Origin of the sequence: Streptomyces sp. NPDC046712 (assembly GCF_040645695.1) — a bacterium.
Classification (GTDB): domain Bacteria; phylum Actinomycetota; class Actinomycetes; order Streptomycetales; family Streptomycetaceae; genus Streptomyces.
Window position 1 is genome coordinate 113231 of sequence record NZ_JBEYYW010000011.1, and the last position, 111469, is coordinate 224699.

General features: G+C 71.7%; 110 protein-coding genes and 3 pseudogenes (2 of these 113 cut by a window edge). 61 read left to right on the forward strand and 52 right to left on the reverse strand.

The annotated features are described in order from the left end of the window. Positions 1–687: the end of a D-aminoacylase gene (locus tag ABZ939_RS16910; RefSeq protein WP_361854888.1), read on the forward strand. It extends 912 nt beyond the left edge of the window; the window shows 687 of its 1599 coding nt (coding positions 913–1599); its start codon lies beyond the left edge, outside the window; its stop codon occupies positions 685–687. Between the two features lie 252 nt (positions 688–939). Here ABZ939_RS16910 and mptB read toward each other — a convergent pair whose 3' ends face one another. Beyond that, positions 940–2457, reverse strand: coding sequence for a polyprenol phosphomannose-dependent alpha 1,6 mannosyltransferase MptB (mptB, locus tag ABZ939_RS16915; RefSeq protein WP_361854891.1), 1518 nt, complete (start codon positions 2455–2457; stop codon positions 940–942). A 22-nt stretch (positions 2458–2479) separates the two neighbouring features. Next, positions 2480–2965 carry a hypothetical protein gene (locus ABZ939_RS16920; RefSeq protein ID WP_361854894.1) on the reverse strand — a complete coding sequence of 162 codons (486 nt, stop codon included), beginning with the start codon at positions 2963–2965 and terminating at the stop codon, positions 2480–2482. Positions 2966–3101: 136 nt separating this feature from the next. Between ABZ939_RS16920 and ABZ939_RS16925 the strand changes: the two genes are divergently transcribed. Beyond that, positions 3102–4313, forward strand: a complete 1212-nt coding sequence (locus tag ABZ939_RS16925) for a pyridoxal phosphate-dependent aminotransferase (RefSeq protein WP_361854897.1) — start codon at positions 3102–3104, stop codon at positions 4311–4313. 82 nt (positions 4314–4395) lie between these two features. Next, the gene (locus ABZ939_RS16930) at positions 4396–4788 is read left to right on the forward strand and encodes a hypothetical protein (protein ID WP_361854900.1); all 393 of its coding nucleotides are present in this window, start codon (positions 4396–4398) and stop codon (positions 4786–4788) included. A gap of 58 nt (positions 4789–4846) precedes the next feature. On the opposite strand, the gene ABZ939_RS16935 is transcribed toward ABZ939_RS16930, so the two are convergent. After that, on the reverse strand, positions 4847–5224 hold the full coding sequence (locus tag ABZ939_RS16935; RefSeq protein ID WP_361854903.1) for a hypothetical protein: 378 nt from the start codon (positions 5222–5224) through the stop codon (positions 4847–4849). A gap of 136 nt (positions 5225–5360) precedes the next feature. Here ABZ939_RS16935 and ABZ939_RS16940 point away from each other — a divergent pair, with 136 nt between their 5' ends. From ABZ939_RS16940 to ABZ939_RS16955, 4 genes are read left to right on the forward strand one after another with little or no spacing between them, the layout of a single operon-like run. Next, complete coding sequence (locus tag ABZ939_RS16940) at positions 5361–6479, forward strand: hypothetical protein (protein WP_361854906.1); 1119 nt, start codon at positions 5361–5363, stop codon at positions 6477–6479. Then, positions 6476–7645, forward strand: a complete 1170-nt coding sequence (locus tag ABZ939_RS16945) for a toxic anion resistance protein (RefSeq protein WP_361854909.1) — start codon at positions 6476–6478, stop codon at positions 7643–7645. Before ABZ939_RS16940 ends, ABZ939_RS16945 begins: the two co-directional genes overlap by 4 nt. After that, the gene (locus ABZ939_RS16950; RefSeq protein WP_361854912.1) at positions 7642–9210 is read left to right on the forward strand and encodes a VWA domain-containing protein; all 1569 of its coding nucleotides are present in this window, start codon (positions 7642–7644) and stop codon (positions 9208–9210) included. Before ABZ939_RS16945 ends, ABZ939_RS16950 begins: the two co-directional genes overlap by 4 nt. Further along, positions 9197–9808 (forward strand): hypothetical protein, encoded by a 612-nt coding sequence (locus ABZ939_RS16955; RefSeq protein ID WP_361854915.1) that lies wholly within the window; start codon positions 9197–9199, stop codon positions 9806–9808. Before ABZ939_RS16950 ends, ABZ939_RS16955 begins: the two co-directional genes overlap by 14 nt. Before the next feature lie 101 nt (positions 9809–9909). On the opposite strand, the gene ABZ939_RS16960 is transcribed toward ABZ939_RS16955, so the two are convergent. Further along, the gene (locus ABZ939_RS16960) at positions 9910–11733 is read right to left on the reverse strand and encodes a phosphoenolpyruvate carboxykinase (GTP) (protein WP_361854917.1); all 1824 of its coding nucleotides are present in this window, start codon (positions 11731–11733) and stop codon (positions 9910–9912) included. Positions 11734–11929: 196 nt separating this feature from the next. On the opposite strand from ABZ939_RS16960, the gene ABZ939_RS16965 reads away from it, so the two are divergent. Both ABZ939_RS16965 and ABZ939_RS16970 read left to right on the forward strand, forming a co-directional pair. Continuing rightward, positions 11930–12619: a hemolysin III family protein gene (locus ABZ939_RS16965; protein WP_361854919.1), complete on the forward strand. Its 690-nt coding sequence runs from the start codon at positions 11930–11932 to the stop codon at positions 12617–12619. Next, complete coding sequence (locus tag ABZ939_RS16970) at positions 12616–13227, forward strand: TetR family transcriptional regulator (protein WP_361854922.1); 612 nt, start codon at positions 12616–12618, stop codon at positions 13225–13227. The genes ABZ939_RS16965 and ABZ939_RS16970 overlap by 4 nt, the downstream gene beginning before the upstream one ends. On the opposite strand, the gene ABZ939_RS16975 is transcribed toward ABZ939_RS16970, so the two are convergent. From ABZ939_RS16975 to ABZ939_RS16985, 3 genes are read right to left on the reverse strand one after another with little or no spacing between them, the layout of a single operon-like run. After that, positions 13193–14203, reverse strand: coding sequence for a glycosyl hydrolase (locus ABZ939_RS16975; RefSeq protein WP_361854925.1), 1011 nt, complete (start codon positions 14201–14203; stop codon positions 13193–13195). The two genes, ABZ939_RS16970 and ABZ939_RS16975, sit on opposite strands and share 35 nt — an antisense overlap. 1 nt (position 14204) lies before the next feature. After that, the gene (locus ABZ939_RS16980) at positions 14205–14849 is read right to left on the reverse strand and encodes a vitamin K epoxide reductase family protein (RefSeq protein WP_361854928.1); all 645 of its coding nucleotides are present in this window, start codon (positions 14847–14849) and stop codon (positions 14205–14207) included. A gap of 19 nt (positions 14850–14868) precedes the next feature. After that, the gene (locus tag ABZ939_RS16985; RefSeq protein WP_361854931.1) at positions 14869–15372 is read right to left on the reverse strand and encodes a DUF5949 family protein; all 504 of its coding nucleotides are present in this window, start codon (positions 15370–15372) and stop codon (positions 14869–14871) included. 149 nt (positions 15373–15521) lie between these two features. On the opposite strand from ABZ939_RS16985, the gene ABZ939_RS16990 reads away from it, so the two are divergent. Together ABZ939_RS16990 and ABZ939_RS16995 are read left to right on the forward strand one after the other, a co-directional pair. Then, a complete protein-coding gene (locus ABZ939_RS16990; protein ID WP_361854934.1) occupies positions 15522–15914 on the forward strand; it encodes a tyrosinase family oxidase copper chaperone in 393 nt (130 codons plus the stop codon). Next, the gene (locus tag ABZ939_RS16995; RefSeq protein ID WP_361854937.1) at positions 15898–16764 is read left to right on the forward strand and encodes a tyrosinase family protein; all 867 of its coding nucleotides are present in this window, start codon (positions 15898–15900) and stop codon (positions 16762–16764) included. The genes ABZ939_RS16990 and ABZ939_RS16995 overlap by 17 nt, the downstream gene beginning before the upstream one ends. Positions 16765–16836: 72 nt before the next feature. On the opposite strand, the gene ABZ939_RS17000 is transcribed toward ABZ939_RS16995, so the two are convergent. The 7 genes and pseudogenes from ABZ939_RS17000 to ABZ939_RS17030 all read right to left on the reverse strand — a co-directional run bounded on the left by ABZ939_RS17000 (position 16837) and on the right by ABZ939_RS17030 (position 21261). Next, a complete protein-coding gene (locus tag ABZ939_RS17000) occupies positions 16837–17106 on the reverse strand; it encodes a chaplin (protein ID WP_361854940.1) in 270 nt (89 codons plus the stop codon). 291 nt (positions 17107–17397) lie between these two features. Continuing rightward, entirely contained in the window at positions 17398–17874 is a 477-nt protein-coding gene (locus ABZ939_RS17005) for a hypothetical protein (protein WP_361854943.1), read from the reverse strand. A 201-nt stretch (positions 17875–18075) separates the two neighbouring features. After that, positions 18076–18204, reverse strand: a pseudogene (locus ABZ939_RS17010) (hypothetical protein); the annotation flags it as partial. A 10-nt stretch (positions 18205–18214) separates the two neighbouring features. Further along, on the reverse strand, positions 18215–18928 hold the full coding sequence (locus tag ABZ939_RS17015) for a hypothetical protein (RefSeq protein ID WP_361855233.1): 714 nt from the start codon (positions 18926–18928) through the stop codon (positions 18215–18217). A gap of 591 nt (positions 18929–19519) precedes the next feature. Continuing rightward, positions 19520–19786 (reverse strand): hypothetical protein, encoded by a 267-nt coding sequence (locus ABZ939_RS17020; protein ID WP_361854946.1) that lies wholly within the window; start codon positions 19784–19786, stop codon positions 19520–19522. A 249-nt stretch (positions 19787–20035) separates the two neighbouring features. Continuing rightward, positions 20036–20761, reverse strand: a complete 726-nt coding sequence (locus ABZ939_RS17025; RefSeq protein ID WP_361854949.1) for a hypothetical protein — start codon at positions 20759–20761, stop codon at positions 20036–20038. Positions 20762–21021: 260 nt separating this feature from the next. Beyond that, positions 21022–21261, reverse strand: a complete 240-nt coding sequence (locus ABZ939_RS17030) for a chaplin (protein WP_361854952.1) — start codon at positions 21259–21261, stop codon at positions 21022–21024. A gap of 580 nt (positions 21262–21841) precedes the next feature. Between ABZ939_RS17030 and ABZ939_RS17035 the strand changes: the two genes are divergently transcribed. The 9 genes from ABZ939_RS17035 (at position 21842) to ABZ939_RS17075 (ending at position 31618) form a co-directional block, all read left to right on the forward strand. Next, positions 21842–22048 (forward strand): hypothetical protein, encoded by a 207-nt coding sequence (locus ABZ939_RS17035; protein WP_361854955.1) that lies wholly within the window; start codon positions 21842–21844, stop codon positions 22046–22048. Between the two features lies 1 nt (position 22049). Further along, positions 22050–23198, forward strand: a complete 1149-nt coding sequence (locus ABZ939_RS17040; RefSeq protein ID WP_361854958.1) for a glycosyltransferase family 4 protein — start codon at positions 22050–22052, stop codon at positions 23196–23198. Beyond that, on the forward strand, positions 23195–24631 hold the full coding sequence (locus ABZ939_RS17045; RefSeq protein WP_361854961.1) for a sugar transferase: 1437 nt from the start codon (positions 23195–23197) through the stop codon (positions 24629–24631). Before ABZ939_RS17040 ends, ABZ939_RS17045 begins: the two co-directional genes overlap by 4 nt. 2 nt (positions 24632–24633) lie before the next feature. Next, positions 24634–25944 (forward strand): O-antigen ligase family protein, encoded by a 1311-nt coding sequence (locus ABZ939_RS17050; RefSeq protein WP_361855221.1) that lies wholly within the window; start codon positions 24634–24636, stop codon positions 25942–25944. Positions 25945–26209: 265 nt separating this feature from the next. Next, entirely contained in the window at positions 26210–27985 is a 1776-nt protein-coding gene (locus ABZ939_RS17055) for a lipid II flippase MurJ (protein WP_361854964.1), read from the forward strand. After that, entirely contained in the window at positions 27882–28658 is a 777-nt protein-coding gene (locus ABZ939_RS17060) for a polysaccharide deacetylase family protein (protein ID WP_361854967.1), read from the forward strand. The genes ABZ939_RS17055 and ABZ939_RS17060 overlap by 104 nt, the downstream gene beginning before the upstream one ends. Beyond that, on the forward strand, positions 28655–29788 hold the full coding sequence (locus ABZ939_RS17065; protein WP_361854970.1) for a glycosyltransferase: 1134 nt from the start codon (positions 28655–28657) through the stop codon (positions 29786–29788). The genes ABZ939_RS17060 and ABZ939_RS17065 overlap by 4 nt, the downstream gene beginning before the upstream one ends. 70 nt (positions 29789–29858) lie before the next feature. Continuing rightward, positions 29859–30482 (forward strand): lipopolysaccharide biosynthesis protein, encoded by a 624-nt coding sequence (locus ABZ939_RS17070; RefSeq protein ID WP_361854973.1) that lies wholly within the window; start codon positions 29859–29861, stop codon positions 30480–30482. A gap of 23 nt (positions 30483–30505) precedes the next feature. Then, positions 30506–31618 carry a GNAT family N-acetyltransferase gene (locus tag ABZ939_RS17075; protein ID WP_361855224.1) on the forward strand — a complete coding sequence of 371 codons (1113 nt, stop codon included), beginning with the start codon at positions 30506–30508 and terminating at the stop codon, positions 31616–31618. A 751-nt stretch (positions 31619–32369) separates the two neighbouring features. Here the strand turns inward: ABZ939_RS17075 and ABZ939_RS17080 are convergent. The 3 genes and pseudogenes from ABZ939_RS17080 to ABZ939_RS17090 form a co-directional block, all read right to left on the reverse strand. Further along, a pseudogene (locus tag ABZ939_RS17080) lies at positions 32370–33365 on the reverse strand (glycosyl hydrolase); the annotation flags it as partial. 241 nt (positions 33366–33606) lie between these two features. Then, complete coding sequence (locus ABZ939_RS17085; RefSeq protein WP_361854976.1) at positions 33607–33840, reverse strand: chaplin; 234 nt, start codon at positions 33838–33840, stop codon at positions 33607–33609. Positions 33841–34002: 162 nt separating this feature from the next. Further along, positions 34003–34209 (reverse strand): hypothetical protein, encoded by a 207-nt coding sequence (locus tag ABZ939_RS17090; protein WP_361854979.1) that lies wholly within the window; start codon positions 34207–34209, stop codon positions 34003–34005. A gap of 150 nt (positions 34210–34359) precedes the next feature. On the opposite strand from ABZ939_RS17090, the gene ABZ939_RS17095 reads away from it, so the two are divergent. Next, positions 34360–35397 (forward strand): LCP family protein, encoded by a 1038-nt coding sequence (locus tag ABZ939_RS17095; protein ID WP_361854982.1) that lies wholly within the window; start codon positions 34360–34362, stop codon positions 35395–35397. Positions 35398–35422: 25 nt separating this feature from the next. On the opposite strand, the gene ABZ939_RS17100 is transcribed toward ABZ939_RS17095, so the two are convergent. Together ABZ939_RS17100 and ABZ939_RS17105 are read right to left on the reverse strand one after the other, a co-directional pair. After that, entirely contained in the window at positions 35423–37459 is a 2037-nt protein-coding gene (locus ABZ939_RS17100; protein ID WP_361854985.1) for a thioredoxin domain-containing protein, read from the reverse strand. A 142-nt stretch (positions 37460–37601) separates the two neighbouring features. Continuing rightward, positions 37602–37994: a rodlin gene (locus ABZ939_RS17105; RefSeq protein WP_361854988.1), complete on the reverse strand. Its 393-nt coding sequence runs from the start codon at positions 37992–37994 to the stop codon at positions 37602–37604. Positions 37995–38237: 243 nt separating this feature from the next. Here ABZ939_RS17105 and ABZ939_RS17110 point away from each other — a divergent pair, with 243 nt between their 5' ends. Then, the gene (locus ABZ939_RS17110; protein ID WP_361854991.1) at positions 38238–41453 is read left to right on the forward strand and encodes a tetratricopeptide repeat protein; all 3216 of its coding nucleotides are present in this window, start codon (positions 38238–38240) and stop codon (positions 41451–41453) included. A gap of 137 nt (positions 41454–41590) precedes the next feature. On the opposite strand, the gene ABZ939_RS17115 is transcribed toward ABZ939_RS17110, so the two are convergent. Further along, complete coding sequence (locus ABZ939_RS17115; protein ID WP_361854993.1) at positions 41591–41830, reverse strand: hypothetical protein; 240 nt, start codon at positions 41828–41830, stop codon at positions 41591–41593. Next, positions 41823–42704: a mycothiol conjugate amidase Mca gene (mca, locus tag ABZ939_RS17120; protein WP_361854995.1), complete on the reverse strand. Its 882-nt coding sequence runs from the start codon at positions 42702–42704 to the stop codon at positions 41823–41825. Before mca ends, ABZ939_RS17115 begins: the two co-directional genes overlap by 8 nt. A 99-nt stretch (positions 42705–42803) precedes the next feature. Here mca and ABZ939_RS17125 point away from each other — a divergent pair, with 99 nt between their 5' ends. From ABZ939_RS17125 to ABZ939_RS17140, 4 genes are all read left to right on the forward strand, one after another. Beyond that, positions 42804–43205 (forward strand): DUF4307 domain-containing protein, encoded by a 402-nt coding sequence (locus ABZ939_RS17125; protein WP_361854997.1) that lies wholly within the window; start codon positions 42804–42806, stop codon positions 43203–43205. A 190-nt stretch (positions 43206–43395) separates the two neighbouring features. Further along, complete coding sequence (greA, locus tag ABZ939_RS17130) at positions 43396–43893, forward strand: transcription elongation factor GreA (protein ID WP_361854998.1); 498 nt, start codon at positions 43396–43398, stop codon at positions 43891–43893. Positions 43894–43995: 102 nt separating this feature from the next. Beyond that, complete coding sequence (locus ABZ939_RS17135; RefSeq protein ID WP_361855000.1) at positions 43996–46371, forward strand: protein kinase; 2376 nt, start codon at positions 43996–43998, stop codon at positions 46369–46371. Between the two features lie 21 nt (positions 46372–46392). Then, the gene (locus tag ABZ939_RS17140) at positions 46393–48708 is read left to right on the forward strand and encodes a serine/threonine-protein kinase (protein WP_361855002.1); all 2316 of its coding nucleotides are present in this window, start codon (positions 46393–46395) and stop codon (positions 48706–48708) included. Positions 48709–48713: 5 nt separating this feature from the next. Here the strand turns inward: ABZ939_RS17140 and ABZ939_RS17145 are convergent, their stop codons facing one another. The 3 genes from ABZ939_RS17145 to ilvA form a co-directional block, all read right to left on the reverse strand. After that, positions 48714–49559, reverse strand: coding sequence for an ABC transporter permease (locus ABZ939_RS17145; protein ID WP_361855004.1), 846 nt, complete (start codon positions 49557–49559; stop codon positions 48714–48716). Beyond that, positions 49556–50581 (reverse strand): ATP-binding cassette domain-containing protein, encoded by a 1026-nt coding sequence (locus ABZ939_RS17150; protein ID WP_361855007.1) that lies wholly within the window; start codon positions 50579–50581, stop codon positions 49556–49558. The genes ABZ939_RS17145 and ABZ939_RS17150 overlap by 4 nt, the downstream gene beginning before the upstream one ends. Before the next feature lie 242 nt (positions 50582–50823). Next, positions 50824–52053, reverse strand: coding sequence for a threonine ammonia-lyase (gene ilvA, locus ABZ939_RS17155; protein ID WP_361855010.1), 1230 nt, complete (start codon positions 52051–52053; stop codon positions 50824–50826). A 158-nt stretch (positions 52054–52211) separates the two neighbouring features. On the opposite strand from ilvA, the gene ABZ939_RS17160 reads away from it, so the two are divergent. From ABZ939_RS17160 to ABZ939_RS17175, 4 genes are read left to right on the forward strand one after another with little or no spacing between them, the layout of a single operon-like run. Then, the gene (locus ABZ939_RS17160; protein ID WP_361855013.1) at positions 52212–52727 is read left to right on the forward strand and encodes a MarR family transcriptional regulator; all 516 of its coding nucleotides are present in this window, start codon (positions 52212–52214) and stop codon (positions 52725–52727) included. A gap of 31 nt (positions 52728–52758) precedes the next feature. Next, a complete protein-coding gene (locus tag ABZ939_RS17165; protein WP_361855016.1) occupies positions 52759–53250 on the forward strand; it encodes a sigma factor-like helix-turn-helix DNA-binding protein in 492 nt (163 codons plus the stop codon). Further along, positions 53247–53498, forward strand: coding sequence for a hypothetical protein (locus ABZ939_RS17170; RefSeq protein WP_361855019.1), 252 nt, complete (start codon positions 53247–53249; stop codon positions 53496–53498). The genes ABZ939_RS17165 and ABZ939_RS17170 overlap by 4 nt, the downstream gene beginning before the upstream one ends. A gap of 33 nt (positions 53499–53531) precedes the next feature. After that, positions 53532–53723 carry a DUF1059 domain-containing protein gene (locus ABZ939_RS17175; protein ID WP_361855022.1) on the forward strand — a complete coding sequence of 64 codons (192 nt, stop codon included), beginning with the start codon at positions 53532–53534 and terminating at the stop codon, positions 53721–53723. Positions 53724–53773: 50 nt separating this feature from the next. On the opposite strand, the gene ABZ939_RS17180 is transcribed toward ABZ939_RS17175, so the two are convergent. Next, the gene (locus ABZ939_RS17180; RefSeq protein WP_361855025.1) at positions 53774–54928 is read right to left on the reverse strand and encodes a cystathionine gamma-synthase; all 1155 of its coding nucleotides are present in this window, start codon (positions 54926–54928) and stop codon (positions 53774–53776) included. A 130-nt stretch (positions 54929–55058) separates the two neighbouring features. Here ABZ939_RS17180 and ABZ939_RS17185 point away from each other — a divergent pair, with 130 nt between their 5' ends. From ABZ939_RS17185 to msrA, 4 genes are all read left to right on the forward strand, one after another. Beyond that, positions 55059–56162 (forward strand): hypothetical protein, encoded by a 1104-nt coding sequence (locus ABZ939_RS17185; RefSeq protein ID WP_361855027.1) that lies wholly within the window; start codon positions 55059–55061, stop codon positions 56160–56162. A 166-nt stretch (positions 56163–56328) separates the two neighbouring features. Further along, complete coding sequence (locus ABZ939_RS17190; RefSeq protein WP_361855030.1) at positions 56329–57942, forward strand: M48 family metallopeptidase; 1614 nt, start codon at positions 56329–56331, stop codon at positions 57940–57942. Positions 57943–58028: 86 nt separating this feature from the next. Next, complete coding sequence (locus ABZ939_RS17195) at positions 58029–59150, forward strand: hypothetical protein (protein ID WP_361855033.1); 1122 nt, start codon at positions 58029–58031, stop codon at positions 59148–59150. 126 nt (positions 59151–59276) lie between these two features. Then, on the forward strand, positions 59277–59936 hold the full coding sequence (msrA, locus tag ABZ939_RS17200; RefSeq protein WP_361855035.1) for a peptide-methionine (S)-S-oxide reductase MsrA: 660 nt from the start codon (positions 59277–59279) through the stop codon (positions 59934–59936). A gap of 145 nt (positions 59937–60081) precedes the next feature. On the opposite strand, the pseudogene ABZ939_RS17205 reads toward msrA, so the two are convergent. Together ABZ939_RS17205 and ABZ939_RS17210 are read right to left on the reverse strand one after the other, a co-directional pair. Beyond that, positions 60082–60451, reverse strand: a pseudogene (locus ABZ939_RS17205) (DUF1330 domain-containing protein). Positions 60452–60531: 80 nt separating this feature from the next. Then, complete coding sequence (locus ABZ939_RS17210; RefSeq protein WP_361855037.1) at positions 60532–61584, reverse strand: NAD(P)-dependent alcohol dehydrogenase; 1053 nt, start codon at positions 61582–61584, stop codon at positions 60532–60534. A 129-nt stretch (positions 61585–61713) separates the two neighbouring features. Between ABZ939_RS17210 and ABZ939_RS17215 the strand changes: the two genes are divergently transcribed. Then, positions 61714–62577, forward strand: a complete 864-nt coding sequence (locus ABZ939_RS17215) for a helix-turn-helix transcriptional regulator (RefSeq protein WP_361855040.1) — start codon at positions 61714–61716, stop codon at positions 62575–62577. Between the two features lie 54 nt (positions 62578–62631). Here the strand turns inward: ABZ939_RS17215 and ABZ939_RS17220 are convergent, their stop codons facing one another. Together ABZ939_RS17220 and ABZ939_RS17225 are read right to left on the reverse strand one after the other, a co-directional pair. Then, positions 62632–63900, reverse strand: coding sequence for an Ig-like domain-containing protein (locus tag ABZ939_RS17220; RefSeq protein ID WP_361855043.1), 1269 nt, complete (start codon positions 63898–63900; stop codon positions 62632–62634). Positions 63901–64095: 195 nt separating this feature from the next. After that, positions 64096–64437, reverse strand: coding sequence for a hypothetical protein (locus ABZ939_RS17225; protein WP_361855046.1), 342 nt, complete (start codon positions 64435–64437; stop codon positions 64096–64098). Positions 64438–64547: 110 nt separating this feature from the next. On the opposite strand from ABZ939_RS17225, the gene ABZ939_RS17230 reads away from it, so the two are divergent. Further along, positions 64548–64808: an LAETG motif-containing sortase-dependent surface protein gene (locus tag ABZ939_RS17230; protein ID WP_361855049.1), complete on the forward strand. Its 261-nt coding sequence runs from the start codon at positions 64548–64550 to the stop codon at positions 64806–64808. Positions 64809–64918: 110 nt separating this feature from the next. On the opposite strand, the gene hutH is transcribed toward ABZ939_RS17230, so the two are convergent. The 7 genes from hutH to ABZ939_RS17265 all read right to left on the reverse strand — a co-directional run bounded on the left by hutH (position 64919) and on the right by ABZ939_RS17265 (position 74244). Further along, a complete protein-coding gene (hutH, locus tag ABZ939_RS17235) occupies positions 64919–66460 on the reverse strand; it encodes a histidine ammonia-lyase (RefSeq protein ID WP_361855227.1) in 1542 nt (513 codons plus the stop codon). Positions 66461–66639: 179 nt separating this feature from the next. After that, entirely contained in the window at positions 66640–67281 is a 642-nt protein-coding gene (locus ABZ939_RS17240) for a hypothetical protein (protein ID WP_361855051.1), read from the reverse strand. Positions 67282–67440: 159 nt separating this feature from the next. Then, positions 67441–69516, reverse strand: a complete 2076-nt coding sequence (locus tag ABZ939_RS17245) for an RICIN domain-containing protein (RefSeq protein ID WP_361855054.1) — start codon at positions 69514–69516, stop codon at positions 67441–67443. A 526-nt stretch (positions 69517–70042) separates the two neighbouring features. Continuing rightward, entirely contained in the window at positions 70043–71158 is a 1116-nt protein-coding gene (locus tag ABZ939_RS17250; RefSeq protein WP_361855057.1) for a GGDEF domain-containing protein, read from the reverse strand. A 112-nt stretch (positions 71159–71270) separates the two neighbouring features. Further along, positions 71271–72059, reverse strand: a complete 789-nt coding sequence (locus tag ABZ939_RS17255) for an enoyl-CoA hydratase-related protein (protein ID WP_361855060.1) — start codon at positions 72057–72059, stop codon at positions 71271–71273. 36 nt (positions 72060–72095) lie between these two features. Further along, the gene (locus ABZ939_RS17260) at positions 72096–73235 is read right to left on the reverse strand and encodes an adenylate/guanylate cyclase domain-containing protein (RefSeq protein WP_361855063.1); all 1140 of its coding nucleotides are present in this window, start codon (positions 73233–73235) and stop codon (positions 72096–72098) included. A 157-nt stretch (positions 73236–73392) separates the two neighbouring features. Further along, on the reverse strand, positions 73393–74244 hold the full coding sequence (locus ABZ939_RS17265) for a biotin--[acetyl-CoA-carboxylase] ligase (RefSeq protein WP_361855066.1): 852 nt from the start codon (positions 74242–74244) through the stop codon (positions 73393–73395). 133 nt (positions 74245–74377) lie between these two features. Here ABZ939_RS17265 and ABZ939_RS17270 point away from each other — a divergent pair, with 133 nt between their 5' ends. Both ABZ939_RS17270 and ABZ939_RS17275 read left to right on the forward strand, forming a co-directional pair. Further along, positions 74378–75970 carry an acyl-CoA carboxylase subunit beta gene (locus tag ABZ939_RS17270; protein WP_361855069.1) on the forward strand — a complete coding sequence of 531 codons (1593 nt, stop codon included), beginning with the start codon at positions 74378–74380 and terminating at the stop codon, positions 75968–75970. A 9-nt stretch (positions 75971–75979) separates the two neighbouring features. Beyond that, positions 75980–76192 (forward strand): acyl-CoA carboxylase subunit epsilon, encoded by a 213-nt coding sequence (locus ABZ939_RS17275; RefSeq protein ID WP_361855072.1) that lies wholly within the window; start codon positions 75980–75982, stop codon positions 76190–76192. A gap of 72 nt (positions 76193–76264) precedes the next feature. On the opposite strand, the gene ABZ939_RS17280 is transcribed toward ABZ939_RS17275, so the two are convergent. Both ABZ939_RS17280 and ABZ939_RS17285 read right to left on the reverse strand, forming a co-directional pair. Then, positions 76265–77509, reverse strand: a complete 1245-nt coding sequence (locus tag ABZ939_RS17280) for an SGNH/GDSL hydrolase family protein (protein ID WP_361855075.1) — start codon at positions 77507–77509, stop codon at positions 76265–76267. A gap of 42 nt (positions 77510–77551) precedes the next feature. Further along, positions 77552–78910: an MFS transporter gene (locus ABZ939_RS17285; RefSeq protein WP_361855078.1), complete on the reverse strand. Its 1359-nt coding sequence runs from the start codon at positions 78908–78910 to the stop codon at positions 77552–77554. Between the two features lie 70 nt (positions 78911–78980). Between ABZ939_RS17285 and ABZ939_RS17290 the strand changes: the two genes are divergently transcribed. The 3 genes from ABZ939_RS17290 to ABZ939_RS17300 all read left to right on the forward strand — a co-directional run bounded on the left by ABZ939_RS17290 (position 78981) and on the right by ABZ939_RS17300 (position 80462). After that, complete coding sequence (locus tag ABZ939_RS17290; protein ID WP_361855081.1) at positions 78981–79619, forward strand: TetR/AcrR family transcriptional regulator; 639 nt, start codon at positions 78981–78983, stop codon at positions 79617–79619. Positions 79620–79688: 69 nt separating this feature from the next. Further along, complete coding sequence (locus ABZ939_RS17295) at positions 79689–79817, forward strand: hypothetical protein (protein ID WP_361855084.1); 129 nt, start codon at positions 79689–79691, stop codon at positions 79815–79817. Positions 79818–79856: 39 nt separating this feature from the next. Beyond that, positions 79857–80462: a nucleoside triphosphate pyrophosphatase gene (locus ABZ939_RS17300; RefSeq protein ID WP_361855087.1), complete on the forward strand. Its 606-nt coding sequence runs from the start codon at positions 79857–79859 to the stop codon at positions 80460–80462. Between the two features lie 14 nt (positions 80463–80476). On the opposite strand, the gene ABZ939_RS17305 is transcribed toward ABZ939_RS17300, so the two are convergent. Continuing rightward, positions 80477–80902: a hypothetical protein gene (locus tag ABZ939_RS17305; protein WP_361855090.1), complete on the reverse strand. Its 426-nt coding sequence runs from the start codon at positions 80900–80902 to the stop codon at positions 80477–80479. A 363-nt stretch (positions 80903–81265) separates the two neighbouring features. Here ABZ939_RS17305 and ABZ939_RS17310 point away from each other — a divergent pair, with 363 nt between their 5' ends. Then, positions 81266–83020, forward strand: a complete 1755-nt coding sequence (locus ABZ939_RS17310; RefSeq protein WP_361855093.1) for a biotin carboxylase N-terminal domain-containing protein — start codon at positions 81266–81268, stop codon at positions 83018–83020. Between the two features lie 85 nt (positions 83021–83105). Next, the gene (locus ABZ939_RS17315) at positions 83106–83651 is read left to right on the forward strand and encodes a helix-turn-helix domain-containing protein (protein WP_361855096.1); all 546 of its coding nucleotides are present in this window, start codon (positions 83106–83108) and stop codon (positions 83649–83651) included. Between the two features lie 107 nt (positions 83652–83758). On the opposite strand, the gene ABZ939_RS17320 is transcribed toward ABZ939_RS17315, so the two are convergent. Together ABZ939_RS17320 and ABZ939_RS17325 are read right to left on the reverse strand one after the other, a co-directional pair. After that, positions 83759–84715 (reverse strand): DeoR/GlpR family DNA-binding transcription regulator, encoded by a 957-nt coding sequence (locus ABZ939_RS17320; protein ID WP_361855099.1) that lies wholly within the window; start codon positions 84713–84715, stop codon positions 83759–83761. Positions 84716–84881: 166 nt separating this feature from the next. Beyond that, entirely contained in the window at positions 84882–86321 is a 1440-nt protein-coding gene (locus ABZ939_RS17325) for an NAD(P)H-quinone dehydrogenase (RefSeq protein WP_361855102.1), read from the reverse strand. A 195-nt stretch (positions 86322–86516) separates the two neighbouring features. Between ABZ939_RS17325 and ABZ939_RS17330 the strand changes: the two genes are divergently transcribed. From ABZ939_RS17330 to ABZ939_RS17345, 4 genes are all read left to right on the forward strand, one after another. Beyond that, positions 86517–86954: a gamma-glutamylcyclotransferase gene (locus ABZ939_RS17330; RefSeq protein WP_356885787.1), complete on the forward strand. Its 438-nt coding sequence runs from the start codon at positions 86517–86519 to the stop codon at positions 86952–86954. A 241-nt stretch (positions 86955–87195) separates the two neighbouring features. Continuing rightward, positions 87196–87999, forward strand: a complete 804-nt coding sequence (locus ABZ939_RS17335; protein ID WP_361855106.1) for a purine-nucleoside phosphorylase — start codon at positions 87196–87198, stop codon at positions 87997–87999. Between the two features lie 146 nt (positions 88000–88145). Next, positions 88146–89798 carry a phospho-sugar mutase gene (locus tag ABZ939_RS17340; protein ID WP_361855108.1) on the forward strand — a complete coding sequence of 551 codons (1653 nt, stop codon included), beginning with the start codon at positions 88146–88148 and terminating at the stop codon, positions 89796–89798. Positions 89799–89984: 186 nt separating this feature from the next. Then, the gene (locus ABZ939_RS17345) at positions 89985–91169 is read left to right on the forward strand and encodes a hypothetical protein (protein ID WP_361855110.1); all 1185 of its coding nucleotides are present in this window, start codon (positions 89985–89987) and stop codon (positions 91167–91169) included. A gap of 16 nt (positions 91170–91185) precedes the next feature. On the opposite strand, the gene ABZ939_RS17350 is transcribed toward ABZ939_RS17345, so the two are convergent. Beyond that, positions 91186–91824: a PH domain-containing protein gene (locus ABZ939_RS17350; protein WP_361855112.1), complete on the reverse strand. Its 639-nt coding sequence runs from the start codon at positions 91822–91824 to the stop codon at positions 91186–91188. Positions 91825–92027: 203 nt separating this feature from the next. Between ABZ939_RS17350 and deoC the strand changes: the two genes are divergently transcribed. The 3 genes from deoC to ABZ939_RS17365 are packed head-to-tail and all read left to right on the forward strand — an operon-like array spanning position 92028 to position 95306. Next, positions 92028–92984 carry a deoxyribose-phosphate aldolase gene (gene deoC / locus ABZ939_RS17355; RefSeq protein ID WP_361855115.1) on the forward strand — a complete coding sequence of 319 codons (957 nt, stop codon included), beginning with the start codon at positions 92028–92030 and terminating at the stop codon, positions 92982–92984. Positions 92985–92989: 5 nt separating this feature from the next. Further along, complete coding sequence (locus ABZ939_RS17360; RefSeq protein WP_361855118.1) at positions 92990–94426, forward strand: aldehyde dehydrogenase family protein; 1437 nt, start codon at positions 92990–92992, stop codon at positions 94424–94426. Continuing rightward, positions 94419–95306 carry an aldehyde dehydrogenase family protein gene (locus ABZ939_RS17365; protein ID WP_361855120.1) on the forward strand — a complete coding sequence of 296 codons (888 nt, stop codon included), beginning with the start codon at positions 94419–94421 and terminating at the stop codon, positions 95304–95306. Before ABZ939_RS17360 ends, ABZ939_RS17365 begins: the two co-directional genes overlap by 8 nt. 77 nt (positions 95307–95383) lie before the next feature. On the opposite strand, the gene ABZ939_RS17370 is transcribed toward ABZ939_RS17365, so the two are convergent. Beyond that, positions 95384–95707: a LysR substrate-binding domain-containing protein gene (locus ABZ939_RS17370; RefSeq protein WP_361855123.1), complete on the reverse strand. Its 324-nt coding sequence runs from the start codon at positions 95705–95707 to the stop codon at positions 95384–95386. 123 nt (positions 95708–95830) lie between these two features. On the opposite strand from ABZ939_RS17370, the gene ABZ939_RS17375 reads away from it, so the two are divergent. Then, positions 95831–96244 (forward strand): hypothetical protein, encoded by a 414-nt coding sequence (locus ABZ939_RS17375; protein WP_361855126.1) that lies wholly within the window; start codon positions 95831–95833, stop codon positions 96242–96244. On the opposite strand, the gene ABZ939_RS17380 is transcribed toward ABZ939_RS17375, so the two are convergent. Then, positions 96174–96566, reverse strand: a complete 393-nt coding sequence (locus tag ABZ939_RS17380) for a hypothetical protein (protein ID WP_361855129.1) — start codon at positions 96564–96566, stop codon at positions 96174–96176. The two genes, ABZ939_RS17375 and ABZ939_RS17380, sit on opposite strands and share 71 nt — an antisense overlap. Positions 96567–96620: 54 nt before the next feature. Here ABZ939_RS17380 and ABZ939_RS17385 point away from each other — a divergent pair, with 54 nt between their 5' ends. Then, positions 96621–97316 carry a hypothetical protein gene (locus ABZ939_RS17385; RefSeq protein WP_361855131.1) on the forward strand — a complete coding sequence of 232 codons (696 nt, stop codon included), beginning with the start codon at positions 96621–96623 and terminating at the stop codon, positions 97314–97316. A 110-nt stretch (positions 97317–97426) separates the two neighbouring features. Here ABZ939_RS17385 and ABZ939_RS17390 read toward each other — a convergent pair whose 3' ends face one another. Further along, positions 97427–98152 carry a SigE family RNA polymerase sigma factor gene (locus ABZ939_RS17390; RefSeq protein ID WP_361855134.1) on the reverse strand — a complete coding sequence of 242 codons (726 nt, stop codon included), beginning with the start codon at positions 98150–98152 and terminating at the stop codon, positions 97427–97429. Positions 98153–98311: 159 nt separating this feature from the next. On the opposite strand from ABZ939_RS17390, the gene afsQ1 reads away from it, so the two are divergent. The 5 genes from afsQ1 to ABZ939_RS17415 all read left to right on the forward strand — a co-directional run bounded on the left by afsQ1 (position 98312) and on the right by ABZ939_RS17415 (position 102051). Beyond that, on the forward strand, positions 98312–98989 hold the full coding sequence (gene afsQ1 / locus ABZ939_RS17395; protein WP_175439295.1) for a two-component system response regulator AfsQ1: 678 nt from the start codon (positions 98312–98314) through the stop codon (positions 98987–98989). A gap of 8 nt (positions 98990–98997) precedes the next feature. Beyond that, positions 98998–100470 (forward strand): HAMP domain-containing sensor histidine kinase, encoded by a 1473-nt coding sequence (locus tag ABZ939_RS17400; RefSeq protein WP_361855137.1) that lies wholly within the window; start codon positions 98998–99000, stop codon positions 100468–100470. Positions 100471–100526: 56 nt separating this feature from the next. Beyond that, positions 100527–101117, forward strand: coding sequence for a hypothetical protein (locus ABZ939_RS17405; RefSeq protein ID WP_361855140.1), 591 nt, complete (start codon positions 100527–100529; stop codon positions 101115–101117). Between the two features lie 91 nt (positions 101118–101208). Further along, positions 101209–101757 (forward strand): VanZ family protein, encoded by a 549-nt coding sequence (locus tag ABZ939_RS17410; protein WP_361855143.1) that lies wholly within the window; start codon positions 101209–101211, stop codon positions 101755–101757. A 93-nt stretch (positions 101758–101850) separates the two neighbouring features. After that, on the forward strand, positions 101851–102051 hold the full coding sequence (locus tag ABZ939_RS17415; protein WP_336546973.1) for a PspC domain-containing protein: 201 nt from the start codon (positions 101851–101853) through the stop codon (positions 102049–102051). A 78-nt stretch (positions 102052–102129) separates the two neighbouring features. On the opposite strand, the gene ABZ939_RS17420 is transcribed toward ABZ939_RS17415, so the two are convergent. Continuing rightward, positions 102130–102498, reverse strand: coding sequence for a hypothetical protein (locus ABZ939_RS17420; protein ID WP_361855146.1), 369 nt, complete (start codon positions 102496–102498; stop codon positions 102130–102132). A gap of 195 nt (positions 102499–102693) precedes the next feature. After that, on the reverse strand, positions 102694–103839 hold the full coding sequence (locus ABZ939_RS17425; protein ID WP_361855148.1) for an adenosine deaminase: 1146 nt from the start codon (positions 103837–103839) through the stop codon (positions 102694–102696). 115 nt (positions 103840–103954) lie between these two features. Between ABZ939_RS17425 and ABZ939_RS17430 the strand changes: the two genes are divergently transcribed. Further along, positions 103955–104731 (forward strand): alpha/beta hydrolase, encoded by a 777-nt coding sequence (locus ABZ939_RS17430; RefSeq protein ID WP_361855151.1) that lies wholly within the window; start codon positions 103955–103957, stop codon positions 104729–104731. A 26-nt stretch (positions 104732–104757) separates the two neighbouring features. Here the strand turns inward: ABZ939_RS17430 and ABZ939_RS17435 are convergent, their stop codons facing one another. Then, complete coding sequence (locus ABZ939_RS17435; protein WP_361855154.1) at positions 104758–105711, reverse strand: LysR family transcriptional regulator; 954 nt, start codon at positions 105709–105711, stop codon at positions 104758–104760. Positions 105712–105773: 62 nt separating this feature from the next. Between ABZ939_RS17435 and ABZ939_RS17440 the strand changes: the two genes are divergently transcribed. From ABZ939_RS17440 to ABZ939_RS17450, 3 genes are all read left to right on the forward strand, one after another. Then, positions 105774–107048, forward strand: coding sequence for an MFS transporter (locus ABZ939_RS17440; RefSeq protein ID WP_361855157.1), 1275 nt, complete (start codon positions 105774–105776; stop codon positions 107046–107048). Positions 107049–107137: 89 nt separating this feature from the next. Further along, complete coding sequence (locus ABZ939_RS17445; protein ID WP_361855160.1) at positions 107138–107833, forward strand: L,D-transpeptidase; 696 nt, start codon at positions 107138–107140, stop codon at positions 107831–107833. Positions 107834–107916: 83 nt separating this feature from the next. Further along, positions 107917–108897 carry a sigma-70 family RNA polymerase sigma factor gene (locus tag ABZ939_RS17450; protein ID WP_361855163.1) on the forward strand — a complete coding sequence of 327 codons (981 nt, stop codon included), beginning with the start codon at positions 107917–107919 and terminating at the stop codon, positions 108895–108897. Positions 108898–108906: 9 nt separating this feature from the next. Here ABZ939_RS17450 and ABZ939_RS17455 read toward each other — a convergent pair whose 3' ends face one another. The 4 genes from ABZ939_RS17455 to ABZ939_RS17470 form a co-directional block, all read right to left on the reverse strand. Further along, on the reverse strand, positions 108907–109188 hold the full coding sequence (locus ABZ939_RS17455; protein WP_361855166.1) for an STAS domain-containing protein: 282 nt from the start codon (positions 109186–109188) through the stop codon (positions 108907–108909). A 78-nt stretch (positions 109189–109266) separates the two neighbouring features. Next, positions 109267–109851 carry a Uma2 family endonuclease gene (locus ABZ939_RS17460; RefSeq protein WP_361855169.1) on the reverse strand — a complete coding sequence of 195 codons (585 nt, stop codon included), beginning with the start codon at positions 109849–109851 and terminating at the stop codon, positions 109267–109269. Between the two features lie 117 nt (positions 109852–109968). Beyond that, positions 109969–111246, reverse strand: a complete 1278-nt coding sequence (locus tag ABZ939_RS17465) for a thymidine phosphorylase (RefSeq protein ID WP_361855172.1) — start codon at positions 111244–111246, stop codon at positions 109969–109971. Positions 111247–111327: 81 nt separating this feature from the next. Beyond that, on the reverse strand, positions 111328–111469 hold the end of the coding sequence (locus ABZ939_RS17470) for a cytidine deaminase (RefSeq protein WP_361855175.1). The gene runs 260 nt beyond the window's last position; only the last 142 of its 402 coding nucleotides appear in the window; the start codon falls outside the window, past its right edge; it ends in the stop codon at positions 111328–111330.

Here is a 111469-nt window from a genome sequence, read left to right on the forward strand (position 1 = left end):
CTGGTGGCCCTGCTGCCGAGCTGGGCGAGCGAAGGCGGCCCCGAGGCGGTCCTCGCCCGCCTGGAGGACGACGAGACGGCCGAGCGTATCCGCCACCACCTGGAGGAGATCGGCTCGGACGGCTGCCACGGGGTGCCGATCGAGTGGGACACGATCGAGATCTCGGGCGTGAGCGACCCCGGCCTCGCGGACCTCGTGGGCCGTCGCCTGGACGGCTGGACCACGGCCCGCCGTCTGCTGATCGGCGACCGGCTGGGCTCGACGATCCTCCAGCACGTCGGCCACGAGGAGAACGTCCGGACGATCATGCGCCACCGGGTCCACACCGGCGGCTCGGACGGAATCCTCCAGGGCTTCAAGCCGCACCCGCGGGCGTACGGCACCTTCCCGCAGTACCTCGGGCGGTACGTGCGCGAGCTGGGCGTCCTGTCGCTGGAGGAGTGCGTGGCCCACCTGACCTCCCGCCCGGCCGCCCGCCTGCGCCTGCCGGACCGGGGCCTTGTCCGCGAGGGCTACCGCGCCGACCTGGTCCTCTTCGACCCGGCGACAGTGGCCGCGGGCTCGACGTACGACGCCCCGAGAACGCTCCCGGTGGGCATCCCCCACGTGCTGATCGACGGCCGCTTCGTGATGGAGGACGGCAAGCGAACGGACGTCATCGCGGGCAGGTCGATCCGACCCCGATGACCATGTGGACGATGCCCCACCCTCCCACGGCCAACCGTCCCGCCCCCACCCTTGCGGGCACCCGTCCCGCCCCACCCACCCGCACCGTTGTGGGCACCCGTCCCGCCCCCACCCACCGCACCCCGCGTGGGCAACCATCCCGCCCCCACCCACGGCACCCCGCTGTGGGCACCCGACCCGCCCCACCCACCGCACCCCGTGTGGGCAATCGTCCCGCTGGGGCGGGACGGGTGGGCACACGGGACGGCGCCCTTACGGGCGCGTCCGCTCCATGTCCCCGTCCACCACGGGGGCGGTGCCCAGGGCGGGCCGCCCCCACGGCTCGCGCCGCCCCCACACGAGGCCCGCGGCCAGAACAAGACCCGCCACCACGAACCCGTACCACGGCGTATGTCCGGACGGCGCCGTCTCGTACACGAGCGCCGCCGACACCACGCCGAGCACCTGCCCCACCCGCGTGTCCCACGCGACCGCCGCCACGACAGCCGTCCCCCACAGCAGATACCAGGGCTGAACCATCGGCGACAGCGCCACCAGCGCCACCAGCGAAAGACCCAGTCCCAGCACCGGATCGATCCGCCCCTTCCACGCCCGCCACGCCAGCGACCCGATGATCGCCAGCGCCGCCAGCAGCCCCAGCTTCTGCACCACGCCCTTGACCGGTTCCGGGTCGTCCGCGACGAGCAGCCCGAGCCCGAGGCCCACGTCACTGGTGACGGACAGCGCCGTGTGAATGGACCCGGCGACGCTCTGCGTCCGCAGCCAGCCAAATCCCGTCCCGGCCACCACGGTGGCGCCCACGGCCACCCCGCCCGCGACAAGCCCCGGCCCCACGAGCCCCTTCACGACCCCCCGTACGCCACCGTCCCGCCGCGCGATCATCACGCCGATGAACAGCAGCGCCACCGCCGCCGGCGACTTCACCATCATCGCCAGCCCGACGAGCACACAGCCGACCACCCATCGCCCCCGTGCCGCGAGCACGACGCCGCTCAGCATCAGGCCGATCATGAGCCCGTCGTTGTGCATCCCGCCGACGACATGGATCAGCAGCAGCGGGTTGAGCGCGGCCAGCCACAGCGCCCCGCTCTCACCCAGACAGCCGTCCCCGCGGCCGTCCCCACCGCCGCCCAGACAGCCGTCCCCACCGCCGTCCCCACGGCGCCCCGCACCCGCCACCATCCCCCGGACGGCCCAGACGATCAGCGCGAGCGCGCCCAGCGCGATCAGCCGCATCCCGATCACGGCCGGCACGATCTCCCCGCCGGTCAGCTTCACCACGCCCTGCGCGAGGACGAGGAAGATCGGCCCGTACGGAGCGGGGGTGTCGGTCCAGTGCCCGCCGACGCTCGCCGCCGCGTCCACCCCGAGGTCGCCGGCGCCGAGGACCGACGGCCCCGCCCCGTACACGTCGTACCCCTCCAGGACCATGGCGCCCTGCGCGATGTAGCTGTACACGTCGGCGCTGTACAGCGGCGGCGCGAGCACCAGCGGTGCCGTCCACCACCCCAGGGTCGCCAGAACCCGCTCCCGCGCGTCCCGCACCCCCCGCGCCAGCAGCACCCCGTACCGCCACCAGGCCGCCACGAGCAGGGTCAGCCCGAGGTACGCGAGTACGGCACCGGTCACCGTCACGAGCGACCCCCGCGGCGCCCACAGCCCCCACGGCTCGCGCACCGGCAGCGTTCCGGCCGTGTACCCGCCCACCGCGACGGCGAGCGACCCGACCGCACCCAGCCACCGGGACCCGGAGGCACTCAACACCCACATGGGGGGTCAACCTACCTGGGCGCTACCTGGGCTTCTTCGACGCTCCCGGGGCCGAGCCCGACTTCCCCGGCTTCTCGCCGGAACCGTCGCCGGTGCCGTCCGCGCCGACGGCCGTCGCGGTGGGCGAGGCGCTCGCGGTCCCCGAAGGGGTCGCGGCGCTCGGGCCGACGGCCGCCGTCGAGCCGGCGCTCGCCGGAGCACTCGGCTTCGCCCCAGCGCCGGACGCCCCGTCCTCACCCGGCTGCCCGTCGTCCGAGGAGTCCCCCGAGGAGTTCCCCGAGGGATCGGCCTGGATGAGCGCGGGCAGCCCCGGGTGCCCTTCGCCTCCCGGGGACGACCCGCCGGTCTCCCCGGTGCGGAAGGCCCCGGCGACGACGGCGGCCAGGAGCCCGAGGCCGACGACACCGCCCCCGGCGAGGGCCCAGCGCATGCCCGGGCCCCGCCGTGCCGACGCATGACGGCCGCGGCGTACCGGGGCGCCCACGGCGCGCTGGTCCTCGTTGCTCATGGCGGCGAATTCTAGGCAGGAGGGACCCGCGGAGCGAGCCAGGTCACATTCCGGACGAACGCCCGAGCTTCCCCGTTCCGCCCGACGTGTCCCAAAACACGAGGCGTCCTGCTCCGGCCCGCCGTAAGCTCTCGACATGCAGGTGATCCAGTCCACGAAGCTCGCCAACGTCTGTTACGAAATCCGGGGCCCGGTGCTCGAAGAGGCGATGCGGCTGGAGGCTGCCGGTCATCGCATCCTCAAGCTCAACACCGGAAACCCGGCCGCCTTCGGCTTCGAGTGCCCGCCGGCGATCCTCGAGGACGTCCTGCGCAACCTCGCCGACGCCCACGGCTACGGAGACGCGAAGGGCCTGCTCGCAGCCCGCCGCGCGGTGATGAGCCACTACGAGACCAAGGGCATTCCGCTCTCCGTCGAGGACATCTACCTCGGCAACGGCGTCTCCGAGCTGATCCAGATGTCGATGCAGGCGCTGCTCGACGACGGCGACGAGGTCCTCGTCCCCGCCCCGGACTATCCGCTGTGGACCGCGTCCGTCTCCCTCGCGGGCGGTACGGCCGTGCACTACCGCTGCGACGAGCAGGCGGACTGGATGCCGGATCTCGCCGACATCGAGCGGAAGATCACCGATCGCACCAAGGCGATCGTGATCATCAACCCGAACAATCCCACGGGCGCCGTCTACGACGACGAGATGCTCCGCTCGCTCACCGAGATCGCCCGCCGCCACAACCTGGTCGTCTGCTCCGACGAGATCTACGACAAGATCCTCTACGACGGCACCACGCACACGCCCACGGCCGCGATCGCCCCGGATCTCCTCGTCCTCACCTTCAACGGGATGAGCAAGAACTACCGGGTGGCGGGCTTCCGCTCCGGCTGGCTCGCGGTCTGCGGCCCCAAGGCCCACGCCACCTCGTACATCGAGGGGCTGACGATCCTCGCCAACATGCGGCTGTGCGCCAACATGCCCGCGCAGCACGCGGTGGCCGCCGCCCTGCAGGGCCGGCAGTCGATCGAGGACCTGGTCCTGCCCGGCGGCCGGCTCCTCGAGCAGCGCGACACGGCGTACGAGCTGCTCACGCAGATCCCTGGCGTGACCTGCGTGAAGCCGAAGGGTGCCCTGTACCTCTTCCCGCGGCTCGACCCGAACGTCTACAAGATCAAGGACGACCGGCAGATGGTCCTCGACCTGCTGCGGGCCGAGAAGATCATGGTGGTGCACGGCACGGGCTTCAACTGGCACGAGCCGGACCACTTCCGGATCGTCACGCTCCCGAACGCCGCGGATCTGGCGGACGCGGTGACCCGGATCGGACGCTTCCTGGACGGCTACAGCCAGCCGTAGCCTCTCACCTTCCGGACGCAGCTCAACTTTAGATTGAATCCAAGCTAGGATGGCTCCAGAGCTACTGCAGGAGGCCGTCCCCATGTACGAACCGATCCGCACCAAGTCGGTCCACCGGATGGCCGACGACGACCAGAACGCGTACCCGCACCGCTCCCGCGAGGAAGAGCTGGACATCCAGCTCGCCGGACATCTCGCCGCGCTGCTCGCCGTCACGGACGAGCTGGGCGACGAGGCGGCCGGTGAGCTCATCGCCCGGCAGGTGGCACGACTGCGCGGCGCGCCGCCGGCCCGTCACGCGGGGCTGAGCGGTTCGAACGCCGAGTCGCTGCACCGCCGCGCCCATGCCCTCGCGGGCCGCGCCCTGGTCGTCGCCGCCTCCCGGGCCGACACGGCCGCCGCGATCCTCGCCGCCGAGCGCATGGACGCGCACACCGCGGCACTGACCTCCCACAAGCTGGTCAGCGCCCCCTGACGGCCCCGGTCCGCGCGCCGCACAGCCGCGCGGGCCGGGCGCCACACACCCGCCGCCGCTACGGCGTGGCGGTCGGCACGGGTCCGGTGCGCCGGAAGTCGGCGTCCTGGACGACGCACTTCGGCGAGTCACCGCCGTACGCCTTGACCCCCACGACGACCGTACGGCCGGTGGCCCCGTGCGCGAGGTCCTCGACGACCCCCGTGCCCTGGTCGACGGCCTTCTCCCGTGCGTCCTGGAACTCCACGGTCACCGTGTACGTCCCCGTGCGACGCGCCTGACTGGTGACCGACAGCTCGGCCACCGGCCGTCGCGAGACCGGGTCCAGGGTGCACCTGGCCACCGTCACGTCCTGCGACGCGAAGCGCAGATTCTTGTGGTTCTCCCCGACGGCGTACATGTACGCGACGATGCCGCCGAGCGGCACCAGAACCATGAGCGAGCACCCCACCACGGCAGCCCGTTCCCGCATCTCCCCACCCCCCAGTAGATGGCGGCTCACGGTACACCGCCGTCCGGTTCAGTACCGGGATCGGCACTTCACCTCCCGTCCACCCAACTCGCCCTGGAATGTGGGCTTCCGCGAGCACTCTGCCCGCGTGAGACGCATTCTGGGAATCGTCCTGGCCGTCCTGCTCCTCGGCGGCGTGGCCGTCGCCCTCGTGGCGGGCGGCGACAAGGACAAGGGCACGGCAACGAAGACCGTGCGAGGAGTGATCGGATCGGAGAAGGCGGAGTTCTTCGCCGATCCCAAGGTGGTGAAGGCCCTGGCCGACAAGGGCTTCACCGTGAAGGCGGAGACCTCCGGGTCCTGGGACATGGAGCAACTGCCGCTCGAAGGCTATGACTTCGCGTTCCCCTCGTCCAAGGCCCCGGCCGACGAGCTGCGGGCCCGGACGAAGGCCAAGGGCGCCGTGCTGCGGCCCTTCTACTCGCCGCTGGTCGTCGTCGCGCACAGCTCCGCCGCCAAGGTCCTCGCCGACAACGGCCTGGTCACCCTCGGCGCCGGAGGCCGGACGGGCACCCTGCGCATGGGTCCGTATCTGGAGGCCGCGCGAGCCGACCGGACCTGGCAGCAGCTCAAGGGCGCTGCCGGGCACCCTGAGTTGAACGGCACGGTCTTCATCACGTCGACCGACCCGGTCGCCTCCAACTCCGGCGCGCTCTACCTCGCCGCGGCGAGCTATGTCGCCGACGGCGGCAAGGTGGCCGGCGACAAGGCGGCCGTGGACCGCACGGCGCCGCTGCTGCGCAAGCTGATCCAGGTGCAGGGCGCCCAGCAGTCCGGATCGGACGCGCCGTTCCGCGACTTCATCAGCGGTGTCGGCAATCCCCTGGTGCTCGTGTACGAGTCCCAGGTCGCCTCCCCGCTCCTGGCGAAGCAGGACCTGGGCGACCTGGTGGTGCTGTACCCCGACACCACGGTGATCAGCGACCACACGCTCGTCCCGCTCAGCGACAACGGCCGGACGCTCGGCGAACTCCTCACCTCCGACAAGGAGTTGCGCGAGCTCGCGGTGAGCCACGGCTTCCGCCCGCAGGGCGCCGCCGCCGAGTTCACGGCCGCGACGGCGGCCCTCAAGGACCGCCTCAACCAGACCATGACCGGAGTCCGCCAGGCGCCCGTGCCCACCAGCGAGGTGCTGCACGAGATGGCGCGGCGGGCCCGTACCCAGGGGGACCCCGCATGACCACGCCCGACGCACCGCTGATCCTCACCCCGCCGGAGCCGGTCGCCCCGGTCCGTACCGAACAGGCCTCCGGCCTCGTCCCGCTCGACGAGTCCGTCCGCACCGAGATGACCCGCCGCGCGGTCGAGTACGTCGGCTCCCTGGCCGGACTCGACACCCGCTCGCCCGAGTTCGCGGGCCGCATCGGGGAGATCGCCGCCCTCGGGGCCGGTGAGATGCGCAGCGCCGCGGCGCAGTCGAACCGCATGCTCGACCGCACGGTCCGCTCGCTGGCCGACGGCGGCGGCGACGCCCAGTCCCGGGTCGGCTCCTCGCTCGTCGAGCTGCGCCGCACCGTGGAGGACCTCGACCCGCGCGACACGCCCGGCGGGGGCGTCAAGCGGTTCCTGTCCAAGCTCCCGGGCGGCAACAAGCTGCGCGACCACGTCGCCAAGTACGCCTCCTCCCAGGGCACGCTGAACCGGATCGTCGGCTCCCTGCGCGGCGGCCAGGACGAACTGCGCCGCGACAACGCGGCGCTGCAGACCGAGCGGGCCCGGCTCTGGGAGACCATGGGCAAGCTCCAGGAGTACGCGGTGCTCACCGAGGCCCTCGACGCGGCCGTCGAGGAACGCATCGCGACGACCGCGGACCCCACGGCGGCGGACGCGCTGCGCTCCGACGTCCTCTTCCCGGTCCGCCAGAAGCACCAGGACCTGCTGACCCAGCTCGCCGTCTGCGCCCAGGGGTACCTGGCGATGGACGTCGTCCGCCGCAACAACGACGAGCTCATCAAGGGCGTCGACCGGGCGGCGACGACGACGGTCTCCGCGCTGCGGATCGCCGTCATGCTCTCCTCCGCCCTGGAGAATCAGCGCAAGGTGACCGAGCAGGTCAACGTCCTGCGCTCGACGACGGAGGACCTGATCCGCGGCAACGCCGAGATGCTGGCGACCCAGAGCGGCGAGATCCAGCGGATCGCGGCGGACCCGGCGGTCGGCGCGGAGACGCTGCGCACGGCGTTCCAGCAGATCTACCGGACGCTCGACGCGATCGACACGTACAAGGTCCAGGCGACCGAGTCCATGGCGGCGACGGTCGAGTCCCTGACCGCCGAACTCCAGACCGCGAGCGCCTACCTGGACCGCACCCGCCGCACGAGCGCGCTGGAAGGAGGCCAGGGATGAGACCTCCCGCGCGCCGCGCCCTCGCCGCACTCGCCCTCCTCGCCACGGTGACCGTGGCGGGCTGCACCGGCGAGGGCGACCGTCCCGACGAGCAGGGCCTGGCCCCCGCACCCGGCACGCTCCGCGTCCTCGCCTCCTCCGAACTCGCCGACATGGAGCCCGTCCTCGAAGAGGCCCGCAAGGCCACGGGGGTCACCGTCAGGCCCACCTACACCGGCACGCTCGACGCCGTCGAGCAGATCGCGTCCGGAGCGGCGGAGAAGTCGTACGACGCGGTCTGGCTCTCCTCCAACGACTACCTTCGGCTGCGCCCCGACACCGCGAAGAAGATCACCGGCGAGACCCCGATCATGACCTCCCCGGTCGCCCTCGGCCTCCGCCCTGGCGCCGTGACCGCGCTCGGCTGGGACCCCGCCAAGGTCACCTGGTCGCAGATCCACCAGGCCGTCGCCGAGAAGAAGCTCGGCTACGGAATGACCGACCCGGCCCGTTCCAACTCCGGCTTCTCCGCCCTGATCTCCATCGCCTCCGGCCTCTCCGGCGCCCAGTCGGCCCTCACCGAGAAGGACGTCGCCGCGGCCACGCCGAAGCTCAAGGAGTTCTTCGGAGGACAGAAGCTGACGTCGGGCTCCTCCGGCTGGCTGGCCACCGCGTGGTCCCGCCGCACCGAGGTCGACGCGCTGATCAACTACGAGTCCGTGCTGCTGAACATGGGCGAGAAGATCACGGTCGTCCGCCCCGCCGACGGGGTCGTCACCGCCGACTACCCCTTCACCCTCCTCACCTCCGCGAGCCCGGAGGCCAAGCAGTCGGCCGCGAGCCTCACCGCCCATCTCCGTACGCCGACCGCCCAGCGGATGATCACCAACCGGACCCTGCGCCGACCGGTCGTCCCCGGGGTGGAGCTCGCGAAGCCTCTCACCGCCGACCAGCGCCGCGAACTGCCCTTCCCCGGCAGCCGGTCCGTCGCCGACGGCCTCCTCGACGCGTACGAGAACAAGCTCCGCCGCCCATCCCGTACGGTCTACGTCCTCGACACCTCCGGCTCCATGGCGGGCGGGCGGCTCACCCGGCTGAAGTCGGCGCTCGCCGAGCTGACCGGGGACTTCCGGGACCGCGAGGTGGTCACCCTGATGCCCTTCGGCTCGTCCGTGAAGACGGCCGAGGTCCGTACGCACACGGTCGACCCGGCCTCCCCGAAGGCCGCGCAGGACGCGATCCGCACGGACGCCGCGGCCCTGTCCGCCTCGGGCGGCACCGCGATCTACTCCAGCCTGAAGGAGGCGTACGAACACCTCGGCACCGCCCCCGAGGCCGACGTCTTCACCTCGATCGTGCTGATGACGGACGGCGAGAACACCGACGGCGACCCGGCCGCCGCGTTCGACTCCTTCTACGGGACCCTGCCGCCCGCGCAGCAGCGGACGCCGGTCTTCCCGATCCTCTTCGGGGACTCCGACCGGGCCGAACTCGACCACATCGCGTCGCTGACCGGCGGCCGGCTCTTCGACGCCAACAAGGGCTCGCTGGACGGAGCCTTCGAGGAGATCCGTGGCTACCAGTAACCCGGTCCTGCGGTACCTCGAATCGCGCAAGAACCTCACCGGAAGCGCCTGCGGGGTCGTCGGTCTCGCGCTCACCTTCACCGGCGCGGCCGGCTCCCTCTGGCCCGTGGTCGTCGTCGGCCTGTACGGCGCGGGCGCGCTGATCGCCCCGCCCGAGCGGCCGCCGGCCCCGGAGTTCCCGGACGCCGCGGAACAACTCGACGCCCTGCGAGCGGACTTCACGACCCTGCGCGGCTATCTCGCGGAGGTCGAGCTGCCACCCGCGGCGGCCGGCCGCCTCACCGAGCTGGACTCCCTGGTCGAGGCGCTCCTCGCACCGGGCTGGGTGAGCGACCCTGAGCACCTGCACGTGCTGGCCCGGGCGGTGCGCCAGGACATGCCGGAGGCGGTGGACACCTTCGTACGGACCCGGTGGTGGTCGCGGGTGACCTCGGGCTCCGAGCCCCCCGAGCGCCACCTCGAACGCCAGCTGACCGCCCTCCACGCCGAGATGTCCCAGATCGCCGCGGCCCTCCAGGACGCCGAGGAGATCCGCCAACGCACGCACACCGCGTACGTCGAGGGTCGCGTGCAAAAGCACCGGCCCCCGAAGCCGTGAGGGGGCTTCGGGGGGCCGGTGTGCATCGTGACGAGCCGTTCGTGACCCCACTGGTCAGGGCGGTGTTCGGGGCGACCCGCCACGAGTCTTGAGGCGCGGGATCAGCCCAGGCGCTCGACCAGCGCGCGGTACTCGTCCCACAGCTCCTTCGGCGTGTGGTCGCCGAAGGTGTTCAGGTGCTCGGGGACCAGGGCGGCCTCCTCGCGCCAGACGTCGCGGTCGACCTTGAGCAGGAACTCCAGGTCCTCCGCCGGCATCTCCAGGCCCTCGGTGTCGAGCGAGTCGACGGTCGGCAGGATGCCGATCGGGGTCTCGACGCCCTCGGCCTTGCCCTCCAGGCGCTCCACGATCCACTTCAGGACGCGGCTGTTCTCGCCGAAGCCGGGCCAGACGAACTTGCCGGCCTCGTTCTTGCGGAACCAGTTGACGTAGTAGATCTTCGGGAGCTTGGCGGCGTCCGCGGAGGCGCCGACCTTGACCCAGTGGGCCATGTAGTCGCCCATGTTGTAGCCGCAGAACGGCAGCATGGCGAAGGGGTCGCGGCGCAGCTCGCCGACCTTGCCCTCGGCGGCGGCGGTCTTCTCGGAGGCGACGTTCGCGCCGAGGAAGACACCGTGCTGCCAGTTGAAGGACTCGGTGACCAGCGGGACGGCGGAGGCGCGACGGCCGCCGAAGAGGATCGCCGAGATCGGCACGCCCTTCGGGTCCTCCCACTCCGGCGCGATGATCGGGCACTGCCCGGCCGGGACGGTGAAGCGGGCGTTCGGGTGGGCGGCCGGGGTCTCGGACTCCGGCGTCCAGTCGTTGCCCTTCCAGTCGGTGAGGTGCTTGGGCAGCTCCTCGGTCATGCCCTCCCACCACACGTCGCCGTCGTCGGTGAGCGCGACGTTGGTGAAGACGGAGTTGCCCCACATGGTCTTCATGGCGTTGGCGTTGGTGTGCTCGCCGGTGCCGGGCGCGACGCCGAAGAAGCCGGCCTCGGGGTTGATCGCGTAGAGGCGGCCGTCCTCGCCGAAGCGCATCCAGGCGATGTCGTCGCCGATGGTCTCGACCGTCCAGCCGGAGATCGTGGGCTCCAGCATGGCGAGGTTCGTCTTGCCACAGGCGGACGGGAAGGCGGCGGCGACGTACTTGGACTCGCCCTGCGGCGGGGTGAGCTTGAGGATCAGCATGTGCTCGGCGAGCCAGCCCTCGTCACGCGCCATGACGGACGCGATACGCAGCGCGTAGCACTTCTTGCCGAGCAGGGCGTTGCCGCCGTAGCCGGAGCCGTACGACCAGATCTCGCGGGTCTCGGGGAAGTGGGAGATGTACTTGGTGGAGTTGCAGGGCCACGGCACGTCCTCCTGGCCCTCTTCCAGGGGCGCGCCCAGCGTGTGGACGGCCTTCACGAAGAAGCCGTCGGTGCCCAGCTCGTCGAGGACGGCCTGGCCCATGCGGGTCATGGTGCGCATGGAGACGGCGACGTACGCGGAGTCGGTGATCTCGACACCGATCGCGGAGAGCGGCGAGCCGACCGGGCCCATGCAGAAGGGCACGACGTACATGGTGCGGCCACGCATCGAGCCCCGGAAGATGCCCTTCTCACCGGCGAAGATGTCCTTCATCTCGGCCGGGGCCTTCCAGTGGTTGGTCGGGCCCGCGTCCTCCTCCTTCTCGGAGCAGATGAAGGTCCGGTCCTCGACGCGCGCGACGTCGGAGGGGTCGGAGGCGGCGTAGTACGAGTTCGGTCGCTTGATCGGGTCAAGCTTCTTGAACGTGCCCTTGGCGACGAGCTCCTCGCAGAGGCGCTCGTACTCGGCCTCGGATCCGTCGCACCAGACCACGGCGTCCGGCTGCGTGATCGCCGCGATCTCGTTCACCCAGGAGATCAGCTCCTGGTGCTGGGTCGGAAGGGTGGTGGGAGCCGCGTTGTCGCGCGCCACGATTGCTCCTTGATGAGGGGTTTTTAGATGTCTGCCCCGTGGGGGCTGCGACCCGGATGCGTCGTAGCTGCTCATCCGGTGCCGACCGCACTCATTTGATCATCCGACGCAAGTGCCCATATGTCCAGAGGGCCGCCCACGTGAGCATCGCCACTCGAATCGGAGAGTTACGGAGGCGTAGGTAGCATTCGGTCTCATGACTGCAGCCATGCCGGAAGTGACCCAGACAGAGCAGACACGGGCTTCGTCACTCCCGCTGAAGCCACGGCTCAGAGGCTGGCTGCATGCGGGGATGTTCCCCGCCGTCCTCGTCGCGGGCCTCACCCTGGTCGCGCTCTCCGACTCGCCAAGGGCCCGGATCGCCTGCGGGATCTACGTCCTCACCGCCTGCCTGCTCTTCGGCATCAGCGCGCTGTACCACCGCGGCACCTGGGGACCGCGCGCCGAGGCCGTCCTGCGGCGCCTGGATCACGCCAATATCTTTCTGATCATCGCGGGCACCTATACGCCGCTCACGCTGCTGCTTCTCCCCGATTCCACCGGGCGGCCGCTCATGTGGGCGGTCTGGGGCGCCGCCACGGCCGGCATCGCCTTCCGGGTCTTCTGGGTCGGAGCCCCTCGCTGGCTGTACACGCCCTGCTACATCGCGATGGGCTGGGCAGCCGTCTTCTTCCTGCCCGACTTCATGCGGGCCGGCGGCATCGCCGTCCTCGTCCTCGTCATCGTCGGCGGACTCCTCTACAGCGCGGGCGGGATCATCTACGCCATGAAGCGCCCCAACCCGTCCCCGCACTGGTTCGGCTTCCACGAGGTCTTCCACTCGCTGACCCTGGCCGCCTTCATCGTCCACTACGTCGGCATCTCGCTGGTGGCCTACCAAGCGTGAGCGAGCCGTCCCCTCCGCCCGGCCTGCGCGAGCGCAAGAAGGCCAAGACCCGCGCCGCGATCCGGAAGGCCACCTACCGGCTGATCGCCGAGCAGGGGTACGAAGCGGCCACCGTCGACCGGATCGCGGCGGCGGCCGACGTCTCCCCCTCCACCGTCGTGCGCTACTTCCCGGTCAAGGAGGACATCCTCCTCACCGACGAGAGCGACGCGCTCCTCGACGCCCGGCTGCGGGCCCGGCCGGCCGACGAGGAGCCGCTGGAGTCCCTGCGCGCCGTCGTCCTCGAAGCGGTGGCGACGGCACTCGCCGACGAGCCGGAGGAGACCCGGCTGCGCGCCCGCGTCATGGTCGAGATCCCGGCCGTACGGGCCCGGCTCACCGAGACCGCCGCCGAGACCGCCCAGCTCCTGGCCCGCGCCCTCGCCGAGCGCACCGGCCGGGACGCCGACGACCTCGAGGTACGGGTCTTCACGGCAGCGGTCCTCGGCGCCCTGCGCGAGGCGACCGTCTACTGGGCCGAGCGCGGACAGACCGACGATCTGATCCCGCTCCTCGACCGGACCGTCGACACCCTCAAGGGCGGTCTGTCGCTCCGAGCGCTCCCCTGACGACCCGGCCCGACTCGGGATTGTCGGCGCACGCCCACACCCCGTGCGGGCAGTAGTCCGTGAACGTCTGGTAGACCGGCCGGTGCCGCGCGAACCAGTCGAGCATCCCCCGTACGTACGCCGGATTGTCCCCGTTGCGGAAGAGACCCCACTCCGGGTACGAGACGGGCTTGCCGTGCTCCGCCGCGAAGCGCACATGGTGCGCGAGCCCGAAGTCCTCCGTGACCTGATCCTCGAAGGAGAGCCCCTCGGGCTGGTCGTAGGCGTCGAGCCCGATGATGTCGACGTACGCGTCACCCGGGTAGCAGCGCGTCCACTCCACCGCGTCCCGCCCCCGGCTCGCGGTGAAGTCGAAGCGGAACCGCTGACCGGCCACCTCGCGCAGCACGCCCACGACCCGCTGCCAGTACGCCTTCCAGCTCTCCGGGTCCGGTCCGCAGCGGTGACTGTAGGTGGTGCCGTTCATCTCCCAGCCCAGGACGAGCACGGCGTCCGAGAGCCGGTGCTCGACCAGCCGCTCCCCCAGCGTGCGGAAATGACCGTCGTACGCCCCCGCCGCCCCGCGCCGCAGCCCGGCCCTGACCTCGGCGTCCGGCAGCCCCTCCTCGTTCCGGTCGAGCAGCGGCACGTTCAGCACGAAGAGCCGCCCCGGCCGCTCCTCCTTCCACCGCGCCCACGGCTCGAAGAGCGCGGGATGGCCCTCGATGTTGGACCAGCGGTCGCCGGGAAGATAGGTGTGCCCGACGGTCAGCGACGTGCCGCCGAGCCAGCGCTGCACCTCGGCGATCCGCCGCACCCCCTTCTCGTCGGAGCCGGTGAAGAAACCGGACGGCACGGTCAGCGGCGCCGGGTCGGGCTCGGTCGGCTCGGCGCGGTGCCGGGAGCCCGGCGCGATCCGGTCCCACGACAGGACGAGCGCGACAACGGCCGCGAGCAGCACGATCAGTGCGGCCCGCGGCCAGGAGAGGAGGCCCACGTCAGCTTGTCCAGAAGTCCCACCATCGGGTCAGGATCAGCATCCCGATGATCCCGATGTGCAGGACGGGCAGCGCGAAGGTGAAGTCCTCGAAGAACCCCTTCACGGCGGCGGGCGCGGGAAGCACGCCCGTCCGGACGTTGTGCGAGGTCACGTACCAGAACATGACGATCGTGGCGGCCCAGGCCAGACAGCACCACAGGCAGAGTGCGTTGATCTCGTACAGCGACTGGGCCATCAGCCAGGTGCAGAACCCGACGCCGAACACCATTCCGGCGTTCAGACCGAGCCAGAACCAGCCGCGGTAGCGGGCGCCCGCCAGGACCCCGGCGCCGATGGCCACGACCATCGCGTACGTCACGAGACCGAGCATCGGGTTCGGGAAGCCGAACACCGCGGCCTGCTCGCTCTTCATGATGTTGCCGCAGGACACGATCGGGTTGAGGCTGCAGCCCGGCTGGAAGTTCGGGTCCTCCAGGAGCTTGAACTTGTCGATCGTGATGACCCAGGCGGCCAGCACCCCGGCCGCCCCGGTGATCATCAGCAGCAGCCCGAGGGCCCGGCTCGCACCGATCGTCCCGGTGCTCTCCCGGGACTCCTCCTGCCGCTGCCCCGGCACCCCGCCCCGTACGTTGACCGTCGCCATGACGCCGCCCCCTCTCCGCTCAGCCCTGCAGCCGCCGGACGGGCAGCAGGGCGTGCGCCGCGGCCCCCACGACCTTGTCGTCGGTGACGAAGGACTTCAGCCGCGCCTCCGTGACCGCCTCGCCGGGCACGGCGTCGGGCCAGGGGCGTACGGAGCAGATGAGGTAGACGTGCCCGTTCTCGTGAGCGGCCGCCTCCCACTCCACCGGGACCGGGATCTGCGCCTTCATGAACGGCAGGGTGAGCACGGCCCGCTGGGCCTCGACGAGCAGATGGGCACCGGTCGCCCGCTCCACCGAGGCGTCGACCACGCGGTCGCCGAGCGGCAGGCCCATGCCGTCGAGGGCGGCCCGCATCGCCTCTTCGCCGGCCTCGGGGCCGTCACGGCCGTCCCCGAGCGAATACACCATCAGAAAGGGGGTGACGGGTGTATCGGCGGTGGGCCCGATGGTCCACGGAACGACGGTGAGCGTCCCCAGAGGGGATTCGCTGCGCGTCGAGGAAACGACGTTGGAAGAGGTCATGAATCCGGATGCTAGTGGTCGAACAGCCGCGACCCGGCCCCGAATTCACTCGATCGGCCGACATTCACCCCGCTGGCATTTCGCTCGCAACGAAGTCGGGTTTCCATCGTTGTGCCCATAGGGCACTTGCCGAAATCAGGAGATCACTCATGATCGTCCCGCGCCGCGTCGCACTGCGGTCACTGTTCACCCTGACCGTCACCGCGTTCACCGGCGGCGCGCTGGCCCGTATCGCCGCGGCGCCACGCCGACCCCCCGTCGCCTCCGGCGACTCCTTCGACGAGATGTACGGGGGCCGCCGCATCCAGGCCCGCCCCACCCCCGCCGGGGTGCCGGAGATCCTGGTCGACGGCCGGCCGCTGCATCTGATGCGCTGCGCCGACGGCGGCTACCTCACCCCCGTCGACCATTACCAGACCTATTCGACGCCGCTGGCGGCCACCCGCGCGGCCGTGGACGAGCTGGGGTCCGCCCAGCTGACCCGCTTCGCCGCCGCCCACGGCACCCACCCGGGAGGGAGCCCGCGTGGCGTACACGCGTAAGAACCAGCGCGATCTGACCAGTGCCGAGCGGAAGAAGTTCGTCGCCGCCGTCCTGGAGCTCAAGCGCAGCGGAAAGTACGACGACTTCGTCCGTACGCACATCGACTACTACGTCGCCGACGGGGACAACCGGCTCCGCCTCGCCCACATGACACCCAGTTTTCTGCCCTGGCACCGCAAGTTCCTGCTGGAGTTCGAGCGCGCGCTGCGCCGGATCGACCCGACGGTCACCGTGCCGTACTGGGACTGGACCCGGGACAACACCCCGGCGTCCTCGCTGTGGAGCGACGATTTCATGGGCGGCAACGGGCGACGCAGCGACCTCCAGGTGATGACCGGGCCCTTCGCCTACGCGGGCGGGCGCTGGACCGTGAAGCACGCCATGACCGAGGGCCGCTTCCTGACCAGGGACTTCGGCCGCCCCCGTGACCCGATCACGCTGCCGACGAAGGCGCAGCTCGACGAGGTGATGCGGGAGACGGTGTACGACGTGGCGCCCTGGAACTCCACAAGCGACTCGGGTTTCCGCAACCGCCTGGAGGGCTGGGCCCCGGGCCGGGGCAACGACCGCTTCCGTATCCACAACCGGGTGCACCGCTGGGTCGGCGGGCTGATGCTCGGCGGGGCCTCCGTCAACGATCCGGTCTTCTGGCTCCACCACTCCTTCGTCGATCTGCTCTGGTCGCGCTGGCAGCAGCGCAACCCGCGGGCCGGCTATCTGCCCGAGCGGCCGCCGGAGCTGGGTGACTCGCAGTACCGCCGGATCGCGGCCCGCGACGAGAAGATGGGCCCGTGGGGTGTCACCCCGGCCGAGATGCTCGACCACAGCGGGATCTACCGCTACGCGTAGGGATGGCGCTGCTCCGCATACGGAAGCGGCCCCCCGGCGGGTGTGCCGGGGGGCCGCTCGGTGCTGAGGGGCTCAGCCGCCGTAGCCACCGTCGTCGTGGGCGTCGATGTTCGCGCACTGGTTGCCGAACGCCGGGTTGATCAGACCGATGACGGTCACGGTGTTGCCGCAGAGGTTGATCGGCACGTGGACCGGAACCTGGACGACGTTGCCGGAACCCACACCGGGCGAGTGGGCGGCGACGGCCCCGGCGCCCGAGTCGGCGACGGCCATGCCGGCTCCGCTGAGGGCAACGGCACCCGTGCCGGCGAGGACAGCGGCAGCCTTCGCGATGCGAGACATCAAGAACTCCTTGAACGTGGAAAGGCGACCGCGAGAATCACGGCCGACATTCCCGTTCAACGCCGAAATGGCGCACGGGTCACGGCCTTTAGGCCGGACGGAACGAAAATGACGTGGGGAAGGCCCGCAGACCAGTGGGCCGCCCGCCGTCGGATACGACGGAGCGAACCCGTGGACTGCGGGCCACGGCCATGCGACAAGCCTTCTGTTGTAACGAGCAACGACCCCTCGGGTGGCGGGGAAGAATCGTGCCTTCACCCGCCGGGTCATTGGTCGTACAAAAGACCGCCGTCAGGCCGTCGGCTGCGCCAGACCCAGCTGGGAGTCCAGCGCTCCGCTCACCGCGGGGGTGAGGACGCCGACCTCCGGCACGGCGAGGTCCGGCAGTCCGAGCCGGTCGCCGCGCGGCGTGACCACGGGGTTGCCGACCGTGGCGCCGGGGGTGGTCGCCCGCACGGGCGCGCTGGGAGTGGCGAACAGGGCCTTGCCGGGCTCGCTTCCCTCGATGACCTCGGGCAGCGGGGCGGCGACGAGGGTCCGCGGGACCGTGCTGGCGACCGGCACCCGCGGCAGGGTGACGTCCGGCAGGAAGCCGGACTGCCCCTCCTGGAAGCCGGTGGGTCCCCCCGGCACGGGCAGCGGGACCCCGGTGGCCACCGAGGGGGCGTCCATCGGGATCACCGGCTCCAGGCCCTGGAGCGGAACGACCACCGGTGCCTCGGCGGCGGCCGCGGGGGCGGCCATGGCCGCGGAGGCGAGAGCGGTCATGAGGATTCCCATGCCGGCTTGAGATCGCAGATTCATGACTGCGTACGCCCTTCAGAGCAGGTGACGACGGTGCGGTGGTGCTGCGCTCTGAGAACGAGCCCTCCGGAAGGAACGTCGCGGAATTCGCCTGTATGCAGCAACGCGGAAGGCCCCCACCGGTGACGGCGGGGGCCCTGGTTGACGCGTCGTCAGTACGGCGCGTCAGTGACGGCGTTCCGAGCGTCCGGCGCTTGCGGCCCGCCCCGCGCGTCGGTACACGAAGGCTCCAGCGAGCAGCAGGGCCGCGCTCGCGGCGCCGGCACCCACCAGCACCGTGTCACTGGCGCCGGTGTCAGGGAGCTCAGGCTTGTCCGGCGGCGTGGTCGGCGGCTTCGTCGTGTGCGGAGGCGAGGTCGGTGGCTGAGTCGTCGGCGGCTGCGTGGTCGGTGGCTGGGTCGTCGGCGGCTGGGTCGTCGGCGGCTGGGTCGTCGGCGGCTGCGTGGTCGGCGGCTGCGTGGTCGGCGGCTGCGTGGTCGGCGGCTGAGTCGTCGGCGGCTTCGTCGTGTGCGGCGGCTTCGTCGGCGGGTACGACGTGTGCGGCGGCTTCGTCGGCGGGTACGACGTGTGCGGCGGCTTCGTCGGCGGGTACGACGTGTGCGGCGGCTTCGTCGGCGGGTGAGTCGTCGGTGGCTGGGTCGTCGGCGGCTGGGTCGTCGGCGGCTGAGTCGTCGGCGGCTGGGTCGTCGGCGGCTGGGTCGTCGGCGGCTGAGTCGTCGGCGGCTGGGTCGTCGGCGGCTGCGTGGTCGGCGGCTTCGTCGTGTGCGGCGGCTTCGTCGGCGGGTACGACGTGTGCGGCGGCTTCGTCGTGTGCGGCGGGTTCGTGGGGTGGTCCGGGTAGTCCGGGTGATCGGGGTTGTCCCCCGGGTAGCCCGGGTTGCCCGGATGCTGGCCCGGGTTGCCCGGGTGGTCGTCGGGCGGCGTGGGGTACCCGTCGTCCGGGACGTCGTTCTCCCCGTACCCGTCGGGCTCGTCCCCGGTCTGGCCACAGAGGTCGCCGACCGCCGGGTGCTCGCACAGCTGCTGGGGAAGGGGGACCTGAAGGTGCTGGCCCGTGTCGGAGCCTGGTGAATCACCCGTACTGCCCGGGGAGTTCGCCGCCACGGCCAAGCCTCCGGTCAGCGACAGAATGCCCGTCGCAGCCGCGGCAGTGAGCAGCTTCCTGCTGATGATGGATCGCATACCGCTCTTCCTCTGGAGAAAGGGAGAGACCGGCGGGGATCCCCCCTCACTCCGACCGGCCTGTCCGCGCACCCAGTGCGTCATTCACTGACGGACTGGTTACGGAACGTAAGACTCAGGGGAACACCGGGCAGATACGCCGCGCTGCGGCGCGAGATGGAGCGCTGCCGTCCTCGGTCTCTCCATGGGCCAACCTTCCGTGGGGGTTGGCGAGAGCGTAAGGAGCGGCGCACTGCGGGAGCCGGGACCACACGGCAGCCGAACAGAAAATCATTCTATCGGCCGATCACCGTGAGTGGCGGCCCTCGCCGGTGGGAGCCTCCGCCTGCCGGCGGAGCGAGGGGGGCGATCCAGGAGGGTCGAGACCGCGTGCCGCGGTCGTACGCGCGGGCGAGACGCGCGGTGGAGCGGTACTGCCGAGTGCTCGTCAGCCGCCGACCGGGAGGCCACCGAGCAGCGGCGCGCTCTGAGTCGTCTTGTTCAGCTGGTTCGCGGTGTCCCCCACGGTCTTGACGACGGAGCCGTCCGTGGTGGTGCTCAGCGCGTCCGTCTTCAGGCCCTCGCTCGTGAGCGCCCCGAGACCACCGTTCAGGCTGGTGGGGATCGCCATCGACTCGGCGGCCATCGCGGGCGCCGCGGCACCCAGAGCCATCACAGAACCGGCGACGACCGCGGCAACCTTGGTGGGCTTCATGAAATGAGTCCTTCCTCTATTGCGTCGTTTCGCAAGCAAGTCGCTTGCTGTGCAGGCTTCTTGAGCAATTCCCGCACGTCGTTCCTCCTTCTGTAACGAGGGGCACGCTCCCCGGAAACTCCGGGAGGAAGGATTTCTCGACACTGCACCCGATTGATGAGAACCGGTCATATGTGACGATCGGACATGCGTGCGCCGTGCCGCCCGGCGGTCAGCCGGGCAGGCACGGCGCGGTCGCGATGTCGCCGGCTACCGGACGGGCAGGGGCAGCTGGGGGGCTGCGGCCTTGGCGCCGACCGGCAGCTGCACCGGCGGATCGACCGGCAGCTCCACCGGCGGCTCGACCGGCAGCTCCACCGGGAGCGTCGGCAGGGTCGGCAGCCCTGGGAGGTCGGCCGCGGGCAGGCCACTGCCGAGCACGGTGGCCACGGCGAGGTTGACCAGCGAGGTCAGGGTCGCGGTGACCTGGGTGACGACACCGGTCGCCTCACCGGAGGTGACCGCCGCGAGCAGACCGGCGACCGCCTTCTCGACCGTGGCGAGTGCGTCGGTGACGATGTCGGCGGGCGCGGCTGCCTTCGCGCCGGTCGCGAGCGGGGCCACCGGGGCTGCGACGGCCGGCGCTTCGACCGCGGGGGTCTCCGGCAGCGGCGCCGGAACGGTGCCCTTGGCGGCATCGACGGCCGCCTTGATCTTCGCCTTGAGGGCCTCCGCGTCGGCGGCGGGGACCTGACCGTCGTCGGCCTTGAGTACGGCGGTGAGGAGTTCGGTGACCGGGGCGGTCACCGCCCCCATGTTCCCGAGGGCTTCCGTCTGGGCCAGCAGGGCGGTGGCGTCGGGGAGGGGAGCGTGCGCGGAATCGGTGGCCGCGCGGGACGGGCGGGATTCGTCGGCGACGGCGGGTCCCGCCATACCGAGGGTGATGACGGCGGATATCGCCAGGGCGGTGAGGCGGCTTGAAGCCAGGGGACGCATGAATGTTCCTTTTCCGTATGCGTCGGACAACGACTCAACCCACCGTGCCTGCGGGTATAGCGCTCCGCAACGACAGAACTACTGAGCGCCACCCCTCCGTTCGAGTGAATCCAACCCTCTGACCTGGTCCTCCGAGGGGCGTACGCCGTTGCACCGAACGGCGCACGTGGGTGCGTCCGAACGAGCGGAAGGCCGGCGCGCCGCACCCCTGGACGGGGCGGCGCGCCGGCCTCGGAAGGACCACGATCCGGCGTGCGAGATCAGACGTTGGCGCAGGTGTTGCCGAAGGCCGGGTTCAGCGCGCCGATGACGTTGACGGTGTTGCCGCAGGCGTTGATCGGGATGTGGATCGGAACCTGGATGAGGTTGCCGGACAGGACACCCGGGGACTTCACGGCCGCGCCCTCGGCGTGCGAGTCGGCGGCGGCGACACCGGTGGCACCCGCGACGGACGCGGCGACGCCCACGGACAGGACTACAGCCTTCGCGATACGGGACATGGAGAAGCGCTCCTCGATTGTGTTCGGACACATCGGATCGGTCGGACCCGACGGTCGGCGCGGACGGTTTCGCCACGCTCCTTCAACAACGCGGCGCCAATTGATCGGTTGCTCTCCCGAACGGGTGACGTTCAACAGATCTTTGGGCCATAGGAGGGTCATTCGAGCGAGTGGGCCGGGAATGGCGCAACACGCACAACGAGGAACCTGCCGAACGGATACGGGAGTTAGCGTTCGCGAGCATCTAATGCTTACTATCGCCCGGCGTCGGGGTTATAACGTTCCCGAACGTTGCTTCCGGTCCAGCCGCGCGTTCACATATTTCGTACGGCCGACTCGTTCCTCTCCCCCGGTCTTCACGGGTCTTCCCTTCTCTCTCTCATCAAAGCGGAGAACCTGTATGCGGAATTCAGCGGTTCACGCTGTGCGCCGCGGTCTGTTGTGCGCCCTGTCGTGTGCGGCTCCGTCCGCCGCGTTGCCGGCCGCCTCCGCCGCCGCGCCCCAGCCCACGGAGGCCCCCCGCGTCCCGTTCGCGTCGAAGAGTGTCCTGCTCTCCGAATCCGCCAATTCCGTTGACGACGTGATGAACTCCAGCATCACCGATTTCGGCGCCGACCGGATCGAACGGCTGCCCGTTCGTCAGAACGCCCTGGGGTACGACTCCGACGTCTTCGATCTCGGGGGTGCGCTGCGCCATGGAGCCGACCGATTCCACGTCCGCTTCGGCACCCGGAAGGACACCGTCCGGCTCGGGGCGCTCTTCCTCCAGGCGGACGTCGGGCGTTGACGTGCTGTCCCCACGGGAGCCGGACTCCTCTTCCTTCACCGTGCTGCACGCGGTCCAGCCCGGTGACGGCGGTGTCGCCCGGGTCGTCACCGACCTGGTCCGCGCCCAGCTCGCGGCCGGGCTGCGGGTCGCCGTCGCCTGCCCTCCCCACACCCCGCTCGCCACGGCCGTCCTGGCCGAGGGCGCCAGGCTGCACGCGTGGCGGGCGGGTCGTGACCCCGGTCCGAAGTTGGTCCGGGAGACCCGCGACCTCGCCCGGCTGATCCGTACGGTCCGCCCCGCGCTGGTCCACGCGCACAGCGCAAAGGCCGGGCTGTGCGCCCGACTGGCCCTGCGCGGGCGGATCCCGACGGTCTATCAGCCGCATGCCTGGTCCTTCGAGGCGGTCGAGGGAACGATCGCCGCGCTGGCCGTGCGCTGGGAGCGCCGGGCGGCGCGCTGGACGCAGCGGATCATCTGCGTCAGCGAGGCCGAACGCCGTACGGGCGAGGAGGCGGGCGTCCGGGCGACCTGGTCGGTCATCCACAACGGCGTGGACGTGGCAAGGTTCGCCGCCGCGCCGACGGCCGGTGAGGACGCAGCCGGCGACGGGCCCCTCGTCGTGTGTGTCGGGCGGCTGTGCCGGCAGAAGGGGCAGGACGTTCTGCTCGCCGCCTGGCCGGCCGTCCTCGCCGAGATCCCGACCGCCCGTCTCGTCCTGGTCGGTGACGGACCGGACGGCGAGCGGCTGCGGGCCGGGGCGCCTGCTTCGGTGCGGTTCGCCGGCGCCGTCGACGACACCGCGCCGTGGTACCGGGCGGCCGATCTGGTCGTGCTGCCCTCCCGTTGGGAGGGCATGGCGCTCGCACCCCTGGAGGCCATGGCGAGCGGCCGGCCGGTCGTGGTCAGCGATGTGGACGGGGCGCGCGAAAGCCTGCCGCCCGGCCACGAACCCCTGTGCCTGGTCCCGTCCGAGGACCCGGCCTCGCTCGCCGCCGCCGTCGGCCGCCTTCTCGGCCGGCCGGAGCTGCGGCGGGACCTGGGCCGCCAGGCCCACGAGCACGTACTCAGCAGATTCGATGTGCGGCGCACCGGCGCGGCCGTCGCGGGCGTGTACCGCGAGCTGGCCGGAGTGCGGTGCACCGAGCACAGAGAGCCGATTTCGCCGTGACTACGGAAAGCACCAGCGTCCCTCCCTCACCGGGCCCCTGGCCCCAGGCGGGCACGGGCCACGCGCCCGGACTCGCCTCCCTCGCACCGCAGCGCCGCAGGTCCGAGCGGCTCGCGCTGCCGCCGCGCCGGCCCGCGCCGTCGCGTACGGCCGCCGTACCGCTGATCGTGGCCGACGGTCTGGCCGTGCTGCTCGCCGCCGCGCTGCTGCCCGAGCCGCACCGCGAGCTCCGGCTGTTCCTGCTGGTGGCCGGATGCGTCCTCGTGCTCAACGGGTACGCGGGGCTCCACCGGCCCGGCGCCCTCACCTCCGTACTGGACGAACTGCCCGCACTCGCCGCCCGCGCCGCGGTCGCCTGGTGTGTCGCGGCGGCCTTCGTCGCCGCGTACACCCCCGCCCAGGCGATCGGCCCGGGCGCACTCGGATTCGGGTACGCCACGCATCTCGCCGCCGTGTGTACGGGCCGCGGAATCGTGCACGCGCACAGGCGCCGGGCGGCCCGGGCGCATCCGCGGTCGGCGCTGGTCGTGGGCGGGACGGCGGCCGCCCGCCGGTTCGCGGCGGCAGTGGCGCAGCACCCGGGGTACGGCATCCGTCCGGTCGGGATCGTGGGCTCGCGGCCGGACGGGGAGCCCGGTCTTCCGGTGCTCTCCTCGCCTGAGGAGATCCACCGGGCGGTCATCCAGAACACCGTGCGCGACGCGGTGTTCCTGACCGAAGACACCGGCCTGGTGACGCTCTTCCAGAACTACGGCTGCACCACCTGGCGGGTGGGCGGCGAGCGGCACGACGGGCCGATGGGCGACCACCTGTGGGGGTACGGCTGCCGTCGGCTGGTCCCGTTGAGCGAGCGGCGCGGCCTGACCGCGAAGCGCGCGCTCGACGTGGTCCTGGCCGGTCCCGCGCTGGCCCTCGCCCTGCCCGTACTGCTGCTGTGCGCGCTGGCGGTGCGGCTCTCCGACGGGCCCGGGGTGCTCTTCCGCCAGGAGCGGGTGGGGCAGCACGGGCGGCTGTTCACGTTGCTGAAGTTCCGTACGCTGCGCCCGGCCGACGAGACCGAGTCGGCGACCCGGTGGAGCGTCGCCAACGACCGACGGATGAGCACGGTCGGCAACTTCCTGCGGCGCAGTTCGCTGGACGAGCTGCCGCAGCTGTGGAACGTGCTGCGCGGGGACATGAGCCTGGTCGGGCCGCGGCCCGAACGGCCTTACTTCGTCGCCCAGTTCAGCCGGATCCACGCCGGTTACGCGGACCGCCACCGGATGCCGGTCGGTCTGACCGGCCTGGCGCAGGTGCACGGGCTGCGCGGCGACACCTCTATCGAGGACCGCTGCCGCTTCGACAACCACTACATCGATCACTGGTCGCTCTGGCAGGACGTGCGCATCCTGCTGCGGACCGCGGCCGGACTGGTCCGACCGGCGGGGAGCTGATGATGGCGACGGCGGTGGCGGTTCCCGCCCTGCACGACGACGTACGGGACTGGGCCCGCAGGGCGTGGTCCCTGTCCCCGGTCCTGGCGGTGATCGCGCTGCTGCTCGTCCCGGCGACCGGCGGCGCCGAGGGAGGCACCGGGGGGACCGGGGGGCTCGCGGACGCGGCCTCGGGGCTGCTCGTGCTGATCTCTCTGGTGCGGGTGATGCGCAGCGGAGCCCGGCCGCTGACCCGGTGGGCGGCGGTCGTGCTCGGTCTGCCGGTCCTCGGGATCTGTCTGGCGGCGATCACCTCGAGCGATCCGGCGGCGAGCCTGCCGGGCGTGGCCCGCTACCTCCAGGTCTTCGTGCTCGTCCCGGCGGCCGTGCTGCTGATGATCCGCGACCGGCGGGACTTCGCGGTGGTCGCGTGGGCGCTGGTCGCTCTGGCCCTGCTGCAGGGCGCGGTGGGGGTCACGCAGTACCTGACCGGAACGGGCGCGTCGTACATGGGCGAGGACGTCCGGGCGGTGGGGACGTTCGGGCCGACCGATGTGATGGGGATGGCGACGGTCGTCTCGTACGGCCTCGTCGTCGTCACCGGGATGGCGCTGGGCAGCGGGCGCGGGCGGGTGCGGACGGCGGCGCTGGTCTGCGCGGGTCTGCTGTTCCTGCCGCTGGTGCTCTCCTTCAGCCGGGGCGCGTGGATCGCGACGGTCCTGGCGATCGCGATCCAGCTCGTGCTCTCGGGGCTGCGCCGGGCGGGGCGGGTGGCGCTCGTGACGGGCGCGCTCGCGGTGGTCCTGGTGGGTGGTTTCGGGGTGGGTTCGGCGATGGTGAAGGAGCGGGTCACCAGCATCACGCAGGTGGCGGGGGCGCCGGACCAGTCGGTGACGGACCGGTACACGATGTGGGCGGCGGCGGAGCGCATGTGGCGCTCGGACCCGCTGACGGGGGTGGGCCTGAAGGGCTTCCCCGCGTACCGCGACTCCAACGCCTCGCTCGCGCTGTCGTCGGGCAGTGACACGGCGGGCGCGGGCGCGACGTTCCGGCGCCAGCCGCTGCTCTCGCCGCACAACATGTACTTGCTGGTGCTCAGCGAGCAGGGCCTGGTGGGTCTCCTCACCCTCGCGGGCAGTTGGGCGGCGCTGCTGGTGGGTGCGCTGCGGCGGCGTGCGCGGGGCGCGGACTGCGCGCTGGTCGCGATCGGCCTGCTGTCGTGGCAGCTCATCGACTTCTTCTACGCGGACATCGGCGGGCCGTCGACGGTCCTGATGTCGGTCGTCCTCGGCCTCGCGGCGTGGTGGGCGCTGGCGGAGGTGAAGCGTGCGTGACCCCTGGGGCGGGGAGCCGGAGTCGACGGACCGTGCGCGGCCTCCGAAGACCCCCGGCCAGGAGTCCGTCGCGGGGTCGGATGTGCGCGGGGGGTGGTCGGGCCGGCCCGCCGACCCGTGGTCCGTGTCCGACCGCTCGACGGCCTCGGCCTACGCGGGCGGCGGCTGGCGCTGGGCGGGCACGGCTTCCCCGGCCCCGACAGGCCCGCCGCCGGCCGTCCACCGCCCACAACCCGCTGCCTCGGCGGGGCCCAGGGCCGGGGCCGTGGCGACAGCTCCAGGCGGTGCGCCGCACGCGCCGGTCGAGCGCCCGGGGCGGGCCGGCGCGCGGGATCGGTTCGACGGACGTACGCCGCGCGGGGCACATGCGCGGCGGGCCCAGGGCCGCTCCGCCTCCGGCAGATTCCTGGCGCGGGCCGCAGCCGTGACCGCCGGGCTCACCGCGGCCGGGGCCGTGCTCGGACTCGTACGGGATCAGATCCTGGCGCACTTCTTCGGGGCGGGGGCCGAGACGGACGCGTTCCTGGTCGCCTGGACCGTGCCCGAGTTCGCCTCGACGCTGCTCATCGAGGACGCGATGGCGCTGATCCTGGTGCCCGCGTTCAGCCGCGCCCTGGCGCGGCGCGCGGGCAGCCTGTTCGGGGACCCTGTCCGTACCCTCGTCCGCGCCACGCTGCCCCGGCTCGCGCTCGCCATGTCCGCCGTCGCCGGGCTCCTGGTCCTCGCCGCGCCCGCGCTCGTGGCGGCGCTCGCGCCCGGGCTCCCCGATCCGCGGCTCGCCGTCGACTGCACCCGGCTGACCGCGACGTGTGTGCTGACCTTCGCGCTCGCCGGCTACTGCTCGGCCGCCCTGCGCGCCCACGGCTCCTTCCTCCCGCCGGCCGCCATCTACGTCGCGTACAACGTCGGCATCATCGGCACGATCGTCGTGCTGCGCGAACCCTTCGGCGTGCGGGCCGCCGCCACCGGGGTCGCCGTCGGCGGCGTGCTGATGGTGGCGGTCCAGGCGCCGTACCTGATCCGGGAGTTGCGCCACCGGCCCGTACCGAAGGGCGGCGAGCCGGCCGCGAGGAGCGACGGCGGCCGCCTTCTCGTCCTCGGACTCATCGCCCCCGTCATCGCCTTCGCCGTCTCCCGCCAGTCCCAGATCCTCATCGAGCGGTTCCTCGCCTCGCCCCTGCCGGCCGGCGCCATCTCGCATCTGAACTACGCGCAGAAGGTCGCGCAGATGCCGATGATCCTCTCCCTGATGCTGTGCACGGTCAGCTTCCCGGTCGTCGCCCGCGCCATGGCGGCGGGGGACACGGACGGCGCACGGCGCCGCGTCGAACGGGATCTGCTCCTCGCCGCCGTGGTCGTCCTCATCGGCACCTCGGTGGTGATCGCCGCCGCCCCGCAGATCGTCGAACTCCTCTTCCAGCGCGGCGCCTTCGACCCTTCCGACACCGCTGCGACCGCCGCCGTGATGCGGGTCTACGCCCTCGGTCTGCTCGGCCAGACGACGGTCGGCGCGCTGGTCCGCTGCTACTTCTCCGCCGCCCATCCGCTCTGGTACCCGGCCGCCGCGATGGCCGCCGGTCTCGTCGCGACGGCCATCGCCGGAGTCTTCGGCTCCGCCGTGTGGGGCAGCGTCGGCATCGCCGCGGCCAACGCCCTCGGCATCACGCTGACCGCCGTGATGCTGCTGCTGGGCGCCCGCCGCCAGTCCATCCCGGTCCGTATCCGCTACCTCGGGGAAGGGCTCCTGCGGCTGGCCACCGCCGCCGCCTGGGCCACCGGAGCCGGCTGGCTCTGCTCGCTGTGGATCGACCCCCCGGTCCTCTCCCTCGCGGTCGCCGCCCTCGTCTGCGCCTCCGTCTTCCTGCTCTTCCTCGCCTGCGCCGCCCGTGCGCCGGACATCCCACCCCTCACCCGCACCGCATCACGAAGGCTCGCCCATGCCCGCTGCCACGGCGCCCCGCACCGCCGCGATTCGTCGACTGCTGCCGAAGCCGCCCCCGTGGGTGGTGATGTACCACTCGATCGCCGACACCGCAGATGATCCGTACCGTGTGACGGTCTCCCCCGTCCGCTTCGCCCGGCAGCTGCACTGGCTGAACGACCGGGGGCTGCGCGGCGTATCGGTGCGCGAGCTGCTCGCCGCGACCGCCGCCGGCCGGGCCAAGGGGCTCGTCGGGCTCACCTTCGACGACGGGTACGCCGACTTCCTCGACTCGGCCCTCCCGCTGCTGCGCCGTCACGGCTTCACCGCCACCGTCTACGTGCTGCCCGGCCGCATCGGCGGCGAGAACGCCTGGGACCGCGACGGCCCGCGGAAGCACCTCCTGACCGAGGACGGCATCCTGCGCGTGGCCGAGGCCGGCATGGAGATCGGTTCGCACGGGATGCGGCACATCTCGCTCACCGCCGTCGACGACCGGACCCTCGCCGAGGAGACGCGGTGCAGCCGCGAGCTCCTGGAGGAGATCACCGGCACGCCGGTGGACGGCTTCTGCTACCCGTACGGAGACGTCGACGCCCGCGTCGTCCGGGCCGTACGGGAGGCCGGCTACCGCTACGGCTGCGCCATCGACCCCGGGCCGCTGACCTGTGCGCACGCGCTGCCCCGTATCCACATCGACGAGCAGGACACCCCCTGGCGGCTCACCGCCAAGCGCGTCCTGCACCCGCTGCGCCGCCGCCGGCCGGGCAACCTCGTCCAGGAGTTCGCATGAAGGTCCTGCACATCATCACGGGTCTCGGGATCGGCGGCGCCGAGCAGCAACTCCGGCTGCTGCTGCGCCATCTGCCCGTACGGAGCGAGGTCGTCACGCTCACCAACCCGGGCACCGTCGCCCGCGGCATCTCGTCCGACGGCGTACCGGTGGTCCACCTCGGGATGACCGGCAACCGGGATCTCGGCGCGCTCCCCCGGCTCGCGGGAATCGTCCGCCGGGGCCGGTACGACCTCGTCCACACACACCTCTACCGGGCCTGTGTGTACGGCAGGATCGCCGCCCGCCTCGCCGGGGTCCGCGCGGTCCTCGCCACCGAGCACTCCCTCGGCGACACCCAGATCGAGGGCCGGCCGCTCTCGGCGGGCACCCGCGCCCTCTACCGGGCCACCGAACGGCTCGGCACCTCCACGGTCGCCGTCTCGCCCAGCGTCGCCCGTCGCCTCGAGAAGTGGGGCGTGGCCCCCTCCCGTATCCATGTCGTCCCGAACGGCATCGAGCGGGCGCGCTTCGGCCATGACGAGGGCGCGCGGCGGATGACGCGCAACGTGCTCGGCCTGCCGGCGGACGCGTTCGTCGTCGGCGGGGTGGGGCGGCTGGCGCCCGGAAAGCGTTTCGACCGGCTCGTCCGCGCGGTGGCGTCGGTGCCGGAGGCGCGGCTGCTGCTGGTCGGGGAGGGCGAGGAGCGCGAGCGGCTGCTCGCCGTGGCGCGGGAGTGCGGGGCGGGCGGACGGGTGCTTCTCGCGGGCGCCTGCGAGGACCCGCCGTCCGTGACGTCCGCCGGTCCCGGCCTGCCCTCGCTCCTGGCGGCGATGGACGTCTTCGTCTCCACCTCCCCCGACGAGTCCTTCGGGCTCGCGGTCGTCGAGGCGCTGGCCGCCGGACTTCCGGTGCTGTACGTGGCCTGCCCGGCGATCGACGACCTGCCGCCCGACGCCGCCCCCGGGGCGCGTCGGATCGGCGCGTCCGTACCCGAACTGATCTCGGCGTTGCGCGGCATCCGGGACGCCCGCCTCGCCCGGCTGCCGCAGCCCGAGGCCGCGCGCCGCTACGACATCGCGCACAGCGCCCAGCAGCTGATGTCCCTCTACGAACAGGCCGTCCACGGCACCCCTCTCCTCGCGAAGTGAGACACCCATGAGTCCCTTGAGCCCCAGCGCTCTGCCTCCACAACGCTCCTCCCTCATGAGGGCCCTGCGCATGCCCCGCCGCGGGTGGGTGCTGCCCGCCTCGGTGCTGGTCGGCGCCATGCTCGGCGGCGGGTACGGGGCGCTGAAGGCGCCCGAGTACGCGGCGACGAGCTACGTCATCGTGGTCCCCGGCGAGAAGTCCGACCCGGCCGCCGCCCTCGGCTTCGCCCAGGCGTACGGGCGGGTCGCCACCGACATCGCAGTGACCGGCGACGCGCAGGTGTGGGCCGGGGTCTCCGCCGCGACCCTGCGCTCGAGCGTGCAGGCGGCGACCTCGCCCGACGCGCCGATGATCTCCATCACCGCGCGGGCGACGAAGCCGGGCCGGGCGGTCTCGATGGCGGACGGCGTCGCGCGCGCCCTGGTCGTCAACAGCTCGCACGTCGCCGGGAACACGGGCGTGAAGGTCGTCCAGTTCTCCCGGGCGACCCGGCCGGTGGAGCCGGTCTCGCCGTCCGCCCCGCTCTCCGCCCTGGTCGGCGGCTGCGCGGGCGGCCTGCTCGGCGGTCTGGTGCTGCTGGTGCGGCCCCAGCGCGCGGCGCGTGCGGAGGCACGGCACTCGCGGCAGACGCCGTCCGCCGCCGTTCCCGCCCCGGCGGCAGCCCAGCACCAGCCGGCACCGGAGGCGGTGTGACCCTGAGCGGACTGAGCACGCAGATCTGCCGGGACGGCGAGGAGTTCGGTCGGCTCGGCGAGCGGTGGGCGTCGCTGTACGCCCGCTGTTCCACGGCCACCCCGTTCCAGTCCCACTCCTGGCTGCACTCCTGGTGGGTGTCGTACGGCAGGCCGGGCGCGCTGCGCGTGGTGCTCGTACGACGGGAGGACGGCGAACTGGTCGCGGCGGCGCCCCTGATGCGCGCCGGGGGCCCGCTCCCGGTCCTCACCCAGCTGGGCGGCTCGATCACGGACTTCACCGACGTCCTGCTCGACGACGCGTGCCCGGAGGCGGCGCCCGCGCTGGCCGGAGCGCTGGGCAGGGCGGCGCGCGGTGCGGTGGTCGATCTGCGCGAGGTGCGGCCCGGGGCGTCGGCCGAGCAGGTCTTCGCCCGCTGGCCCGGCCCACGCCGGCGGCTGGCCGACTCGCTCTGTCTGGAGCTGCCCGCCGTACCGATGGACGCCCTGCTCGCACGGATTCCCTCGGGAAAGGCCCAGCGCGTGCGCGCCAAGCTGCGCAAACTGGACGCGCTCGGCATCGACGAGCGCGTCGTGCCGGGCGAGGAGGTGCCGGCCGCCCTCGAACGGCTGCTGAGACTCCATCAGCTCCAGTGGCAGGGGCGGGGAGTGACCGTCGAGCACACCAGCGACCGGTTCGCCCAGCATCTCGCACGGGCGGTGCGGCCGATGGTCGAGTGCGGGGACGCGCGGGTGACCGAGTTCCGGCTCGCCGGCGACGTCGTCGCGGCCGATCTGACGCTGATGTCGCCGCGGCTCGCGGGCGGCTACCTGTACGGCGCGGATCCGGTGCTGCGTGCGCGGAAGGTGGACGTGGCGACGATGCTGCTGCGCCACGGGGCGCGCGAGACCAGTGCGAGCGGGCGGGCGACCCTGAGCATGTTGCGGGGCACCGAGCCGTACAAGCAGCACTGGCGTCCGGAGACCGTCCCCAACCAGCGGCTGATGCTGGCGGGGCGGGGGGCCGCCCCGCTGCTGTGGCTGTGCGCGGGCGCGGCGGACGGACGGCGCTGGGCGGCGCGGCAGGCGCGGGAGCGAGCCTGGGTGGGGCGGGCGCTCGGACGGCTGCGGGGACGGACGAACGGCGGCGGAGGATGAGCTCCTCTGCCGCCGTGCGGGCCGTGCTCCTTCGGTGATCAGGTGATCAGAAGGGCCAGTTGTCGCTGTCCAGGACGTTCTCCCAGGCGTCGTTCTCCTCGGCCTCGTCCTCGATCTCGGCCTCGTCCTTCCAGTCCCAGCCGTCCTTGGGGACGCAGACGGGACCGCCGATCCAGTTCTCCACCCACGAACCGAGGTTCACGGTCCAGCAGTTCGGCTTGGGCTTCGGCTCGGGCTTGGGCTCGGGCTTCGGTTCGGGCTTCGGTTCGGGCTTCGGCTCGGGCTTCTCGGGCTTGGGCTCAGGCTTCGGCTCGGGCTTCTCGGGCTTGGTCTCAGGCTTCGGCTCGGGCTTCGGCTCCGGCTTCGGCTTCGGCTCGGGCTTCTCGGGCTTGGTCTCAGGCTTCGGCTCGGGCTTCGGCTCCGGCTTCGGCTTCGGCTCGGGCTTCTCGGGCTTGGTCTCCGGCTTGGGTACAGGCTTCGGTTCCGGCTTGGGCTCGGGGATCGTCGGGATCTCCGGTTCCGCCGGCGCCTCGGGCACCTCGGGCTCGGTGGGCAGCTCGGGCCACGCCGGATCCTCCGGCAGCTCGGGCCATGTCGGAAGCTCCGGCAGCTCCGGCTCCTCGGGCCATGTCGGATCCTCCGGCAGCTCCGGCACCTCGGGCACCTCAGGCAGCTCCGGCTCCTCCGGCTCGACCGGTACTTCCGGAGCCTCAGGCCCGGTCGGTACCTCAGGTACCTCGGGCTCCACTCCGGAGAGCATCTGCCGGAACACCTGAGACGACTTCGGGTTGTCGTCGCACTGCCAGACGCCGTGCGGGCAGTAGTCGGTGATCGTGTGATACAGCGGCTTGTGCTCGTTCATCCATTCGAGCATCCGCCGCATGTACTCGGCATTGTCCCCGTTCCGGAAGAGTCCCCATTCCGGATAGGAGATCTGCTTGCCGTGCTCCTTCGCGAAGTCGACCTGCTTCTGCAGTCCGTACGGCTCGCTGATGTGCCGGTCGAAATTGGAACCCGGCGGCTGGTCGTACGAATCCATGCCGATGATGTCGACGACGTCGTCACCCGGATAGCATTCCGTCCACGGAATGGCATCCGTCCCACGGCTCGGATTGAAGTCGAAGCGGAACTTCTGGCCGGGAACGGACCGCATGGCGGCGACGATCCGGTTCCAGTACTTCTTCCACGCCGCGGGATCCGGTGCGCACCGGTGCGTGTACGTGGTGCCGTTCATCTCCCAGCCGAGGACGATGACGGTGTCGGTCGCGTCCAGGTCGACCAGGCGCTGCGCGAGCGTCTTGAAGTGGTGGTCGTAGTACCCGGCCGCACCGAGCTGGAGCTGGCGGCGGACCTCGTAGTCCGAGACGCCGGCCTCGTTCCGCTCCAGCATCGGCACGTTCAGCACGAACAGCCGGTCGTCCTGCTCGTTGCGCCAGTCCGCCCAGGCGTTCAGGAAGCCCGGGGGGCCTTCGATGTTCGACCAGAGATCGCCGGGCAGGTACGTGTGGCCGACGCGGAGCTCCCGCCCTCCGAGCCATCGCTCCAGCTGGCCGATCCGGCCGACCCCGACCGGGCCGGATTCGAGGAACGCGCCCAGTGCGGTGGACAGAGTCGGTTGAGGGTCCCGCGTCGTTGCGGATTCGGCGGCGTGAACTGGAGAGGACAGCACGACTGAACCTGAGGCAAGGAGACCTGCGGTGAACACCCCCAGCCACACACTCGAAACTTTCCGCTTTCGGTAGGCCATGGCCACTCCTTCACGATCTGCGCCGATTGATGGTCCGTCAGTCAGATGCTCCGAAAGTATTCCTAATAAGCCGACCGTGAACGCGGCATCGATCTGATCAGTAGTCCATTGGTGTATTTCATCGCCCAGTTGGGGCACCCGATGCGAAGGAAAGCCGTGCCGACGCCGGCTGCCCGGGCATGACAAGGGCCGGCCCCGCGGAACGTCGATGACGTCCCGCGGGGCCGGCCCGAGCCGTTTGTCAGTAGTTGACGCAGACGTTGCCGAACGCCGGGTTGATCGCACCGATCAGGTTGAGGCTGTTGCCGCAGAAGTTGATCGGGATGTTGATCGGCACCTGGATGTTGTTGCCCGACAGCACACCCGGCGAACCGGCCGCGAAGCCGTACGCGTCGGAGTCCGCCATCGCGGGCGCGGCCGCACCGAGAGCCATGAACAGACCGGCGACGACGACCGCAGCCTTCTTGCACTTCATTTCGTCTAAGTCCTTTCCGCGGCGGACGGAATTTCACGGATCTCGCGAATCACCGGTGCATTGACGCCCCCGGCCTCCACCGCACACAACACAACGACCATGCCCGGGAAAGGAAACCGGCTTATCGCCGACAGATCGGTATTCACTCCATTGCGCTCACGGTCAGCGCGGCCAGACGGGCGTCGCCATCAGACGCTCCCACTCGCGGTCCGGCATGCCCGGCACCGTACGGCCGGCCAGGGCCCATTGCTGGACCAGCGAGGAGTAGACGGGGAAAGGTCCCCGGTCGACAGGTGGCGGCGGGTCCGCCACATAACGGCTCTTCGGAATGAAGGCCATCCGCTCCCATTTCCCGGGATCGGGTGCCATCTTCCCTCCCATCCACTGCGGTTCCCGCATCATTCCACAGACGTCGCAGGAGAGTGATTCAACCGGCCCACGTCGCGTCGCGAACCTGTGTACGACGGGCATCGACTTACGGTGCGGGCGTTCTCAATTCCGAGCCGATGGAGGCTGCCCGTGTCCATCAGGAAATTCCCGCGTCCACGCCGTCTTGTGCTCGCCACGGCGGCGCTCGCCGCCCTCGGCTCCGGGGCGCTCGCCGCGGTCCCGGCCGCCATGCCCTCAGAGGACCGCGGACTCAACATCCTGGTCGTCGGGGTCGACAGCCGGGCGGGCCTCACGGCCGAGGAGATGAAGCGCCACCACGCCGGCGGCAAGGGCTGCGACTGCACGGACGTGATGATGCTGGTGCACATCTCCGCCGGGTACGACCGGGTCAGTGTGGTGAGCCTGCCCCGCGACACGCTCACCGGCTTCCCCACGGAACACGTCGACCAGCGGACCGGTGCGGTGCACGGCCCGCACCAGGCGAAGATCAACGCCGCTCACACCGAGGGCGGTCCGGCGTTCACCGTCGAGGCCGTCGAGCACATGACCGACGCCCCCGTCCACCGCTACCTCGAGATCGACTTCCGTCGCTTCATCGACGGTGTGGACCAGGTCGACGGCGGAGTGCCCGTCTGCACCGTGGAGCCGCTCAAGGATGCGGTCACCGGCATCGATCTCGCCCCGGGGACGAAGAAGGTCGGGGGCGGCGAGGCGCTGCAGTACGTCCGTTCACGGCGTGCCGACGGGAAGATGGACTTCGGGCGGATCCAGAAGCAGCAGAAGTTCGTGGTCAACATGCTGAAGACGATCCGGGCGGGCCTGCTGGACGACCCCACCCGGCTGCGGCTGCTGGCCTCGACGCTGCGGGGCACGGCGCACATGGATCGTGCGCTGTCCGTGACCGAGATGCTGACGCTCGCCTTCCGGCTGCGGCACATCGGCCCCGACCGTACCGAGTTCGCGACCGTACCCATCCGCGCCTTCAACCCCACCATCGAGGGTGTGGGGGCCACCCTCGCCCGGGACGAGGAGCAGTCGGCGGAGATCTTCGAAGCGCTGCGCGTCGACCGGCCGCTGCCGGAGGCCCGGCCGACGCAGACGAGCGAGATCCCGCAGGGCCTCGGCGAGTACCGGCCGACCGACGGCGCCTCGCTCGTCTGCCCGTAGTCCACCCGGGCGCCGGTCCGTGCGCTCAGCGCGAGAGCGTACGGGCCAGCTCGGCCGGGTCCGTCGTGGGCGCGTCGCAGGTGAAGTGACGGCAGACGTACGCGGCCGCTCCCCCGTCCACCAGCGGACGGTCCTTGAGCAGCGGGAACTCCTCACTGTCCGGGGCGCCGAAGGCGACGACCGCGCCGGGGGTGGGGGCCAGCAGAGCGGTGCGGCGCAGGGCCTGGGCGGTGTCGTCGTCGGCGGCGCCGACCACCGCGATCTCCCGGGGCCCGTCGAGCAGCGCCTCCGCCGTGGCCAGACCCCAGCCGATGAACCGGGGCGCTCGCGGACCCAGCGCCTTGACCACCCCGAGCGCGCCCTCGGCGGCCGAGCGGTGCGCCTCGGAGCCGGTGTGGGCGGCGTAGGAGAGCAGCGCGCCGGCGGCGGCCGTCCAGCCGGACGGGGCGGCGTTGTCCGTCGGGTCCTGGGGCCGGCGGATCAGCGCCTCGGCGTCGTGCGCAGTGTCGTACAGCGCGCCGCCCTCGGCGACGAACTGGTCAAGGACGATGTCCAGAAGGAATCCCGCGAACTCCAGCCAGACCCCCTCTCCGGTGACCCCGGCGAGCGCCAGGAAGCCCTCGGCGACATCGGCGTAGTCCTCCAGGACCCCGGCGTTGGCGCCGGCCTGCCCGTCCTTGGAGGTACGGGCCAGCCGGGCGTCCGTGCCCATGTGCAGCCGCACGAGCAGATCGGCGGCCTCCGTGGCGCGCTCGACCAGGTCGGGCCGGTCGAAGAAGGCGCCGGTCTCGGCGAGCGCGGCGATCGCGAGGCCGTTCCAGGCGGCGACGATCTTGTCGTCGCGGCCGGGGCGCTCGCGCCGGTCGCGGGCGGCGAGCAGGCGCTCCTTGATCGAGGCGATCCGGTCGGCGTCCGCCCCGGGCTCCGTTTCCGCGGACCGCGGGAGCTGGAGGACGGAGGAGCCCTCCTCGAAGGTCCCTCCCTCGGTGACGCCGAAGTGGGCGGCGGCATGGGCGGCGTCGTCCTCGCCGAGGACTTCGGCGAGCTGCGCCGGAGTCCAGACGTAGTACGCGCCCTCGACATGCCGGCCCGTGCCGTCGTCGGAGTCCGCGTCGAGCGCGGAGGCGAAGCCGCCCTCGGGAGTGCGCAGTTCCCGGACCAGGAAGTCGGCGGTCTCCAGGGCGACCCTGCGGGCCAGGTCACTGCCGGTGGCCCGCCACAGGTGCGCGTACACCCGGCACAGCAGGGCGTTGTCGTACAGCATCTTCTCGAAGTGCGGGACGACCCAGTCACGGTCCACGGAGTAGCGGGCGAAGCCGCCGCCGAGCTGGTCGTAGATGCCGCCGCGGGCCATCGCCTCGCAGGTGTCGGCGGCCATCTGCAGAGCGCCCTCGGCTCCCGTACGGGCGTAGTGGCGCAGCAGGAACTCCAGCACCATCGACGGCGGGAACTTGGGCGCGCCCCCGAAGCCGCCGCGGGTCGCGTCGTACTCCCTGGTCAGGCCGAGCAGCGCCTGGGCGAGTTCCTCCTCGCCGGGGACGCCGTCGCCGCCGAAGGCGAGGGAGCGGGCGGAGAGGTCCTTGACGATCTTCCCGGCGACCTCGCCGACCTCGTCGCGGCGCTCGGTCCAGGCGCGGGAGACGCCGTCGAGGACGTCTCCGAAGGAGGGCATGCCGTGCCGGGACTCGGGCGGGAAGTACGTACCGAAGTAGAAGGGCTCGGCGTCCGGGGTGAGGAAGACCGTCATCGGCCAGCCGCCCTGGCCGGTGGCCGCCTGGACGGCCTCCATGTAGACGGCGTCGACGTCGGGTCGCTCCTCGCGGTCGACCTTGACGGCGACGAAGTGGTCGTTGACGTAGGCGGCGGTGGTGTCGTCCTCGAAGGATTCGTGCGCCATCACATGGCACCAGTGACAGCTGCTGTAGCCGACGCTGAGCAGCACGGGGACGTCGCGGCGGCGCGCCTCCTCGAACGCCTCGGCCGACCAGGGCCACCAGTCGACCGGGTTGTCGGCGTGCTGGAGGAGGTACGGGGACGTCTCATGGGCCAGTCTGTTCGGCATGCCCCCATCCTCGCGCACACGGCGAAACCCCGCCCATGCGCCACGGGTGGGGGCGCACGAACGGGGCAGTGATACGGGAAGCGGCCCCGTTCCTCGCACTGGCTCTGCGAGGAACGGGGCCGCTCCGGAGGGACTGGTGGCGTCAGCCGCCGACGTTCCCGTTCTGGGAGAGGACCTCGCCCAGGATGTGCGACAGCGCGTCGTCGCCCTTCTGCTGCACGGAGTTCTGGGTGCAGGTCTGGTTCGACATCGGGTTGCCGAGGACGTCCTGAACCGCGACCGGGACGGCGATGACGCCGACCGGAACCTGCGCCTGGATCTTCTGGATGTCGAAGCAGTGCAGGACGCCACCGTTGATGAGGCCGAAGTTCGGGCTCATGTAGCCACCGGTGGAGTTGCTGCCGATCGACTGCTTCGACTGGTTGCCGATGATGTTGGCGCTGCCGCCGTCGTTGCCGGCCGCCATCGCCGTCGTCGCAGACATGCCGGCGACCGTGGCCGCAACTGCCGCCGTAGCAAGAACCTTCTTGATCACGAGTCTTCCTTCTTGAGCTCGAGGGCCCTGGAACGCTCCGTTAGCCGAAGCACGCTGATCAACTGCCCGAAAAAGGATTGGTTCCGGGTCGTCACTCGGATGCGGTATTCAGCAGATGAACGCCATCGGACGCCGGGTCGAGGGGCAGGCGTTCGGTACGCCGATCGCCCCGCTCCCTCGCGCCGACGCGCGTCACGCAGGACACTTGTGGCCGGAAGCGGAAGCTCTCGGAGGGGGACGCACATGCGGGACAGCCATCGGGCTGAAGCCGAGCGGCTGTTGGCACGCGCCGTGGAGGAGGAGGTGCGGCGCTCCGGGGGCCGCTCCGACTCCACGGCGCTGCTGGCGCGCGGCCGGGCCGCGCTGGACACCATGGCGGCGAGTGCGGGCGAGGAGTACGCGGCCTATCTACGGGCTCTGGAGGAGGCGGAGGCCGGACAGCAGTCGCTGGCGGATCGGTTCAGCAGACAGGCCGTGGGAACTCCCATGCTGGTCACGTCCGTTGCGGCGGCCGCGGCCTTCGGGGCGGACCTGGCGCTGGGCGTGGCCGCCGGGACGGCGCTGGGCGCCGGAGCCGTGGTGGCGGTGGCGGGCGCGGCGGCGACCGTGCTGAAAGTGACCGCCTCGCACTGGCCCGCCGCGCACCGCCGGGCGGGCGCCCTGGGCCAGCCCGGTGGGCCCGATCAGCTACGGCTGCAGTGGCTGACGGCGCTGGAGGTACGGGGCGTGCGCCCCTTTCTCGACCAGCAGCGGGTAATGCTCGCGAGCACGCAGAAGCCGCCGCAGAAGGTCGTGGGACAGCTGCGCGGCGCGGACCGCAGCGCGGCGGCCCGCCGCCGGACCGTCCTGGAACAGTCGTTCGGCCATCTGCCGGACTCCGGAGGGCCGTTCGCGGGGCGGCGCGCCGAACTGGCGCAGATCACCCAGTGGGTGCAGGCGGGCCGGGCGTCGACGCAGACCCGGCCGACGGTCGTGATGTTGTACGGGGAGCAGGGCTCGGGCCGCACGACACTGGCCGTTCGGGCGGCGCACGCACTGCGGGATCAGTTCCGCGGGGCGTGCGTGGTGGACCTGCGCGGCGGCGGGACGCGCGGCGAGAAGCCGCTGTCGACCCGGGAGGCGCTGCTGCATCTGCTGAACCGGCTGGGTGCGCCGCGCGAGCAGCTGCTGTTCCGCGAGCGCTCCTCGGCGGATCAACAGGTTCGCAGACTGGCGGAGTTGTACCACCAGCATCTGACCGGACTGCCGGTGACGGTGATCCTCGACGACGCGGTGGAGGCGGAGCAGGTCCGTACGCTGCTGCCGGAGCGCTCGGACAGCCTGGTCCTGGTCACCTGCCGGGAGCCGCTGGACCTGGGGGACGAGGCGCCGGCGTCCGTCCACCGGCTGCCGGTGGCGGCGCTGGACGCGGCGGGGGCGGAGGAGCTGCTGCGGGAGGCGGCCGAGGAGCCTGATCCCGGCCCGTACGACTCCGAGGCCTTCGACCGGATCCGGGAGCTGTGCGGCGGCCTGCCGCTGGCGCTGCGGGTGGCAGGGTCCTCGCTCGGCCACCGCTCGATGAGCGATCTCGCGCATCTCCTGGACCGTCCGGGCTGGGGCCCTTCGCCCGTCGAACGGGCGCTCTCCGTAGGGTACTTCACCGATCTCGACGAGGACGGCCGACGGCTGCTGCGCCGGCTGGCGCTCGCCGGGCGGGCCTCGCTGGGCGCCGCGGCGGCCGGTGCGCTGCTCGGCGGGAAGGGTCAGGACGGGGCCCGGCTGCTGCGTGAGCTCGCCCAGGCCGGTCTCCTCGACCACGTCCGGGGCGAGCGCTACCGGCTGCACGACGCCGTGCGCGGCTTCGCGGCGGCCCGGCTCCTGGACGAGGAGGACGCGGCGGAGATCGCGGCGGCGCAGGAGCGGCTGATCCAGAACTACGCGGAGCTCGCGGACGCGGTGATCCGGATGGTCGACGGCAAGATGTCGACCCGGGCCGACCGGTTCGGCGGGCACGGCTTCGGGTCCCTGGACGCGGCCCTGCGCTGGCTGGACGACGAGTCGAGCTTCATGACGGCGGCGCTGCGGCACGCCGAGGGCGTCGACCAGCAGACCGTACTGAACCTGCTCGGCGCGCTCTGCGACTACTGCCTGCTGCGCGGCGACCTGTACCGGCTGGGCGAGATCAACGAGCTGACGGACGCGGTCGGGCAGGGTCTGCTGTCCCGGTCGGTGCAGTGGCGGACCGGTATCGCGGCCCGGCAGCTCGGCGAGCTGGACAAGGCGCGCACCACGCTGACCTCGGTGGTCTCCCTCTACCAGGAGGCGCACCAGGACGCGGGGGCCGCGCTCGCGCTCTGTTCCCTGGGGATCACGCTGCATCACCAGGGCAATCTGACCGAGGCGTCGGCGAAGCTCCGCGAGGCGCTGGCGCTCCAGGAGCCGGAGTCGCTGGCCGCCGACCGGGGCTGGACCCTGCACGCCCTGGCGGCCGTCGAGCGGGACCGGGCGAACCTGGCCGAGGCGCTGGCCCTGCTGCATACGGCCCTGGAGCTGCACCGGGAGAACGAGTCCGTGCACGGCGAGGCCTGGGCGCACTTCCAGCTGGGCCAGGTGTGCCTGCGCATGGGTGACGTGGAGCGGGCCGACGCCGAGCTCCGCGCGGCCCTCGACCGGTACGGCCGTACCCGCGACGGGCGCGGCGAGGCGTGGGCGCTGACGCAGCTGGCCCGCGCCCGGCTCGTCGAGGGCGACATCGCGCCGGCGGTGGAGGGCCTGCGCCAGGCCCTCTCCCGCCACCGCGACCAGGAGGACGCGCGGGGCGAGGCGTGGACGCTGTACTACCTCGGGCACGCGCTCGAGGAGCGCGGCGACCTGGATCAGGCGGTACGGGAGCTGGAGCGGGCGCGCACGATGTTCTCCCGGATGCGGGACGTGTACGGGCTCGCCTGCGCCCGGCACCACTCGGGCCGGGTCACCCGCGACCAGCGCGCGGCGCAGACCGGCAATCTGCGGAACTCCGGCTTCGCCCGGCAGCTCCTGGTGGACGCACGGGCGGACTTCCACCGGATCGGCGTGGCCCACGGCGAGGCCTGGACCTGTCTGGAGCTGGCGATCGTCGACGCCGGGAACGGCAAGGTCGCGCAGGCCCTGGAGCTGTGTGGGGAGGCGGTCGGGCTCTTCCTGTCGTACGACGACCGGCGGGGCGCCGACTGGGCCCGCTTCCTGCGCTGCACGTTGCTCCCGTACGCCTCACCGGGCGGCGCCGAGGTGGGCACGGTCGTCGCGCAGGAGGAGCTGAGCCGGCTGATCGAGGACCGCCACCCGACGCGGGACGGGAAGCTGGAGGACTGCGCGGAGGCGTACGCCCTGGTCCTGGAGCGGGGCGTCCAGCTCGACATGGGCTGGCAGGCCTGGGACCTGGGCATGGTGCCGAACCGGCACGCCCGGGAGGTGATGGGCGTCCCGCTGGAGATGGCCTGAGTACGGGGACACCGCGGTGCGGGCTCCCCTCGGGGAGCCCGCAGCAACGCGGGACGGCTCGCCCCTCGGGGCGAGCCCGCGGCATCGCGGTGTGGGCCCTCCCCTCGGGGGGAGCCCGCACCGCGGCGGCCGGCCCGCTACTCCTTGGCGGCCGTACCGCTCGTCGCGGGGGCGGCCGCCTTCGGGTCCGGGGCCTCCTCGAAGGAGACCTTGCCCATGTGGCGGTTCATCGACTTCATCAGCATCCAGACGGCCACGGCCATCACGGCGAAGACGACGAAACCGAGGACGCCGGGGGTCACCTTGTTCTTGTCCAGCTCTTCGGCGGCGAAGGGGACAAGCTGGGTCAGTGCCAGGTGTGCGCTCATGTCAGGCATTGTCGCGGATGCCCGCGAAGAGGTCGTCCTCGGGGAGGGAGGTGGGCACCAGCGACTTGCTGAGCTCGTACTCCTCCGTCGGCCAGACCTCCTTCTGGATCTCCATCGGCACCCGGAACCAGCCGCCGTCCGGGTCGATCTGCGTGCGGTGGGCGATCAGGGCCTTGTCACGGGTCTCGAAGAACTCGGCGCACGGGACGTGCGTGGTCAGGATCCGCTCCGTGCGCTCGAACTCGTCCCAGCGCTTCAGCCAGTCGCCGTACGGCGACTCCATGCCCCGGTCGAGAAGCGCCTGGTGCAGGGCCTCGGTGCGGGGACGGTTGAAGCCCTGGTTGTAGTAGAGCTTCTGCGGCTGGAAGGCCGGGCCGAACTCGGCCTCCGGGTACTTCTCGGTGTCCGCCGCCCCGTCGAAGGCCACCATCGTGATCTTGTGGGTCATGATGTGGTCGGGGTGCGGGTAGCCGCCGTTCTCGTCGTAGGTCGTGATCACCTGCGGCCGGAAGGAACGGATCTTGCGGACCAGCTCGCCCGCCGCCGTGTCGATGTCCTCCAGCGCGAAGCAGCCCTCGGGCAGCGGCGGCAGCGGGTCGCCCTCCGGCAGACCCGAGTCGACGAAGCCCAGCCACTCCTGGTCGACCCCGAGGATCTCGCGGGCCTCGTCCATCTCCTTGCGGCGCACCTCGTGGATGTTCGCCTCGATGTAGGCGTCGCCCTGGAGCTTGGGGTTGAGGATGGAGCCGCGCTCGCCGCCCGTGCACGTGACCACGAGCACGTCCACCCCCTCGGACACATACTTGGCCATCGTTGCCGCGCCCTTGCTCGACTCGTCGTCGGGGTGGGCGTGAACGGCCATCAGTCGCAGCTGCTCAGTCAAGACTCGATCCTCAGTGATTCGTCGCGGAGGGAGGTCTCTATAGTGACGGAACCGGGGGGCGGAAAATTCCGGGTGCCCCCGGCGGCGAGAGGAACGAGCATGAGCGCGGTGCGAGAGCAGCTGCCCGAGGGGCGCTACGGCCGCTCCGCGGACGAGCGCGCCGACCGCAAGCTCAAGATCGCCGGCGCCGTGCTCGGCGTGCTGTTCCTCGGCCTGATGGGCTGGTTCGGCTGGCACTACGTGGTCGACAGCAGGATCAGCGCCGAGATGATCAAGTTCGACGTGGTGAGCGACACCGAGGTGCAGGTGCACCTGGAGGTACGCAAGGACGTCGATGTCACGGGCGTCTGCACGCTGCGCTCGCGGTCCGAGGACGGGGCCGAGGTGGGCCGCAAGGACGTGCGGATCGACGAGGCCGTCGATCGCGTGGACCGCGTCTGGTCGATCCGGACCACCGCGCGGGCGACCAGCGCCGAGCTCATGGGGTGTACCGCGCAGTAGCAGCGGGTAGGGACCGGGCGGTGTGTCGAACTCCGTTTCCCACGCTGACCAGGGGTGACGCCATCTTGGTGGTTTATGTCCTCCCCCTTTTCGCCACTAATTGTTAGGCTCGTGGTTTCGCCCGCCCAGGAAGGACAATCCTTCTGGGTAGGGCGATGCTTTGTATTCCCAGTACCTACGAGGAGCACCTGTGACCCAGACCAGCGACAACGTCACCTGGCTCACCCAGGAGGCGTACAACCAGCTCAGGGCCGAGCTGGAGTACCTGTCTGGTCCCGCGCGAACCGAGATCGCCGCCAAGATCGCCGCGGCGCGCGAGGAGGGCGACCTGCGCGAGAACGGCGGGTACCACGCGGCCAAGGAGGAGCAGGGCAAGCAGGAGCTCCGGGTCCGCCAGCTGACCCAGCTGCTCGAGCACGCCAAGGTCGGCGAGGCGCCGGCGGACGACGGCATCGTCGAGCCGGGCATGGTCGTGACGATCGCCTTCGACGGCGACGAGGACGACACGATGACCTTCCTGCTCGCCTCCCGCGAGTACGCGAGCGGCACCATCGAGACCTACTCGCCGCAGTCCCCGCTCGGGGTCGGCGTGAACGGCAAGAAGGCCGGTGAGGACGCCGAGTACGAGCTGCCGAACGGCAAGAAGGCCACGGTGAAGATCCTCAGCGCCAAGCCGTACACCGGCTGAGCTCGATCCTTCCAGCGAAGGGCCGGACCCCCTCGGGGGCCCGGCCCTTTTGCATTGCATGCACATGTAATGATGCGGGCCTGACGTCACGTCACAAGGGGGATGACACACGTGCTGGGACCGCTGCGCGAGGGAGCGCCACGGCAGATCGGACCGTACGAGGTGCTGGCGCGGCTCGGCGCCGGAGGCATGGGCGAGGTGTTCCTGGGCCGGCTGCCCGGCGAGGGCTCGTTCGCGGCCGTGAAGACCGTACGGCGCGACGTCGCGAACGATCCCGCCTTCCGCGACCGCTTCCGGCGCGAGATCAAGGTCGCCGCTCTCGTACGGAGCGACTGGGCCGCGGCCCCGGTCGGCGGGGACGCCGATGCCGAGGTGCCCTGGCTGGCGACGGCGTACGTTCCGGGGCCGAGCCTGTCCCAGGCGGTGCGGCGGGGCGGTCCGCTGCCGGTGGCGACGGTACGGGAGCTGGGCGCCGGGATCGCCCGCGCGCTGGCCGACATTCACGCCGCGGGCGTCCTGCACCGCGACCTCAAGCCCGGCAACGTCATGCTGTCCGTGGACGGGCCGCGCCTGATCGACTTCGGCATCGCCCGCAGCAGCGGCGCCACGACCATGACAGCGACCGGAATGATGGTCGGCACCCCCTCCTTCATGTCGCCCGAGCATGTCGCGGGGGCGCGGTCCGTGACGGGCGCGTCGGACGTCTTCTGCCTGGGCTCGCTGCTCTGCTACGCGGCGACCGGCGAGGACCCCTTCGGCGACGGGCCGGTGGCGGCGGTCCTCTACCGCGTCTCGCAGGCCGACGCGGACCTGAGCCGGGTGCCGGAGGAGCTGCGGAGCGTCGTCACCGCCTGCCTGAGCGCCGACCCGGCGGCCCGGCCGACGCCGGAGCGGCTGGTGGAGCTGCTGGGCGGGGAACGACGACCCTCGTGGCCGGAGGGCGTGCGGGAGCACATCGGGGAGTACGGCAGCGAGCTCGCGCAGCTGGTGGCGGCGGGGGGCCCGCTGCTCGCGGTCCCCGCGGCGACACCGGCCGCGGCCCCGGGCCTGCACCAGCTCCCGACGATGCCGCCGGTCCCCACCCCGCCGACCGTCCCGGCCACCGCACCCCGGAAGCGGCGCCGGGGACTGCTCGCGGGCGTGGTGGCGCTGACGGTGGTGGCGGGCGGCGTGGGGACGTATCTGCTGTGGCCGGAGGGGAAGCCGACGTCGGACGCGAAGGCACCCCCGGCCGCATCCGGCCCCCGCATTTCCGGCGTGGACGACCGGGGCCTGCCGGACGCGTCCGGGCTCGTGCCGCAGAACGCGGCGCAGCGGCCGGTCGGCTGGAAGCCGTGGCAGGCGAAGCTGACGGCGCCGGCGTTCGGCTGCTCGGCAGGGGAGTCGGTGATCGCGTGCCGGACGGTGGACGGCCGGTACGAGGCGCTGGACACGGCGAGCGGGAAGAAGCTGTGGAGCGCGGACCTGGTGGAGGACGAGCGGGACGACCTCAGCTACGTGGGTCCCACCGGCGGTGTCTTCATCGCCGGAGATACGGCTCGTCCCGTGGTGCACGACAAGATGGTGGTCATCGCCTCGGGCGACAGGCTCCAGGTGCGGGACGCGCGCACCGGAGCGGTGCGCTGGGAGAAGGAGGCCATGGGCTCGCAGGGCCAGGCCAGCCGTCCGATCGTCGCCGACGGCGTCGTCTTCGCGGCCACGAAGACGACCCAGGAGATCGATCTGGAGCAGGTCGGGATGACCGCGTTCTCCCTCGCGGACGGCAGGGCGCTGTGGTCCAGGGCGCTCACCAACAACGAGATCCCACGTTCGGAGATCAAGGAATTCGAGCCCGTGGCCTACGCGAAAGGCATCGTGTACGCCCTGACCGACGCCGGCCTCATCGCGTACGACGGGAAGACCGGCACCGTCCGCGGGCAGGTCGACAGGGAAGCCAAGGCCTGCGAGCTGCTGAAGGTTCTCGGCACCGCGGCGTACTGCGTCAGCACCCCGCACGTCGTCAACGCGAAGGATCGGCTGCATCTCCTCGACGCCGGCACGCTCGCCTCGCGGGGCAGCCTGCCCGCCCCCGTCGAGGCACTACGGCCCGACGCGATCAGCCCGAACGCGATTCTCGGCTTCGACGGCGGGCTGAAGGTCCACGACCCGAAGGACGGCAGGCAGCTCGGCTCCTACGCGGCGAAGGCCGCGCCCCCCGGACTCGCGCAGGCGTGGTCGTCGCCGCTGCTCGCGGGCGACCAGGTCGTGTACGCCGACTACTCCGCGCTCTACACCGTGCGGCTCGGCGCGGACGGCAAGCCGGCCGGACCGAAGGCCACGCCTGTGCCGGGCGCACCGGGACCGCGGGCGGAGAAGGAGCCGGCGATGGAGACTCCGTTCGCCGACATGATCCGGGCGCCCGAGGTGCTGCCCGTCGGCGGGATCGCCCATGTCGTCTACGACCAGGGTGTCATCGCCTCCGTCGAGCTTCCCAAGTAGCGCATCGAAAGGACGACTTCCGTGCTGGAAGCACTGCCCGCCGGGCAGCCGCCGCGCCTCGTCGGCCCCTACCGGCTGCTGGCCCGGCTCGGCGCGGGCGGGATGGGCGAGGTCCATCTGGCGTGCCGGGCGGACGAGCCGACGGCCGATCCGTACCGGATGGTCGCGGTGAAGACCGTCCGGGAGGACCTGGAGGTCGACGGGGACTTCCGGACCCGGTTCCGCCGGGAGATCACGGCGGCGCGGGCCGTGAACAGCCCGTACGCGGCCCTGCTCCTCGACGCCGACGCCGATGCCTCCTCGCCGTGGCTGGCGACCGAGTACGTCCCGGGGCCCTCGCTCGCCGAGGCCGTCACCCGGGCCGGGGCGCTGCCGGTCGCGGCGGTAAGGGCGCTGGGCGCGGCGCTCGCGCGGGCGCTGGACTCGGTGCACGCGGCGAAGGTGCTGCACCGGGATCTGAAGCCCGCGAACGTGCTGCTCGGGGCCTCCGGGCCCAAGCTCATCGACTTCGGCATCGCGCAGGCCTTCGAGGCGACGGCGCTGACCTCCACCGGTCTGGTGGTCGGCTCACCCGGCTTCATGTCACCGGAGCATCTGATCGGCAGCCGGGCGGTTGTCCCCGCCTCGGACGTCTTCTGTCTCGGCGCGGTGCTGGCGTTCGCGGCGAGCGGGCGTGGGCCGTTCCACGATGACGAGATGGCGTCGGTGATCTTCCGGATCAGTCGCGCCGACGCCGAACTGTCGGGCGTGCCCGAGGAGTTGCGGGAGGTTGTGGAGCGGTGTCTGCGGCTGGATCCCGCCGAGCGGCCGTCGGCGGCAGAACTGGTGGAGCTGCTGGGCTCCGAGGTACCGGCGGCCTTCCCGTGGCCGGGCGCGGTCCTCTCGCTGCTGGCCGAGTACGGGGACTCCGCGCGCCGGATCGGTGAGGCGGCGGCCTCGGGCGCGGGCGTGGCGGACCTGCCGACGGTCGGCCCGGTCGTGCCGTACTCCCCCACTGCGGCCGGGTACCGACCCGCGGAGCCGGGTCCGGCAGTCCGGCGAAGGCCGTGGGGCCGGATCACCGCGGGCGTGGTTGCCGTGGCCGTCCTCGCGGCCGTGGCTGTGGTGATGGTCAACCGGACGGACGGGCAGGAGAGTTCGGCGGGCGGGGCGATGGGCCCCTCGGCCGGGCCCAGTACGGGCCCCGGGGCTCCGACGACCCTCAGCCATGTCGTACTCCCGTACGGCGGCGAGGGCCATCCCGGTGACTTCGGGAAGGCCGGCACGGACCGGGCGGCCCGCCCGGCGGGCTGGTCGCCCTGGACCGCGCGGGTCGATGAGGACGTCCAGTCCTGTGCGCTCGCCCCCAAGGTCCTCGTCTGCGCCGGGAGCGGCGGCGCGGCGGTGGGCCTGCGTGCGGCGGACGGAAAGAAGCTGTGGTCGGAGCCGGGCCGGGAGTCACCCGGAGGCGAGGGGCTGCGTTCGTCGGCCGGCCACCCGGCCGTCGTCGACGACACCGCGTACATCACGGGCCCGGACGGGGTGACCGCGTACGCGATCGAGGACGGCACGAAGCGGGGGAAGGTCCCGGCACCCGGCGGCGACTGGGCGGTGAAGGGCTCCGACCTGCATGACGGCGTCCTCTACTCCACGTACGTCAACCTGGGGGACGACAGCAGGGGACTCGTCACGGCTGTGAAGCTCGACGGCGAGGGCAGAGAGCTGTGGCGGAGCGAGCTCAACGGCATCCCGGAACAGCCGGTCGCCGCCGGGGGCCGGGTATTCGTGCCGATCGGCGTCGCCACCCCTGTGGCGCTCGACGCCGGCACCGGCAAGGAGACCGCCAGGGGAGCGGACGGCCTTCAGTGCGGCGACATGGTCGTGCACGGGGAGCACGTGCTCTGCTCGGCCTCCATCGACAGCGGAGTCCCCGTGCTCGACGCCCGCACCCTGCGGCTCAAGCGCACCCTCGGCAAGGGCATGAAGATCGCGGGCGGCCCCGTGGTGAACGCGGACGGGATGGTGGCCGTGGTCGGCGGCGAGACCGGTCGGACGGTGGCCACCTTCGACCTGGACAGCGGGCGCGAGCGGTGGCGTGCGGAGACGATGTTCCACTACGCGGACCTGAGTCGGGTCTACTTCGTGGGTGACCAGGTGGTGGCTGCAGGGAAGCACCAGGTGCACGCCATCCCCGTGGCCGGGCCGCCGGAGCGGAGCCAGGACATCGCGGTGCTCGACGCGAGCCTGCCGGAGGGCGTCGACGAGAAGGCTCTGACCTCCGCGGAGGCCCTGGCCGCCGGAGGGGCGGTGTTCCTGCCCTTCCCCGACGGCCTGGTGGTCTCCGTCTACCTGCCCTGATCCCCTCAGGCGGTCGCCGAGCGGTACTTCCGCACCGACAGCGTCCTGAACACCACGATGATCAGGATCGACCAGAGGAGCGAGGCCCACACCGGGTACTGCATCGGCCACGCGTCGGAGGGCGAGACGCCCGGGTTGCCGAACAGTTCGCGGCAGGCCTGGACGGTGGCGCTGAACGGGTTCCACTCGGCGATGGGCTGCAGCCAGGACGGCATCTGGCTGGAGTCCACGAACGCGTTCGAGATGAACGTGACCGGGAAGAGCCAGATCAGTCCGCCGGACGTCGCCGCCTCCGGTGTGCGGACCGAGAGGCCGATCAGCGCGCCGATCCAGGAGAAGGCGTAGCCGAGGAGGAGCAGGAGGCCGAAGGCGGCCAGCGCCTTCGGAATGCCGTTGTGGATGCGCCAGCCGACGAGGAGCGCGACGATCGCGAGGACCACGACCGTGAGGGCCGTCTGCACCAGGTCGGCCAGGGTGCGGCCGGTGAGGACCGCGCCGCGGGCCATCGGCAGGGAGCGGAAGCGGTCGATCAGGCCCTTGTGCATGTCGTCGGCGATGCCCGCGCCGGCGCCGGCCGTGGCGAAGGTGACCGTCTGCGCGAAGATGCCGGCCATCAGGAACTCGCGGTAGACCTCGGGTGAGGTCGAGCCACCGATGTTCATGGAGCCGCCGAAGACGTAGCTGAACAGCACCACGAACATGATCGGCTGGATGAGCCCGAAGATGACCATCTCCGGGATCCGGGTCATCCGGATCAGGTTGCGTTTGGCGACGACCAGCGAGTCGCCGATCGACTGGGCGATCCCGCCGCGTGGCTTGGGGGCCACCACGGCGTCCGTCACTGCGGTCACTTGGCCGCCTCCTTCCGGCTCTTCCTGCCCTTGGCGGCACCGGCCTCGCCGTTCTCCTCCTCGGCCACCTCGGCCACGTGGCCGGTCAGCGAGATGAAGACGTCGTCGAGCGTGGGCCGGCGCAGACCGATGTCGTCGATCTCGACGCCGACGGTGTCCAGGTCGCGGATGACCTCGGCGAGCAGCTTGGCGCCGCCGGTGACCGGGACGGTCAGCTTGCGGGTGTGGTTCTCGACGGAGACCTCGCTGTGGCCGATGCCCGCCAGGCCGTAGCGCCCGAGGACGTTACGGGCGGGGTCGATCATCTCCCGCTCGTGGACGACGACCTCGACGCGCTCGCCGCCCGTCTGGGCCTTGAGCTGGTCCGAGGTGCCGCGGGCGATGACCTTGCCGTGGTCGATGACGCAGATGTCGTCGGCCAGGTGGTCGGCCTCCTCCAGGTACTGGGTCGTCAGGAGCAGCGTCGTACCGCCCGCGACCAGCTCCTGAATGACCTCCCAGAGGGCCTGCCTGTTGCGTGGGTCGAGGCCGGTCGTCGGCTCGTCCATGAACATCACGGGCGGCGAGACGACGAGGGCGGCGGCGAGGTCGAGCCTGCGGCGCATGCCGCCGGAGTACGTCTTCGCGGTGCGGTCGGCCGCGTCCGAGAGATTGAAGCGGTCGAGCAGCTCGTCCGCCCGGGCCTTCGCATGCTTGGCGTTCAACTGGTAGAGCTGCCCCACCATCTGGAGGTTCTCGCGGCCCGTCAGGTACTCGTCGACGGCGGCGAACTGGCCGGAGAGACCGATGGAGCGCCGGACCTCGTTGGGGTGCTTGAGCACGTCGATCCCCGCGACGACGGCCCTTCCGCTGTCCGGCTGGAGGAGCGTCGTCAGCACGCGCACGGCGGTGGTCTTCCCCGCGCCGTTGGGGCCGAGCAGGCCCAGGACCGTGCCCTCGGGTACATCGAGGTCCACGCCGTCCAGAGCTCGTACGTCGCCGAAGGTCTTCACCAGACCCTCGGCGTAGATCGCGCCTGGCATGTGGGTTCTCCCAGGGATTTGGGCGTTTTCCACCCAAGTTTAGGTTTGAACGGGGTTCGCCGCCCAGCGAATTGGTGACCGGGCTCACACCGTAACGCGATACATCGCGACACACAAGACTTGTGCGCGCGACACCGCTCACCACCCGGAACCCTGTGCGCGGCCCCCGCCCACAGACAGAACGGCGCCGGGGATCAGCCATCGATCCCCGGCGCCGCCGGTCGGCACGACGTGCCCGCTCGCTACGTCATCACCACGTACCCCGCGCTCCGCAGCGTCGCCGCGACCTCCTCGCAGTGCTCCGGCCCCTTGGTCTCCAGATGCAGCTCCACCTCCACCTCCGTGAGGCCGAGCCGCGGATCGGTCCGTACATGACCCACGTCGAGGACGTTCGCGTCGACCGCCGACAGCACCCCGAGCAGGTTCGCCAGCACGCCCGGCCGGTCCGTCACCCGAAGCCGCAGGCTCAGATAGCGGCCCCCGGCCGCCATGCCGTGGCGCAGGATCCGCTGCATCAGCAGCGGATCCACGTTCCCGCCGGACAGGACCGCGACCACCGGGCCCGTGAACGCCTTCGGATCGCTCAGCAGCGCCGCCACCGGGCTCGCGCCGGCCGGCTCGACCACCAGCTTCGCCCGCTCCAGGCAGAGCAGCAGCGCCGAGGAAAGCGCGTCCTCGGAGACCGTACGGATCTCGTCGACGTACTCCCGGACGATCGCGAACGGCACGTCGCCCGGACGCCCCACCTTGATCCCGTCCGCCATCGTCACCGGCGACCCGATCGCCACCGGGTGCCCGGCGGCCAGCGAGGGCGGGTACGCGGCCGCGCCCTCCGCCTGCACGCCGATCACCTTCACGTCCGGGCGGACCGACTTCACCGCGAGGCCGATGCCGGCCACGAGCCCGCCACCGCCGACGCCGACGAGGATCGTGCGGACCTCCGGGCACTGCTCCAGGATCTCCAGGCCGACCGTGCCCTGTCCGGCGATGATGTCCGGGTGGTCGAAGGGGTGGATGAAGACCGCGCCCGTCTTCTCCGCGTACTCCTCCGCCGCCGCCAGCGTCTCGTCCACGACATGGCCGTGCAGTCGCACCTCGGCGCCGTAGTCCCGGGTCGCCGCGACCTTCGGCAGCGGGGCGCCGACCGGCATGAACACCGTGGAGTGCACCCCGAGAAGAGCGGACGCCAGCGCGACGCCCTGCGCGTGGTTCCCGGCCGAGGCGGCGACCACTCCGGCCGCCCGCTGCTCGGGCCGCAGCCCGGCGATCCGTACGTACGCGCCGCGCAGCTTGAACGAACCGGTTCGTTGAAGGTTCTCGCACTTGAGATGGACCGGGGCTCCCACCAGCGAGGACAGATACCGGCTGCCCTCCATCGCGGTCACTCTGGCCACCCCGGAGAGCATCTTCTGCGCCCCGCGCACATCGTCGAGGATCAGGTGGTGCAAGGGGTCTGGCCGACGGAAGCTCATGACAGCAAGTCTCGCAGCTCACGGGCCTCGTGGCCGCCCGGGCCCGGCCCGGGCGGCGGGCGTCGCAGCGGGTTTGCGCAGCGCAGGTACGGACCCCCGCAGGTCCGCGTACTCTGTCCCCCACCAACCGACCACCGCACGAGAGAGCCCCCACAGCCATGCCCACATCTCAGGACATGACGACTGAGCTTGACCCCGGTCTCCTCGATGCCCTCCAGCACCAGGTGGCCGTCTTCGCCCGCCGGGCCGAACAGACCCGTCTCGGCGGCACCGGACAGCTCCGCAACTCGATGGACCGCGCCGCGTACCTGCTCCTGAACCGGCTCGACCAGGAAGGCCCGATGGGCGTGAAGGCGCTGGCGGCGGGCATGGGCATCGACTCGTCCACCGTCACCCGCCAGGTCGCCCCGCTCGTGGACACCGGCCTGGTCAAGCGCACCTCGCACCCCGAGGACGGGCGCGCCGTCGTGCTCCAGCTCTCCCCGCGCGGGCTGGCCCGCCTGGAGGAGGTCCGCGCCTCGCGCCGCGAGTTGATGGCCCAGGTGACGGACGGCTGGACGGCGGCCGAGCGCGAGTCGTTCTGCACACTGCTCACCCGCTTCAACTCGGCGCTGTCCGCACGCCAGTCGGGCCTTCCGCCCGCCGCCGACACGGAGTCCACCGCAACCTCTTGACCCGGGCCGCGCCCTGTCCTCATATGAGGACGTGCGAGATCGACAGGGTGGCCCAGGGGACGGCCAGGGAGGCGAACAGCGCCACCGCACCCGGCAGTTCGAGGCGTTCGTGGCAGGGGCGGCGGGGCGGCTGCTGCATGCCGCGACGCTGCTCACCGCCGAGACCCGGGCCCGCAACCCGCGCGCCCAGGCGCTGCTGACCGCCTCCCTCGCCCACACCTACGCCCAGTGGGACCGGCTGCGCGGCGAGGATCCGTACGACCGCACCCGCGCCGACCTCGCCGCCCGCTTCGCCCGCACCGCCTGGCGGCACCACCGCGGCCGCGGCGGTGTCCTCTCCGCGCTCACCCCGCAGGAACGTCTCGTCGTGGTGCTCCGGCTGTACGAGGGGGTGGCCGAGGAGCAGACCGCGGCCCTGCTCGGGCTGCCCGAGGAACGGGTCCGGGCCGTCTGCGCCCGCTCCGTCTCCGCCCTGCGGGACCGGACGGGCCGACCGGACCGGCCGGGGGAGGTCGCCTCGTGACCCGCCACGAGCGCAAGGAGGACGAGGTCCGGCGGATGCTCGAAAGCCCGCACCCGCAGGTCCCCGGCGACCTGGCCGCACGGGCCGTCGAGCGCGGAATCCGGCTGCTGCACCGCGACCGGGCCGTGCGCCGGGCACTCTGGGTGCTGCTGGCCGTGGCGGTGCTGGCCTTCGCGGTGTGGGCGTCGGTGGTCGAGCCCTGGCACGTACCGCCGGCGGAGACCACGCCACCGCTCGAAGGCTGGTGACCGTACCCCCTAGCCTGGGAGAAGGAGGCCGCCATGACCAGGAAAGTCGCCGACTGCCGCAAGACGCCGAGCATCACGGACTGCACACTCACCGTCATCGGCGAGGAAGAGGAAGTGGTCCGGGCCGTAGCCGAGCACGCGGTGTCCGTGCACGGACATGTGGACAGCCTCGACCTCCGCGCGGAGATCCGCGAATCGCTCGAGGACGAGACCGTCCCCGCCTGACCGGGCGCCCTCGCGGAGGGCGCCCGGCCCGAACCGTACCGGCCGGGTGACTAGCCCAGCGCCTGGCGCAGGTCCGCCAGCAGGTCGTCCACGTTCTCGATGCCCACCGAGAGCCGGACCAGGTCCGCCGGGACCTCCAGGGCCGAGCCCGCCACGCTCGCGTGCGTCATCCGGCCCGGGTGCTCGATCAGCGACTCGACACCGCCCAGGGACTCGCCCAGGGTGAACAGCTTCGCGCGGTTGCAGACCTCGACCGCCGCCTCCTCGCCGCCCTCGACGCGGAAGGAGATCATGCCGCCGAAGGACTTCATCTGCTTGGCGGCGATCTCGTGGCCCGGGTGGTCCGGCAGCCCCGGGTAGAGGACCTGGGTGACCTTGGGGTGCTGGGTCAGCATCTCGGCGACCTTGGCCGCGTTCTCGCTGTGCCGGTCCATGCGGACGGCGAGCGTCTTGATGCCGCGGAGCACGATCCACGAGTCGAACGGACCGGCGACCGCGCCCATCGCGTTCTGGTGGTACGCCAGTTCCTCGCCGAGCGCCTCGTCGGCCGTCACCAGCGCGCCGCCGACGACGTCCGAGTGGCCGCCCATGTACTTCGTCAGCGAGTGCACGACGACGTCCGCGCCGAGCGACAGCGGCTGCTGCAGGTAGGGGGAGGCGAAGGTGTTGTCGACGACCAGCTTCGCGCCCGCCGTACGGGCCACGTCCGCGACCGCCGCGATGTCGGTGATGCCGAGCAGCGGGTTCGACGGGGTCTCGACCCAGATCACCTTCGTACGGTCGTTGACCGCGGCGCGCACGGACTCGACGTCGGAGGTGTCGGCGACCGAGAAGTCCACGCCCCAGCGCTGGACCACCTTGGCGAAGAGCCGGAAGGTGCCACCGTAGGCGTCGTTGGGGATGACCACGTGGTCGCCGGGGGTCAGCAGCGTCCGCAGCAGGCAGTCCTCGGCGGCGAGGCCGGAGGCGAAGGCGAGACCGCGCCGGCCGCCCTCCAGAGCCGCGAGGTTCTCCTCGAGGGCGGTACGGGTGGGGTTGGCGCTGCGGCTGTACTCGTAACCGCCGCGCAGCCCACCGACGCCGTCCTGCTTGTAGGTGGACACCTGGTAGATGGGCGGGACGACCGCGCCGGTCAGCGGGTCGGCCGTGTTGCCCGCGTGGATGGCGCGGGTCTCGAAGCTCTGGTGCGTGTGCTCGTCGCTCATGAGGCAGGAGCGTAGTCCTGAGCACGGCCCACCGCCGCCCACCGTCTCACCGGGTGTCTCACCCTGTGGCTCATGCCGGGGTCCGTCCCGTGGCTCACGGGCCGCACGGGCCGTCCTGGACAATGGACCCATGGAGATTCTCTGGTTCCTGCTCGCGATGGGGCTGCTGTTCGCGGTCCTCGCTCCGTATCTGAGGCGCCGCCGCGGCGGAATCCGTCTGGCGGCACCCGGCTCGCCGGACGCCGCGGACCCCGAGGCGTACGGCTTCGCACGCCAGGAGGAGCAGGACGTACGGATGCCGGGACCGGACGCCGACCTGCTCGACGTGCTCGACGTGGTCCAGGCGACCCAGGACTGGCGGGCGGCCTCGCAGCTCCTCGCCGGCACGGAGAAGGAGGGCGAGGTCCGCTGGCAGCGCGTCCAGGCGTTCGCGGGCGCGGCCTCCCTGGAGCTCCAGCAGAAGCCCGGCGTCGGCGGGGCCTGGCTGCGCGCCTGGCGCGCCGACTCGCCGAAGGACCCGGGCGGGGCCGCCGTCCACGCCGAGTTCCTGGTGCAGCAGGCCTGGCGGTCCTCCGCGGCCGGCACCGACGACTTCCGGATCATCCTCGAAGAGGCGAAGAAGGTGAGCGAGGAGGCGGCGCTGCTCGCCCCCGGCGACCCCGTCCCGTACATCGTGCAGCTCGCCGTCGCCCGCGGACTCGGCTACAGCCACGAGGAGTTCGACCAGGTCTGGGCGAAGATCATCGACCGTGCGCCGCAGCACATGGGCGCTCATCTGGCCGCCCTGCACTTCTGGTGCGAGAAGTGGCACGGCTCGCGCGAGGACGCCGACCGCTTCGCCACGGCGGCCGCGGCCCGCGCCCCGCAGGGCTCGCTGCTCGCCGCGCTGCCGCTGTTCGCGGTGTACGAGCACCTGCCCGAGATCGTCCTCGTCCAGGACTTCTTCCGGACCGAGGTCGTGAGCAAGGCGATGGAGGGCGCGCTGTACGCCGTCCACTCCGCCCGCCCCGACGACCCGATGCTCGCCCACGTGCGTCATCTGCTCGTGCTCTTCCTGGTCCGCGGCCAGCGCTGGTCCGAGGCGATGAACCAGCTCGTGCACGTGGACGGTCACGTCGGCGCGCTGCCGTGGACGATGAGCGAGGACCCGGCCGCGGAGTACACGGTGTTCCGGAACCTGGCGGTGGCCGGGTACGAGGCGAACGGCGGAAGCCCGGCGACGCTGCCGCGGTAGGAGGCGCCGCCGCGGTGGGAAGGGGGCCGGCCGATACGGCCCCCTCCCGTACGAGAGCCCAGGTCGGACGGCCTTTTCGTGTGGACGGCGCACGCGTCGATGGGTGATACTCCGCTTCCCCCCACAGCTCGAACGATCACCCTTTCCCGTGGGGGGACTCTGCCCAATGGGCGCTGTTCTGCGCGCGCTGCGCGCCCTCGTGCTGCTCGCCGGCTTCTATCTGCTCGGCCTGGCCATGCTGACCGTGCTCGGTCTGATCGACTGGGCCGCCACGCTCTGGGCCCCCGGCCCGTGGGCGCTCAAGTTCTATGTCGTCACCGCCGTCCTCGCGGTGCCCGTCGTCCGCGGCATGCTCATGCTGCGGACCCCGCAGGACGAACTCACCGCGGGCGTCGTCGTCACCGAGGCGGACGAGCCGCGGCTCTGGCGGACCGTGCGGGAGCTGGCCGAGCAGGTCGGGACCCGCGCGCCGGACGAGATCCGACTGACCGCCGAGGTCAACGCGGCCGTCAGCGAGGACTCCCGGCTCCTCGGCCTGCTGGGCGGCCGGCGCCGCCTCTACCTGGGCCTGCCGCTCATGGCCGGGCTCTCCGAGGCGCAGCTGCGGTCCGTCCTCGCCCATGAGTTCGGGCACTACACCCACGCCGACACCCGGCTCTCCGCGCTCACCGCCCGGTGCCGCGTCCAGGTCGAACGGACCGTCGCGCACTTCGAGGAGAAGGCGGGCGGCAAGGTCGCCAAGGAGCGGGCGCGGCAGGAGAAGAAGGCCGCGAAGCGGATCGCCAAGGGCAAGAAGGCCCACGAGATCGACACGGCAGGCGTGGGCTTCACCTTCCGCACGATGGCCAAGGTCTACGGCGCGTACGGGCGGTTCTCGCTGCGCGCCACGCAGGCCGACTCCCGACGCCAGGAGCTCGCCGCCGACCTCGCGGCGGCCCGGATCGCCGGCCGGGACGCGACCGCGTCCGCGCTGCGCGAGATCGCCGCCGTGGAGGCGGCCAACGGCTTCTATCTGGACGCCTATGCGACGCTGGGCGCCGAGTTCGGTCTGCTGCCGCCGCGGGGCGAGGTGTTCGGCGGCGTACGGCACCTGCTGGCCGCCCGCTCCGAGGAGCTCGCCGAGCTGCGCCACGACCTGCCGACCCGGCCCGCCTCCGCGTACGACTCCCACCCGCCGATCGCGGAGCGCGTGGCGCTCCTCGAGGCCCTGCCGGACGACGGCCTCGGCGCGCGGCCCTCGGCGACCGCGCTCTCCCTGCTCGCCGCGCCCGAGGCGTCGTTCGCCGCCGTGGAGGGCGTCTCGCTCACCCCGGAGGCGCAGCTGATGCGCCGCCTGGAGTGGCCGGAACTGGTTCACACGGCGATGACGGAACGGGTCGCCCAGGAGACGGAGCCGCTGCGCCACGCGACGGCCGAGGTCACCGGGTCCTCAGGTACCCCACTGGACGCGCTCCTCGACGCCATCGACGCAGGCGAGGTCCGACGGATCACCGACCTGCTCCCCAAGTCCGCGGAGGCCGAGGCCGCGACCGGACGGGCCGCTCGCGAGTTCGCCCGGCCGGTGCTGCGGCGCGGTCTGTCCGCACTGGTGACGCAGGCGCTCGCCGCGGACGGCGGGGCGCGCTGGGAGCTGTCCTGGTCGGGACCGGCGAGCCTCCGGCTGCCGCCCGGGCACGAGGACGCGCTTCCGGCGGCCCTGGACGCTGCGGTCGCGGACCACGCGGACACGCGCCCCCTGCGCGAACTGCTCGGCTCGGCCGCACCGACCGCCGCTCTCTGATACGCGCACGGGCACCGCGCACGCCTTCAGGTCGCCGGACCTGCTCCCATCCCCTCTCTCCCGAGAAAACCGACGAGGTCGTCACCGTGATCATCCTCTGGGTCGTCCTGGCCCCCTTCGCCCTCGGTCTGCTGGCCCTCGGCCTGTACTTCCTCAAGGCCATCGTCCAAGGCACGATCGAGGGCCTGCGCTCCGACCCGGCCGCCGAGGCCGCCGCCGAGCGCGTGGCCGCGCGGGTGAAGGAGTTCGGGCTGCTGCCGCCCGAGCGCCAGAACACCGAACTCCCCGCGCCGCTCCAGCCTGCCCTCACGGTGGCCGTGGCCGCCGCGAAGGCCGGGGACTGGCAGCCCGCCGCCGAGCTGCTCGACGGGACGGCGGAGCGCACCGACTGGGAGCTCCGTGCCCACTTCGTCGAACAACTGGCCGACGCGGCCGCGGACGACGACGCCTGGCTGCTGTCGTGGGAGGCCGCGCGCCCCGACGACCCGACCGCGGCCCTTCTGCGGGCGCGCAGCACCGTGATGCTGGCCTGGAAGGTACGGGGAGCGAAGCGCGCGAAGTACACGAGCCAGGAGCAGTTCGAGGGCTTCCACCAGACACTGGCCCGCTCGCGCGAGGAGCACGCGCGCGCCGTCGCGCTGGCGCCGGAGGGCGACCCGATCCCGTACGTCGGCGAGATCTGGACGGCGATCGGCCTCGGGCTGCCGCACGACGAGATGCGGCGGATCTGGAAGGAGCTCACCCACCGGGCCCCGCACCACTACGAGGCCCACTTCTCGGCGCTGCAGTACTGGTGCGCCAAGTGGCGCGGCTCCGAGGAGCTCGCCCGGGCCTTCGCCGTGCGGGCCGCGGCGGAGGCCCCGGCCGGCAGCCTGATGTCGGTGTTCCCGCTGATCGCGCACTTCGAGCACGACGAGTCGGACTCGGCCGACGTCGACCGCACGCCCGAGATGTACGCGACGGTCGACGCCGTGCTCGCGGACGTGGCCGCCGCCGATCCGGACCACCCGCGGCTGCCGGAGGTGCGGCACCTGCTGGCGTACTACCTGTACCTCCAGGGGCGCTGGGACGAGGCGCTCGAGCAGTTCCGCCTCGTGGACGGCCACGCGGGGGCGTTCCTGCCCTGGCGCTACCGGGGCGACGCGGCGGAGGAGTTCTGCCGGATGCGCGACGAGTGCGTGGAGAACCTCCTGGAAGCGGAGGCGTGAGCGCGTGGCTCGGGCGCGTGGCCCGAGCCGTGGCCTGAGGGTCTGCCGGGGGCCGGGGGCCCGGGGGGGGAATCCCTCCCGGCCCCTCTGCGTTGTGCGTAACGCCCACCGTCGAGGAGATGCCGCATGTTTCTGTCACGCACCCCCGTCCTCCCCACGCCCGAGCAGGCGCTGAAGGGCCGCCCGGAGCCCGAGTTCACGGTGCCCGAGCGCCACACTGTCCTCGGCAACCCGCTGCTCGGCCCGTACCCCGAGGGCCTCGAGGTCGCGGACTTCGGCCTCGGCTGTTTCTGGGGCGCCGAGCGCAAGTTCTGGCAGACCGAGGGCGTCTGGACGACCCTCGTCGGCTACCAGGGCGGTCTCACCCCGAATCCGGTCTACGAGGAGGTCTGCTCGGGCCTCACCGGCCACACCGAGGCCGTCCGGGTCGTCTTCGACCCGCAGAAGGTGTCGTACGAGCAGCTGCTGAAGCTCTTCTGGGAGTCGCACGACCCGACCCAGGGCTTCCGTCAGGGCAACGACGTCGGCACCCAGTACCGCTCGGCGGTCTACACCCACTCCCCCGCCCAGGCCGAGGCGGCCGAAGCCTCCCGCGCCGCGTACCAGAAGGTCCTGACGGGCTCCGGCTACGCCACGATCACCACGGAGCTCCTCCCGGCCGAGGGCCGCACCTTCTACCCGGCGGAGGGGTACCACCAGCAGTACCTCGACAAGAACCCGGCGGGCTACTGCGGCATCGGCGGTACGGGGGTCTCCTGCCCGATCGGCGTCGCGAAGGCCGAGTAGCGCCGGTCACGCACGGCTGTTGCCGCAGGGGGCCAGGGAGCACCAGCGGCGGCAGCCGCTCGCGCCTTCGAGGGGGCGGTGGTCACGGTTCTCCCACGACCACCGCTTCCGCGCCGGCTTCGGCGGCGCGCGCCTCGAACTGCGCTCAGGCGGCGCCGTGGCCTGAGACGGCCTGGGCCGCGCGGATCAGCGCCGCCGTGGCCGACGGGTCGTAACCGTCCGGGACGCCGTCGATCAGGAGGATGTCGCCCGACAGATGCCGGGTGCGCAGGGGCTTGATCTCCTGGTAGGCGGCGGAGTCGTACCACCGCCGGGCGTGGTCGAGCGAGGGGAAACGCGACGAGGACGAGGGCACCCGGCCAGGTGCCTTCGACGACCTCCCGCTCGGGGGCGCCGTGGACGAGGAACCGGCCGCCGAAGGGGTCGAGGGTGGACTGCATGCGGTCGATGTAGTCGATGACCTCGTCGTGGAGGACGGTCTGGGGGCTCAGGTTCGCGATGGCGTATGCGGTCATGGCAGCAGAGTGCCGGGGCATGCCGTACGGGGTCGATTACCCCGGACGTCATGCCCCGGCACTCATGGAGAGACGTCGGATCAGATCGTCGACGCGTCGATGACGAAGCGGTAGCGCACGTCGCTCGCGAGCACCCGCTCGTACGCCTCGTTGATCTGGTCCGCGCGGATGACCTCGATCTCCGCGCCCAGGCCGTGCTCCGCGCAGAAGTCGAGCATCTCCTGCGTCTCGGCGATGCCGCCGATCATCGAGCCGGCGAGCGTCTTGCGGCCGCCGATCAGCGAGAACAGGTTGAGCGCGATCGGCTCCTCGGGCGCGCCGACGTTCACCAGGGCGCCGTCCGTCCTGACCAGGCTCAGGTAGGCGCCGAAGTCCAGCGGGGCGGAGACGGTGGAGACGATCAGGTCGAAGGAGCCGGCGAGCTTCGTGAAGGTCTCCGGGTCGCTGGTGGCGTAGTAGTGGTCGGCGCCGAGCTTGAGGCCGTCCTCCTGCTTCTTCAGCGACTGGCTGAGCACGGTGACCTCGGCGCCGAGCGCGTGGGCGATCTTCACGCCCATGTGACCGAGGCCGCCGAGGCCGACGATCGCGACCTTCTTGCCGGGGCCGGCCTTCCAGTGGGAGAGCGGCGAGTAGAGGGTGATGCCGGCGCAGAGCAGCGGCGCGGCCTCGTCGAGGGAGAGACCGTCCGGGATGCGCAGGGTGTAGTTCTCGTCGACGACGATGTGGGTGGAGTAGCCGCCGTAGGTCGGCTCACCGTTCTTGTCGAGGGCGTTGTAGGTACCGGTGCCGCCCTTGACGCAGTACTGCTCCAGACCCTGCTCGCAGTACGCGCACTCCCGGCAGGAGTCGACGAAGCAGCCGACGCCGACGCGGTCGCCGACCTTGTGCTTGGTGACCCCGGCGCCGACCTCGGTGACGATGCCGGCGATCTCGTGGCCGGGGACCATCGGGAAGATGCCCTCGCCCCAGCCGTCACGGGCCTGGTGGATGTCGGAGTGGCAGATGCCGGCGTACTTGATCTCGATGAGGACGTCGTGCTCGCCGACCGCGCGGCGCGGCACGGTGGTGCGCTCCAGCGGGGCGTTGGCGGCGGGTGCTGCGTAGGCGGATACGGCGGAAACGTTCGTGGTCATGGTGGCAAGCCTGCCGGAGGACGAAGGGCGTACCCAGGTCTCTGTTCTGCCTACGTCCAGCGTGCCTACCACTGGCAGGGACAGGAACGCCCGTCCGTCCGGTCGTACGACCTGGGATAATCGGGCTGCATGGATCTCAGTGCCGAACTCAGCGAATTCCTGCGCTCGCGCCGGGCCCGGCTGAAGCCGGAGGACGTGGGCCTGCCGGAGTTCGGGCGTCATCGCCGCGTACCCGGGCTGCGCCGTGAGGAGCTGGCGCAGCTCGCCGGCGTGTCCGTGGCGTACTACACCCGGCTCGAACAGGGCAACGGCCGCAATGTGTCCATGGAGGTGCTGGACTCGATCGCGCGGGCGCTGCGGTTGAGCGACACCGAGCGCGCGCATCTGACGCATCTGGCGAAGCCGACTGTGAAGAAGAAGCAGCGGGCGGCGATCACCAGGCCCCAGCAGGTGCGGCCGGGCCTGCAGCATCTGCTGGACTCGATGGACGGGGTCCCGGCGATCCTCCTGGGGCGCCGGCTGGACATTCTGGCCTGGAACCGGATGGCGCGGGCGTTGCTCGGCGACTTCGTGGCGATGGAGCCGGAGGAGCGCAACATGGCCCGGCTGGTCTTCCTCGGGCCCAACACGCGCGATCTCTACCTGGACTGGGAGTGCAAGGCGACCGAGGTGGTGAGCGTGCTGCGGCTGTACGCGGGCTGCTACCCGGACGATCCGGCGCTGCTGGCCCTCGTCGGAGAGCTGTCGGTGAAGAGCGAGGAGTTCCGCTCGCTGTGGGCGGCGCACACGGTGACGGACAAGGGGCACGGCACCAAGCGGCTGCGGCATCCGCTGGTGGGCGAGATGACGCTGGGGTACGAGAGCCTGAAAGTGGCGGGAGCGGACCCCGACCTCGTACTCGTGACGTACCAGGCGGAGCCGGGGACGCCGTCGGCGGACGCGCTGCGGCTGCTCGCGCAGTGGGGCGTGGAGACCGAGGACGTCGTACGGTGACGAGAACGGCGGCCCCCTCGCTTCGAGGGAGCCGCCGTCGCCGTACGTACGGGGTCAGACCGCCGAGCCGGCCTTCCAGGCCGACCAGCTCATGTTCCAGCCGTTGAGGCCGTTGTCGGGCGCGATCGTCTTGTCCTTGGAGTTCTTGACGATGACGACGTCGCCCACGATGGAGTGGTCGTAGAGCCAGGCGGCCATCTGGTTCGGGTCGCCGGCGCCCTTGACGTCGTTCAGGCCCACGCAGCCGTGGCTGGTGTTGGCGGAGCCGAAGATCGAGTCCGGGCCCCAGTAGTTGCCGTGGATGAACGTGCCCGAGGTCGACAGGCGCATGGCGTGCGGGACGTCCTTGATGTCGTACTCGCCCTTGCCGTCGTCGTCGGTGAAGCCGACGGTGGCGCCGTTCATCCGGGTCTCCTTGAACTTCTCGGAGATCACCATCTCACCGTTGTAGGTGGGGTTCTCCGGGGAGCCGGCCGAGATCGGGATGGTCTTGATCGTCTTGCCGTCCTGCTTGACCGTCATGGTCTTGGTGGCGACGTCGACGGTCGAGACCTGGTTGCGGCCGATCTTGAAGGTGACGGTCTTCTGCTGGACGCCGTAGATCCCCTCGGCACCCTCGACGCCGTCGAGCTCCAGCTTCAGCGTGACGGTCGAGCCCTCGGTCCAGTAGTCGTCGGGGCGGAAGTCCAGGCGCTGGGAGTTGAACCAGTGCCCGACGACCTCCTGGCCGCTGCTGGAGGTCACCGTGATGCCGCCCTGGACGGCCTTCTTGTCGGTGATCGCCTTGTTGAAGTTGATCGAGACCGGCATGCCGACGCCGACGGTGGAGCCGTCCTCGGGGGTGAAGCTGCCGATGAAGCTGTTGGCCTGGGAGACGGTGGTGAAGGAGGAGTTCTCGTGCGCCTCCAGACCGTCCGCGTCCGTGGCGGTGGCGGCGATCTTGTAGACGGTGGCGCGCTTCAGCTGCTCGGAGGGCTTCCAGCTCAGCTTGTCGGCGGACATCTCGCCGTCGACGGTCTTGCCGTCCTCGGTGGTCATGGTGACCTGGCTGAGCGTGCCCTGGGTGACCTTGACCTCGGTGCCGTTGTTGATCGACACGTTGTCGGCGCCGTTCTTGGGCGCGATGGATATCTGGGCCTTGGACGTCTTCTGCGCCGCGGCCTCGTCGACCTGGGCCTGTGACTGTGGCGTCGCGGAACCGTCGGCGGCGCCGCCCTTGTCGCTGTCGCTGCACGCCGAGAGCACCAATACGCCGCCGAGCACCGCGGCTGCCGCCGCCAGGCCCTTGCGGCGCTTGCCGTCCGTCATCACACGCTTCTCCATCGTCGCCGAATCCCTGCCAACACTCGTCTGAACATCCATGAGACCCTGCGCGGTTCCGGAACCGGAGGGTTTGTGGGGAACACCACTGATCGACACGCCCTCGCGGACCGTCCGGTTCCCGTACAGCGGGAGGTCCCAGCGGGAAGCCCCGGTACGGGACGCCGTACCGGGGCTTCCAGGGGGCGCCACGCCCTGCTAGACCCGTTCCTCGTCGTCTTCGTCCACCTCATCTTCCTCGTCGAGGTCCCACTCCTGGGCATCGGGGTCGTAGTCGACCTCCTCGCTGCTCCAGGAGGCCTGGACGAGCTCGATACCGGGGACCTGGCTGACGAGGTCGAAGGGCTCGATGAGGTACGCCAGCGCCTCGGCGCTGTCCTCGCGGACGGCTGAGCGGGCGTGCACGCGCTCGTCCTCCGGCATGAACTCGTCGGTGTCGATCCGGCCGACGGCCGCCTCGGTCAGCTCCGCGGGACCGTCGATCTCCAGGACGACTTCCACTCGAAGTCGTACATAACGTGATGTCTCGGAAGTGCTCATACGAGGGAGCGTAGGGCTCAGCGGGCTCTCGACTTTCCTGCGACCCGCTGTGTTCATTAGCATCGGCGCACCTACCAATTCGCGGTTTCCGCAAGGGGGATCGAATCTCCGTGTCCGTCGCTCGACGTCCACTGCTGACCGCCACGGCGGCCGGGACGCTGCTGTTCGCCCTGTGGTTCGTTCCGTCCGCGAACGCGACCGACGAGAATCGGGTCACCTCGACGCAGCAGGAGCGCGAGGCGGCCGAGACCCGTCTCGCGGAGACCGGCAGCCCGGACACGACGCCGTATCTGATCGGCGGGACGGGCTTCCTCGCCGTGGGAGCGGGGTTCGTGGCGCTGGCGATGAGACGCGGCGGCCGGGTGCACTGAGCTGTACGACGAGAGGGCCGCCTCCCCGTGTGCGGGGAGGCGGCCCTCTCTGCGTTCGCCGCGTTTTCAGCGTTTTCGCGTTCTCAGCGTTTTCAGCGTGGTCGCGTTCGTTACGCGAGCGGTCCGGTGACGGGCTCCACGGCGGCGACGAGCTTCCCCTCGCGGACGAAGGAGTCGGCGGCCGCCAGGTCGGGGGCGAGGAAGCGGTCCGGCCCCGGCCCCTCGACCCCGGCGGCGCGCAGGGCGTCGATGGCGGCCTGCGAGGCGGGGGCGGGGGTCAGGCCGCGGCGGAGCTCGATGCCGCGGGTGGCGGCGTAGAGCTCGACGGCGATGATCCGGTTGAGGTTGCCGATCGCGGTGCGCAGCTTGCGGGCGGCGGACCAGCCCATGGAGACGTGGTCCTCCTGCATCGCGGAGGACGGGATGGAGTCGGCGGAGGCCGGGACGGCCAGCCGCTTCATCTCGCTGACCAGGGCGGCCTGGGTGTACTGGGCGATCATCAGGCCCGAGTCGACACCGGCGTCGTCGGCGAGGAAGGGCGGCAGCCCGTGGGACCGGTTCTTGTCGAGGAGCCGGTCGGTGCGGCGCTCGGCGATGGAGCCGAGGTCGGCGGCGGCGATGGCGAGGAAGTCCAGGACGTACGCGACGGGGGCGCCGTGGAAGTTTCCGTTGGAGCGGACCTGGCCGTCCGCGAGGACCACGGGGTTGTCCACGGCCGAGGCGAGCTCGCGCTCGGCGACCAGGCGGGCGTGGGCCATGGTGTCGCGGCCGGCGCCGGCGACCTGCGGGGCGCAGCGCACGGAGTACGCGTCCTGGACGCGCGGGGCCTCCTCTTCCTGGAAGTGGCCGGTGAGCCCGGAGCCCTTGAGCACGGCGAGCATGTTGGCGGCCGAGGCACCCTGGCCCGGGTGGGGGCGAATGGCGTGCAGCTCGGGCTCGAGGACCTTCTCGGTGCCGAGGAGGGCTTCGAGGGAGAGGGCCGCGGTGATGTCGGCGGACTTGTAGAGGGTGTCGAGGTCGGCGAGGGCCATGATCAGCATGCCGAGCATGCCGTCGGTGCCGTTGAGGAGAGCGAGGCCCTCCTTCTCTCGCAGCTCGACGGGCCGGATGCCGGCGGCGGCGAGCAGTTCGCCGGCGGGCTTCACGGTGCCGTCGGGGCCTTCCGCGTCCCCTTCGCCCATCAGCGTGAGCGCGCAGTGCGAGAGCGGCGCGAGGTCGCCGGAGCAGCCGAGGGAGCCGTACTCGTGGACGACGGGCGTGATGCCGGCGTTGAGGACGTCGGCCATGGTCTGCGCGACCTCGGGCCGGACGCCGGTGTGCCCGGAGGCGACGGTCTTGAGCCGCAGGAACATCAGCGCGCGCACGACCTCCCGCTCGACGCGCGGGCCCATGCCGGCGGCGTGCGAGCGGACGATGTTGCGCTGCAGCTGGGCACGCAGCTCCGGGCTGATGTGCCGGGTGGCGAGGGCGCCGAACCCGGTCGAGACGCCGTACACGGGCTCAGGCTTGGCGGCGAGCGCGTCGACGACGGCACGCGCGTCGGCGAGCGCCTGCACGGCCTCGGTCGAGAGCTCGACGCGGGCACCGTGGCGGGCGACGTCGATGACGTCCTGGGGGGTGGTGCCGGACGTGCCAAGGACGACAGTGTGCATATCCATATTCAGCACCCTACGGACTGAAGAGCGACCTGTCACTAGCGGAACGTCGCGGCGGTGCGCCGCCGCCGGCCCGTGCGGGAGGGGGGCGGCCCGGGGGGCGGCCTCCCGACCCGGGGCACCCTCTTCCCCTGGGTGGTGCTCGTCGGCCCCCGCGGTCCTGCGGGGCTCCACCCTCAGTGTCTGCCGGCGCGGGCCCGCCGCAGCCGCAAGCCGGCTGCGGCGCCGACGAGCGCGATCCCGGCCACCCCGGCCGTGGACCACCAACCCGTACGGTCGCCACCTTCGCCGGCCACGCTCGAGGAGGGCGAGGACGGAGCCGTCGGAAGTGTCGCGGACGAGGGTGAGGCGGAGGACGGTGCCGGCGCGGAGGGGACCCGAGCGGGCACGGACGCGCTGGGGGTGGGGGCACCGGGCGGCACCGGGTCGACCACCGGAACGGCGATCTCCCCCTCCCCGTGACCGAGGGAGGGGAAGCCCACGTCGACGGTGACCTTCCAGGTACCGGGAGTGAGGGCTTCGGCGGTGCTCCAGCCGGTGCGCGTGCCGGGGTCGCGGACCAGTCGCCAGGGGCCCATGGAGCGGGATCCGTCGGGGCTGGTCGCGTTCACCGTCGCGGCGACCGCCTCCTCGACGGCGTCCCCGTCGTTCTCCCAGGTGATCTCGGTCGTGACGTGACCGTCTCGCTGCCCGGTCACCACCACCTTGACGGTATCCCCGTGGGCTTGGGCAGCGGCCGGCATCGCCAGGGCCTGGGCGAAGAGTACGAGCAGGAAGCCGAGGCCCGTCAAGACACGGAAAGCGTGGCGTGTACGCATCGTTGCGGTGCTCCTGGTGCGTGAGATGCGGTGAGGACGCGGTGCGGTGTGGACGCACCGCGGAGAACTGACGCGTCGGTGGACGGTCGCACGCAGCGGCCGTCCACCGGCGCCGGATCAGGTGACCGGGGCGCGCCGGCCCCGGTCCGACGGCCGAGGTCAGGAGACCTTCTGGACCGTCCACGCCTGCGCAGCCCGGCCGTTCGCGCGCTGGAGGTCGAGCAGCCAGCTCCCGTAGTACGGGCGGTTGCTCACCGTCAGGGCGTAGGTGCCGCTCGGGTCGGTCACGGTGATCGCTCCGCCGCGGCTTGACAGCTTCCACTCCTGCGTGGCGATGTCGCCGCAGGGCTGCTGGGCGACCCACATGCCATCGGCGGGGGCGCCTCCCGTCTGGAGGCACTTGCCTGAGACCGCGGAGCGGAGGCGGACGAGCCCGCCGCCGGCGTCGTCGAACAGCCACTGCTGTTGGGCGTAGCCGTTGGCCCGCGCACCGACGAGCACCGTGCCGTCGGCGGAGCGTCCGCCCCACACCTCGGCAGCCATGCCGGTGCCCGCGTTGCCGAGGGTGTAGCGGGTGCCGGGGGTGGTCGTGCCGCCACCCGCGTCGGCCGTACGGAGGGAGGTCGCCCGTCCTGCCCCGCTGTCACGGCCGGACCGGTCGCGCACCGAGACGGCGACCTTGTACTCGGTGCCGGGCCGGAGGTTGTAGATACGCAGCGACTGCGACTGGACCCAGGTCAGGTGCCTGCCGTCCAGCAGGACCTGGTACCAGGCGGCGCCGTCGACCTTGGGCCAGCTCACGACGGCGGCCGTGGACTGTATCTGGCTGACCGTCACCGCAGGACCACGAGTGGGTTCCGTGGGTGTCGGCGTCGGGGTCGGTGTGGGCGTCGGGCTGGGACCCGGGTCGGGGGTGGTGCCGCCCCCGGAGCGCATCAGGAACTGGTTGTCGGCGGTGTTCCAGTGTGTGGCCAGGTAGCTGCCGGCCTTGGGGTTGGTGTGGAAGTAGTCGTCGTGATTGCAGTCCAGGATGTTCTCGGCCGCCTGGTTGGAGCACACGTACCGCATCTTGGGGAAGTACGGGGTGTCCGAGTAGCACATGACGTCGTACTCGTCCGTGCAGTGTGCGCCGCGACTGGTGTTGGGGGCGCTGTTGTTGACCGCGCCGAGATTGTGGCCCAGTTCGTGCGCCGCGGTGTGACCGCCCCAGCAACCGGCGTCGGTACGTCCGTAGGAGGGGCCGAAGTTGCTCTGATTGTTCTGGCCCGGTCGTTCATCACCGGCGAACGTGCCGATGCCGCAGTAGACCTTGGTGTCCGCGAAGATCATGTACTTGCGGTCGCGTCGGTCGAGGCCTTTGGCGGCGAGTGCCCTGTTGGTCGCGCTGAACTCGGAGAGCGCGGACGCCGGGAGCTCGATGTTGAGCACGGTCGGCGTGCAGTCCGCCGCGGTCACGTAGCGGATGTGACGTACACCGCCGGTTTCCTTTGCGCTGGCCGAGTAGATGAGGTCGGCGTCGGCGGCCCACTTGCGGAACGAGGCGAAGTACTCGGCGTACCGGTCCCGGTCGGGGCCGTGCACGTACACGACCTGCACACGGTTGCCGGTGCTGCCGTCGCCGTCGCACTGGACGGTCTGACCCGCAGGACCCGCGGCGACGGTCTGACCGCCGGACGAGGCCGCCGGCTTCGGGGCAGCGGCGGCACCGGACTTGGCGCTGTCCGCGTCGGCGGCGGCCACGTCCTGAGGGCGCCTGCCACCCTCCGCGGCGGCCCCGTTCCCGGACGCGGGCTTCGCCGGGTCGACCGCGGGGGCTTTGGTGGCGACGGCGGGAGCCACGTCCACCTTGATGTCCACACCCTTGGGCGGGGCGTCGGGCCCGTGGGTGCACAGCCCCGCCTCCGTGCGGTAGGTGCCTATGCAACGGTCACCCTTGGCAGCCGCCTTGAGACCGTCGTAGACCATGCCACGAGCGGCGTCGTTGACGGGCTTGTCGACGATGGGTTCCGGCTCCTCGTCCCTGGCCGGGGCGGCGGCCGGCGCGAGGGCGTCCGTCGTGGATCCGGCCTGCCCGGCCGTGCCTGCCTGCGCGGGTGTTCCCGCCTGGGCTCCGTCCCCCATTCCGGAGTAGGCGATACCTCCCGCGATCACCGCCGCCGCTGCCATGGCAGCGGTGACGAGCATCAACCCCCTGGGCTTGCGCCGATGTTGGCGCTTCTTGCGATGTCTAGTCATGCGCACCTCAAATCCTTGGTCGGAGGAGTGGGTGCGCGGAAGCCTGCCAGACGTACGCGCGGAGAATTCGGGCAAACGGGAATGGCCGTCGAGATATCTGACTGTTACCTCGAGCATTCGATTTGATGAACAGTCAATTCTCGTACAGCTGAAGGAAGTTACGCGCGTAGGCCTCGGTTGGTCCAGGCCTTTTCGGAGATCTCGTTATTGAATCGAGATATACAGGGTGAGCTTGTTGACGGTAATTCAGTAAAGGATTCACCTAATTACTACCTCTTGAATTCCTCCCGTCACAAACCGTGAAGAATTCTTCGCTCCCGCAGAGGAGCGAGCCGGCCGGATCCGCCGCCCGCCACGCAACTGCCCCGGCGTGAGGGGCGCTTCGGCGATCACCGCCGATACGGGACGAGTTGACCCACCCCACCGCCTGCTGGCTGACCGCCGGTCAAACCCCCGCCTCCCCCCGCGCACCGGGCCGTCATGGGGGCACGCACCGGGCTCAGGGACGAGGCGTGGGGGCGGGAACCTACACCGGCGGTGCGTCGCGGAAGCGCCTGCGGTCGCGTGCGCCCGGAGGGGCGTCCGCGAGGGCGATGACCGTGCCGTCGCGGCCCGCCACGACCGGCTTCGCCGATCGCGCCGCCTTCGCTTGGTACTGGGCCGCGTCCGCCAGGCGGAAGAGGCGGCGGGCGGACTTCAGCGGTCCGATGGGGTCGCCCGTCGACGCCACCCCGCAGGCGACTCCCTCGCCGAGTTCCAGCTCACCGGCCCGTACGCACAGCTCGTCCGCCACCCCCACCACCTCGTCCGCGCTGGGTCCGACCGACAGCAGGCAGAACTCGTCGCCCCCGAGGCGCGCCGACAGCGCCCCCGGCAGCATCGCGCCGCAACGCGAGAGGACCGAGCCGAACCGTTCCAGCAGGCGGTCGCCCACGGCGTGCCCGTGGGTGTCGTTCACCCGCTTCAGGCCGTTCAGGTCGCAGACCACCAGGCTCACCACGGACCCGTCGGTCCGGTACCGCTCGATCGCCTCGTCGAGCCGGGTGTCGACCGCGCGGCGGTTCGCGAGGCCCGTCAGCGGGTCGGTGAAGGCCAGCTTCCGTACCTCCTCCAGGCGCTCCGCCTGGGCGATGCCCGCCGCCACCACGGCAGCGAGCACCGCCGCGAAATCGGCGTCGTCGCGGTCGAAGACCGGCGCGCCGGCCGGCCGGGCCACATACAGCTCGCCCCAGGCCCGGCCGTGCAGCACGATCGGCGCGACCACGCAGCAGCCGCGTCCGCGCCTGCGCAGCCCGGTGACGCGGCCGGTCGGAATACGGTCGCCCGCGGTCTCCACCCAGGCGTCCGGCTCACCGCCGCCCGCCCACTGCTCGTGCAGGAATTCGGTGATCTCGGGGAACTGGTGGACGGGGTAGGTCTCCGCGTCGGGAAACTCCTCCTCCCCCACGGCCCGCTCCCCGGCGTTCACCAGCACCTTCAGCCGGCCGTGGTCCCGCTCCCAGACGGACAGTGCGGCGAAGTGCCCGCCGAGCCCGTCGCGGGCGCCGAGCGCCGCTGCCCGCCAGAACTCGCGCGGGGTGTGCGCCGCCGCCATCGCCTGCGCCAGCGCCACCACGGCCCGCAGCCGCACGTCCTCTCCCATTCCTCCAGCTTAGGGACGTTTGGTCCGTTTTTACTGGTGAGGCGTCACAGAAAGTGACATCTGGATGAAACCGAGACGTTTCCCAGAGTCTTCTCACGCGAGCTGTACGGGGTCACTCACCCGGCCACGCGGGCTTCCGCTTCTCGTTGAAGGCCGCCACGCCCTCCGCCCGGTCCCCCGAGAACGCCACGGAACGCCACGCCGCGTCCTCGACCTCCAGGCCGGCCGGCAGGTCGAGACCCTGCCCGAGCCGCATCGCGCGCTTCGCTGCGCGCAGGCCGACCGGAGAGTTCGCCGCGATCCGCCCGGCCAGCTCCAGGGCGGCCGTCCGCGCGTCCTCCTCCAGCAGGTCGACGAGCCCCAGCTCGCGCGCCTCGGCGGCCTCCACGCGCCGCGCCGTGAAGACCAGCTCGGCCGCTCGGGCCGCGCCCACCCGGCGCGGGAGCAGCTGCGTACCGCCGCCGCCGGGGATCACGCCCACCGAGACCTCCGGCAGCCCGACCACGGCCGTCGCGTCGGCCACGATCACGTCGCAGGCGAGTGCCAGCTCGAAGCCGCCGCCGAGGGCGAAGCCGTGCACGGCGGCGACGGTCGGCATCGGCAGCTCGAGGACGCCGGTGTACGCACCGCGCGCGGTCGGGCGCTGGCGCACGAGCTCGGCGTCGGTGAAGGAATTGCGCTCCTTCAGGTCGGCACCGACACAGAAGGCCCGATCGTTGGAGGAGGTCAGCACCGTCACCCGTACCGAGGCGTCCTCGGCGAGCGCCGCGCAGGCCGCACCGATGGAACGGGCCATCTCGGAGGAGACGGCGTTCATCGCCTTGGGCCGGTCGAGAACGAGCTCGGCGACGAATCCCTCCCTGCGCACCGCGACGAACTCACCAAAGCGCTGCTCGGACATGACCGACCCTCCCGGTTAACGACTGTTCACCGGATCCTAGGTCGGGCGGCGGGTCAGGTGCCAGGGCTCCACGACGCCGAGGCCGCGCACCGGGCGCTGCCACATCGGCTGGAGCGCGAAGCGGTACGAGGGAGGCTCCTCGCCCTCCTTCTCGGCGCGGGCCGCCTCCTCGGCCGCCTGCGTCTCCGAGACCGGCGCGTCGCCGGTCCGGGTCAGCTCCTCGGCGAGCGCCCCGTCGACCAGGACGGTGTCCTTGGGCGCTATCGAGGTGAGCCGGCTCGCGAGGTTCACCGTCGTACCGAAGACGTCACCCATGCGGGTCGTCACGGTGCCGAAGGCGATACCGACGCGCAGGGCGGGCATCGTCTCGTCGTGGCTGAGCGTCTCGATCAGCCGCAGCGCGATCTCGGCGGCCGTGCCGGCGTCGTCGGCGGCGTAGAGGACCTCGTCGCCGAGCGTCTTGATCAGCCGGCCGCCGTGCGCGGCGACCAGGTCGGCGCAGGTCGTCTCGAACGCCTCGACGAGCTCGCCGAGCTCCTCCTCCTCCAGCCGACGGGTCAGCCGCGTGAAGCCGACGAGGTCGGCGAAGCCGACGGCGAGCCGCCGGTCGACCATCTCCTCGTCGTCGGCGGCCTGCACGACCCGGCCGGTGGCGGCGGCGAGCTGGCGGCGCCAGACGTAGATCAGGAACTCCTCCAGCTCGGGCAGGAGCAGCTCGATCAGGGGGTACGTGACCTCGGTACGGGTCATCCCGGGCTCGGGCGGCTCGGTGAGCCCCTCCAGGAACGAGTCGATCTGCCACTCGGCCAGTCGGGCGGTGGTCTGCCCCGTGGACCGGGCGACCTGCACGGCCATCGGCTCGCTGAGCAGCCCCGCCTCGACGAGACCGGCGAGCCGGCGCAGGGCGAGCACGTCTGCCTCGGTGAGCGCCTTGGCCTGACCGATGTCGGCGAAGCCCATCGCGCGCCAGAAACGGGAGGCCAGCTCCATGGAGACACCGGCGGTGCGGGCGGCCTGGAAGGGCGTGTAGCGGCGGTCGGCGCCGAGGATGAGCTGTTCGAGGCGGATGGCGAGCGGGTCGTCGCTCGGCTCGGCCGTGTGGTCGACCACATGGTGGGGGGTGGGGTACGCCGGTGGCTCGGCCTCGCCGCCGTTGTGCGCGTCGTCGACGGTCACCGGCCGCCTCCTGCCCGTTCCCTGCCCACTGCCCTGCCGATCTGTCGCCTGGATCGCGCTCCACGATACGACAGGTGTGTGCCAGCTCACGCCGTTACGGCCACCTCGCCACCTCGTGGGCAGGCGTTCCACGGCCCGACGCCTGCCCACGACCGCGCTACGACTCCGCCCGTACGTGGACGATGTCGCCCGCGGAGACCGCCTCCGTGCCCCCGCCCTCCGTCGCCACCACCAGGCGGCCGTCGCCGTCCAGGGCCACCGCCTCGCCCTCCAGCATCCGCTCGCCCGGCAGGTCCGCCCGGATGTGGCGGCCCAGGGTCGCGCAGCCCGCTGCGTAGGCCTCCTGGAGGCCGGAGGCCGCGGGGTTGCCGTCCGCCCGCACCCACTCCCCGTACCAGTGCTCCAGGGACCGCAGGACCGATCGCAGCAGGGTGTCGCGGTCCGTCGAGATCGCGTTCGCGAGGAGCAGCGAGCCCGCCGCGGGGACCGGCAGTTCGTCCTCGCGCAGGGTGACGTTGATGCCGAGCCCGACGACGATCGCGTCCTCGCCCGCACGCTCGGCAAGGATGCCGCCGGTCTTCCGCTCCTCGCCCCCGACCGAAACCAGCAGGTCGTTCGGCCACTTGAGGGAAACGTCCACGCCGGCGGACTTCGCGAGCCCGGTCGCCGCGGCGACGCCGGTGAGCAGCGGCAGCCATCCCCACCGGTGCACCGGCACGTCGGGCTTGAGCAGGACGGAGAGGAAGATCCCGGACCGGGCGGGCGCGACCCAGCTGCGGTCGAGGCGGCCGCGGCCCGCGGTCTGCTCCTCGGCGACGAGCACCGCACCCTCGGGCAGCTCGTCGGCGCGGGCGGCGAGGTCGGAGTTGGTGGAGCCGGTGGTGGTGACCACGTCGAGCGAGGTCCACAGGCCGGTGGGAAGTACGAGAGCACGGCGCAGCGCGGCGGCGTTGAGCGGGGGCCGGTCCAGGTCGGACCAGGGGCCTCCTGAGCCATGAGAGGACGTCATGCAAGCCAGACTAGGTGTGGCAAAGACCGCAGTGCCGAACCGTATCGGCGTCGATACCCTACGGATCAGTAGCCCAGCAGTAGCCCATTCGTAGCCAACGAACCCCCGTGACCAGGCAGGGAGCCGCATCCCGATGTCCGAGTCGGTACAGCCACAAGAAATCGACATTCACACGACCGCGGGCAAGATCGCGGATCTGCAGCGCCGTATTGACGAGGCCACCCATGCCGGTTCCGAGCGTGCCGTGGAGAAGCAGCACGCGAAGGGCAAGCTGACCGCGCGCGAGCGGATCGCACTGCTGCTCGACGAGGGCTCCTTCGTGGAGCTCGACGAGTTCGCCCGGCACCGGTCGACCAACTTCGGCCTGGACAAGACCCGCCCGTACGGAGACGGTGTCGTCACCGGCTACGGCACCGTCGACGGCCGCCCGGTAGCGGTCTTCTCGCAGGATTTCACGGTCTTCGGCGGCGCGCTGGGCGAGACCTTCGGCCAGAAGATCATGAAGGTCATGGACTTCGCGCTGAAGACCGGCTGCCCGGTCATCGGCATCAACGACTCCGGCGGCGCCCGCATCCAGGAGGGCGTCATGGCCCTCGGCATGTACGGCGAGATCTTCCGCCGCAACACGCACGCCTCGGGTGTGATCCCGCAGATCTCCCTGATCGTCGGCCCGTGCGCGGGTGGCGCGGTGTACTCCCCCGCGATCACCGACTTCACGGTGATGGTGGACCAGACCTCGCACATGTTCATCACCGGCCCGGACGTCATCAAGACGGTCACCGGTGAGGACGTCGGCTTCGAGGAGCTGGGCGGCGCCCGGACGCACAACACCACCTCCGGTGTCGCGCACCACATGGCGGGTGACGAGAAGGACGCGATCGAGTACGTCAAGTCCCTGCTGTCGTACCTGCCGTCGAACAACCTCTCCGAGCCGCCGGCCTTCCCCGAGGTCGCCGACACCGAGCTCTCGGACGAGGACCGCGAGCTGGACGTCCTGATCCCGGACTCCGCGAACCAGCCGTACGACATGCACACCGTCATCGAGCACGTCCTCGACGACGGCGAGTTCCTGGAGACCCAGGCGCTGTTCGCGCCGAACATCCTGACCGGTTTCGGCCGTGTGGAGGGCTTCCCGGTCGGCATCGTCGCCAACCAGCCGATGCAGTTCGCCGGCTGTCTGGACATCAACGCGAGCGAGAAGGCGGCGCGCTTCGTCCGCACCTGCGACGCCTTCAACATCCCCGTCATCACCTTCGTCGACGTGCCGGGCTTCCTGCCGGGCGTGGACCAGGAGTACGGCGGCATCATCCGCCGGGGCGCCAAGCTGATCTACGCGTACGCCGAGGCGACCGTCCCGCTGATCACCGTCATCACCCGCAAGGCGTTCGGCGGCGCGTACGACGTCATGGGCTCCAAGCACCTGGGCGCCGACCTCAACCTGGCGTGGCCGACCGCGCAGATCGCGGTCATGGGCGCGCAGGGCGCGGTGAACATCCTGCACCGCCGCACGATCGCGGCGGCCGAGGACCAGGAGGCCGAGCGCGCCCGGCTCATCCAGGAGTACGAGGACACGCTGCTCAACCCGTACACGGCGGCCGAGCGTGGCTACATCGACGGCGTGATCATGCCGTCGGACACCCGCCCGCAGATCGTGAAGGCCCTGCGTCAGCTCCGGACGAAGCGGGAATCCCTGCCTCCGAAGAAGCACGGCAACATCCCCCTGTAAGGAGCCGCTGTGATCAAGGTCGTACGAGGAAACCCGACCCCGGAGGAGCTGGCCGCCGCACTGGCGGTGGTCCAGGCCCGGGCCGCGGCGACGGCGGCGGCGTCCGCGGCCGGCGGCGGCCCGGTGGTTCCCGAGGGCTGGTCGGACCCCTCACGGATCGCGCGCGAGGTACGGCACAGGCCGGGTCCGCGCTCCTGGGCCCGCTCCTACTGGCCGGCGTAACCGCTCGGCCCGGCACTGCATCCGGAAGGCCGGACCTCTTGTGCGGGAGGTCCGGCCTTCGTGCGTCCCGGGTCAGACGAGAGGGGCGACCGCCTCGGCCATCACCCGGTATCCGGCGTCGTCGGGGTGCAGCCGGTCCGCGTACGCGTACGCCGGGTTCAGCGCCTTCGGGTCCTTCGGGTCGGCGAGGAGCCGCGCGAAGTCGACGACCGCGTCGAACTCGCCCGAGGTGCGGATCCAGTCGTTGACCTCCGCGCTGGTCCGCTCGGCGGTCGGGCCCCAGTGGCTGGTGTCCTTGAAGGGCAGCAGGGTCGAGCCGACGACCCGTACCCCACGGTCGTGCGCGGCGTCGATCAGCCGGCGGTAGGCGGCGATGATCTCGGCCGAGGTGACGACGGGTGAGGGCTTGTAGGTGGGCTGGGGCACGGGCTTCAGCGCGGCCTCGCTGTAGCCGATGTCGTTGAGGCCCTGGAGCAGGGCGACGGTGGTGACGCCGGGCTGGTCGAGGGCGTCGCGGTGGAACCGGGCGGTGGCGCGTTCGCCGTACCAGGCCGAGTCGTTGAGAACCAGGTTGCCGCCGATGCCGGAGTTCACGACGGGGCGGTCGATGCGTTCGGCGAGCGCGTCGGAGTATCGGCGGTTCGCGTTCGGGGTGGAGCCGAAACTGTCGGTGATGGAGTCGCCGAACAGCACCACCGCGCCCTTCCGGGACGGGGTTCCGCCGCTGACCTCGACACCGCTGAGGTAGTACCAGGACTGGCTGCGGGCGGTGAAGGCGCTGCCGCCGGTGTCGGCGCGGTGGTCGCCCTCGGCTCGGTAGCTGTCGGCCCACGCCTGGGAGTGGAAGGTGGCGGGCCCGGTCGTTCCGGCGAGGTAGAGCGTGACGGTCACCGACTCCAGGCGTCCCAGGTGGAGCGGGGCCGGGTCGCTGCGCAGTTCGCCGTGGGCGGGGACGGAGACCGACCGCTTGCCGCCGAAGGTGAGGTGGCGCACCGAGCCGGGTTCGACGGCCGCGCCGGTGTCGGTACGGGCGACGGTGGCGCCGGTGACGGCCAGGGGTGAGGTCCCGTAGGCGTTCGAGAGCCGGATCCGGACCCGCTCGCCGTCCTCGGTGACGCGGACGACCTGACGGAGGGTCTGGCGCGAGAAGCCTTCCTGGGACCAGTTGCCGGTGAAGCCGGTCGAGGGGAGCTGCGGGGCGGCGCCCCAGGCGGCGTGCCACGGCGGGGCCGGGGTGGGGCGGGCGCCGGCCTGCGTGCCGGAGAGCAGGGTGAGGCCGAGGGCGGCGGCGAGCAGCGGGGCGAGGAGCTTCTTCATGGCGTGGTCCTTCGGGTAGGGGTGACGAGGGATCAGGAAGGTTCAGGAGCGGCGCGGGAAGAGGCCCGCGGCGAGCGCTCCGGCCAGGACGATCGCGGCGTTGACGAGGACCGCGAGGCCGATGCCGTCGAGGACCGTGGTGGAGGTGACCACGACGGCGCTCATGATCGGCGTGCCCATGGTGATGCCGATCTGCTGGGTCATGGTGGCGAGCCCCGTCGCCATCCCCTGCTCGGAGTCGGGCAGTCCTGAGGTCGCGGTGACCATGAAGCCGACGATGGCGAGCATGTTGCCGACGCCGCCGGCGAAGGTGCCGGCGAGCAGCAGCCAGAGCCAACCCCGGTCGTCGCCGAGTGCGTACAGGGAGAGGGTGGCGGCGGCCTGGAGGAGCCCGCCTGCGACGAGGGCGGCCCGGGCGCCGCGGCGGCCGATGAACCGGGGCGCGTACACCCCGCCGAGGACCGTGCCCGCGCCGAGGACGCCGAACGTCAGCCCGGCGGCGAGCGGCGAGAAGCCGAGGACGTCCTGGAGGTAGAGCGTCATCAGGAAGACGAGCGAGGTCTCGGTGACGAAGGCGACGAGCCCGGCGAGGTTGCCCTGGACGACGGTGCGGCGCGTGAGGATCCGTACGGGGACGAGGGGTGAGGCGGCCCGCCGCTCCACGAACCAGAAGGCGACGAGCAGCGCGACGCCGAGGGGGAGCGCCAGGGGTTCGGTGGTGAGCCCGAGGACGAGGGCGAGGAGTCCGCCGGTGACGGTGATCGCGCCGGGGATGTCGAGGCGGGGGCGGACGGCGGGGCGGCTCTCCTTCAGGACGGCGGGCGCGACGAGGAGGACGGCGACGGCGACCGGCACGTTGACGAAGAAGGCCCAGCGCCAGGAGAGCAGGTCCGTCAGGACGCCGCCGAGGATGGCGCCGGTGGTGAAGCCGGCCGACATGAGCGCGCCGTTGAGGCCCAGCGCCTTGGCGCGCAGCGGTCCTTCCGGGAAGGAGGAGGTGAGCAGGGAGAGCCCGGCGGGGGTGACCGCGGCGGTGGCGAGGCCCTGGGCGACGCGTGCGGCCATCAGCATCCCCGGGCCGGTGGCGAGACCGCCGACGAGGGAGGAGATCCCGAGGAGCGCCATGCCGGCGAGGAAGAGGCGGCGGCGTCCGACGATGTCGGCGACACGCCCGAGCAGGAGGGTGAATCCGGCGGCGGCGAGGGCGAAGGCGGTGGCGATCCACTGGAGGTTGCCCAGGGTGAAGCCGAGTCCTTCGCCGATGACGGGCAGTGCGACGTTCAGGATCGAGAAGTCGACGGCCAGCATGAACTGGGCGACGAGGAGGACGAGGAGGACGAGTCGCATCCGTCCGTCCATACGGGCGGCGGCCTGCTGGGCGGGGACATCGAGGGCAACCATGACCGGGACCCCTTAATGGGTTTCAGGTTCCGTTAAGATGTCCCCGACCGTAGCAGACTCGAAGGCGTTAATGGAACAGGAGACCCGTTTGACCGAGAGCCAGCCGGCTGTGCCCGGCACCGTGCGCCCCGGGGGCCGTACCGCGAAGGTGCGCCGGGCCGTCCTCGACGCGACCGAGGACGCCCTGGCGGAAGCGGGCTTCCACGCGCTGAACATGGACCACGTCGCCGCGAGCGCGGGCGTCGGCAAGACGACCGTCTACCGCCGCTGGGGCTCCCCCGTCGGCCTCGTCGCCGACCTCCTGCGCGACATGGCGGAGCAGTCCCTGCCGGCCTCCGACACCGGCACCCTGGCAGGCGACCTGCGAGCCAACGCCGCGCTCGTCACCAAGACCCTCACCGACCCCCGGATGGGTGCCGTCTTCCGTGCCGTCATCGCGGCCGCGGCCTGCGACGAGGAGTGCGCCGAGGCGCTGAACGGCTTCTACCGGGCCCGTCTGGAGGAGTGGGCCCCGGTGGTGAAGCGCGGCGTGGCCCGCGGCGAGGTCCCGGCGGACACGGACGGCCTCGAGCTGCTGCGCGCGGTCTCGGCGCCGCTCTACTACCGCTTCATGATCACGCGCGAGCCGCTGGGCCCCGAGGACGCGGAGCGGGCCGTCCGCGCCGCGCTGACGGCGGCCGGTGGCGGAGTGTTCACCGGGTCGTCATGAGGCCGTTGCACGGGGCGCCTGAGTACGCGTACTCAGGCGCCCCGGCCGTTCCGCCCGCAGGATCAGGACATGCTCTGGTCCGACCCGAACGACGAGCCTCCGAAGGAGATGCGCGACATGCAGGCCATGCTGCGCCGCGCGTCCATCCTGCTGGCCCTGGCGATGGTGGTGGCGATGTTCGTGGTCGGCGTCCACTGAGAGCGACCGAAGAGCGTCCGCACTGGCTACGCTTCCCTCATGACTGCTGATCGCCGCCGTGTCGTGCTCGCCTCCGCCTCGCCCGCCCGTCTCGGACTGCTGCGGCAGGCCGGACTCGCCCCCGAGGTGATCGTGAGCGGCGTCGACGAGGACAAGGTGCACGCGCCGACCCCGGCCGAACTCGCCCTCGCGCTCGCCGAGGCCAAGGCCGCCCATGTGGCCGCCCGTCCCGAGGCCTTCGGTGCCCTGGTGATCGGCTGCGACTCCGTCCTGGAGCTCGACAAGCAGGCCCTGGGCAAGCCGGCCGACGCCGAGGAGGCCACCGCGCGCTGGAAGGCGATGCGCGGCCGGGTGGGCATCCTCCAGACGGGTCACTGCGTGTACGACACGGCGGCCAAGCGGTACGAGTCGGCGACCGCCTCGACCCTCGTCCGCTTCGGCGAGCCGACGGACGCCGAGATCGCCGCGTACGTGGCGAGCGGCGAACCGCTGCACGTGGCGGGCGCCTTCACGCTGGACGGCCGCTCGGCGCCGTTCATCGACGGCATCGACGGGGACCCGGGCAATGTGATCGGCCTGTCGCTGCCCCTGCTGCGCACCCTGCTCGGCAAGCTGGGGATCTCCATCACCGACCTGTGGGCGTGAGGGACCGCCCGGCGCTACGCGGGCGCCGCCGCCTCCTCCAGGGCGTCGGCGCCCTTTCCGTACGTCACCAGGGTCAGCACGATCAGGCCGAGGACCACGGTCATGAACGCGAAGGCGCCCCATCCGATCAGACCGATCGTCACCGCGCCGAGCACCCCGTGCACGACGGCGCAGCCGATGAGCAGGGCCCGGCCGGCGCGCCCGGGACGCCTGTCGCGGATGCCGGTGATCAGGGCGACGGTGGCGCAGAGCGCGAGCAACACGCCGGAGACGATGCCGAGGGCCCATGTGCCGGTCACCATGTGGTCCGGGTCGAGGCCGTCGAGGGACATCGACTGGGCCTCGACGAACCGCGCCATGACGGCGTTGAGCGCGACGATCCCCGGCGCCTCCAGGAACAGCACCGCCGCCGTCACAAGAGCTATCGGTCTTCGGGCCACCTGGGCCACCCCCCTGGATACGGCTGTTACCTGCAGTACGGATGACAGCGCGAAGGCTACTGCCGGGTAAACCCCGGGACAAGGGTCCGTGCGGACGGATGCGGCGGCAAAGAATCATTGCGCCATTCGTAGGGACTCCACAAAGAAACCTGATCGGCGACTGGCCGCCTGAACAGAGACCTGTGCCACACCTCGGAGCTACTGTGCCGTAAAGGATCCCTGCGTACCGTGGTACGACAAGGGATTTCACGACCCGAGCAAGCCTCGTATCACGCTCCGTGTGGGCAAGCTCACCACTGGGGACGGGTCGAAGTGCCGTGTCGGCAGTCCCTAAACTCAGCTTGTTTCAAGGAGGGAGTCATCGTGCGCAAGGTGCTCATCGCCAACCGTGGCGAAATCGCTGTCCGTGTCGCCCGTGCTTGCCGGGATGCCGGGATCGCCAGCGTAGCCGTCTACGCCGACCCGGACCGGGACGCTCTGCACGTCCGCGCGGCCGACGAGGCGTTCGCTCTGGGCGGTGACACCCCGGCCGCCAGCTATCTGGACATGGCCAAGGTGCTGCAGGCGGCGAAGGACTCGGGCGCGGACGCGATCCACCCCGGCTACGGGTTCCTTTCCGAGAACGCCGAGTTCGCCCAGGCCGTGCTCGACGCCGGTCTGACCTGGATCGGCCCGCCGCCGCAGGCCATCCGTGACCTCGGCGACAAGGTGGCGGCCCGTCACATCGCCCAGCGCGCGGGCGCCCCGCTCGTCGCGGGCACGCCCGACCCGGTCTCCGGCGCCGACGAGGTCGTCGCCTTCGCCCAGGAGCACGGCCTGCCGATCGCGATCAAGGCCGCCTTCGGTGGTGGCGGTCGTGGTCTGAAGGTCGCCCGCACCCTCGAAGAGGTGCCGGAGCTCTACGACTCCGCCGTCCGCGAGGCCGTCGCCGCCTTCGGCCGCGGCGAGTGCTTCGTCGAGCGCTACCTCGACAAGCCGCGGCACGTCGAGACCCAGTGCCTGGCCGACTCCCACGGCAACGTGGTCGTCGTCTCCACCCGTGACTGCTCGCTCCAGCGCCGCCACCAGAAGCTCGTCGAGGAGGCGCCCGCGCCGTTCCTCTCCGAGGCGCAGAACGCCGAGCTGTACGCCGCCTCGAAGGCGATCCTGAAGGAGGCCGGCTACGTCGGCGCCGGCACGGTCGAGTTCCTGGTCGGCGTCGACGGCACGATCTCCTTCCTGGAGGTCAACACCCGCCTCCAGGTCGAGCACCCGGTCACCGAAGAGGTCACCGGCATCGACCTGGTCCGCGAGATGTTCCGGATCGCCGACGGCGAGGAGCTGGGCTACGACGACCCGGCCGTGCGCGGTCACTCCTTCGAGTTCCGCATCAACGGCGAGGACCCGGGCCGTAACTTCCTGCCCGCGCCCGGCACCGTCACCACCTTCTCCGCGCCGACCGGTCCCGGTGTCCGCCTGGACGCCGGCGTCGAGTCCGGCTCGGTCATCGGCCCGGCCTGGGACTCGCTCCTGGCCAAGCTGATCGTCACCGGCGCCACCCGCGAGCAGGCGCTCCAGCGTGCCGCCCGCGCGCTGGCCGAGTTCAAGGTGGAGGGCATGGCCACGGCCATCCCGTTCCACCAGGCCGTGGTCGTCGACCCCGCCTTCACCGCGGACCCGTTCCGCGTCCACACCCGGTGGATCGAGACCGAGTTCGTCAACGAGATCAAGCCCTTCGCGCCGGCCGGTGCCGACGCGGAGGAGGACGAGGCCGGCCGCGAGACGATCGTGGTCGAGGTCGGCGGCAAGCGCCTGGAGGTCTCGCTCCCGTCCTCGCTCGGCATGTCCCTGGCCCGTACGGGCCTGGCCGCCGGCGCCAAGCCGAAGCGCCGCGCCGCGAAGAAGTCCGGCCCGACGGCCTCCGGCGACACCCTCGCCTCCCCCATGCAGGGCACCATCGTGAAGGTGGCCGTGGAGGAGGGCCAGGAGGTCAAGGAGGGCGATCTGATCGTCGTCCTGGAGGCCATGAAGATGGAGCAGCCGCTCAACGCGCACCGCTCCGGCACCGTCAAGGGCCTGTCCGCCGAGATCGGCGCCTCGATCTCCTCGGGCGCCGCGATCTGCGAGATCAAGGACTGACGACCGACGGCACCTGCCGTTTGTACGCTGGGAAGGGCCCGCAGGCACACCGCCTGCGGGCCCTTCGCCGAACCGAGGAGCCCCCATGCGCGCCGACGCGCGCCGCAATCACGAGCGGCTGCTGACCGAGGCCCGCGCCGCCTTCGCCGCGCACGGTACGGACGCCTCGCTCGAGGATGTCGCCCGCCGCGCGGGGGTCGGCATCGGCACGCTCTACCGGCACTTCCCCACCCGCGACGCGCTGGTGAACGCCGTCTTCCAGGAGGCCCTGGCCGCGCTGCTCCAGCGGGGCCGTGAGCTCGCGGCGGCGGAGGAACCGTGCCCGGCGCTCGTGCAGTGGCTGCGCACCCTGATCGCCCACGCGGGCGAGTACCGGGGGTTCGCCCGGGCGCTCATGTCGGCCTCGCGGGACGAGAGTTCGGCGCTCGCGCAGTGCAACGTACCGCTGCGCGCGGCGGGTGAGATCCTGCTGGGCCGGGCCCAGGAGGCCGGTGCGGTCCGCGCCGATGTGTCGATCGGCGATCTGATGCAGCTCACCCAGGCGATCGCGCTGGCCGCCGAACAGAACCCGGACGACGAGGAGTTGCCGGACCGGCTGCTCGCGCTGACCCTGCGGGGCATGAAGAGCTGAGCCCGGGAGGAGACGGCCGGGCCCCTGGGGGAGGGCCCTTCAGCACGCGCCGGTGGGCGGCAACGCGTCACCGCCCGCACGGGTCGCCGCCCGCAGAGAGGGAGACCTCAGCGCCGGCGCATGTCCGCGACCCGGGCCGTCCGCTCCGGCTGAAGCACGTCGTTCGCCAACGAGGCGGCACCGCCCCGGAACTGCCCGGGCTGGTGCCGGGCCCGCTGGCCGGGGAGCGGAACGTCACGGCGAGGGCGGCCGCCGCCCGGGGGGACGGATTCACCACCCGCTCCCGTCCCCGCCACGGCGATCTGCACGCCCTGATCGGCCAGCGCCTGGAGCTCCGTGGCGGCCCGGTCGTCGTGCGCCGGCGGCTCGTCGGTGACCAGCCGGGTGATCACGTCGGTCGGCACCGTCTGGAACATGGTGTCGGTGCCGAGCTTGGTGTGATCGGCCAGCACCACGACCTCCGCCGCAGCCTGCACCAGCGCCCGGTCCACGCTCGCGGAGAGCATGTTGGAGGTGGACAGGCCGCGCTCGGCGGTCAGACCACTGCCGGAGAGGAAGGCGCGGGAGACCCGCAGCCCCTGGAGGGACTGCTCTGCCCCGCTGCCCACCAGCGCGTAGTTCGAGCCACGCAGCGTGCCGCCGGTCATGACGACCTCGACCCGGTTGGCGTGGGCGAGCGCCTGGGCGACGAGCAGGGAGTTGGTGACCACGGTCAGACCGGGCACGCGGGCGAGGCGGCGGGCCAGCTCCTGTGTGGTCGTCCCGGCACCGACGACGATGGCCTCGCCCTCTTCGACGAGGCTCGCGGCGACATCGGCGATGGCCGTCTTCTCGGCGGTCGCGAGATGGGATTTCTGCGGGAAGCCGGACTCTCGCGTGAAGCCGCCCGGCAGTACCGCACCGCCGTGCCGGCGGTCGAGGAGTCCTTCTGCCTCCAGTGCCCGCACGTCTCGCCGTACGGTCACTTCTGAGGTCTGGACGACGCGGGCGAGCTCACGGAGCGACACGGCTCCATTGGCGCGCACCATTTCGAGGATCAACTGACGACGTTCTGCAGCGAACACGAAACTGACAGTAACCTGACCGGCCGATACTTTTCAGCACTATGCGCCGAATTGCAGAAGATGCACACAGACGGGGCCCCCAAGTGGTATGAGAGGCCCCGCCGTTGATCGTCCTATGCCCCGCCTTGCCGGGGGTTGTCCAGATGTTCCCAGGCGGGAGGGCGGATCAGCCCTCGCCCGTCGCCTTTCGGGTGTGCAACTGCCGTGCCACTTCCGCGATCGAGCCCGACAGCGAGGGGTACACGGTGAAAGCGTTTGCGATCTGTTCGACCGTCAGATTGTTGTCGACCGCGATCGAGATGGGGTGGATCAGCTCGCTCGCCTTCGGGGCCACGACACAGCCGCCGACCACGATTCCCGTGCCCGGACGGCAGAAGATCTTGACGAAGCCGTCCCGGATGCCCTGCATCTTGGCGCGCGGGTTGCGCAGCAGCGGCAGCTTGACGACGCGGGCGTCGATCTTCCCGGCGTCCACGTCCGCCTGCGTGAAGCCGACGGTGGCGATCTCCGGGTCGGTGAAGACGTTCGAGGAGACCGTCTTCAGGTTGAGCGGGGCCACCGCGTCGCCGAGGAAGTGGTACATCGCGATCCGGCCCTGCATCGCCGCCACCGAGGCGAGCGCGAAGACGCCGGTGACGTCACCGGCGGCGTACACGCCCGGCGCGGAGGTACGGGAGACCTTGTCCGTCCAGATGTGGCCCGAGTCCTTGAGCTTGACCCCGGCCTCCTCCAGACCCATTCCGGCCGAATTCGGGATCGCGCCGACGGCCATGAGGCAGTGGCTGCCGGAGATGACCCGGCCGTCGGCCAGGGTGACCTCGACCCGGTCGCCGACGCGCTTGACGGACTCGGCGCGCGAGCGGGCCATGACGTTCATGCCGCGACGGCGGAAGACGTCCTCGAGGACCGCCGCCGCGTCCGGGTCCTCGCCCGGCAGCACGCGGTCACGGCTCGACACCAGGGTCACCCGCGAGCCCAGCGCCTGGTACGCGCCGGCGAACTCGGCACCCGTCACACCCGAGCCGACCACGATGAGCTCCTCGGGGAGCTCCTTGAGGTCGTAGACCTGGGTCCAGTTCAGGATCCGCTCGCCGTCGGGCTGGGCGTCGGGCAGCTCGCGCGGGTGGCCGCCGGTCGCGATCAGCACGGCGTCGGCGGTCAGCGACTCCTCCGAGCCGTCGGCGGAGGTCACGATCACCTGGCGGGAGCCGTCCACGGCCTGGCGGCCCGAGAGCCGGCCGCGGCCGCGCAGGACGCGGGCGCCGGCCCGGGTGACGGAGGCGGTGATGTCGTGCGACTGGGCGAGCGCGAGGCGCTTCACCCGGCGGTTGACCTTGCCGAGGTCGACACCGACGACCCGGGCGGCCTGCTCGATGTGCGGCGTGTCGTCCGCGACGATGATGCCCAGCTCCTCGTACGAGGAGTCGAAGGTCGTCATCACCTCGGCCGTCGCGATGAGGGTCTTCGAGGGGACGCAGTCGGTCAGGACGGACGCGCCGCCCAGGCCGTCGCAGTCGACGACGGTCACCTCCGCGCCGAGTTGGGCGCCCACCAGGGCCGCCTCGTATCCGCCGGGTCCGCCGCCGATGATCACGATCCGGGTCACTGGGATCTACGCCTCGCGCTCTCGTTCTGCCGGGGTTCCCCCCGCTGGGGCTGCAGTGCGTACGCCATTGTCCCGCACGCTTCAAGTGCGTACCCCATTGTCCCGTACGCCGGGGGCTGTCTCGCGCCGGGGCCTCCATACGGCCCCCACCACGGACTTCCGCGTGCGGCCTCTCCCTCCCGTACCCTCGACCCCATGTCGCTCTACGCCGCGTACGCCGGCAACCTCGACGCGCGGCTCATGACCCGCCGCGCCCCGCATTCCCCGCTGCGCGGCACGGGCTGGCTCAACGGCTGGCGGCTGACCTTCGGCGGCGAGCAGATGGGCTGGGAGGGCGCGCTGGCGACGATCGTCGAGGCACCGCGTTCCCAGGTTTTCGTCGCGCTGTACGACATCGCTCCGATGGACGAGGACTCGATGGACCGCTGGGAGGGCGTCGGCCTCGACATCTACCGCCGGATGCGGGTCCGGGTGCACACCCTGGACGGCGAGGAGCCGGCATGGGTGTACGTCCTGAACGCGTACGAGGGCGGGCTGCCCTCGGCGCGCTACCTCGGCGAGATCGCGGACGCGGCCGAGTCGGCGGGCGCGCCGCACGACTACGTGATGGAGCTGCGCAAGCGGCCGTGCTAGCTATGTCACGCGGCGGTTGCTCCCCGCGCGGGCGGTCGGCCCCGGTTCGCCGCCGTATCGGCCTGGCGGAAGGTCTCGGGCCACTCCCGCTACGCCATTCGTCGGAAACGACAAGACAACGATCGCATGTCCGTCAGCATCGTCATCTACGCGCGTAGGCATTCTCGGGCTAGGCTTCTGCGCGTATGAAATCCGTCCGGGGCTCCTCCCTCGGACCCCCCTCCCCGAGGCGAGAGAGTCAGTGAACGCAACTGCCACCCCGTACGAGGCCGCCGAGGCCGCTGCCGCGCGTCTTCGCGAGCTGACCGGAGTCGAGAACCACGACGTCGCCCTCGTCATGGGCTCCGGCTGGGCGCCGGCCGTCGACGCGCTCGGCGCTCCGGAGGCCGAGTTCCCCGTGACCGAGCTTCCCGGCTTCCCGCCGCCGGCCGTCGAGGGACACGGCGGCAAGGTCCGCTCGTACAAGATCGGCGCGAAGCGCGCGCTGGTCTTCCTGGGCCGTACGCACTTCTACGAGGGCCGGGGCGTCGCCTCCGTCGCCCACGGTGTGCGCACCGCCGTCGCCGCCGGCTGCAAGACCGTCGTACTGACCAACGGCTGCGGTGGCCTGCGCGAGGGCATGCGCCCCGGCCAGCCGGTCCTGATCAGCGACCACCTCAACCTGACGGGCGCCTCGCCGATCGTCGGCGCGAACTTCGTGGACCTCACCGACCTGTACTCGCCGCGGCTGCGCGCGCTGTGCAAGGAGGTCGACGAGACCCTCGAAGAGGGCGTCTACGTGCAGTTCCCCGGGCCGCACTACGAGACCCCGGCCGAGATCAACATGGTCCGCGTCATGGGCGGCGACCTGGTCGGCATGTCCACCGTCCTGGAGGCCATCGCGGCCCGCGAGGCGGGCGCCGAGGTCCTGGGCATCTCCCTGGTCACGAACCTGGCGGCGGGCCTGTCGGGCGAGCCGCTGAACCACGAGGAGGTCCTCCAGGCGGGCCGCGACTCGGCGGCGCGCATGGGCGAGCTGCTCACCCGGGTCCTCGACCGCATCTGACAGGACGGGGACTCCGCCCCGGACCCCGTACGGGGGTCCGGGGGCCTGCCCCCAGTTTCGGGAAGGGGCGGGGCGGGGGAAGGCTCCGCGCAGCGGCACCGCCCACCGCCCCGCACCCTCCCGCCCGTACCCGAAAGGCACACACCGTGACGCAGGACGACCTCCTCGCCAAGGCCCAGGCCTGGCTCGCCGAGGATCCCGACAGTGAGACCCGCGAGGAGCTCGCCAAGCTCATCGAGGCCGGTGCGACCGACGAGCTCGCCGCCCGGTTCGCCGGCACGCTGCAGTTCGGTACGGCCGGACTGCGCGGCGAGCTCGGCGCAGGGCCCATGCGGATGAACCGCTCGGTCGTCATCCGGGCCGCCGCCGGCCTCGCCGCGTACCTCAAGGCGAAGGGGCAGACCGGTGGCCTCGTCGTCATCGGCTACGACGCCCGCTACAAGTCGGCCGACTTCGCCCGCGACACCGCCGCCGTGATGACCGGTGCCGGACTGCGCGCGGCCCTGCTCCCCCGCCCGCTGCCGACGCCCGTCCTCGCGTACGCCATAAGGCACCTGGGCGCCGTCGCCGGTGTCGAGGTCACCGCGAGCCACAACCCGCCGCGCGACAACGGCTACAAGGTCTACCTGGGCGACGGCTCGCAGATCGTGCCGCCCGCGGACGCGGAGATCGCCGCCGAGATCGACGCCGTGCGTTCGCTGAACGACGTACCGCGGCCGGACGACGGCTGGGAGACCCTCGGCGACGAGGTCCTGGACGCCTACCTGGCCCGCACGGACGCTGTCCTGACCCCCGGCTCCCCCCGCACCGTGCGGACCGTCTACACGGCCATGCACGGCGTCGGCAAGGACGTCCTGACCGCCGCCTTCGCCCGCGCCGGCTTCCCGCCGCCCGCGCTCGTCGCCGAGCAGGCCGAGCCCGACCCGGCGTTCCCGACCGTCGCCTTCCCGAACCCGGAGGAGCCGGGCGCGATGGACCTCGCCTTCGAGGCGGCCCGCGCCGTGGACCCCGACATCGTGATCGCCAACGACCCGGACGCCGACCGCTGCGCCGTGGCCGTGCCCGACCCGTCGGTCGAGGGCGGCTGGCGGATGCTGCGCGGTGACGAGGTGGGCTCGCTGCTCGCCGCGCACCTGGTGCACAAGGGCGCGCGGGGTGTGTTCGCCGAGTCGATCGTGTCCTCCTCGCTGCTCGGCCGGATCGCCGAGGCGGCGGGCGTCGGCCACGAGGAGACGCTGACCGGCTTCAAGTGGATCGCCCGCGTGGACGGCCTGCGGTACGGCTACGAGGAGGCGCTGGGCTACTGCGTCGACCCCGAGGGCGTCCGCGACAAGGACGGCATCACGGCCGCGCTGCTCGTCGCCGAGCTCGCCTCGGAGCTCAAGGAGCGCGACCGTACGCTCACCGACCTCCTCGACGACCTGGCGGTGGCACACGGGCTGCACGCCACGGACCAGCTGTCGGTGCGGGTCGAGGACCTGAGCATCATCGCGAACGCGATGAGCGCGCTGCGCGAGCGGCCTCCCGTCCGGCTCGCGGGCCTGACGGTCACGACGGCGGAGGACCTGACGAAGGGCACGGAGTCGCTGCCCCCGACGGACGGTCTGCGCTACTACCTGGAGGGCGACTACAAGGCCCGGGTCATCGTCCGCCCGTCCGGCACGGAGCCCAAGCTCAAGTGCTACCTGGAGGTCGTGGTCCCGGTCGCCGACGCGAGCGAGCTCACGGCGGCCCGTGCGAAGGGCGCGGAGATCCTCTCCGCGATCAAGCGGGACCTGTCGGACGCGGCCGGTCTCTGAGCGTCTGCTCCGCGGCTCTCCTCGGCTCTCCTCGCGGGGCCCGTGCGGAATCGGTTCCGTACGGGCCCCGCGCCGTTCCCGTACGGGTGAATTCGGTACGGCAGTTGTCCCAAGGCACGTCCCGCGACCAGGGGGTCCGGGCCAGGGTGACCCGGTAGCCCGCCGAGCCTCCCTGGAGTCGCCGCAGTGCCCCCGGTCCTGACCGTCCGACCGACCGTTCCCGCTTCCCGGCGGCCTCCGTCCCCGGGCGGCGAGCGTCTTCCCGAGCGGGTGCGCGGCAGACTGCGCCACGCGGCCCCGGCGCTGCTCGGCTATCTGGTGGTACGGCTCCTGGGGCTTCTGGTGCTCGCCCGCTGGGCGCATCTCAAGGGCCACGGCGTGTGGCCGACGCTGGCCACGTCCTGGGACTCCGAGTGGTACCTGGGGATCGCCGACGACGGGTACCAGCAGGAGCTCGGCACCCGGATCTACCACAACAACCTGGCGTTCTTCCCGCTCTACCCCGCCCTGATCAAGGCGTTCGCGGCCGTCACCCCGGGCTCGCGCGCCTCCGTCGGCCTGGTCGTCGCGGGGGTCTGCTCGCTGATCGCCGCCTGGGGGATCTTCGCCGTGGGCGACCGGCTGCACGGGCGCCGGGTGGGCACGGTCCTCGCGGTGTTGTGGGGCGCGACGCCGGTCGCCGCCGTCCAGTGGATGGGCTACACCGAGTCGCTGTTCACCGCGCTCACCGCCTGGGCGCTGTACGCGGTCCTGGACGGCCGGTGGGCCTGGGCGGCCGGTCTCGCGGTAGCCGCGGGGCTCACCCGGCCGACCGGGATCGCGGTCGCGGCGGCGGTGACCGTGGCGGGCCTGCTCGCCGCCCGGCGCGGCAGCCGGACCGCCCTGGCGGCCGCCCTGGTGGCCCCGCTGGGCTGGCTCGGCTTCGTGGGGTGGGTGGGGCTGCGGCTGGGCCGCTGGGACGGCTACTTCGCCGTCCAGCGGCTGTGGACCAACGCGTGGGACGGCGGGGCTCTGACCGCGCGGACCCTGCGCGAGCTCTTCGTCTACGACCGGACCCCGCAGCTCTTCCTGGTCGTCGTCTCGCTCGTGCTGATCGGGTCCGTGCTGCTGTTCCTGCTCTGCCTGGCCGACCGCCAGCCGCTGCCGCTGCTCGTCCTCACGGGGGTGCTGCTGCTCGTGGTCCTGGGCAGCGGGGGCGTGTACTTCCCCCGCGCCCGCTTCCTGCTGCCCGGCTTCCCGCTGCTGCTGCCGCTCGCGCTCGCGGTGTGCCGGGCCCGCCGCCATGTGGCCGCCCTGGTGCTCACGGGGGCGGTGCTGTCCTCGGCGTGGCTGGGCGGTTACATGCTCCTGGTCTGGTCGGGCCCGCCGTGAGGCGGCCCGTGCGTCCTCAGCCGGTGGCGAGCAGGACGATCAGCAGGACGAGCCCGGCCACCGACGGCGCGGCGATCTCGTACGCCCAGCGCACCTGCGGCTCTCCCTGGGCGCCCGGTCGGGAGGCGCAGCGCTCGGCGAGCTCGCGCAGGTCGGCGACCGTCTGGTCGGCCGGGGCGAGGCGGTCCCGGTCGTTCACGTTCGCGTGGATCGAGGTGCGGCCGTGCGGGTCGTCCTGGGCGGCACGCGCCTGACGGCGGGCCGCCCGCTTGCGCTGGCGCAGCGAGACGGGGATGGCCCAGAGCTGGTACTTCGCCCCGGCCCGGGTCAGCACCTCGCTGGAGTACCCGGCGCGGACGTCGGCGACCGCGGCCCAGGGCAGGAGGATGGAGCGGAAGGGGTTGCGGATCCGGAGCCGGTCGTCGTTCGCGAAGACCGCGGGCCGGATCGTGAACGCCACGACGAGCGGCACGACGAACAGCAGACCCGCCAGGGCGACCCACGGCGTGCGCCCCTCCCCGCGGATCATCGCGTCACCGCAGAACCACGCGGTCAGTCCGAGCAGCAGGACACCGCCCGCGATGCCCATGGACGACCGGAAGACGCGGTCGGCGTAGGTCGGCTCGGCGGGCTGCTGCGGGGGCTGGGTCGTCATGGTGCCGATTCTGCCTCACGGGCCGCGGGCGGGCTCGGGCGGACGGAGCGGGCCGGTCCGGGCGGAGGAGGCGAGCCGGTTCGAGCGGAGGCAGCCCGTCGGTTCGGGCCGCGGGAGCGGCCTCGCACGGTCCTCGTGGACCGCTTCCGAAACCCCGGGGCTGTACAGGTCGCTACGCGCGTAGATATGCTCGACTGGTGACCATGCCCACCACTGCATCCGCAGCACCCGCATTTGCCGACGTGACCGCGTCCGACAGTGCGCTGCGCCGCTTCCTCCACGGGCTGCCCGGCGTCGACGCCGTCGGCCTGGAGGCGCGCGCCGCGTCCCTCGGCACCCGCTCGATCAAGACCACGGCCAAGGCGTACGCCATCGACCTGGCCATCTCCATGATCGACCTGACGACGCTCGAAGGCGCGGACACCCCGGGCAAGGTCCGGGCGCTCGCCGCCAAGGCCGTCAACCCCGATCCGTCCGACCGCACGACCCCGACGACCGCCGCGGTCTGTGTCTACCCCGACATGGTGGCCACGGCGAAGGAGGCCCTGAAGGGCTCCGGCGTCAAGGTCGCCTCCGTCGCCACCGCCTTCCCGGCCGGCCGCGCCGCGCTCCCCGTGAAGCTCGCGGACACCCGGGACGCCGTCGCCGCCGGGGCCGACGAGATCGACATGGTGATCGACCGCGGGGCCTTCCTCGCGGGGAACTACATGAAGGTCTACGAGGAGATCCGGGCCGTGAAGGAGGCCTCCGGCGAGGCCCGGCTCAAGGTCATCTTCGAGACCGGCGAGCTATCCACGTACGACAACATCCGCCGCGCCTCCTGGCTCGGCATGATGGCGGGCGCGGACTTCATCAAGACCTCGACCGGCAAGGTCGCGGTCAACGCCACCCCCGCCAACACGCTGCTGATGCTGGAGGCCGTGCGTGACTACCGCGCGCAGACCGGTGTCCAGATCGGTGTGAAGCCGGCGGGCGGCATCCGTAACACCAAGGAAGCGATCAAGTTCCTGGTCCTGGTCAACGAGACCGTCGGCGAGGACTGGCTGGACAACCACTGGTTCCGCTTCGGCGCCTCCAGCCTGCTCAACGACCTGCTCATGCAGCGTCAGAAGCTGGCGACCGGCCGCTACTCCGGCCCCGATTACGTGACGGTGGACTGATCATCATGGCATCTGTATTCGAGTACGCACCGGCGCCCGAGTCCCGGTCCGTCGTCGACATCGCCCCTTCGTACGGCCTGTTCATCGACGGCGAGTTCGTCGACGCGGCCGACGGCAAGGTCTTCAAGACCGTCTCCCCCGCCACCGAGGAGGTCCTCGCCGAGGTCGCCCAGGCGGGCGCCGAGGACGTCGACCGCGCGGTGAAGGCGGCACGCAAGGCGTTCGAGAAGTGGTCGGCGCTGCCCGGCTCCGAGCGCGCCAAGTACCTCTTCCGCATCGCCCGGATCATCCAGGAACGCAGCCGTGAGCTGGCCGTCCTGGAGACCCTGGACAACGGCAAGCCGATCAAGGAGACCCGCGACGCGGACCTCCCGCTGGTCGCCGCGCATTTCTTCTACTACGCGGGCTGGGCCGACAAGCTCGACCACGCGGGCTACGGCGCGAACCCGCGCCCGCTGGGCGTGGCCGGCCAGGTCATCCCGTGGAACTTCCCGCTGCTGATGCTGGCGTGGAAGATCGCCCCGGCGCTCGCGACCGGCAACACGGTCGTCCTGAAGCCCGCCGAGACGACCCCGCTCTCCGCCCTGTTCTTCGCGGACATCTGCCGCCAGGCGGGCCTCCCGAAGGGTGTCGTCAACATCCTCCCCGGTTACGGGGAGACGGGCGCCTCGCTGGTCGAGCACCCGGATGTGAACAAGGTCGCCTTCACCGGCTCGACCGCGGTCGGCAAGTCCATCGCGCGCTCGATCGCCGGTACGCACAAGAAGGTCACCCTGGAGCTGGGCGGCAAGGGCGCCAACATCGTCTTCGACGACGCGCCCATCGACCAGGCCGTCGAGGGCATCGTCAACGGCATCTTCTTCAACCAGGGCCAGGTCTGCTGCGCGGGCTCGCGCCTCCTCGTCCAGGAGTCCGTCCAGGACGAGCTGCTCGACAGCCTGAAGCGGCGGCTCTCCACCCTGCGCCTGGGCGACCCGCTGGACAAGAACACGGACATCGGCGCGATCAACTCGGCCGAGCAGCTGTCCCGTATCAACGCGCTGGTGGAGAAGGGTGAGTCGGAGGGCGCCGAGCGCTGGTCCCCCGCCTGCGAGCTCCCGTCCGCCGGCTACTGGTTCGCCCCGACGCTCTTCACGAACGTCACTCAGGCGCACACCGTCGCCCGCGACGAGATCTTCGGCCCGGTCCTGTCCGTGCTGACGTTCCGTACGCCGGACGAGGCGGTCGCCAAGGCCAACAACAGCCAGTACGGCCTGTCGGCCGGCATCTGGACGGAGAAGGGCTCGCGCATCCTGGCCGTGGCCTCCAAGCTCCGCGCGGGTGTCGTCTGGGCCAACACGTTCAACAAGTTCGACCCGACCTCGCCCTTCGGCGGCTACAAGGAGTCGGGCTTCGGCCGCGAGGGCGGTCGCCACGGTCTGGAGGCCTACCTCGATGTCTGATGCGCGACTGAGTGTCTTCAAGACCTACAAGCTGTACGTCGGGGGCAAGTTCCCCCGCTCCGAAAGCGGCCGGGTGTACGAGGTGACCGACTCCAAGGGCAAGTGGCTGGCGAACGCGCCGCTCTCCTCCCGCAAGGACGCCCGTGACGCGGTCGTCGCGGCGCGCAAGGCGTTCGGCGGCTGGTCGGGTGCCACGGCGTACAACCGCGGGCAGATCCTCTACCGCATCGCCGAGATGCTGGAGGGCCGCCGGGACCAGTTCGTCGCCGAGGTGGCGGACGCGGAGGGTCTGTCGAAGTCCAAGGCGGGTGCCGTCGTGGAAGCGGCGATCGACCGCTGGGTCTGGTACGCGGGCTGGACGGACAAGATCGGCCAGATCGTGGGCGGGGCGAACCCGGTCGCGGGCCCGTTCTTCAACCTGTCGACCCCCGAGCCGACCGGTGTCGTGACCGTCGTCGCCCCGCAGGACTCGTCCTTCCTGGGCCTGGTCTCGGTCGTCGCCCCGGTGATCGCGACCGGCAACACGGTCGTGGTGATCGCCTCGGAGAAGGCGCCGCTGCCGGCCCTGTCCCTGGGCGAGGTGCTCGCCACCTCCGACCTGCCGGGCGGTGTCGTCAACATCCTTTCCGGCAAGGCCTCGGAGATGGGCCCGCACCTGGCGGCCCACCAGGACGTCAACGCGATCGACCTGACGGGCGCGGACGCCGATCTGGCGCGCGAGCTGGAGATCGCGGCGGCGGACAACCTCAAGCGCGTCCTGCGCCCGCGCATCGTGGACTTCACGGAGTCCCCGGGCACGGAACGGATGACGGCCTTCCTGGAGACCAAGACGGTCTGGCACCCGACGGGTTCCCTGGGCGCGAGCGGCTCCGCGTACTGAGAGGTACGAGGCGAAGGCCTCCGGTGCGGTGAAGGCCTCCGGCGCTCACCGCGCCGGAGGCCTTCGCGCTTCCCGCCTCACGTCCACCCCCTGGCCTCCCGCACCAGGAGCTCGTGGAGTTCGGCGAGGCGTGGCTCCGAGAGAGTGCCGGAACGGGTGGCGAGGTAGAGGGTGTTGATCGGCGGGATCTCCGGTTCCACGAGATGGATCAGTGCCCCCGCGTCGAGTTCGGCCGTGCACAGGTACGTCGGGAGGACCGAGATCCCCGCCGACGACGTCACCGCCGCTATCACCGCGCGCAGGTCGGGGACGACGACGGCGGGCGGGCTGGGCGGCGGGGCGTCGAACACCGTGCGCCAGTAGCGGCGGATGATGGGCAGGGTCTCCGCGTAGGCGATCATCGGAAGCTTCGCCAGGACCCGCGGCCCGTCCGCCGCGAGCGCGCCCTCCGGAATGCCGGCGGCTCACCTGGGGCGAGGCCGGCAGGGCGAACTCCTCGTCGGTCAGCGGTGATCGGTGCGGGCATGGGATTCCTGATGCAGTCGACCCCGCTCATCACCACGAACAGCGCGGATCCGCGCGACATGGGCGCGGCGAGCGGCGCCGCCTCCCTCGTCCGGACGATCGGCGGCTCGCTCGGCGTCGCGATGCTCGGTGCCGTCTTCACCGCCCGCCTCGCCGGCGCGGACACCCGACTGACCCCCGCGCAGCTGCGGGCGCTGCCCGCGTCCGTGCGGGAGAGCTTCGCGGCGGCGGTGACGAGCGGGCTGCACGGGGTGCTCCTGGGAACGGCCGTGCCGGCCGCACTCGCCTTCGCCGCGGCCTGGTTCGTACGGGAGATCCCCCTGCGGACCGAGCCCAAGGGCGCTAGTTCGCCGGAAGCATCCCCGTCACCTCACCGACCAGCGGCAGATCGTCCAGCGCCCCGCCCTTCGTGACGTGGTCCGTCACCAGGTTCGTGCCCACGGGCTGGAAGTCGGCGACCTGGGTGCCGACCCCGTTGTCCAGCGGGTCGACCCCGGTGTTCGCCAGCGGGTCGAGCTGAAGGCTGGTCAGCGGGCCGACGGCGTGGCCGGTGGCCCCGAGGGCCGCGACCGCGTCGCTGCCGGCCAGCGCGTCGACCGGCAGCGGCAGCGGGCCCGCCGCCTGCGCCGCCGCGGCGCCCATGCCGAGCACCGCCGCTCCCGCCGCCGTCGCGGTGAGACCGGCCTTCAGCAGGGCGCCGCGGCGGGAGGTCCTGGATTGCTTGTGACGCGCCATGAGAGTCCTTCAGCGTTGAGTAATCGCGGAGACACCGAGCGTAGTTGAGGTGTGATGCTCGATACCAACCCCCTCCCTCGGGGGTCCCCTGCCCGGGGGAATGCTTCACACTGGTGTCCCGTGAGTTCCCAACCGATCCCGACCCGTGTCGTCCTGCTCGCGGGCCCCTCAGGTTCCGGCAAGTCGTCCCTCGCCGCCGTCACCGGCCTCCCGGTGCTGCGCCTCGACGACTTCTACAAGGAGGGTGACGACCCGACGCTCCCGCTGGTCGCGGGCAGCGCCGACATCGACTGGGACTCCCCGCTCTCCTGGGACGCGGACGCCGCCGTCGCGGCGATCGTGGAGCTGTGCCGTACGGGACGTACGGACGTTCCCGTGTACGACCTGGCCACCAGCTCGCGCGTGGACCACGACGCCCTGGACATCGGGCGGACCCCGCTGTTCGTGGCGGAGGGGATCTTCGCGGCGGAGATCGTGGAGCGCTGCCAGGAGCTCGGCGTGCTCGCCGACGCGCTGTGTCTGCGCGGCCGGCCCTCGACGACGTTCCGCCGCCGGCTCGTCCGCGATCTCAAGGAGGGCCGCAAGTCGGTCCCGTTCCTGCTGCGCCGCGGCTGGCGGCTGATGCGCTCCGAGCGCTCCATCGTGGCCCGCCAGACGGAGCTGGGCGCCCACCCCTGCGCGAAGGACGAGGCCCTGGGACGCCTCGCCGCCGCGGCGGCGGGCCGTCACCGCACGCCGGCCGTTCGCTGACACGGCAACGCGACGCGGGCCGTACAAGCCCCCCCGGCTTGTCCGACCCGCGCCCTTTCCCCCGTACCCCCGTACGGTCCCCCGTGTTTCCCCCGTTGCCCCCCCGACCTTCAGGCCACCAGCTCGCCGAAGGACTCCTCCTCGTCACGGCCGAAGCTCAGGACCTCGTCCTCGCGCAGCCGGCGCAGGGAGCGCCAGATGCTCGACTTCACCGTGCCGACACTGATGTCCAGGATCTCCGCGATCTCCGGATCCGTACGACCCTCGTAGTAGCGCAGCACCAGCATCGTGCGCTGGAGCTCCGGCAGACGGGCCAGCGCCTGCCAGAGAACCGCGCGCAGTTCGGTGCCCCGCATCGCGTCCGTGTCGCCCGCCGTCTCCGGCAGCTCCTCGGTCGGGTACTCGTTGAGCTTGCGCCGACGCCACGCGCTGATGTGCAGGTTCGTCATGGTGCGGCGCAGGTAGCCACCCACCGCCGCCTTGTCGCTGATCCGGTCCCAGGCGCGGTACGTCGAGAACAGCGCGCTCTGGAGCAGGTCCTCGGCCTCGAACCGGTCACCGGTCAGGTGGTAGGCGGTGGCGTACAGGGAGGCACGGCGCTCCTGTACGTAGGCGGTGAACTCCGCCTCCGACAGCGACTGCCGCTCCCCCTTGACCTCCCCGTACGCCGCTCCCCCGTCAGCCACGGCGACCATGTACGGCGCCTTGTGCTGACGCCCGACGCTGCGAACGCACCCCCGCCCGTTCACCGCGCCGGACTTCTCCGGGCTCCGCACGACGACATCGTGGAGACGCGTGACAACTGCGCTTGAGGTGGTGCTGTGCAGTGCGTTCATTTCGCGCCCCCCGTCGATTGGAGTGTGTTCTGTCCGTGTGCCAAGAAGCTTGCCCGGCCCACTTCATCGCGGTGTCCGCCGACTGTCACAGCCGTGTCACAGGGGCCTGTGCCACCGCACAGTCGAACTCCGATGGCCTCATGGGACAGAATGGCGTCCGTGCCTTTCCTGTTGCTGATCGAGGACGACGACGCCATCCGCACGGCCCTCGAACTCTCCCTGTCACGCCAGGGCCACCGAGTGGCCACCGCGGCGACGGGCGAGGACGGCCTCAAACTGCTCCGCGAGCAGCGTCCTGACCTTGTCGTCCTGGACGTCATGCTGCCCGGGATCGACGGCTTCGAGGTGTGCCGGCGCATCCGGCGCACCGACCAGCTGCCGATCATCCTGCTGACCGCGCGCAGCGACGACATCGATGTGGTCGTCGGTCTGGAGTCCGGGGCGGACGACTACGTCGTCAAGCCGGTCCAGGGGCGGGTCCTCGACGCCCGGATCCGGGCCGTACTGCGGCGCGGGGAGCGGGAGTCCACCGACTCGGCGACGTTCGGCTCTCTCGTCATCGACCGTTCCGCGATGACGGTGACGAAGAACGGGGAGGATCTGCAGCTCACGCCGACCGAGCTGCGGCTGCTCCTGGAGCTGAGCCGGCGGCCCGGACAGGCTCTGTCCCGCCAGCAGTTGCTGCGCCTGGTGTGGGAGCACGACTACCTGGGCGACTCGCGTCTGGTCGACGCCTGCGTCCAGCGGCTGCGCGCCAAGGTGGAGGACGTGCCGTCCTCGCCGACCCTGATCCGTACCGTGCGCGGCGTCGGCTACCGACTGGACGTCCCTGCGTGAGAAGAGGGATGTTCGCGGGACTGCGCTTCACCAGCCTGCGCCTGCGCCTGGTCGTCGTCTTCGCCCTGGTCGCGCTCACGGCCGCCGTGTCGGCCTCCGGGATCGCGTACTGGCTGAACCGCGAGGCGGTGCTGACCCGCACCCAGGACGGCGCGCTGAACGACTTCCGGCAGGAGATGCAGAACCGGGCCGCGACGCTGCCGCTGCACCCCACCGAGGAGGACCTGCGGCGTACGGCCGAGCAGATGGCGGACGGCAGCACCGGCTACAGCGTGCTGCTGCTCGGTGAGCGGGCGGCCGGCAAGCCGATCATCGGGGCCTCGAACCCGGACACCTTCACCCTGGCGGACGTACCGGCCTCCCTGCAGGTGGCGGTGGACACCGAGCGGCCGGTCGGCGAGGGCAACGCCCATCCGTACCACCTGTTCTGGCAGCGCACGCAGCGCGGCCAGACCCCGTACCTGGTCGGCGGGACGAAGATCGACGGCGGCGGGCCCACCGGCTACATGTTCAAGTCCCTGGACGCCGAGCGGGCGGATCTGAACTCGCTCGCCTGGTCCCTGGGGATCGCGACCGCGCTCGCGCTGGTCGGCTCCGCGCTGCTCGCGCAGGCCGCCGCCACGACCGTCCTGCGGCCGGTGCACCGGCTCGGTGAGGCGGCTCGCCGGCTGGGCGAGGGGAAGCTCGACACCCGGCTGCGGGTCTCCGGCACGGACGAACTGGCCGATCTGTCACGGACGTTCAACAGCGCGGCGGAGTCCCTGCAGAAGAAGGTCGACGACATGAGCGCGCGGGAGGAGTCCAGCCGTCGCTTCGTCGCGGACATGTCCCACGAGCTGCGTACTCCGCTGACCGCCCTGACGGCCGTCACGGAGGTCCTGGAGGACGAGCAGGACTCCCTCGACCCGATGATCGCGCCGGCCGTGGCGCTCGTGGTGAGCGAGACGCGGCGGCTGAACGACCTGGTGGAGAATCTGATGGAGGTGACCCGCTTCGACGCGGGCACCGCGCGGCTGGTCCTCGACGACGTGGACGTGGCCGACCAGGTCACCGCCTGCATCGATGCCCGGGCCTGGCTGGACGCCGTGGAGCTGGACGCCGAGCGCGGGATCATGGCGCGGCTCGATCCGCGCCGGCTCGACGTGATCCTGGCGAACCTGATCGGCAACGCCCTCAAACACGGCGGTTCGCCGGTGCGGGTGGCGATCCGCACGGAGGACGGCGAGCTGGTGGTCGAGGTACGGGACCACGGTCCGGGCATCCCCGAGGAGGTCCTGCCGCATGTCTTCGACCGCTTCTACAAGGCGAGCGCGTCCCGGCCCCGCTCGGAGGGCAGTGGTCTGGGGCTGTCGATCGCCATGGAGAACGCGCTGATCCACGGTGGTTCGATCACCGCCGCGAACTCGCCGGACGGCGACGGCGCGGTGTTCGTCCTGCGCCTTCCGCAGGACAGCGAGCAGGGCGGGGTGGAGGAGAGTTGAGACGGCTTCGCCGTACGGGGGTCCGGTCAGGAGCCCGTACAGGAGTCCGTACGGGAGTGCTGGCGGCGGCCGTCGTGGTGGCCGCGCTCGCCTCCGGGTGCGGGATCAGGACGACGTCGGTGCCCGTGGACGCGGGTCCGGCCCCCTCCCGGGTGCCGTGCAGTGTCTCGGGCGACGAGGTCGCCACGCAGGCCACGGGGATGCCGGTCCGGGTGTTCCTGGTGTGCGGTTCGCAGCTGGAGGCGGTGGACCGCAGGTCGCCGCTGCCCGAGGAGAAGGTCGGCGGGGACCCGGTGCGGACCGCGTCGACGCTGCTCGCGCAGTTGCAGAGCGAGCCGTCGGACAGCGAGCGGGAGGCCGGGTTCTCCACGGCGGTGAAGGGGCCGCTCGTCGTCACCGGCGGCCACAAGGGCGATCCCGCGGACACGCTGCGGCTGAGCAGGCAGCCGGAGGACCTGACACCGACGGCCCTCGCGCAGATCGTCTGCACCTTCGCGCGGAGCGCGGCCGGCGCGGGCGGGGAGACGGTGGTGCTCGGCGGTCCCGGCGGCTATCCGCCGCACCGCTACCGGTGCACGGCCGAGCTGCGGGAGCGCCCCGAGTCGGCGGCCCCGACGGTGACCGCGCCGACACCGTCGGCCTCCTGAGCCGAGCCGCCGCGCGGGCGGCGGAACCGATTCCGGCACAGGGCGCGTCTTGGGGGGCGTGCAGCGTCAAGGTTCGGGCGGCAGTGCCGCCGTGGTCGTACGCGTGGCGGGGTTCGCCCTCCTCCTCGCGCATCTGCTCCTCGTCGCCTGGGTGACGCTCCGCCCACGCGACGTGGCCTGGGTGACGGCGCCGAACCTGACCCCGCTGGCCGGGATAAAGGCGGATCTGGCGCTCGGCCCGGCCGAGGCGGCCCGGCGGATCGGCGAGGGGCTGCTGCTTCTGGCCCCGCTCGGTGTTCTGCTCCCGATGGCCGACGGCCGGCTGCATGTGTCGCCGTGGGCGTCCCTGGCCCGTACCACCGCCGCCGGGGCGCTGGTGTCCCTCGCCGTCGAACTGCTGCAGACCGCCGTGCCCGGGCAGGTCGTCGATGTGGACTCGCTGCTCCTGAACACCGCCGGGGTGGCGCTGGCCCATCTGCTGGTGGTGCCGGCGGGCCGGGCGCGGCTGCGCCGCAGGAGGGACCCGCGGGCGCGCCGGTCCACCTCCGGTACCAGCCGGGGCCGGGGTTCGGCCCTGCTGCGGGACGAGGGTTCTCAGGGACCTACCCCGACGATTCCCAGGGTCGGGATCGCCCCGTAGACCGACGCTTTGTCCCCTGGTCCGGGGCGAGTATGGAGTCATCAGGGAGCCCGACGGAGCGGCTCCCGGAGATGCCTCTCGAAGGAGCCCACCATGGCCGCACTTGCCCGCCCCCGTGACGGACGCATGATCGGCGGAGTGTGCGCAGCGCTGGCACGGCGCTTCGGCACCTCGGCCACCACCATGCGGGTCATCTTCCTCGTCTCCTGCCTGCTGCCCGGTCCGCAGTTCCTGCTGTACCTGGCGCTGTGGCTGCTGCTGCCGACGGAGAAGTCGGCGAGCACGGCCTGGTAGGGGCAGCACAGGACGTACATACGCCGATGGGGCGCGCACCCGGACCGGGTGTGCGCCCCATCGGCATGTGTGGCCCGATCAGCCGAGCGGCAGACCGTTCAGGGGGAGGCCGTTCAGCGGGAGGCCGCCGAGCAGGCCGCCGACCGGGGTGCTGCCGAGCGCGCCGGTGGCGCTGTCGAGCGGGGCGTGCTCGAGCGCCGCGCCGGCCGCGGTCGGCAGGGTCTTGACGCCCTGGTCGACAGAAGCCTCGCCGGAGAGGAGGGACTCGGCGGCGCCGTCGGGGAGCTCGGTGAGGCCGTCGCCCAGCGGCACGGTCTGGGTGACCAGGCCGAGCGCGTCCGGGGTGGCGGGCAGCGACGGGGCGGCGGCGGCCGTGCCGGCGGCGGCAGCGGCGAAAGCGGCACCGAGAGCGGCGACACCGAGCGTCTTGGCGGCAGACTGCTTCATCAGAAAATCATCCTTGAGGATCTTGGGGATCATGGAGCTTCGGGAAAAGCAGGGATTGCGGGGAATGCAGAGCAGCTTCGCAAGCTAGCCACCTGCTTGACACCCGGGCAAACACCGAAATGCGGCCGGAGGTCACGCCCCCGGCCGCCCCGACTGCTCCGTCCGGAGCCCGTCCTCGTTCTCCCCTCACTCCGCCTAGCTGGAAGAACCGCTGGTCGCGGAGGTCTGCTGGAACAGCCATTCGGACTTCAGCTCGGCATATCCCGGCTTGATCACGTCATTGATCATCGCGAGGCGTTCATCGAAAGGAATGAAAGCTGATTTCATCGCATTGACCGTGAACCACGCCATGTCGTCGAGCGTGTATCCGAATGCCTCGACCAGCAGCTCGAATTCCCGGCTCATGCTCGTCCCGCTCATGAGGCGGTTGTCGGTGTTCACGGTGGCCCGGAAGTGCAGCTTGCGGAGCAGACCGATGGGGTGCTCGGCGATGGAGGCCGCCGCGCCGGTCTGGAGGTTGGAGGTCGGGCACATCTCCAGCGGGATGCGCTTGTCCCGTACGTACGCGGCCAGCCGGCCGAGCGCCACCGAGCCGTCCTCGGCGACCTCGATGTCGTCGATGATGCGGACGCCGTGCCCCAGCCGGTCGGCACCGCACCACTGCAGTGCCTGCCAGATGGACGGCAGACCGAAGGCCTCGCCGGCGTGGATGGTGAAGTGGTTGTTCTCGCGCTTCAGATACTCGAAGGCGTCGAGGTGTCGGGTGGGCGGGTAGCCGGCCTCGGCACCGGCGATGTCGAAGCCGACGACACCGGAGTCGCGGTAGCGGTTGGCCAGTTCGGCGATCTCCAGCGCACGGGCGGCGTGCCGCATGGCGGTCAGCAGCGCGCCGACGCGGATGCGGTGACCGCCGGCCCTGGCCTGCCGCTCGCCCTCGCGGAAGCCCTCGTTGACCGCCTCGACGACCTCCTCCAGGGTGAGCCCGGCCTCCAGGTGCTGCTCGGGGGCGTACCTCACCTCGGCGTAGACGACACCGTCCTCGGCGAGGTCGACCGCGCACTCGGCGGCGACCCGGACGAGGGCCTCACGGGTCTGCATGACGGCGCAGGTGTGCGCGAAGGTCTCCAGATAGCGCTCCAGCGAGCCGGAGTCGGCGGCCTCGCGGAACCAGATGCCGAGCTTGTCGGGCTCGGTCTCGGGAAGGTTGTCGTAGCCCTGCGCGAGGGCGAGGTCGATGATCGTGCCGGGGCGCAGTCCGCCGTCGAGGTGGTCGTGGAGGAGCACCTTCGGGGCGCGGCGGATCTGGTCCGCGGTGGGGACGTTGGGGATCTGGCTCGTCATTGCCGCACTCTAGCCCCTACGCGCGTAGAGCGCGCCTCCTCAACTCGCTTGTCGATACGTAACAGTGACCGCGCGTACGGATGGCGTACACCTCCGCTTCTGAGACTGTTCTGCCATGGCGCACTCCGCACTCGTAGGGACTGCCGGCAGCCGGACACCCCGGCTCGGACGGCCCGTCGGCGCATCGCACCCCGGTACGGCGGTGGGCGGTGTGGTCCTGCTCCTCCCGAACGGGGAGGTGGCCTCCGCGCGGGGCGCCTCGCTCCGGGCCCACGCGGCGCTGCTGCCCCTGGGGCGGCGACTGGCCGCGGCCGGGCGCGCGGACGGCCTCGTGGTGCACGTCGTGCGCTACCGGGGGCGCGGCTGGAACGGCACGGACGCCCAGCCGGCCGCGGACGCGTCCTGGGCGGTGGCGGAGGCGGTACGCCGCTACGGCGACGTCCCGGTCTGCCTGGCCGGCCACGGGATGGGCGCGCGGGCCGCGCTGCGGGCGGCCGGGCACACGGCGGTCGACGCGGTGCTCGCGCTTGCGCCGTGGCTGCCGGAGGACGACGTGGCGGCGGAGCCGGAACCGGTGCGCCAGCTCGTGGGGCGCCGGGTCATGATCGTGCACGGCACGAACGACGCCCGTACGGATCCGGAGCTCTCGTACCGGCTGGCGGAACGGGCCAAGAAGTCGAACCGCGACACGTGCCGCTTCGAGGTCCACTCCGACGGCCATGCGCTGCGCCAGTACCACGACGAAGTCCGTTCCCTGGCCACGGACTTCGTGCTCGGCTCACTCTTCACCCACCCCTACGCCCGCCCGGTCGCGGACGCGCTGGCGGCTCCGCCGCCACTGGGGTTGCGCATGCCCCTGGCAGCGGGCTTCGGCCGCGCGCTGCGGCGGTAGGGGCGGGGGCCCGGGCTCCCGGGGCGCTACTCCGGCAGGAGGTTGCCCCGTTTGCTCAGGAGGAACTTTTTGAAGGCCGCCACCGGGGCCGTGTCCGGGTGGCCGTCGAGCCAGGCGACGCCGATCTCGCGGACGGCGCGGGGGGCCGTCACGTTGAGTTCGACGACGCCGGGGCGGGGGACGGCCGGCGGGGGCAGCAGGGCGACGCCCAGGCCCGCCGCCACCAGACCGCGCAGGGTCTCGGCCTCCTCTCCCTCGAAGGCGACACGCGGCTTGAACCCGGCCTCGGCGCACAGGTCGTCGGTGATGCGGCGCAGCCCGTACCCCGGCTCCAGGGTCACGAAGGTCTCGTCCGCGGCCTCCGCGAGGCGGACCCGCTTGCGCGAGGCCAGCCGGTGGTCGTCGGGCACCACGAGACGCAGCCGCTGCTCGTCGATGCGGCGGGCGACCAGGTCCGGCGCGTCGGGCACGGGCGAGGTCAGGCACAGGTCCAGGTCCCCCGCCCGCAGCCGCTCGATCATCGCCTCGCCGTAGTTCTGGACGAGCGTGAAGCGGACCCGGGGGTGGTCCACGCGGAAGGCGCGGATGAGCCCGGGGACGGTCTCGGAGCCCATCGTGTGCAGGAAGCCGAACGCGACCCGGCCCGCCGCCGGGTCCGCGTCCGCCCGTACGGAGTCCGCCGCCCGCTCCACCTCCGCGAGCGCCCGCTCGGCCGAGGCGTAGAACGTGCGGCCCGCCGGGGTGAGCGAGACCGTCCGGCCCTTGCGGGCGAAGAGGGAAACCCCCAGGTCCTGTTCCAGCCGGACCATCGCCCGCGACAGCGTCGACTGCGGCACACCCATCTCGGCCGCCGCCCTCGTCACATGCTCGTGCCGGGCCACCGCCGCGAAGTACGCGAGCCGTGGCGCGAGCAGCAGCCCCATGTCTTCTTCGTAACTACTCGGTGACAGCCGACTCTGTGACCTGTACTCATGCATCATGGGAACGATTACAGCAGTTCCGTGCATTGGACGCATGAAACGAATCGTCCTACGTTCGAGACATGCCTTCCGCCAGTACCAAGGCGGCCGCCACCAGCACGGTCGCCGACACCCGCCTCACCCCCGGTTCCCCCGGCTACCGCCGCATGAGCTTCGCCCTCTTCGCCGCCGGACTCGCCGCCTTCGCGCTCCTCTACTCCACCCAGGCCCTCCTCCCCGCGATCTCGGCGGAGTTCGGCGCCACCGCCTCCGCGGCCTCCTGGACGGTCTCCGCCGCCACCGGCGCCCTCGCCCTCCTCGTCCTCCCGATGAGCGCCCTCTCCGAGCGCTTCGGACGGCGCACGATGATGACCGCCTCGCTCGCCGTCGCGGTCGTCGTCGGACTCCTCGTCCCCTTCGCCCCGAACCTGGAGTGGCTGATCGCCCTGCGGGCGGTCCAGGGCGCGGCGCTCGCCGGCCTGCCCGCCTCCGCCATGGCGTTCCTGGCCGAGGAGGTGCGGCCGAAGGCGCTGATCGCCGCGATCGGCCTGTTCGTCGCCGGCAACTCGATCGGCGGCATGAGCGGCCGGATCGTCACCGGCTGGGCGGCCCAGCTGTGGGGCTGGCGCGCGGGGCTCCTGGCGGTCGGTCTGATGGCGGTGGCCTGCGCAGTCGTCTTCCGCCTGCTCCTCCCGAAGGCCCGTCACTTCACGCCCGGTTCGCTGAACCCCAAGGCACTGGCGACGACGGTCCGTACCCACCTCGCCGACCCGCTCCTCATGCGCCTGTACGCGATCGGCGCGCTGTTCATGACGGTGTTCGGCGCGGTGTACACCGTGATCGGCTACCGCCTCGTCGAGGCCCCCTTCTCTCTTCCGCAGGGCGTCGTCGGCTCGATCTTCCTGGTCTACCTCGTGGGTACGGTCTCCTCGGCCGCGGCCGGGAAGCTGGTCGGCCGCCTCGGCCGACGGGGGGCGCTCTACCTGGCCGTCGGCACGACGGCGGCCGGTCTGCTGCTCTCCCTGGCCGACTCGCTCGCCGCCGTGCTGCTCGGCCTGGTCCTGATCACGGCCGGCTTCTTCGCCGGGCACGCGGTCGCGTCCTCCTCGGTCAGCCGTACGGCGAAGACCGGCCGCGCACAGGCTTCGGCGCTCTACCAGTCCGCGTACTACATCGGCAGCAGCGTGGGCGGCACCCTCGGCGCGATCGCCTTCCACGCGGGCGGCTGGGCGGGCACGGTCCTGCTGGGCCTGGTCGCGGTCCTCGGCGTCGTGTCGATCACGCTCTACGGCAGCCACAGCGCGCGGGTGGCGGCGCGCGCCGAGGCCGGTCGGCTCCGGGTCCGGACGGCGCACTGAATCCGTATCCGATCCCGCACCGGATCCGTACAACCGGAACACCCCCTCGGTCGTCCTAAGTCATAAGACTCAAGGGGGAGTTGGTGATCATGAACGGGATACGGAAGCGGGCCGGGATCGTCCTCGGCATCACCTCGATGGTGGTGCCGCTGACGGTCGCTCTCGGTGCGGCGCCGGCGCAGGCGGCCTCGTGCAACGTGACGACGGGGCCGTACCAGAAGCAGGTGGAGAAGTTCCTGGGGCGGACGGTGGACGGGCGGCAGTCGCTCGCCGACTGCAAGGCCATCCAGGCGTTCCAGTGGAAGCACGGCATCACCCCGACGCAGGGGTACGCCGGTCCGCTGACCTGGCGGACGATGTCCACGATGCTGGCGCAGAAGGCGGCCGGCACGAACCCGAACAAGGCGGGGAAGTGTCCGACCAACAAGGGCCGGATCGCCTGTGTCGACCTGACGCGGCAGCTGAGCTGGATCCAGGACGGGTCGCGGCTGAAGTACGGTCCGGTGCCCGTCCGTACGGGCAAGGACGGCACGGAGACCCGGACCGGCGCCAAGAGGATCTACTGGCGGAACATCAACCACTGGTCGACGATCTACCACGTGTCCATGCCGTACTCGCAGTTCTTCGACGGCGGGCAGGCGTTCCACTCCACCACCAAGTCCATGTGGAACCCGCCGGGTTCGGGCGGCTGCGTCAACATGCGTCCGGCCGACGCCAAGGCGTACTGGAACCTGCTCAGGAACGGCGACGACGTGTTCGTCTACGGACGGAAGCCGGGAACCTGACCCCGGCTGTCAGTGCGCTGCGGTAGCTTCCCCTCATCGGCACAGAACCGGTGTCGGTGAGGGGCGAGTGGGGTGGACCTGCAATGAGTGACCTGGCGACCGCGGCCGAGGACCGGAACTCCCAACTGGAGCAGTACCGGACGGAGTTGACCGGGTACTGCTACCGGATGCTGGGCTCCTCGTTCGAGGCCGAGGACGCCGTGCAGGACACGATGGTCCGCGCCTGGCGGGCCATCGACTCCTTCGAGGGGCGCTCGTCACTGCGCTCCTGGCTGTACCGGATCGCGACCAACGTCTGTCTGGACTCGCTCAACGCGGGCAACCGGCGGGCCCGGCCGATGGATCTGACCGAGGCGACGCCGGTCGCGCAGGCGCAGCTGAACGCCCGGCCGGAGATCACCTGGCTGGAGCCGGTGCCGGACGGGCGGGTGCTGCCGTCGGTGGCCGACCCGGCGGACACGGCGGTGTCCCGCGAGACCGTGCGCCTCGCGTTCGTCGCCGCGCTGCAGCATCTGCCGCCCAAGCAGCGGGCCGTGCTGATCCTGCGCGAGGTGCTGGCCTGGAAGGCTAGCGAGGTCGCCGAGCTGCTCGACACCACGGTCGCCTCCGTCAACAGCGCGCTCCAGCGGGCGCGCGCCACGATCGCCGAGAACGAGCCGAAGGCCTCGGACGCCGCGGACCCGCTGGACGAGGAGCAGAAGGAGCTCCTGGAGCGCTATGTCGCCGCCTTCGAGGGGTACGACATGAAGGCGCTGACGGCGCTCCTGCACGAGGACGCGACGATGTCCATGCCGCCGTACGACCTCTGGCTGCGGGGGCACGACGACATCGTGGGCTGGATGCTCGGCGTCGGCGACGTCTGCCGCGGCTCGAAGCTGGTGCCGACGGTGGCGAACGGCTCGCCGGCGTTCGCGCACTACCACCCGGACCCGGAAGGCGGTTACAGCCCGTGGGCGCTGATCGTCCTGGAGCTCAGGGACGGCAGGGTCGGCGGCATGGACTTCTTCCTGGACACCAAGCGGTGGTTCCCGCTGTTCGATCTGCCGGAGCGGCTCGAGGCGTAGTCACCACGGTCACGGGTGCGGTCGTACGACGTCGGCGAGGCCGACCAGATCCAGGAGGGCCCGCAGATCGGCTCCGGCGCCACGGAACGTGAGCCGGTGCCCGAGGCGCCGGGCCGTGAGCCGCAGCCGGGCCAGGGCGTCCACGGCCGCGAGATCGGCATGGGCGAGGCCGCCGACGTCGCAGATCACGTCGGTGGGCGGCACCCCTTCGAGCACGGCGCACAGCCGGGCGACCTCCTCGGGGGTGGCCCGGGCGGCGAGGGTCAGTACGAGCGGTTGACTGGTGTCCACACCAAGGAGACCTGCGCCACGGCCGGAACTCATCGGAGACACCGGCGTGACGACGGTCGTGGTGACGGGGCCGGCCGCCTACACCGGGAAGGTGCGCGTGTCGATCGTGAGGTCGAAGGGGGCGGGGAGGCGGATCTCCATCCCGAACGGGACCGCGCTCAGGACCCGGTAGGCCTCGCCCTTCGGCTCCCCGTAGAGAGTCACGGTGGCCCCCCCGGGGGCGAAACCGTCGATCAACAGGTACAGGGGTACGCCCGCCTGGGCATATCCGGCCGCCTTCATGATGCGGTCGTGGCTCGCGTTCGACTTCGACGTGACCTCCACGACCAGCTCCGCGCCCGCAGCCGGGACGAAGTTGCCCGGTTCGCTGAGCATGCCCTCCGGCACGACTGCCAGATCCGGAATGTAGAGGCTGTCCCGCGAGGGAATCGCAGTCCCCAGGGTCTGGTAGATCCCCCAGTCCTCCGGGATCACGCTGTAGAGGCGGCGCTGGACCTTCTCGGCGATCCGGTTGTGCGCGTTGGACGGCGGCGGTGACACGGTGATGATCCCCTCGATGATCTCCACCTTGCAGCCCTCGGGTGCGTCCGTCTCCTCCCAGATTCGGACGAGGTCGTCCCACTCTCGGCCGTCGGCCGTGTGGTCGACGGTGAGTGCGCTCATGGCGGTCTCCTCTATCGGTGCGTCACCGATCCCAGCATGCCGAACGGGACCGGCGGAGGTCCACCGGTCCCGTTCACCCGAAAGGGCCACCGGCACATGCCAATGGCGATCAAATGATCAGGCGATGCGGTCCAGGACGATCGGCTTCGGGGTGAACGCCGTGCCCTCCGGGGCGATGTCCCAGGCGCCGTCCAGGGACTTCAGGGCGTAGTCGAACTTCTCCGGGGTGTCCGTGTGCAGGGTCAGCAGCGGCTGGCCCGCCGTGACCGTGTCGCCCGGCTTGGCGTGGAGTTCGACGCCCGCGCCGGCCTGGACCGGGTCCTCCTTGCGGGCGCGGCCGGCGCCGAGGCGCCAGGCGGCGATGCCGATGTCGTAGGCGTCGAGGCGGGTGAGGACGCCGGAGGTCGGGGCCGTGACGACCTGGTGCTCGCGGGCGACCGGGAGGGTCGCGTCGGGGTCGCCGCCCTGGGCCGCGATCATGCGCCGCCAGACGTCCATCGCCGAGCCGTCCGCCAGCGCCTTCGCCGGGTCCGCGTCCTTGATCCCGGCCGCGTCGAGCATCTCGCGGGCCAGCGCGATCGTCAGCTCGACGACGTCCGCCGGGCCACCGCCCGCCAGGACCTCGACCGACTCGCGGACCTCGAGGGCGTTGCCGGCGGTCAGGCCGAGCGGGGTCGACATGTCGGTGAGCAGGGCGACCGTCTTGACGCCGCTGTCGGTGCCGAGGCCGACCATCGTCGAGGCGAGCTCCCGCGCGTCCTCGATGTTCTTCATGAAGGCGCCGGTGCCGACCTTGACGTCCAGGACCAGCGAGCCCGTACCTTCGGCGATCTTCTTCGACATGATCGAGGAGGCGATCAGCGGGATCGCCTCGACCGTGCCGGTGACGTCCCGCAGGGCGTAGAGCTTCTTGTCGGCGGGGGCGAGTCCGTCGCCCGCCGCGCAGATCACCGCGCCGGTGGTGTCGAGGACGTGCAGCATCTCCTCGTTGGAGAGCAGCGCGCGCCAGCCCGGGATGGACTCCAGCTTGTCGAGCGTGCCGCCGGTGTGGCCGAGGCCCCGGCCGGAGAGCTGGGGCACGGCCGCGCCGCAGGCGGCGACGAGCGGGGCGAGCGGAAGGGTGATCTTGTCGCCGACACCGCCGGTGGAGTGCTTGTCGGCGGTCGGGCGGGACAGGGACGAGAAGTCCATGCGCTCGCCGCTGGCGATCATCGCCGCGGTCCAGCGGGCGATCTCGCCACGGTTCATGCCGTTGAGCAGGATCGCCATGGCCAGGGCCGACATCTGCTCGTCGGCGACCTCGCCGCGGGTGTAGGCGTCGATGACCCAGTCGATCTGCTCGGGGCTCAGCTCACCCTTGTCCCGCTTGGTCCGGATGACGGAGATGACGTCCATGGTGGTGCCTCTTTCTACGCGCATAGAGGGGGAAAGGGGGAGCGGCCCTTCCCATCGTGCCGGAAGGGCCGCTCCGAGGTGTTACTTCGCGAGGTGGTCCGGGCCGAACGCGTGCGGAAGCATCTCCGCCATCGTCAGCAGCCCGGCCGGGGTCTCCAGGACGAGTTCGGGGCCGCCGAACTCGTACAGCAGCTGCCGGCACCGTCCGCACGGCACCAGGGGC

Coding starts and splice junctions, on each gene's coding strand:
- mptB (WP_361854891.1), bottom strand. CDS start 2,457: ATGTGGGTGTTGAGTGCCTCCGGGTCCCGGTGGCTGGGTGCGGTCGGG.
- ABZ939_RS16920 (WP_361854894.1), bottom strand. CDS start 2,965: ATGAGCAACGAGGACCAGCGCGCCGTGGGCGCCCCGGTACGCCGCGGC.
- ABZ939_RS16925 (WP_361854897.1), top strand. CDS start 3,102: ATGCAGGTGATCCAGTCCACGAAGCTCGCCAACGTCTGTTACGAAATC.
- ABZ939_RS16930 (WP_361854900.1), top strand. CDS start 4,396: ATGTACGAACCGATCCGCACCAAGTCGGTCCACCGGATGGCCGACGAC.
- ABZ939_RS16935 (WP_361854903.1), bottom strand. CDS start 5,224: ATGGTTCTGGTGCCGCTCGGCGGCATCGTCGCGTACATGTACGCCGTC.
- ABZ939_RS16945 (WP_361854909.1), top strand. CDS start 6,476: ATGACCACGCCCGACGCACCGCTGATCCTCACCCCGCCGGAGCCGGTC.
- ABZ939_RS16950 (WP_361854912.1), top strand. CDS start 7,642: ATGAGACCTCCCGCGCGCCGCGCCCTCGCCGCACTCGCCCTCCTCGCC.
- ABZ939_RS16965 (WP_361854919.1), top strand. CDS start 11,930: ATGACTGCAGCCATGCCGGAAGTGACCCAGACAGAGCAGACACGGGCT.
- ABZ939_RS16980 (WP_361854928.1), bottom strand. CDS start 14,849: ATGGCGACGGTCAACGTACGGGGCGGGGTGCCGGGGCAGCGGCAGGAG.
- ABZ939_RS16985 (WP_361854931.1), bottom strand. CDS start 15,372: ATGACCTCTTCCAACGTCGTTTCCTCGACGCGCAGCGAATCCCCTCTG.
- ABZ939_RS16990 (WP_361854934.1), top strand. CDS start 15,522: ATGATCGTCCCGCGCCGCGTCGCACTGCGGTCACTGTTCACCCTGACC.
- ABZ939_RS17000 (WP_361854940.1), bottom strand. CDS start 17,106: ATGTCTCGCATCGCGAAGGCTGCCGCTGTCCTCGCCGGCACGGGTGCC.
- ABZ939_RS17005 (WP_361854943.1), bottom strand. CDS start 17,874: ATGACCGCTCTCGCCTCCGCGGCCATGGCCGCCCCCGCGGCCGCCGCC.
- ABZ939_RS17020 (WP_361854946.1), bottom strand. CDS start 19,786: ATGAAGCCCACCAAGGTTGCCGCGGTCGTCGCCGGTTCTGTGATGGCT.
- ABZ939_RS17025 (WP_361854949.1), bottom strand. CDS start 20,761: ATGCGTCCCCTGGCTTCAAGCCGCCTCACCGCCCTGGCGATATCCGCC.
- ABZ939_RS17030 (WP_361854952.1), bottom strand. CDS start 21,261: ATGTCCCGTATCGCGAAGGCTGTAGTCCTGTCCGTGGGCGTCGCCGCG.
- ABZ939_RS17050 (WP_361855221.1), top strand. CDS start 24,634: ATGGCGACGGCGGTGGCGGTTCCCGCCCTGCACGACGACGTACGGGAC.
- ABZ939_RS17060 (WP_361854967.1), top strand. CDS start 27,882: ATGCCCGCTGCCACGGCGCCCCGCACCGCCGCGATTCGTCGACTGCTG.
- ABZ939_RS17065 (WP_361854970.1), top strand. CDS start 28,655: ATGAAGGTCCTGCACATCATCACGGGTCTCGGGATCGGCGGCGCCGAG.
- ABZ939_RS17070 (WP_361854973.1), top strand. CDS start 29,859: ATGCCCCGCCGCGGGTGGGTGCTGCCCGCCTCGGTGCTGGTCGGCGCC.
- ABZ939_RS17085 (WP_361854976.1), bottom strand. CDS start 33,840: ATGAAGTGCAAGAAGGCTGCGGTCGTCGTCGCCGGTCTGTTCATGGCT.
- ABZ939_RS17090 (WP_361854979.1), bottom strand. CDS start 34,209: ATGGCACCCGATCCCGGGAAATGGGAGCGGATGGCCTTCATTCCGAAG.
- ABZ939_RS17100 (WP_361854985.1), bottom strand. CDS start 37,459: ATGCCGAACAGACTGGCCCATGAGACGTCCCCGTACCTCCTCCAGCAC.
- ABZ939_RS17110 (WP_361854991.1), top strand. CDS start 38,238: ATGCGGGACAGCCATCGGGCTGAAGCCGAGCGGCTGTTGGCACGCGCC.
- ABZ939_RS17115 (WP_361854993.1), bottom strand. CDS start 41,830: ATGCCTGACATGAGCGCACACCTGGCACTGACCCAGCTTGTCCCCTTC.
- ABZ939_RS17125 (WP_361854997.1), top strand. CDS start 42,804: ATGAGCGCGGTGCGAGAGCAGCTGCCCGAGGGGCGCTACGGCCGCTCC.
- ABZ939_RS17135 (WP_361855000.1), top strand. CDS start 43,996: ATGACACACGTGCTGGGACCGCTGCGCGAGGGAGCGCCACGGCAGATC.
- ABZ939_RS17150 (WP_361855007.1), bottom strand. CDS start 50,581: ATGCCAGGCGCGATCTACGCCGAGGGTCTGGTGAAGACCTTCGGCGAC.
- ilvA (WP_361855010.1), bottom strand. CDS start 52,053: ATGAGCTTCCGTCGGCCAGACCCCTTGCACCACCTGATCCTCGACGAT.
- ABZ939_RS17160 (WP_361855013.1), top strand. CDS start 52,212: ATGCCCACATCTCAGGACATGACGACTGAGCTTGACCCCGGTCTCCTC.
- ABZ939_RS17175 (WP_361855022.1), top strand. CDS start 53,532: ATGACCAGGAAAGTCGCCGACTGCCGCAAGACGCCGAGCATCACGGAC.
- ABZ939_RS17180 (WP_361855025.1), bottom strand. CDS start 54,928: ATGAGCGACGAGCACACGCACCAGAGCTTCGAGACCCGCGCCATCCAC.
- ABZ939_RS17185 (WP_361855027.1), top strand. CDS start 55,059: ATGGAGATTCTCTGGTTCCTGCTCGCGATGGGGCTGCTGTTCGCGGTC.
- ABZ939_RS17190 (WP_361855030.1), top strand. CDS start 56,329: ATGGGCGCTGTTCTGCGCGCGCTGCGCGCCCTCGTGCTGCTCGCCGGC.
- msrA (WP_361855035.1), top strand. CDS start 59,277: ATGTTTCTGTCACGCACCCCCGTCCTCCCCACGCCCGAGCAGGCGCTG.
- ABZ939_RS17210 (WP_361855037.1), bottom strand. CDS start 61,584: ATGACCACGAACGTTTCCGCCGTATCCGCCTACGCAGCACCCGCCGCC.
- ABZ939_RS17215 (WP_361855040.1), top strand. CDS start 61,714: ATGGATCTCAGTGCCGAACTCAGCGAATTCCTGCGCTCGCGCCGGGCC.
- ABZ939_RS17220 (WP_361855043.1), bottom strand. CDS start 63,900: ATGGAGAAGCGTGTGATGACGGACGGCAAGCGCCGCAAGGGCCTGGCG.
- ABZ939_RS17225 (WP_361855046.1), bottom strand. CDS start 64,437: ATGAGCACTTCCGAGACATCACGTTATGTACGACTTCGAGTGGAAGTC.
- hutH (WP_361855227.1), bottom strand. CDS start 66,460: ATGCACACTGTCGTCCTTGGCACGTCCGGCACCACCCCCCAGGACGTC.
- ABZ939_RS17240 (WP_361855051.1), bottom strand. CDS start 67,281: ATGCGTACACGCCACGCTTTCCGTGTCTTGACGGGCCTCGGCTTCCTG.
- ABZ939_RS17245 (WP_361855054.1), bottom strand. CDS start 69,516: ATGACTAGACATCGCAAGAAGCGCCAACATCGGCGCAAGCCCAGGGGG.
- ABZ939_RS17250 (WP_361855057.1), bottom strand. CDS start 71,158: ATGGGAGAGGACGTGCGGCTGCGGGCCGTGGTGGCGCTGGCGCAGGCG.
- ABZ939_RS17255 (WP_361855060.1), bottom strand. CDS start 72,059: ATGTCCGAGCAGCGCTTTGGTGAGTTCGTCGCGGTGCGCAGGGAGGGA.
- ABZ939_RS17265 (WP_361855066.1), bottom strand. CDS start 74,244: ATGACGTCCTCTCATGGCTCAGGAGGCCCCTGGTCCGACCTGGACCGG.
- ABZ939_RS17270 (WP_361855069.1), top strand. CDS start 74,378: ATGTCCGAGTCGGTACAGCCACAAGAAATCGACATTCACACGACCGCG.
- ABZ939_RS17280 (WP_361855075.1), bottom strand. CDS start 77,509: ATGAAGAAGCTCCTCGCCCCGCTGCTCGCCGCCGCCCTCGGCCTCACC.
- ABZ939_RS17285 (WP_361855078.1), bottom strand. CDS start 78,910: ATGGTTGCCCTCGATGTCCCCGCCCAGCAGGCCGCCGCCCGTATGGAC.
- ABZ939_RS17290 (WP_361855081.1), top strand. CDS start 78,981: ATGGAACAGGAGACCCGTTTGACCGAGAGCCAGCCGGCTGTGCCCGGC.
- ABZ939_RS17295 (WP_361855084.1), top strand. CDS start 79,689: ATGCTCTGGTCCGACCCGAACGACGAGCCTCCGAAGGAGATGCGCGAC.
- ABZ939_RS17300 (WP_361855087.1), top strand. CDS start 79,857: ATGACTGCTGATCGCCGCCGTGTCGTGCTCGCCTCCGCCTCGCCCGCC.
- ABZ939_RS17315 (WP_361855096.1), top strand. CDS start 83,106: ATGCGCGCCGACGCGCGCCGCAATCACGAGCGGCTGCTGACCGAGGCC.
- ABZ939_RS17330 (WP_356885787.1), top strand. CDS start 86,517: ATGTCGCTCTACGCCGCGTACGCCGGCAACCTCGACGCGCGGCTCATG.
- ABZ939_RS17350 (WP_361855112.1), bottom strand. CDS start 91,824: ATGACGACCCAGCCCCCGCAGCAGCCCGCCGAGCCGACCTACGCCGAC.
- deoC (WP_361855115.1), top strand. CDS start 92,028: ATGCCCACCACTGCATCCGCAGCACCCGCATTTGCCGACGTGACCGCG.
- ABZ939_RS17360 (WP_361855118.1), top strand. CDS start 92,990: ATGGCATCTGTATTCGAGTACGCACCGGCGCCCGAGTCCCGGTCCGTC.
- ABZ939_RS17365 (WP_361855120.1), top strand. CDS start 94,419: ATGTCTGATGCGCGACTGAGTGTCTTCAAGACCTACAAGCTGTACGTC.
- ABZ939_RS17370 (WP_361855123.1), bottom strand. CDS start 95,707: ATGATCGCCTACGCGGAGACCCTGCCCATCATCCGCCGCTACTGGCGC.
- ABZ939_RS17375 (WP_361855126.1), top strand. CDS start 95,831: ATGGGATTCCTGATGCAGTCGACCCCGCTCATCACCACGAACAGCGCG.
- ABZ939_RS17380 (WP_361855129.1), bottom strand. CDS start 96,566: ATGGCGCGTCACAAGCAATCCAGGACCTCCCGCCGCGGCGCCCTGCTG.
- ABZ939_RS17385 (WP_361855131.1), top strand. CDS start 96,621: ATGCTCGATACCAACCCCCTCCCTCGGGGGTCCCCTGCCCGGGGGAAT.
- ABZ939_RS17390 (WP_361855134.1), bottom strand. CDS start 98,152: ATGAACGCACTGCACAGCACCACCTCAAGCGCAGTTGTCACGCGTCTC.
- ABZ939_RS17400 (WP_361855137.1), top strand. CDS start 98,998: ATGTTCGCGGGACTGCGCTTCACCAGCCTGCGCCTGCGCCTGGTCGTC.
- ABZ939_RS17415 (WP_336546973.1), top strand. CDS start 101,851: ATGGCCGCACTTGCCCGCCCCCGTGACGGACGCATGATCGGCGGAGTG.
- ABZ939_RS17420 (WP_361855146.1), bottom strand. CDS start 102,498: ATGAAGCAGTCTGCCGCCAAGACGCTCGGTGTCGCCGCTCTCGGTGCC.
- ABZ939_RS17425 (WP_361855148.1), bottom strand. CDS start 103,839: ATGACGAGCCAGATCCCCAACGTCCCCACCGCGGACCAGATCCGCCGC.
- ABZ939_RS17430 (WP_361855151.1), top strand. CDS start 103,955: ATGGCGCACTCCGCACTCGTAGGGACTGCCGGCAGCCGGACACCCCGG.
- ABZ939_RS17435 (WP_361855154.1), bottom strand. CDS start 105,711: ATGATGCATGAGTACAGGTCACAGAGTCGGCTGTCACCGAGTAGTTAC.
- ABZ939_RS17440 (WP_361855157.1), top strand. CDS start 105,774: ATGCCTTCCGCCAGTACCAAGGCGGCCGCCACCAGCACGGTCGCCGAC.
- ABZ939_RS17445 (WP_361855160.1), top strand. CDS start 107,138: ATGAACGGGATACGGAAGCGGGCCGGGATCGTCCTCGGCATCACCTCG.
- ABZ939_RS17450 (WP_361855163.1), top strand. CDS start 107,917: ATGAGTGACCTGGCGACCGCGGCCGAGGACCGGAACTCCCAACTGGAG.
- ABZ939_RS17460 (WP_361855169.1), bottom strand. CDS start 109,851: ATGAGCGCACTCACCGTCGACCACACGGCCGACGGCCGAGAGTGGGAC.
- ABZ939_RS17465 (WP_361855172.1), bottom strand. CDS start 111,246: ATGGACGTCATCTCCGTCATCCGGACCAAGCGGGACAAGGGTGAGCTG.